This is a genomic window from Stutzerimonas kirkiae, assembly GCF_004327335.1.
Taxonomy (GTDB): Bacteria; Pseudomonadota; Gammaproteobacteria; order Pseudomonadales; family Pseudomonadaceae; genus Stutzerimonas; species Stutzerimonas kirkiae.
In genome coordinates this window covers 1-101,356 of the sequence record NZ_QJUO01000014.1, presented here as the reverse complement: position 1 = coordinate 101,356, position 101,356 = coordinate 1, and the positions used below count along the sequence as shown (strand labels likewise).

Below are 101,356 nucleotides of genomic sequence, written 5' to 3'. Positions count from 1 at the left end.
CATCACCATCGACGGCAGGACCGATGGCCCGCCCTCCATCGTGCCCGAGGATGTGAACGGCAATGATCCGGCGGACTTCACCACCCTCGGCCAGGTAACCGTATATGAACGGGGCCTGAGCGCTTCCGACAGCAGCCATGTCAGCACGGGCAGCATCACCATCAGCACGCCGAACGGGCTGGGTTCCATCGAGATTGCTGGCGAGCCTGTCAGCCTGTCGGCGTTGCTGGCACTGGACCCGCTCGACCCGGCCACCCATATCGAAATCGATACCCCCGAGGGCAAGCTGACCCTGACCGGGTTCGACGTCACCAGTAGCGTTGGCGGTGGCGCGGTACCGATCCTGGGCGAATTGCAGTTCAGCTATGAACTGGAAAATGTGCAGACCACCCCGGCCGACCCGCTCGACCCGGACGTCGGGCGCAGCAACAGCGAAACGATTGGCCTGAAAGTGATCGACGCCGGCGGCGCCGAGGCGCTTGGCAGCCTGGTCGTCACCATCGTCGATGACGTGCCGGCGATCACCCCCGACGCTTCGGCGCTGGGGAGCCTGACTGTCGATGAAACCACGCTGGGTACGTCGGTGACCGACGCCAACTTCGTGCAGGGTGTCTTCGATGTCAATTATGGCGCCGATGGGGCCGCTGCCATCAATGCGCTGGTCTACGCGCTGAATGTCGCCGAGGGTGGCGCGCCCAGTGGTGTCGTGGATAGCGCTAGCGAGCAGGGTATCTATCTCTATAAGGAAGGTAGCGATATCGTCGGTCGTGTCGGCGCCGCGGGCGTAGCGGATGCAGGTGGTGCGGAGGCCTTCCGTATCGCCATCGATGGCGGCACGGGCTCCGTGACCCTGACCCAGAGCCGTTCCTTGCGGCACCCGGATGCCGATGACCATGATGATCCGGTCAGCCTGGCCTCCACGGCGATTACCCTGACGGCGACAGCCGTGGATGCCGATGGCGATATCTCCCGCAGTGATGCCGTCGACATGGGGGACAAGTTCAGCTTCAAGGATGATGGCCCGAGCATCGCTGGCTCGCCGTTGCCTTCCGCTATAGATGAAGCCAACCTGGCCAACGGCACCGCCCCTGATGCGTCGAAAACGACCAGCGCGGATGTTTCACTGAATGTGCAGTTCGGTTCGGACGGTGCCGGTGATGTGCGCTTCACGGACGCTGCCAGCGACTCGACCACGGGCAGTCTGCAGGGCTTGAACCTGACCTCCGCTGGACAGGCGCTGAGCTATGTCGTCAGCGACAATGGCCATACCCTGACGGCTTACCGTGGCGTCGGCACCTCGGAGCCGGTGTTTAGCGTGGTGATCGTCGATCCAACGAGCAATCCCGCTTATCGCTTCACCCTGAACAGGCCGCTGGATCATGTCGATGGCGCGACCAGCATCGCTGAACTGGATATCCTGTTCGAGCACATCCGTGTCACTGATCGTGATGGCGACCATGTCGATACCGAATTCAAGGTCACGGTCGTCGATGATATTCCTGATAGCTCGGCGCCCAGAAAGATAACCGTGGACGAAGATTCGCTCTCGACGGCGCTGGCCAACACCTTCTTCGCCAACGCCGATGCCACCCAGGGCAATACCAGCATTGGCGATGGCAGCGACGATGCCAATGGCGATCCGACCACCGCGCCGCTATATGGTACGGCGGTGGTCAACCCGGACGGCACCATCACCTACACACCGGACGCCGACTACAGCGGTACGGACCGCTTCACTTACAGTACGGTCGTCAATGGCGAGACCAAGACCTTCACTGTCGAGGTAACGGTCACCCCCGTGGCCGATGCCCCCGACCTGCCCCATGCGTCAGACAATGTGGACGACAGCCCTGCGGCCGTCACGCTAAGTACACCTGAGGACACCGCTATCGCCCTGGGCCTGAAACTGCCGGTGATCACCGACAAGACCCAGACCGCAGGCGCAACGACGGAGGACTACCCGGAACGTCTGGGAGCCATCAATCTGGGCGATCTGCCCGTGGGCGCCAAGCTGTTCAACGGCAATCCCGCTACCACCGGCGTCGAACTGACCCCGGCCGCCGATGGTGGCTTCACCTTCATCATCACCGATGTGGCCGACTACCATATCGATGGCCTGCCTGCCGCCGATGCGGCCCTGGGGATCCATCACCTGACCCAGGCCGAGTACGAAAGCCTGTTCGTGCTGCCGAAAGCGGATGACCACGGCAACTTCGACCTCGCCCTGGAAGTCACCAGCTATGAAGTCGATGGTAACGGTGTGCGGCTGAAAGACGCCGAGGACAATGCGCTGCCCGGCGCCAGCAGCGGCCAGGTCATCACGGTCGATGTGCTTGCGGTGACCGATGATGTGAGCTTGCTCGTTCAACAGGGCAGCGCCCAGCCAGACGTAAGCATTGCGGTGGCCCCCTCGAACAAGTCAGCCACGGTCACGTTCAACGAGGATGCGTCGTTCAACCTGAGCAATATCCTCTCGGCAACTATCCAGGATACCGACGGCAGCGAGGAGCGCCGCCTGATTCTTGACGGCTTGCCGGATGGCACCATCGTGACGGTCGGCGGCACCGTCTATACCCTGGGTGACACCACGACATTGCCGACCATGGATGCCAGCGACACCCTGTATGGCGGGAAGCCCTATATCAGTGTTCCCCAGAGCGGCTTGCCGTCCATCACGATCCAGGCGCCCAAGGACTTCAGTGGTGACATCGAGGATGTCGAAGTGACCCTGTGGGCACTGGACTCCGACAGCGACAGTGCGTCTGCCACGCCGGTGGTCGAAACCGACGCGATCACGCTCGATCTCTATGTCAATCCGTTGGCAGGGGATGTGCAGATCCGCGGGGCGGAGGGCAACGAGGACACGGAGATCGCCTTCCTGGCGAATGTCGGCGTCACGGATAGCAGTGCGGGAAGTGATGGCGAGGTCATCACCGAGCTGTCGTTCAGCGTTCCAGCCGAGTGGACCGTGAACAGCGGCAGCGATAGCTGGAGCAATGCCAGTGGCGAGTGGCGCATGAGCACTCCACCACCTTCGGCAGGCTGGAGCGGCAGTTGGAGCGGCAATGTCTACACCATCACATTCGCCTCAGAGATCAGCCAGGCCGACCGGGAGGATCTACTCGAGCAGTTCGAAGTGATCCCGCCTGCCCATGGCAGCAAGGACATCATCCTGTCTGTCACGGTCAGCAGCCAGGACACCAATACGGTCAATGGTTCGTCCGTCACCAGCCCGCTGGTCCAGACCACCCAGAGCTTGCGGGTGACGGTCAAGCCGGTTGCCGAGACGATTGCCGATGCGGGGCAACCGGTCAGCGATTCCGACGATAACGGCATCGCGGACCTGGCCATGAATGGCGATCACACCTACACCACGCTGGGTGAGGAAGACGAATGGTTCGACCTGAACGTTGACGGTTTCGACTTCAAGGCGCCCTGGAGCAACGAGGACGCCAGTGAAGGGACCTACGCTCGCCTTACACCTTACGACGTGACCGATGGTACATCCGGGACCCTTCTGGAGGGGGCTTACTTCCAATACAGCGATAGCGAGGGTGTCCAGACCGTTCCCTACAACGGTACGCCGGTGGATATTCCCATCGAGTACCTGGATACGGTCGAATTCAAGGGGCCGGGCAACTTCAAGGGCGTGGTCAGTATCAAGGTCGAGGCCGTCACCGTCGATTACGACGAGGACTATCCGAACGATCCTTCCCGGGCCGATAGCCAGGTGTCCGGCGAGGCCTGGCTGACCAGTCTGGTTCTGCAGCCTGTGGCCGACCAGGTGACCCTGAAGGTCGATGCGCGTATCACCGCCTACGAGGATACGGGACGTACGGCGGGAACCGAGCCGATCGCCCTGAACATCAGGCCGACCAGCGATGACCCGAGCGAGACGTTCAACATCACGATTAAAGGCATCCCCGCCGGTGCATCCATCACCTATGACGGCGTTGACTATGACACGGCGTCTGAAACGTTCCCGGGCAATCTGACCGTTGCCGGGGATGGCACCTTCACCCTGGTGCTCGAAGACTTCGACAGCAGCAAGCAGCCGACCCTGGTGCCGCCCAGGGACAGTAATGAAACCATCCAGTTGTCGGTGGAGGCTGTCGCCATCGATACGCTGGACTATATCGACCAGAACGGTGATCCGCAGACCATCGTGTCGTCGCCCTCTGCCCCGCACGCCTTGCCGATCACCATCAGGCTCGTGGGGGTGCCGGACGAGCCCGTGATGGAGGTCGATAACAGCAAGGTCTATGTCGAGAACGACCTCGATACGGATGTATCGAGCCCCAACCAGATCAATCTCAGTGACCTGATCACTAGCCTGGGGTCGGGTGAAACGACTGGGGATGGCTCTGAAACCGTCACCCTGCGTATCAGCGGCCTGGCCGACGGCTTCAGCGTTGAGGGGGCGGGGCCAGTGGTGGGCAACGCTTCGGGTACCGAGCGGGTCTGGGTGGTGACGCCGCAGCAGATCGCAGCCGGTACGGTCTTCATCAAGCTGCCAGCCAACTACAGTGGCACCGTGACCTTCAACGCACAGCCGGTGGTGACGGAAAGCGACAACCCATCGGATACCTTCTTCGATCCGGAGAATATCTCGTTCCAGGTGGTGCCTTCGCCCGAGGCGGGGCTGAACAGTGGCTCGGCCATGATGGAAGACGAGGTCACCCTGGTGAACCTGTCAGCGGACCACCAGAATGGCGATACGGACGAAGTGATCAGTGCCGTCCGTTTCGAGGCGGTTCCCGGGGTGCAGTTCTTCAGCGACGCGGCCGGTACTACGCCGTTGCTGGCGACTGGAGGCTGGTACGAGGTCACCGGGGTGGATGCGGTGAACAACGTCTACGCCAAGGGGCCGGCCAATTTCAGTGGGGATATCACGTTCGATATCCAGTACAAGGTCACCGATAGCGCGGCCGATGGAACCACCGGGCCGGTCGAGAGCGGCTGGCAGACCAGCGGATACACCCTGTCGTTCCAGGCGGTGACGGACCCGGTCGACCTGTCCCTGGTTTCCATCAATGGCGATAGCGGCTCTTCCTCTGTCACCCTGACCCAGGCCGGGAACGTCAATGTCGCCCTGAATATCGCCAAGCTGGCGGATGCCAGTGCGGGCGGTGCTTCCGATTACGATAGCAGCGAGCGCCTGACTCATATCCTGATCCAGGGGGTGCCGGATGGCGTGGCGGTGGAGGGTGCAGAGTTCACCGGTGCCGGCCAGTGGCTGATCCTGCTCGATACCTCCCTGGCGGAGAATCAGTTCAATGCAGCCATCGCCAAGAATATCCTGTTCCAGGTCAATGGCTCGGCGGGCAGTATCGACAATGTGCCGATCACCATCACGACGTTCACCCAGGACAGCGCCGCCAGCGAGGCCAGGCAGGACGAGATCACCTGGAACCTGACGGCCACGTTCGGGCCGGGTGAGGGTGAGGGTAAGCTGCCGACGGTATCGCTCAGCGAAATCGATGCGCCGCAGACCGAGGATCAGCCGTTCGCCCTGTCGCAGGTCGTGGCGGGCTCGTTCGATACGTCGGGCTCCAACATGGCCTCCTACTCCATGACCATCACCCTGCGTACCGCGCCGACCGATGAAACGAGCTTCAGTGCCCCGGGCATGAACCGTACCGAGGTGGTCGAGAACGGCCAGCCCGTGGTGCTCTGGACCAAGACCATCGCCGGCGTGAGCGATGCGACGGCGGCAGCCGCGCTGCAGGACGCGCTGGACCAGATCAGCGTGCATGCCCCGGAGCACGCCAATGGCAACCATGGCGATAGCCTGGGCCTCGATGTGACGGTGACCCTGCACAACACCGGGGTACGCAGCGAGGGGCATGTCGAGCCGGAGATCGAACTGACGCCGGTGACCGACCTGGCAACGCTTGGCATCAGCGCGCCGGCGGCCGGTGAAGGCGAGCCGCTCGCTATCACCCTCAACGTGAGCAACCCGGCGGATCAGAACGCCTGGCAGATCGTCGACGGCAGGTTGTACCTGCAGCTCGAGGGTAGCGGCATTCCGGGCATGCTGATGCAGGACGGCCAGGCGCTGGCCAGCACCGGGGTGAGCGGTGTGCCGGGGCTGGTGGACGGTCAGTACTATGTGATCGACGGCGTGCAGCCCGGGACGGATGTGGCCCTGAGCTATGTGCCCGACAATCCCTATGACAAGGGTTCGGTCACCCTCAACGCCTGGGTGCGGAACCAGGAGAACGGCAGTGTCGTGGTGCTGTCCGGCAGCCAGGCGACCCTGACGGTCAACCCGACCAATACCGCCCCGGATGTCACGATCGATGCGTCGGGAAGCGAGCACGACGGCGTCGCCAGGTCGCTTACCGAGCTCAACCTGACTGGCAGCGTACTGCCGGACGCCGGGGAGGTGCTGCAATCCGCCTTCATCGAAGGGCTTCCCAAGGACTTCACCGTCTACTACGGCGCGGATCAGAGCAGTGCGGTACTGGCCAATAACGCGGGTGGCTCTGGCAGCACCAATACCTGGTCCATCCCCGTGACGGGGAACAGCCTGCCGGCCTATATCGCGATCCTGCCACCCGCGCACTGGAGCGGTACCCTCGATGACCTGACGCTCTATGTCGTGAGCGGCGAGGCTGGCCAGGTGCCCAGCACATGGCCGATCGACTTCGCACTGTCCATCACGCCGCAGGCCGATGGCCTTGCGCTGGAGCCGACCCTCAGCTTCGGCAGTGCTGGCGATATCATCACGCTGAACCTGAACGCGGCGATGAAGGACCAGGTCGCGGCCAATGCCAGCGACGAGCACAGCGAGCGCGCCACCCTGCAACTGACCGGCTTCCCGGATGGCGAAAAGGTGGTCTTCTATGCCAATGGTGTAGAGATTGCTGCCGATCGCCTCGAGTTCGCTGGCGGAACCTATACCATCACCGGTCTGACCCAGGATGAGCTGGATAACTTTGGCTTCCTCCATTCGCAGACCGGTGCCCCGCAGGCGGTCAGCATCACGGCGTGGACCAACGAGGTGGATGGCACGGGGCAGGTCGTCGGGGCTGACAGCGCAACGACCTCCGGCAGCGTTTCCATCAACGTCTCGGCCAAGCTCCCGACCACGGGGGCCGACACGCTACTGTGGACGGGGGCGGCAATCGACGGCCGTGCCGGCGATGACACCATCCAACTGCGCTTTGGCGATCAGGTGACGGGAGACGACCTGGCGAGCAAACTGGATAATATCGAGGTCATCGATATGCTCGGCAGAGGCGCCAGCCGTATCGACAGCTTGAGTGTCGAGGATGTCTTCAGCATCACCGATGGGCGTAATGCCTTGAAGATCCTCGGGGATAGCGAGGACATCATCAGCCTGGATGGCTGGGGTGAGGGCGTCCGTGGCGCTGAAACGACCCTCTATACGGCCACGTACGGCAGCGAGCAGATCAAGCTGGAGGTCTCCAACGCGATCATCGATTGAGCCACGCGCCAGGGAAGGCGCACTGTCGCGATAATCACGGCCACCTTCGGGTGGCCGTTTTCGTATGCGCGGGGCATGCACGCCCTGTATCCAGATGCGGACAAGGCAATTGCGGGATCCTTGACATCTGCTTCGGGTCGAACGCTACGGTGACCTTTTACGGCTACTGTATGCACACCTCTTCGCCCCTCGGGATCCGCGTTCCTGTGCGCTACTGGCCTGCATGATCAATGACTGGGAATAAGTAAGCCTGTTGTAATTTCATTTCGGGCTTTCATGCCTGCGCTGGCGATAGCGGCCAACCTCTATCGCCAGGTGCTGCACGCATGTGACCTCGGGGTCATCGCTCCTGTGCGAATGCCAGGTGGCGGGACGGGGCACGCGTGAATACCTCCCTGTAGCTCTTCGCCGCCATCCCTGGCGGCGAAGGCCCCGTCCCGCCACCTGGCACCCGCACAGACACTCCCGGCGGCGCCTGAAGGATAGGCCGTGGCAGCTGGGTTCCCGCCTACACGACTACTGTCCGGCACAATTGATGCCTGACAATAAGCAAGCCTGTTGTAATTCCATCTGGCGCTTTCATACCTGCGCTGTCGATAGCGCCCAACCGCTATCCCTGGCATCCGCACGACCCGCAGTGCTTGTGGAGAAGCAGATACGTGCCCCCTGGGCTCTCATTTGCGCGCACTTTCAAGGTATCAATAGCGCTTTCAGCGTAGGCGGGTAGCTTCATTCCCACTTTTCGGACGATGTGGTGTACACATTTGCCCGCGTCCGACGCTCCCCCCTCGCGGGAGAGGGCCTCAAGCCTCAAGTTCAGAGAATGAATTCGCGTACCAGCTTGCTGCCGAAATAGGCCAGCATCAGCAGGCAGAAACCGGCCAGCGTCCAGCGAATCGCTTTGTACCCGCGCCATCCCAGGCGGTGGCGCCCCCACAGCAGCGTGGCGAAGATGATCCAGGCAATCACCGAGAGTGCGGTCTTGTGCACCAGGTGCTGGGCGAACAGGTCATCGAGGAACAGCCAGCCGGACAGCAACGAAGCCGACAACAGCACCCAGCCGGCCAGCAGGAAGCCGAACAGCAGGCTTTCCATGGTCTGTAGCGGGGGGAAGTTGCGGATCAGCCCGGACGGGTGCTTGTGCTTGAGGTGATGATCCTGGAGCAATAGCAGCAGGGACTGGAACACCGCGATGGTCAGCACGCCATAGGCCAGGATCGACAGCAGGATATGCGCCAGGATGCCGGGGGTCTCGATGACCAGCAGCACATTGCCTGTGGGGGCGAATTCGGCGCACAGCGCTGTCAGGAAACCCAGGGGGAACAGCAACAGCAGCAGGTTTTCCACCGGCATGCGATACAGGCCCAGCAGGATCAGCAGGATCACGGCGGCGGCGATCAGGCTCGACGCGGTGAAGAAGTCCAGTTGCAGGCCGCTGGGAGACAGAAGCTGGGAGAACAGGGCCGTACCGTGGGCGATCAGAGCCAGCGCGCCGATCACGAACAACAGTCGCCTGTCAGGCACTTTGCGTTGTGCCAGTCGCAGGCTTTGATAGCCCGTGGCGCCGGCGTACAGGCAGGCGGCTGCGAGGCTGGGCAACAGAGGATGCATAGGTTCCGGGAAGCCGTTTCCAAAGGTCATGAGTTTGGCACAAACCCTTGAAGGGAAAAAGCATCTCAATGCTTTTAAGCTTGAAGCACGAGGTTTGAAGTTCGAGGCGCTGGTCAGGCAAATGCTTCGCCGGGGTACCGGAGGAGGAGGTAAGGCCACTATAATCCGCGCTTCCCACATCCTGCGTGGAATGGCCCATGTTCGAAAACCTGACCGACCGACTTTCCCAGACGCTTCGCCATGTCACCGGCAAGGCCAAGCTGACCGAGGACAATATCAAGGACACCCTGCGCGAAGTGCGCATGGCGCTGCTCGAGGCCGATGTGGCGTTGGTGGTGGTCAAGGATTTCGTCAACCGCGTCAAGGAACGCGCGGTCGGTACCGAGGTGTCGAAAAGCCTGACGCCCGGCCAGGCGTTCGTGAAGATCGTACGCGCCGAACTGGAAGCCCTGATGGGCGAGGCCAACGAGGACCTGGCGCTGAATGCGGTGCCGCCGGCGGTGGTGCTGATGGCCGGCCTGCAGGGCGCGGGAAAGACCACCACGGTGGGCAAGCTGGCGCGCTTTCTCAAGGAGCGCAAGAAGAAAAGCGTGCTGGTGGTCTCGGCCGACGTTTATCGACCGGCGGCGATCAAGCAGTTGGAAACCCTGGCCGCCGAAGTGGGCGTGACCTTCTTCCCCTCCGATACCAGCCAGAAGCCGATCGATATCGCCCAGGCCGCGATCCGTGAGGCCAGGCTCAAGTTCATCGACGTGGTGCTGCTGGATACGGCGGGCCGCCTGGCCATCGACGAAGAGATGATGGCCGAGATCAGGGCGCTGCATGCCGCGGTCAACCCGGTGGAAACACTGTTCGTGGTCGATGCCATGACCGGCCAGGACGCGGCCAACACGGCCAGGGCCTTCGGCGAGGCGCTACCGCTGACTGGTGTGGTACTGACCAAGGTCGATGGCGATGCCCGCGGCGGTGCGGCGTTGTCGGTGCGACATATCACCGGCAAGCCGATCAAGTTCCTCGGCATGGGCGAGAAGAGCGAAGCGCTGGAGCCATTCCACCCGGACCGTCTCGCCTCGCGCATCCTCGGCATGGGCGATGTGCTCAGCCTGATCGAGCAGGCCGAGCAGACACTGGACAAGGAAAAGGCCGCCAAGCTCACGCAGAAGCTGAAAAAGGGCAAGGGCTTCGACCTCGAGGACTTCCGCGACCAGTTGCAGCAGATGAAGAACATGGGCGGCCTGGGCAGCCTGATGGACAAGCTGCCTTCCATTGGCGGGGTGAACCTGGCGCAGATGGGTAATGCCCAGGGGGCGGCGGAGAAGCAGTTCAAGCAGATGGAGGCGATCATCAACTCCATGACCCCGACCGAGCGGCGCAACCCCGATATCATCAGCGGCTCGCGCAAGCGCCGCATCGCCCTCGGTTCCGGTACCCAGGTGCAGGACATCGGGCGGATGCTCAAGCAGCACAAGCAGATGCAGAAGATGATGAAGAAGGTCACCGGCAAGGGCGGCATGGCCAAGATGATGCGCGGCCTGGGTGGCATGCTGCCGGGTGGCATGCCCAAGTTCTAGGGCGGCCCGGGCGATCGCTGTCGCCCGGGAAAGAGCGCCGGAAGGTTGGCTGGACGAGAAGCGCGGGCGACCGCTGTTTTGCGCCCAGCCTCCAGTGCTTTTGTCGAACCGCCTTGTGTCGTGGTAACGGCATAGTGCGATCGTTCGTTATTCTTGCAACTCGTGGCTGATTTCTCCGGGTATCTGTGCTAAAAAACGCGCCGGGCCTTCGCAGGCCCGACGTTCTCAGGGCGGGGTGCAATTCCCCACCGGCGGTAATGGCTTCTTTGCCTAGCCCGCGAGCGCCTGGTACGGCTCCAGCCATCCAGGGACGAGCAGACCCGGTGTGATTCCGGGGCCGACGGTCATAGTCCGGATGAGAGAGAACGGGATCTTTCGGCGCTTGCCCTGTGGTGGGCGTCCTGTCCCTTTCGATCCGCAACGCCCTGTTTTTCACAAACAGGAGTTCATCACCATGCAAGACTTCAATCGCCTCGTTCCGGAGGCGCCATGTTCACGGGAATAATCGAGGCGGTCGGCACCATTGCTGCGCTGGTACCCAGGGGCGGCGACGTGCGCGTCCATGTGGAGACCGGCAAACTCGACCTGGGCGATGTCAAGCTGGGCGACAGCATCGCGGTCAACGGCGTCTGCCTGACCGCGGTGGAATTGCCGGGCAACGGTTTCTGGGCCGATGTCAGCCGCGAGACGCTGGCGCGTAGCGCCTTCGTCGACCTGCGCAGCGGCAGCCGGGTCAACCTGGAAAAGGCGTTGACGCCGACCACCCGCCTCGGCGGGCATCTGGTCAGTGGGCACGTCGATGGCGTTGGCGAGGTCGTGAGCCGGGAAGACAATGCCCGCGCCGTGCAATTCGTCATTCGCGCCCCGCGCGAGCTGGCCCGCTATATCGCCCTCAAGGGCTCGATCACCGTCGATGGCACCAGCCTGACCGTCAATGCGGTGGATGGCGCCGAGTTCAGCCTGACCATCGTGCCGCATACCCTGGCGGAAACCGTCATGGCCGAGTACCGGCCGGGCCGCCGGGTCAACCTGGAGGTCGACCTGCTGGCGCGCTACATCGAGCGCCTGTTGCTTGGCGACAAGGCGGCCGAGAGCGGTACGCAGGGCATCAGCGAAGCATTCCTGGCCGAACACGGCTATCTGAAGCATTGAGGGGCAGCGCCACCATGGCACTCAACACCATAGAAGAACTGGTCGAAGACATTCGTGCCGGCAAGATGGTCATCCTGATGGATGACGAAGATCGTGAGAACGAGGGCGACCTGATCATCGCCTCGGAATGCGTCACCGCCGAACACATCAATTTCATGGCCAAGCATGCGCGTGGCCTGATCTGCATGCCGATGACCCGCGAACGCTGCGAGCTGCTGAGGCTGCCGCTGATGGCGCCACGCAATGGCTCGGGCTTCGGCACCAAGTTCACCGTTTCCATCGAGGCCGCCGAAGGGGTCAGCACCGGCATTTCCGCCGCCGACCGGGCACGCACGGTGCAGGCCGCGGTGGCGCGCAATGCCGTCGCCGAGGATATCGTCAGCCCTGGCCATGTCTTCCCGTTGATGGCCCAGTCGGGCGGTGTGCTGTCGCGCGCCGGGCATACGGAGGCGGCCTGCGACCTGGCGCGTATGGGTGGCTTCGAGGCCAGTGGCGTGATCTGCGAGATCATGAACGACGATGGCAGCATGGCCCGCCGCCCGGAACTGGAAGTGTTCGCCAGGGAGCACGATATCAAGATCGGCACCATCGCCGACCTGATCCACTACCGGCTGATTCACGAGCGCACGGTGCAGCGGGTCGCCGAGCAACCGCTGGACACCGAACTGGGGCTGTTCAATCTGGTGACCTACCGTGACTCGGTCGAAGGCGAGGTGCACATGGCGTTGACCCTCGGCCAGGTCGAGGCCGACCAGCCGACCCTGGTGCGGGTGCACAACATGGACCCGCTGCGCGACCTGTTCCTGGTACGCCAGGAGGGGCGCTGGAGCCTGCGCGCGGCGATGCAGAAGGTCGCCGAGGCCGGCAGCGGCGTGGTGCTGCTGCTCGGGCATGCCCTGCATACCGGGGACCTGCTGGCCCATGTGCGCGAAGGTGCTCCGGGCCAGCCGGCCAAGGCCAAGGCGGCGACCACGACCTACAGCACGGTCGGTGCCGGTTCGCAGATCCTGCGTGACCTCGGTGTGCGCAAGATGCGCCTGATGAGTGCGCCGATGAGGTTCAACGCGATATCCGGTTTCGACCTCGAAGTTGTAGAATACCTGTCGGCCGAGTGATACACAGGGCGCCGCATACTTCGCGGCGCCTTCGTTCTTTAATACGGATGAGTGACCCATGACCCTGAAGACCATCGAAGGTACCTTCGTCGCCCCCCAAGGCAAATTCGCCCTGGTGATTGGCCGTTTCAACAGTTTCGTCGTCGAGAGCCTCGTCAGCGGCGCCGTCGATGCCCTGGTCCGCCACGGAATCAAGGAAGATGACATCACCCTGGTACGTGTGCCGGGCGCGTTCGAGATTCCCCTGGTCGTGCAGAAGGTCGCCGAGCGCGGCGAGTTCGACGCCATCATCGCCCTGGGCGCGGTGATTCGCGGCGGTACCCCGCATTTCGAGTACGTCGCCGGTGAGTGCACCAAGGGCCTGGCTCAGGTGTCCATGGAATTCGGCGTGCCGGTTTCCTTCGGCGTGCTGACGGTCGACTCCATCGAGCAGGCCATCGAACGTTCCGGCACCAAGGCCGGCAACAAGGGTGCCGAAGCCGCACTCTCCGCACTGGAAATGGTCAGCCTGCTGGCGCAGTTGGAGGCCAAGTGAGCTTCAACGACGACGACAGCCTGGACGAGCTCCCGGCCAAACCCGCCAAGGGCCGTATCGCCCAGCGCCGAGTGGCTCGCCGCCTGGCGATGCAAGCGCTGTACCAGTGGCAGATGGCGGGGCAGAACCTCAACGAGATCGAAGCGCAGTTCCGTGTCGACAACGACTTCGCCGGTGTCGACGGTGCGTATTTCCATGAGTTGCTCACCGGTGTGGCGCGTATCAGCAGCGAACTGGATGCGGCCATCGTGCCGAACCTGGATCGCCCGGTGGACGAGCTGGACCCGGTCGAACTGGCGATCCTGCGACTCTCCACCTACGAGTTGAAGCAGCGTGCCGATGTGCCCTACCGGGTGGTGATCAACGAGGGCATCGAGCTGGCCAAGGTGTTCGGCGCCACCGACGGGCACAAGTTCGTCAATGGCGTGCTGGACAAGCTGGCCCCCAGCCTGCGCAGCGCCGAAGTGCGCAGCCACCGGGGTTGAGGGCATGTCTTGACGGGTGAGTTCGAGCTGATCCGTCGCTATTTCGCCAGCGCCGCCTGTGCCCGTGCCGAGGGTGCGGTGGCGCTCGGCATTGGCGATGATTGCGCGTTGCTGGCGCCGGCAGCCGGCCAGCAACTGGCGGTGTCCACCGATACGCTGGTCGAGGGTGTGCACTTTCCCAAGGCATGCGACGCTTTCCTGCTCGGGCAGCGCTCGCTGGCGGTGGCGGCCAGCGACCTGGCCGCCATGGGCGCGACACCCCTGGCCTTCACCCTGGCACTGAGCCTGCCCGAGGCCGACGATGCCTGGCTGGCGGAACTGGCGCGCGGGTTGGACCGGATGGCCCGGCAGTGCGCCATGCAACTGATCGGCGGCGATACCACGCGCGGTCCGCTGAGCCTGACCCTGACCGTCTTCGGCCAGGTTCCCACAGGCCAGGCGCTGCTGCGCTGCGGCGCGCGTCAGGGCGACCTGCTCTGTGTCGGCGGGGCGCTGGGGGATGCCGCCGGTGCCTTGCCGCTGGTGCTTGGGCAGCGACAAGCTGATCCGCAACTGGCCGAGCCCTTGCTGGCCCGCTACTGGTCGCCGCAGCCCCAGTTCGCCCTGGGGCAAGCCTTGCGTGGCAAGGCGAGCGCGGCACTGGATATATCCGATGGCCTGTTGGCCGATTGCGGGCATATCGCCAGGGCTTCCGCGGTCCGCCTGTGCGTGGAGCAGGCGCGGGTTCCGCTGTCCCTTCCTTTACGCGGCTTTGCCGGCGATAGCGAGGCGTTGCGTTGCGGCTTGTCGGGTGGCGACGACTACCTGCTGGCCTTCACCCTGCCGCCCGCGCACTGGCCGGCGCTACAGGCCGAATGGCCGCAGGTGTGCCGCATCGGCCATGTCGAAGCGGGGGACGGGGTGTGTCTGCTGGATGATGATGGGCGCAGCCTGGAGCCGACGGTTCTGGGGTATCAGCATTTCTGAGATAGAAGCAGTAATAGGCTTGAGGCTTGAGTGGGCGGGGCGATTGCGTGGCGCACTCGAGGATCGGAAAACGGCGCTGGAAGGCTGGGCGGCAAGCCGTCCGTTTTCTGCGTGAGCCGGGGCGTCTGGGTCCTGTCTCCGCTCGCGCCTGCGGGAGGGCTTCACGCTCATCCGCCGGGATTTACTCCTCTGATTTTCATGCATTTTATGCATGAGCTTCATGTTCTTTGCGGGTATTTTTTAAAAATCATTATTTATCAATAACTTATGAAATATATATTTCTTTTGGTTATTTGTTGATCGTTAAAAGTTCCTTTGCGGAATAAAGGGTGCGCCCGATCATTCGCACCTCTCCATCGTGTGCTCCGGCCTTTTCCATCGGCACGGCTCAGGTATGCATGGAGCAGGTTCAATGAGTAATTCGGGAGTTCCCATGGGCAATGTCCTAAAAGCCGATAACCTTGTCGATGCGCTGTGGCGTGATGCACGCAAGCCGGGCGAGTTGCGCGATCTGGGCACTACGGTGCGGCAGGCACTCGGTTTGCAGCGGCATGTGCCGAGCAGCGGCGGGTCGGTACTCAGCCGCCGCGAGGCGATCCTGCTGGGGCTGTTCGCGCTGACGGTGCATGGCGCCGTCATCTACTGGCTGGCCCAGCGTCCGGAAGCGGTACTGCCGGAGGTGCCGCCACAGATTCCACCGATGACCATCGAGTTCACCAGTGCGGCACCGCCGGTGGTGGAGCCGCCGCCTCCAGAGCCGATTCCGGAGCCTGTGGTGGAAGAGCCTCCGCCGCCAGTGGTGGAAGAACTTGCGGTCAAGCCGCCACCACCCAAGCCGGTACCCAAGCCCAAACCCAAGCCGGCGCCGAAACCGGTTCCGCAGCCCGAACCCAAGCCGGTCGAGGCCGCTCCGCCCGCGCCAACACCCGCACCACCCGCGCCTCCGGCCCCGCCCGCTCCGGCCCCGGTCACGCCACCGTCGGCCAGTGCCGGTTACCTGAAGAACCCGGCGCCGGAATACCCGTCGCTGGCGCAGCGCCGGGGTTGGGAAGGCACGGTACTGCTGCGCGTGCACGTGCTTGCCAATGGCCGCCCGAGCGACATCCAGGTGCAGCAGAGCAGTGGCCGCAGCGTCCTGGATGACGCCGCCGTGCGGGCGGTCAAGCGCTGGAGCTTCGTGCCGGCCAAGCGCGGCGATGTCGCCCAGGATGGCTGGGTCACCGTGCCGCTGGATTTCCGACTGAACTGATCATCGACTGAAAAAGAATGGGCTGTGCCCGACGAACTAAACGCCTTGGCTTACGAATAGGAACGCACCATGAATCTGTTAGTGGACTCTCCCTTCCAATCGGTCGAACACGCGGTCATCTGGCTGCTGATCGGCTTTTCCGTGGTCACCTGGGGGCTTGCGCTGATCAAGACCATCCAGTTCAACCGCCTCAAGCGCCAGGACCGCAGGTTCCTGAAAACCTTCTGGTCGGCCACCAGCCTGGATTCGGCGGCCGAGCAGGTGCAGGACAGCGCCGGTGCCGCGGCCCAGGTGGCCCAGGCCGGTTTCGCCGCCATCCAGGTCGGTGAAAGCAGCCAGCAGCCGGACCTGGCCCATACCATCAACCATCAGGATCGCCTGGAGCGCGCCCTGCGCCAGCAGATCCAGCGTGAGCGCCGCTCCCTCGAGTCGGGCCTGGCGGTGGTCGCCTCGATCGGTTCGACTTCGCCTTTCATCGGCCTGTTCGGTACGGTCTGGGGCATCATGGAAGCGCTCAAGGGCATCAGCGCCGCGGGCAATGCCAGCCTGGAAACCGTCGCCGGCCCCATCGGCGCCGCGCTGGTGGCCACCGGTGTCGGTATCGCGGTCGCGGTGCCCGCCGTGCTGGTCTACAACTACTTCCTGCGCCGCCTGAAGCTGACCGCCGCCGATCTCGACGATTTCGCCCATGACTTCTACAGCCTGGCGCAGAAGAGCCACTTCAAGCTGATCCTGCATCCGGGTAGCAAGCGTGCACCCAGCCAAGGCACGGCACAGGCCGTGAAGGAAGCGATCTGATGGCATTTTCCACCCAGGACAGCGATGAGGTTCTCAGCGAGATCAACGTCACGCCGCTGGTCGACGTGATGCTGGTACTGCTGGTGGTGTTCATCGTCACCGCGCCGTTGCTGACCAATGCGATTCCGATCAACCTGCCGAAGACCGAGGCTGTCGCGCCGCCGGACCAGAAGGACCCGCTGGTGGTGAGCATCGATGCCGAAGGCAAGCTGTTCATCGGCAAGGACGAGATCCAGCCCGACCTGCTCGAATCCAACCTGGCCCAGGCCAGGGCGGACGACCCCGAGGTGCGGGTGCAGTTGCAGGCCGATGATGGCGTCAACTACGGCGAAGTGGCACGCGCCATGGCGGCCATCGAACGGGCCGGTATCACCAAGCTGGCGGTCATCACCGCACGCTGAGCCGAGGTTCCCGCCAGGACTGGATGGGCCCAGGGTCGCAAGACCCTGGGCCCATTCGCTTTTGGAGGCATGTCTTGGTGTGTCTGGCTTGAGGATCGTACAGCGTGATCTCGGAATCATCGTCCCTGTGCCCTGTGCGAAGGCCCTGTCCCGCCAGTGGCCTACGATGAAGCGCACACTCGATTGCCAATCCAGTCGCACTGTCTCGCTCTCTGAAGCAGGGCGTATGCCTGCCCTGGAGCGCAAGTGAGCGTTCATGCGATTGCCCCGTTTCGCCGCCGCACAACCGGCGCCCCCCCGGTGTTTTTTGCGAGTCGCTGGCGCTGGGGGTAGACTGCCGGCCTTTTCCCATTCGAGTCAGCCCCAGCCATGGCACTGCAAGCCACTCCCTATAAAGTCGAACTGAACCTGACCGATATCGATCGCAATGTTTATGAAAGCCTGCGTTTCACGGTGGCCCGGCACCCTTCGGAAACCGAGGAGCGCATGGTGGCCCGCCTGATCGCCTATGCGCTGTTCTATCACGAGCAACTGGCGTTCGGCCGTGGCCTGTCGGATGTCGACGAGCCGGCATTATGGGAAAAGAGCCTGGATGGCCGCGTGCTGCACTGGATCGAAGTCGGGCAACCGGACGCCGAGCGTATGACCTGGTGCTCGCGGCGCACCGAGAAGTTCAGCCTGGTCGCCTATGGCAACCTGCGCGTCTGGCAGGGCAGGGTGCTCGACACGGTGCGCAACCTGGGCAACCTGAACGTGGTGGGTATCGAGCAGGAGGCGCTGAGCAGCCTGGCCCGCGACCTGCCACGCTCCTTGAGCTGGAGCGTGATGATCAGCGATGGCGAACTGTTCGTCACCGATGAGCGAGGGCAGCATGAGATCCCCCTGAGCTGGCTGGCCGGGAGCCGTTGAAACGCCCATGCGCATCGAAGCCCGCCCTTTGCCGCAACACCTGCCTGACCTTGGCGACCTGCCGCCGCTGTTGACCCGCCTTTATGCCGCGCGCGGCGTGAGCCAGGCCGAGGAGCTGGACAAGAGCCTGGCGCGCCTGCTGCCGCCCGCCCTGCTCAAGGGCTGCGAGCAAGCCGTCGAGCTGCTGCTGGAGGCGCTGGAGCGGCGCCAGCGCATCCTGATCGTCGGCGACTTCGATGCCGATGGCGCCACCGCCAGTACGGTCGGCGTGCTCGGCCTGCGCCTGATGGGTGCGGCGCACGTCGACTACCTGGTGCCCAACCGCTTCGAATATGGCTATGGCCTGACCCCGGAGATCGTCGCCGTGGCGCTGCAGCGCCATCCGGACCTGCTGGTGACCGTGGATAACGGCATTTCCAGCGTCGAGGGCGTGGCGGTCGCGCGGGCGGCGGGCCTCAAGGTGTTGGTGACCGATCACCACCTGCCCGGGCCGCAGTTGCCCGAGGCGGATGCCATCGTCAATCCGAACCAGCCGGGTTGCGTGTTTCCCAGCAAATGCATCGCCGGGGTCGGGGTGATCTTCTATGTGCTGCTGGCCCTGCGCGCGCGCCTGCGCGAGTGCGGCTGGTTCGCCCGCAATGGCTGGAGCGTGCCGAACCTTGGCGAGTTGCTCGATCTGGTGGCGCTGGGCAGCGTGGCCGACGTGGTGCCACTGGATGCGAACAACCGAATCCTCGTCCAGCAGGGGCTGGCGCGTATCCGCGCCGGCCATGCGCGACCGGGGTTGAAGGCGATTCTCGAAGTGGCCGGGCGCGATCACCGGCGCATCACTTCCACCGACCTTGGCTTCATCATCGGCCCCCGGCTGAACGCGGCCGGGCGTCTGGACGACATGGCGCTCGGTATCGAATGCCTGTTGTGCGATGACGAAGCGCTGGCACGGGACATGGCGGTGCAACTGGACCAGCTCAACCAGGACCGCAAGGCGATCGAGCAGGGCATGCAGCGCGAAGCGCTGGCCCAGCTCAAGGACCTGCCGGAGGCGGACCTGCCGTTCGGCCTGTGCCTGTTCGAGGCCGACTGGCACCAGGGCGTGATCGGCATCCTGGCCTCGCGCCTGAAGGAGCGCTACCACCGACCTACCATCGCCTTCGCCGATGCTGGCGAGGGCATGTTGAAGGGCTCGGCGCGCTCGATTCCAGGCTTTCATATCCGTGATGCGCTGGATGCGGTGGCGGCGGGCCAGCCGGGGTTGATCAGCAAGTTCGGCGGGCACGCCATGGCCGCCGGACTGTCATTGCCGCGGGCGCATTTCGAAACCTTCGCCAGGGCCTTCGATGCCGAGGTGCGGCGCCAGTTGAGCGAGGACGACCTGGCTGGCCGCCTGCTCACCGATGGCCCGCTCGGTATCGAGGAGTTCCACCTGGAGCTGGCGCGTACCCTGCGCCTGGCCGGCCCCTGGGGGCAGCACTTCCCCGAGCCGTGCTTCCATGGGGTGTTCCAGTTGCAACAGCAGCGCCTGGTCGGCGAGAAGCACCTGAAGATGGTGCTGCGCAGCGAATGCGGCACGCTGTCCATCGACGCCATCGCCTTCAATATCGACCGCCAGCAGTGGCCGAACGACTCGGCGCACCGGGTCGAGCTGGTCTACCGACTGGATGTCAACGAATACCGTGGCCGTGAAAGCCTGCAATTGCTGGTGAGCCATATCGCCGCGCGTTGAGGGCCAGTTACAGGCACGGGTAAGGCAGAAAGAGCCGAAAAGAGCGTTGGGCAGTGGCAGGCCGCAGGCAAAGCGGGATACCGCCGTGCCTTGCGTCCAGCCCCCGTCGCCTTTATCGGGGCCACCTGCGCCTGGTTGCGCCGGGGGCCGTTATCGGTAAGGAGCCGGGAGCTTCGCCGGTGCCGCGCGCCGCTTTCAGATGGTGCGGGTTCTCAGTGATTCGGCAATGAACTCGGCCTGGCGGATCGCCAGGCCGACGATGGTCAGGGTCGGGTTTTCCGCGGCGCTGGTGGTGAACTGGCTGCCATCGGAAATGAACAGGTTGGGCAATTCATGGCTTTGCCCGTACTTGTTGACCACGCCATCGGCCTCCCTGGCGCTCATGCGACAGGTGCCGAGGTTATGGGTCGAGGGATAGGGTGGGAGGCGGTGGGTATTCTTCGCGCCGACGGCACGATACAGCGCCTCACCCTGGCGGAAGGCGTGCTCGCGCATCGCCACATCGTTGGGGTGGTCATCGTAGTGCACGTTGGCCACCGGCATGCCGAAGGCGTCCCTGATATTTTCATTGAGGGTAATGCGGTTGCTGTCGCGCGGCATGTCCTCGCCGACCAGCCACATACCGGCCAGGTGCGTGTAGCTGTCCATCACCCGGCTGAAGTCGCGGCCCCAGGCACCCGGGTTGAAGAAGGCCGCCATGAACGGCAGGCCGAGGGAGATGGTTTCCATCTCGTAGCCGCCGACGAAGCCGCGCGATGGGTCGTTGCGGCTCTCGTCGCTGATGATGCCGGCCATGATGGTGCCGCGGTAGAAGTGCACCGGATCGTCGAATTCCGCGAATACCGAGCCGGTGGTGTGGCGCATGTAGTACTTGCCGACCATCCCGGAGCCATTACCGAGGCCGTGGGGGAATAATGCCGACGCCGAGTTGAGGAGGAGGCGTGGCGTTTCTATGGCATTGCCGGCGATAGCCACCACCCGGGCTTTCTGGCACTGCAGGTGGCCTTTGGCATCGGCGTAGACCACCCCACTGGCGTGGCCCCTGGCATCATGCTCGATGCGCAGCACATGGGCTTCGGCACGCAATTCCAGGTGCCCGGTGGCTTCGGCGGCGGGAATCTCGTTGCAGAGCGTCGACCATTTCGCGCCTATCTTGCCGTCCTGGCAACCGGCGTCCAGTTGCTGGTGTGGCGGGCTGTCGTCGTGTGACTTGCTGTCGATCGCCATGGGCCCGGTGGAACAGTACCTGTAGCCGAGCTTCCGCGCGCCGGCGTGCATCACCTTGAAGTTGTTGTTGCCGGGCAGGCCGGTCCGCCTGCCGGTGCGGGTCACGCTCATCTTGTCTTCGGCGCGCGCATAGTAGGGTTCCAGCTCGGCGAGGGTCAGTGGCCAGTCCAGCAGGTGGGTATCCGGCAACTCGCCATAGGTTTCGCGGGCATGGAATTCATGTTCCTGGATGCGCAGGCTGGCGCCGGCCCAGTGGGTGGTGGTGCCGCCGACAGCCTTGCAGATCCATGCCGGAAGGTTGGGGAAGTCCCTGGCGATGCGCCAGGTGCCTGTGCTGGTGCGGATGTCGTTCCAGGACAACTGATTGAAGGAGGGCCATTCGTCGTTGATGAAGGTGGCCTGGCTTTGCCTCGCGCCGGCTTCCAGCAATACCACCGGGATGCCTTTCTGGCACAGCTCGTTGGCCAGGGTACCGCCGCCGGCGCCGGAACCGACGATCACTACCACCGAATCGTCGTCATGCTTGTAGGTCGTCATATGCGTATCCTCAGGCGGAATAGGAGCCCTGCTGTCGATTCACTTCACTCCTTAGAGCGTAGACGGCATCTGCGGCTAACGCACTCCGGTGCGGCCTCGAAGGGACGAGCGAAGCGAGCCATGCTCACCTACCGCTCGTGAACGCCGCTTTCGACTCACTGCGTTCGCCCTGGGCCAGCCTTCGGCCGTTACTCCGCTTTGCTCTGGCTGCCTCAGGCGGGTTTTTCAGCGGCCTGATAGGCCCGCATAAACAGCGCCACGACGTCCGCGACATGGCTTTCCGCCTGCGGGGCATCCAGCGCCGGGGCATAGCCGATCAGTTGGTAGAAATGGGCGATGCCCTTGATCAGTACGCAGAAGTGTTCGGCGGCGCGCTGTGGCTGCTCGATTTCCAGCAACCTGAAGTGGCTGAGTTGCCCGAACAGTCGTTGCAGGTCGTCCAGCAGGCGTTGCGGGCCGGCTTCGATGAACAACCGGGGCAGTTGCGAGTTCGCCGTGGACATGGACGCCATCACCCGGTGCAGGCCGATGGATTCCGGACTGCTGACCAGTTGATGCAGGGCCAGACCGATTTCCTGAAGCCGCTGTCGAACCAGGACCAGCGCGGCGCTGGCGGCTGTTGCGGCCAGGCTGTCGTCGAGCTGGAACAGGCTGGAGGGCAGGCTGGCGTTGCAGATGCTCTGCACGGCGGCATTGAACAGGCTTTCCTTGTCCTTGAAGTGACTGTACAGCGTCAGCTTGGAGACGCCGGCCTCGCTGGCGATGGCCTCCATGCTGCTGCCCTCGTAGCCGTTGCCGAGGAACAACGCCTGGGCCGCCTGCAGTATCGCCTGCCGTTTGGCCGGGTCCTTGGGGCGGCCTGGGCCGCTGGGTCTTTCAGGTAGGATCATTTTTAATACTGGACTGGTCGGTTCGCTATTTCTAATATGCTCGGCAGTATACGACCCTCAGCGACAGAGAGAGCGCCATCGTGTTCCGAAATACCTTGCGTTTTGCCGGTATCAGCCTATTCGCCCTGTCGGGGTTGCTGGCCTGTGGCGGGGAGCCACCCCGGCAGAGTGGCGCCAAGCCGGTGATGGTGGTGCAGCCGTCGGCTTCCAGCGAAGCGCAGGAGCGCTATCCGGGCGAGGTGCATGCGCGCTATGAACCGGAGCTGGCGTTTCGCATCGGCGGCAAGGTGGTCGAGCGCCTGGTCGAGTCGGGCGATCGCGTCAGCAAGGAGCAGCCCCTGGCCCGCCTGGACCCGCAGGACGTGCGCCTGCAGCTCGACGCTGTGCGTGCCCAGGTGGCCGCCGCCGAGGCCAACCAGCGGGTGGCGCGTGCCGAGTACGAACGCTACCGCACCCTGCTGGGTCGGCAGTTGGTCAGCAAATCCCAGTACGACAGCGCCGAGAACGCCTACCAGGCCGCAGCGGCGCAGTTGCGGCAGCTCTCTGCCGAGCTGGAGGTGGCCAGCAATCAGGTCGATTATGCGGTGCTGCGCGCCACTCGCGATGGGGTGATTGCCGAGCGCAGGGTCGAGGTCGGGCAAGTGCTGGCAGCCGGGCAGACGGCTTTCGTGCTGGCCGCCGATGGTGAGCGTGAGGTGGCGATCAACCTGCCGGAGCAGGCCTTGCAGCGTTATCGCGTTGGCCGGCCGGTGACGGTCGAATTGTGGTCGCAGCCGGGTGCGCGCTTTGCCGGGAGTATCCGCGAGCTGTCGCCGGTCGCCGATGCGCAGACGCGTACCTATTCGGCGCGGGTCGCCTTCGAGGCTCCCGAGGTTGCTGTCGAACTGGGGCAGAGCGCGCTGGTGACGATCGACAACCAGGCGCAGGCGCAACTGACGGTTCCCTTGTCGGCCCTGAGTGCCGAGCGGGGACGCGCCTACGTCTGGCGGGTGCAGGCCGACAGTACGCTGGAGCGGGTCGAGGTCAGCACCGGGCGCTATGGCGAAAGCGTGGTGCCGGTGCTCGATGGCCTGGGCGAACGGGACTGGGTGGTGCTGGCGGGCGTGCAACTGCTGCACGAAGGGCAGGCGGTGCGCCCGATCAGCCGCGACAATCGCCCCGTCAGCCTTGTCCAGGAGTGAGCCCAATGCGTTTCAACCTCTCGGCCTGGGCTCTGCACAACCGGCAGATCGTCGTTTTCATCATGGCGCTGGTAGCGGTTCTGGGGGTGCTGTCCTACGGCAAGCTGGGGCAGAGCGAGGACCCGCCGTTCACCTTCAAGGCCATGCTGGTGCAGGCCTACTGGCCGGGCGCGACCGCCGAGCAGGTGGCGCGCCAGGTCACCGAGCGCATCGAGAAGAAGCTGATGGAAACGGGAGAATACGAGCGCATCGTGTCTTTCTCGCGTCCCGGCGAGTCGACCGTGACCTTCATGGCGCGCGATTCCATGCATTCGGACGAGATTCCCGAACTCTGGTACCAGTTGCGCAAGAAAATCGGCGACATTCGCCATACCCTGCCGCCCGACGTGCAGGGGCCGTTCTTCAATGATGAGTTCGGCACCACCTTCGGCAATATCTATGCCTTGAGCGGCGAGGGTTTCGACTACGCGGTGCTCAAGGATTACGCCGACCGTATCCAGTTGCAGTTGCAGCGGGTGGCGAGCGTCGGCAAGGTGGAACTCATCGGCCTGCAGGACGAGAAGATCTGGGTCGACCTGTCCAATGTCAAGCTGGCGACCCTGGGGGTGCCGCTGCAGGCGGTGCAGGAGGCCTTGCAGGCGCAGAATGCGATGTCCTTCGCCGGTTTCGTGGAAACCCCGACCGATCGTGTGCAGTTGCGTGTCAGCGGCAACTTCGAGACGGTCGAGCAGATCCGCGCGTTCCCGATCCGCGTGGCGGGGCGTACCTTCCGCCTCGGCGATGTGGCCGAGGTGCGGCGTGGCTTCAGCGATCCGCCTGCGCCGCGCATGCGCTTCATGGGCGAGCCCGCGATCGGGCTGGCGGTGTCGATGAAGGCAGGTGGCGACATCCTGCGGCTCGGCGAGGCGCTGGAAGCCGAGTTCGCCCGCTTGCAGCAGCAGTTGCCGACGGGCATGCGGCTGGGCAAGGTTTCCGACCAGCCGGCAGCGGTCAAGGCTGGCGTCGGCGAATTCGTGCGGGTGCTGATCGAGGCGCTGGCGGTGGTGCTGCTGGTGAGCTTCTTTTCGCTGGGCGTGCGCACCGGGCTGGTGGTGGCGCTGTCGATCCCGCTGGTGCTGGCGATGACCTTTGCCGTCATGCACTACCTCGACATCGGCCTGCACAAGATTTCCCTGGGGGCGCTGGTGCTGGCGCTGGGGTTGCTGGTGGACGATGCGATCATCGCGGTGGAGATGATGGCGATCAAGATGGAGCAGGGCTACGACCGACTCAGGGCGGCCAGTTTCGCCTGGACCAGCACGGCCTTCCCGATGCTGACGGGGACACTGATCACCGCGGCGGGTTTCCTGCCGATCGCTACCGCGCAGTCGAGCACCGGCGAATACACCCGTTCCATCTTCCAGGTGGTGACCATCGCCCTGCTGGCCTCCTGGGTCGCCGCCGTGATGTTCGTTCCCCTGCTCGGCGAGCGCCTGTTGCCCGACCTGGCCAGGCGGCATGCCCGCGAGGAGGGGCAGGGCGATCCCTATGACACACCGATGTACCGGCGGATTCGTGCGCTCATCCGCGTCTGCGTGCACTATCGCAAGACTGTGATCCTGGCGACCCTGGTGCTGTTCATCGCCTCCATCGGGCTGTTCCGGCTGGTGCCGCAGCAATTCTTCCCGGTCTCCGGGCGGCTGGAACTGATGGTCGACTTGAAACTGGCCGAGGGCGTATCGCTGAAGGCCACCGAAGCCGAAGTGCTGCGGCTGGAGAAGCTGCTCGAGGACAAGGTCGGCATCGACAACTATGTGGCCTATGTCGGCACCGGCTCTCCGCGTTTCTACCTGCCGCTGGACCAGCAATTGCCGGCGACCAGCTTTGCCCAGGTGGTGGTACTGGCAAAGACGGTGGAGGATCGCGAGGCGCTGCGCGACTGGCTGATCGAACGCCTGGAGGAGGATTTCCCGACCCTGCTCGGGCGTGTCACTCGGCTGGAAAACGGTCCTCCGGTCGGCTACCCGGTACAGTTTCGCGTGACCGGCGAGCATATCGACGTGGTGCGCCAACTGGCGCGCCAGGTTGCGCTGAAGATGCGCGAGAATCCGCTGCTGGCCAACGTCAACCTCGACTGGCAGGAGCCGAGCAAGGTGGTGCGACTGGAGGTCGACCAGGACCGCGCCCGCGCCCTGGGCCTGAGCACGGCGGATATCGCCGGCTTCCTGCAGCGGACTTTCAGTGGCGCCACGGTCAGCCAGTTCCGCGAGGACAACGAACTGATCGAGGTGCTGCTGCGCGGCTCCGAACGCGAGCGCCATGAGCTGTCGATGCTGCCGAGCCTGGCCATCCCCACAGCGGCTGGGCGCAGCGTGCCGCTGGCCCAGGTGGCGACCCTGGAGTACGGCTTCGAGGAAGGGGTGATCTGGCACCGCAACCGCCTGCCGACGGTGACCGTGCGTGCCGATATCTACGGCAGCGAGCAGCCGGCGACCCTGACCGCCCAGGTACTACCGACGCTGGAGGCGATCCGTGCGCAACTGCCCGACGGCTACCTGCTGGAAACCGGCGGTACGGTGGAAGACGCCTCCCGCGGCCAGGCCTCGGTCCTGGCCGGTATGCCGCTGCTGGTGATCGTGGTGCTGAGCCTGCTGATGCTGCAACTGAAGAGTATCTCCCGATCGTTGCTGGTGTTCCTCACCGCGCCCCTGGGGCTGATCGGCGTCGTCCTGTTCCTGCTGGTGTTCCGCCAGCCGTTCGGCTTTGTCGCCATGCTCGGTACCATTGCCCTGTCGGGCATGATCATGCGTAACTCGGTGATCCTGGTCGACCAGATCGAACAGGACATCCGCGCCGGGCACGAGCGTTTCGATGCCATCATCGACGCCACCGTGCGGCGTTTCCGCCCGATCGTGCTGACGGCACTGGCCGCCGTGCTGGCGATGATCCCGCTGTCGCGCAGCCTGTTCTTCGGCCCGATGGCCGTGGCGATCATGGGCGGGCTGGTGGTGGCCACGGCGCTGACCCTGCTGTTCCTGCCTGCGCTCTATGCCGCCTGGTTCGGCGTGGAGAAAGATCCTGCGGGATAGAGTTTTTCCAAGGCACCTGTCCATTCGCCACCTCTCCGTTCAGAGAAGTCGCACCATGCGGTTAACCGGCGGCATGGCGTTTCGATAAAAGCGCTGAAGGCTGGAGTGCTGGACGAAAAGCACGAATGCCCCGTTTCCGTTCAGCCTCCAGCGCTCCTTTCGTCCCGCTGTCCAGGTGGGTGCTCATTTCCATCGTGGACGCTTCGCCCGCGCGCGCTCACAGGGGGGGCGGACAATTGCGGTTACGCTTTGCCGGAGGTTTTCGCTTCAGTTGCCTGGCTAAATGCCGCTATGGGTAATTCATCCGGCTGGTTATGAATAAGGAGTGTCGTCCAGCATTACGTCGCCCTGAGTGGGGGGAGAGTCAATGAACAACTGGTTCAGTAATGTCAGCGTCACCTGGAAGTTGGTTTTGGGGTTTGGTCTGGTTCTGTTGCTGACCTGCATTATTTCCGGGGTTGGCTGGAGCAGCTTGTCCGGCCTGATCCAGCGTGGGGACAGGATGACCGGTATCACCGAGCTGAATGACGCGCTGACCGATATGCGCATCGCTCGCTTGAACTACATATTGTCCGATGGTGATGACGATCTTGCTGCCAAGGTGCAGAGTGCATTGAGGGTGTACGAGCAGGAACAGCAGAAAATAATCGAGTCTTCCCGTGACCCGGGCAACCTGGCCATGCTCGACAAGCAGAGCGAACTGACCCGTAATTACGGCGAGCTGCTGGAGAAAATGCGTGGGGCCTATACGCTGGAGCGCAGGGCGCGTGCCGACATGGGCGCCAGTGCCGATCGCATCAGCGAGCGGCAGCGCAATCTCGTAGGTCTGGTAAGGCGCGCTGCGATGACCGAAGAGCAGCGTTTCGAGCGTTTCGACGCGCTCTCGCGACTCAATGACGAGTTATTGAGGCTGCGCTTCCAGGTGCGTGGGTATATTGCCGAGGCATCTGCCGAGAATGAGCAACTGGTCGCCGCCCAACTGGAGGTTGCCGCCGCGGCTCTCGGCCGACTCAACGAGGTATTCGCGCCAGAGCGCAACGATGACCTCGCACAGATCGAGAGGGAATTCGAAACCTATCGGGGTTTCATCGTGCAACTCAAGACGGTGAATGCCGAGATCGCCACGGCCAACGCCGCCATGGTCGACCTGGCCGAACAGATCGTCGAACTCAGCCAGCAGTTGTACCGGTTCCAGGTCGATTCGCGCGACAACACCATCGAGTCGACCCGTAACGTCCAGTTGATCACTACCTTTCTGGCACTGTTGTTCGGTATTGGTGCGGCCTGGCTGATCATTCGCCAGATCACCCTGCCGCTGCGGGAGACACTGGAAGCCGTGGAGCGTGTCGCCGCAGGCGACCTGACCCACGATATGCGCGTCACCCGCCGCGACGAGATAGGCGTGTTGCAGAGTGGCGTGCAGCGCATGAATGTGACGCTCAACGACCTGATTTCCAGGATTCGTGACAGTGTCATCCAGATCGCCAGCGCCGCCGAGCAGCTTTCCGCGGTGACGGAGCAGACCAGCGCCGGGGCCAATACCCAGAAAATCGAGACCGACCAGGTCGCCACCGCGATGAACGAGATGTCGGCAACCGTGCATGAGGTGGCACGCAATGCCGAAGAGGCATCCCAGGCCGCCACGGCGGCGGACGGGCAGGCGCGACAGGGCGACCAGGTGGTGACCCAGGCCATTGCCCAGATAGAGCGGCTGTCCGGAGAGGTCGATCGCTCCAGCGAGGCCATGGTTTCCCTGCAGGAGGAAAGCAACAAGATCGGCAGCGTGATGGATGTGATCAAGACGGTGGCCGAGCAGACCAACCTGCTGGCGCTGAACGCCGCCATCGAGGCGGCTCGGGCCGGTGAGGCCGGTCGTGGTTTTGCCGTGGTCGCCGACGAAGTGCGCGGCCTGGCGCAGCGCACGCAGAAGTCCACCGAGGAGATCGAGGCGCTGATCCTGGGGTTGCAACAGGTGACCCAGCAGGTTGCCACCATCATGAGCAGCAGTCGCGACCTGACCGCCAGTAGCGTCGTGCTGGCGCGTGAGGCGGGCGAGTCGCTGGGGGGCATCACCCGGACCGTGTCGAATATCCAGGCCATGAATCAGCAGATCGCCGCTGCCGCCGAGGAACAGAGCTCGGTGGCCGAGGAGATCAGCCGCAGCGTGGTCAGCGTCCGGGATGTATCCGAGCAGACCGCTGCCGCCAACGAGGAAACCGCCGCTTCCAGCGTCGAGTTGGCGCGGCTGGGCAATGAGCTGCAAATGATGGTGAGCCACTTCAAGGTGTAAGCTCCGGGCGGTCGCATGCCGGTCAGCCGGTCATCGCCCGCCACCCTGGCAAACCGCCGCGAGCCAAAATCCGGCTCGCGGCGCTCCTCCCGGCGATCCCGCCTCCCGTGCTTTCCATGAAGCACTCCCCCGTTCCAGGGGAATGGCCGTTGCGACTGGCACTCTTGTAGCGCAGCCGTTGCGCCAATCATGATCGCCCCCTGTGCTGCCGATACGCACGCAACGGCAAGCATTCGCTGCCCGCCATTTCTGCTGTCCATATGCCATCTTGCAAAATCAATAAATTGAAAATTTCAATTTTTATTGAGTTTACGATTTTTATTTTTGCGGCAACATGAAGACTGATCAGGGTCAATGCGCTTTTCGTTTAATGTATGGCTGATTCAGCCGATAGTTGGCATGCCCTGTACGCAGGGATCGAGTAAGAAGAATTGCTTGCGGCGTTTCAATCTTTCGTTTTTTGTTGGGGGTAGGGATGAACACCTGGTTGCGGAATATCAGTGTGACTCGCAAGCTCGGCCTGGGCTTTGGTGTGGTGCTGTTGTTGACGAGCGCCCTGGCGCTGGTGGGATGGATGGGGCTGAACAGCCTTACCCAGCGTAGTCACTGGATGAGCGATATCACCCATCTGAACAACACCCTGACCGGGCTGCGCATCACGCGCCTGCAGTACATGCTGGCCAATGGTGACGACAAGGTCGGTGATACGGCCCAGGCAGCCTTCGAGAACTTCATGCGCCAGCAGCAGGAGACGCAGAGGGTCTTCAGGAATCCGGAGAACGTCCGCCTGCTGAAGGCCCAGGGAGAGGTCACTGAAGAGTACCTGCGATCGTTCGCGCTCATGCGCGAGGGCTATCGTGCCGGCCAACGGGCGCTGGCCGGCATGGCTGAGAGCGCGAGCCTGAGCGGAGATACCCTGGCCCGGATACGGGGAGCGGTTCGGGCCCTGCCAGAATACGAAAGCCAGCGCTCCGGGCAGTTGCAGGTCATTGCCGAGGCGGTCGAAGGGTTTCTACTGCTACGTTATCAGGTGCAGGCCTATGTCAATGCGCCTTCGGCAGAGCAGGAGCGTGCCGTGGCCAGCCAGATCGAGAGCACCAGCCGGGTTTTCGCGTCGCTGAGGGAACGCCTCGGTGCCGACCATGACCAGGAACTGAACGTCCTGGGGGAGGCTTTCGGCCGTTACACGGACGCCATTGCGGGTTACAGCAAGGCTGTCAGCGAGGTTGCCCTGGCCCGTGTGGATTTGACCAAGCAGGGACAGGACATCGTCAAGTACAGCGATGAGCTCTACCGGTTCCAACTGGATGCCGGTGTCGCCGAAGCCTCGCGTGCCCATGCCTTGCAACTGCTCACTGCCTTGCTGGCCCTGGTGTTTGGCGTACTCGCTGCCTGGTTCATCACCCGCCAGATCACCCGGCCCCTGAGCGACACGTTGCAGGAGGTCGAGCGGGTCGCCTCGGGCGACCTGAGCCGAATCGTACAGGTGAACAGGCGTGACGAGCTGGGCGTGTTGCAACAGGGCGTGCAGCATATGCGGGCTACCCTGCATGAGCTGATCAGTGGCATCCGTGGCAGCGTGATCCAGATCGCCAGTGCCGCCGAGGAACTGTCCGCCGTGACCGGGCAGACCAGCGCTGGCGCCAATACCCAGAAAGTCGAGACCGACCAGGTGGCCACGGCCATGCATGAGATGTCCGCTACTGTGAATGAAGTGGCTCGCAATGCCGAGCAGGCTTCCCTGGCCGCCTCGCAGGCCGACGAGCAAGCGCAGGCCGGTGACCGCGTGGTGGCCGAGGCGATCGGGCAGATCGAGCGGCTGGCGCAGGAAGTCGAGCGCTCCACCGAGGCCATGGCCTCGTTGCAGGAGGAAAGCAACAAGATCGGCAGCGTGATGGACGTGATCAAGGCCGTGGCCGAGCAGACCAACCTGCTGGCGCTGAATGCCGCCATCGAGGCGGCTCGGGCTGGCGAGGCCGGCCGTGGCTTCGCCGTGGTCGCCGACGAGGTGCGTGGTTTGGCACAGCGTACGCAGAAGTCCACCGAGGAGATCGAGGCACTGATCGCCGGCCTGCAGCAGGGCACCCGGCAGGTGGCCGGCATCATGAACGGCAGCCGCGAATTGACCGGCAGCAGCGTGGCCCTGGCGCGCAAGGCGGGGGAGTCGCTGAGCAGCATCACCCGCACGGTATCGAGTATCCAGAGCATGAACCAACAGATCGCCACCGCCGCCGAGGAGCAGAGCTCGGTGGCCGAGGAGATCAGCCGCAGTGTGGTGAACGTGCGCGACGTATCCGAACAGACCGCCGCCGCCAACGAGGAAACCGCCGCCTCCAGCGTGGAACTGGCGCGCCTGGGCAACGAACTGCAGACGATGGTGAGCCACTTCAAGGTGTGAAGCAGCCATAGGCTCCCGGAATGCCCCCGCCCGGGTCTCGTGATGGGCGGGGAATCACGGTGGTATAGGCCATGTGCCGGCGGATGGGCCGGCCAGTGCGCCATACGTGCGACAAAATGCCATGAAGGCCGGCTGCCCTGAAGGTATGCGGATGTGAGAAGGATATGTATTATCCGCTTACATTTGATGGTATGTGGCCATTATTTGCGGGGACGCAACAATGAAAGACGATTCGGATTCCACCGCCCCGGGCAGCGGCCTGGCCATGCCGGGGCGCTGCGCCCGAACGCTTGGCCAATGAATCCGGCAAGTCCGTGCTAACGGGACCTCCAGTGATTCCGGATATATGGGCTGAGCACCACCCGCAAGGCCGCGCAAAGCCAGGGCAATCGCATCCTGGTTCGTACCCTTCACGCAGGGTGGCGACTGGCCATCCAGCCCAACCCGGGCTTCGTCCACCCCGGCCCGAGCGTCGGGGCCCTCCGTTCCAGCAGGTACGGGGTCATCCAGGGCCACGTCCTGGGCTTCTCCCGCCGCCATCCAAATACGCCACCTGACGCCCATTCGGCGATGAGCATATTCGCCTCGACGCAAACCCGTTGGCGTCTCGCCGGGGCTGGCTGAAGTGAAGGGCGCCAAGGTCATCGACTATTTCCTGAGCGGAGTGTGTGGACGGGGATAGGGGGCGCTGAGCGCCACCACAAGGAGCAGGGGAAATACATGAGGGTCTTGTTTATCCACCAGAATTTCCCTGGCCAGTTCCGCCATCTGGCCACCCCTCTGGCGCGGCTGCCCGGGGTCGAGGTACTCGCCATCGGCCGTGAGCACGCGCCAGGCCTGCCCGGTATCCGCTTGCACCGCTACCGGCCGCATCGCCGGGGCGCCCGGGCCACCCACCCCTATGCCCGCACCTTCGAAGAAGGCGTATTGCATGGCCAACTGGTGCTGCGGTTGCTGCTGGATCTACAGCGCAAGGGCTATAGCCCGGATCTGGTCATCGCCCATCCCGGCTGGGGCGAAAGCCTCTATGTGAAACAGGTGTTCCCCGGAACCCGGCTGGTCCACTTCTGCGAGTACTACTACCGCACCGAGGGTGCGGATGCGGGCTTCGACCCGGAGTTCCCGCTGGCGCTGCATGGCGTCGCAACCATCCATCTTCGGTACAGCATCACAGGTCATTTGACCTGTGTTCGTGACACACAATACTGGTTGCCCTTCTTGGTCTGGTGTATCTCAGGGTCGCACTTGCCGCCCTTGTTCTTGGTCGGACTCGGCGCATGGATCAGCGTGGCGTCGACGATGGTGCCCTGGCGCAGCGACAGGCCGCGATCACCCAAATAGCCATTGATCACACCGAGGATACCGGCTGCCAGCTCATGTTTTTCCAGCAGGCGGCGGAAGTTGAGGATGGTGGTTTCGTCGGGAATGCGCTCCAGCCTCAGCCCGGCAAACTGGCGCAGGATGGTCGTCTCGTACAGCGCTTCTTCCATCGCCGGATCGCTGTAGCCAAACCAGTTCTGCATCAGATGAACACGCAGCATCGCCATCAGTGGGTAGGACGGACGACCACCTTCACCCTTGGGGTTGTGCGGCTCGATCAAGGCAATCAACCCCTTCCACGGCACCACCCGATCCATCTCGATCAGGAACAACTCCTGGCGGGTCTGCTTGCGCTTGCCGGCGTACTCGGCGTCGGCGAAGGTCATCTGCTTCATCGGAAAACTCGGCGGGTGGAATCCGGGTAGTTTGCCAAAATCAGGAAGTCTTCCTCAGAGTTTCCCTACGTCCCCGGATGTGAGGGATCAATTGCTTCTCGGCAACGATATTGCGGTCGAGAACCTATGGTTCGCGCAAGAGGGAAATGACTTGTCCGTCAGTCTTGCTGGAACGCAAGACGCCATCCTGATCAAGGGCTGGTATTCCGATGATTCATCGCGGATCGAGGAATTCAGTTCTGCCGATGGCCGGACACTGCTCGACAGCCGGGTCCAGGTGCTGGTCGATGCCATGGCGGTGTTCGCCGTTCCCGCCGGAGGGGAGTCAGCCATGACGCCTGACCTGCGGGCGCAGCTCGATGTGCTGATTGCCGCCAATTGGCAGTGAGGCGGGTAAAGGCGCAAGGCAGGCATATGGCGCTGCCTTGCGCCTTTGCATAGTGCCGGATGGCGTTCTGCAAGCCTTGCCGTGGCTGCTGAGGCGGGAGTCGCGCGTCGTCAGGTGATAGTGGGTGGGCAGGATGTGCTGCCACTATAAGCCAAGGACTGGCTGCTCTCTTGCAGCTTGCGGCTGCTTCATACTACATAAAGCAATATCACCATGAAGTGCAGCAGGCTTCCCGCTATGACGAACAGGTGCCAGATGCCATGCCAGTGGCGGAAGCGGCTGTCGTAGGCGAAGAACAGGATGCCGATGGTGTACATCAGGCCGCCGGTGGCCAGCCAGGCGAAGCCGGCCGTGCCAAGGGCCGCCAGCAGCGGCTTGATGGCCACCAGCACGATCCAGCCCATGACCGCGTAGATGACGATCGAGAGAATGCGTGCTTCGGAGCGTGGTTTTATCTCTTGCAGCATGCCGATGGCGGCCAGTGTCCAGATGATCCCGAACAGCCACCAGCCCCAGGCGCCCCGCAGGGTCACCAGGCAGAAGGGGGTGTAGCTGCCGGCGATCATCAGGTAGATGGAAAGGTGGTCGATTTTGCGCATGACGACTTTGGCGCGCCCGCGGACGCTGTGGTAGACGGTCGAGATGCTGTACAGCAATACCAGGCAGAAGCCGTAGATGCTGACGCTGATGACCTTCAGCGGTTCACCTTCGAGGCCGGCCAGCACGATCAGCCAGACCGCGCCGATGAGCGCAAGTACACCACCGACCAGGTGGCTCCAGGCGTTGAATCTTTCTCCGTGGTACATCATGTGCCTCTTTCAGCGGGAATCTGCCGTCGAGTCTGGCAGGCTCCCATGACGGGAAGACTTTCCGCTTCCAGCCTATTGGCTCGATCCGGCAGGACGCAAGGGCTTTGCAATATGACCGGGCGGGGGCGCGGCATTTCCCATGGCCAAGCTGCCCAGCGGGGCTGACCTGGGTCAAAAGGCACGGCATCTGCCGTGCCTTTTGTTTTGGGCTTTGCGACAATGCGGCCACTTTTTCAGCGGACGCTGCCATGACTGCTCTCAAGAATGACCGTTTCCTTCGTGCCTTGCTCAAGCAACCCGTGGATGTCACACCCGTCTGGATGATGCGCCAGGCCGGTCGTTATCTACCGGAGTATCGCGCCAGCCGTGCCCGTGCCGGTGATTTCATGGCCCTGTGCATGAACCCGGAGCTGGCCTGCGAGGTGACGCTGCAGCCGCTGGAACGCTATCCGCTGGATGCCGCGATCCTGTTTTCCGACATTCTCACCGTGCCGGATGCGATGGGTCTGGGGCTGTTCTTCGAAACGGGCGAGGGGCCGCGCTTTCGCAAGACCGTTGCCAGCATCGCCGATATCGAGGCGCTGCCGATACCCGATGCGGAGAAGGACCTGGGCTATGTGATGGACGCCGTGCGCACCATCCGCCGCGAACTGAATGGCCGGGTGCCGCTGATCGGCTTCTCCGGCAGCCCCTGGACCCTGGCCACCTATATGGTCGAGGGCGGTTCGTCGAAGGATTTCCGCAAGTCCAAGGCGATGCTCTACGAAAACCCGAGGGCCATGCATGCCCTGCTGGACAAGCTGGCACAATCGGTCACGGCCTACCTGAACGGGCAGATCCGCGCCGGGGCGCAGGCGGTGCAGATATTCGACTCGTGGGGCGGCAGCCTGTCGGCGGCGGCTTACCAGGCGTTTTCACTGGCCTACATGCAGAAGATCGTCGATGGCCTGATCCGCGAGCATGAAGGCCGGCGCGTACCGGTCATCCTGTTCACCAAGGGTGGCGGCCTGTGGCTGGAAAGCATGGCCGAGAGTGGCGCCGAAGCCCTCGGCCTGGACTGGACCTGCGATATTGGCAGTGCCCGTGCCCGGGTCGGTGGCAAGGTGGCGCTGCAGGGCAACATGGACCCGAGCGTGCTGTTCGCACAACCCGAGGCGATCCGCGCCGAGGTGGGGCGCATCCTGGCCAGCTACGGCCATGGCGAAGGGCATGTGTTCAACCTGGGGCATGGCATCACCCCGGATGTCGATCCGGCCCATGCCGGCGCCTTCATCGAGGCCGTGCACGAACTGTCGGCGCAGTACCACGCTTGAGCCGGCTGCTGCCTGCCCGGCGTGCCTGGGCGGTAAAGCCGGCGCTCAGGGCGCACCTTGCCCATCCCGGCTCGTGAGCCTTTCAGGCGTGCTGCGACAGGTATTCGCTGAGGGCGCGCCGGGTCAGGTCGTTCAGCGTGATCTTCTGCCGGGCGGCCTCCAGGCTGGCGGCCATATGCAGGTCGTGGCCGACCCGTACATTGAACGAGCCCTTGCAGGGTACTTCCGGTGCCTTGCCCTGCTCCGCGCAGGTGTCCAGGTAGTCGTCCACCGCCTCACGGAAGGCGGAGGCCAGTTCCGCCACGGTCTTGCCTTCGTAGTTGACCAGGGCGCGGACGAACAGCAGCTTGCCGTACAGGCAGTCGTCTTTGGGGCTGGCTTCTATGGAGCCGTGGTATCCCCGATGTGTCAGTAGCGTCACGGAATCAATCCTCCCGCTCGTAGATGTTCGATCACATGGCGCCTGGCATACGCCTTCACTTCATTGCAGGGATGGGGTTTGTGCAGACTGATCATGGCGGCCGGGTCCCCGTTGTCGAACTTCACCCGGCTGCCGCGCCCGGGCAACTGCAGATAGCCGAAACCCTGCGGCAGGGTTGCCAGTTCCTGCCAGGTGAGCGCATTTCTCTGCTCGAGCAACCTGGCCAACAGCTTTCCATGCCTGGACATGAATTTACCCTATGCGACTAAATCTAGTTGCTTGACTGGTGTGTGTCAATGCCGATGCCCTTGCGGATATCGGCAGCTATCCGGAGCTTCGTGGCCGGGGGAGGGCAGGGCAAGGAATTGGCAGGGCGATATGCGGAAAGTGTGAACGGCTCCACACTGGCCCGCGCCCATAGGGGCAGGAATGTAAACGGCGCCGCCTGGGGCGCCGTGAGGGGTTTAGCGCTGGAAGCGGATGCGTCCGTCCACCAGCGTATAGCGCACGGCGCCAGGCAGGCAGTGGCCGATGAAGGGGCAGTTCTGGCCCTTGGAGTACCAGACTTCGCCGGCCAGGGTGCTGCCTTGCGGGTCGAACAGCACGATATCCGCGGGTTGGCCGACTTCCAGGGTGCCGCCGGGCAGCCTCAGTGCGCGGGCCGGGCCGCTGCTCAGGCGTGCCAGCAGGGTCGGCAGGTCGAGCAGGCCGTCCTGTACCAGGGTCAGCGCCAGGGGCAGATGGAGTTCGACACTGCTGATGCCCGCTTCGGTTGCGCCGAAGGGCGCCTGCTTGGCGTCGATTTCGTGGGGCTGGTGGTGGCTGGCGATGCTGGAGATCACGCCGTATCTGACCGCTTCGCGCAAGCCGTCGCGGTCGGCCGTGCCGCGCAGCGGCGGTTGCACATGGTAGAGGCTGGAGAAGCCGTGCAGCGCCTCGTCGGTGAGGATCAACTGGTACAGCGCCACGTCGGCGGTCACCGGCAGGCCACGGGCCTGGGCCTCGGCGATCATCTGCGCGCCGCGGGCCGTACTCAACTGGGTGAAGTGCGCGCGTACGCCGGCCTGTTCCACCAGCAGCAGGTTGCGCGCCAGGGCGACGGTCTCGGCGCTTTCCGGGATGCCGGCCAGGCCCAGCAGGCTGGCGGTCGGGCCTTCGTGGGCGAGGCCGCCCTCGGCCAGGTCGCGGTCCTGTGAATGCAGCACCACGGTCAGGTCGAAGGTGGCCGCGTATTCCAGGGCACGGCGCAGGGTGCGGTTGCTGCCGAACTGTTCCAGGCCGTTGCCGAAGGCAACGCAGCCGGCATCGCGCAGCGCCACCAGTTCGGCGAGCTGTTCGCCGGCCAGGTTGCGTGACAGGGCGCCGATCGGGAAGACTCGGGCGTGGCCGGCGTCGCGTGCGCGGTCGAGGATCATTTCGGTGACGGCGGTGGTGTCCAGCACCGGGCGCGTCTGCGGCGTGCAGCACAAGCTGGTGACACCGCCGGCGGTGGCGGCCAGGGTCTCGCTGGCGATGCTGCCCTTGCGGCTGTAGCCGGGTTCGCGCAGGGCGACCGACAGATCGACCAGGCCGGGTGCGGCGACCAGCCCGCTGGCGTCGATGCGCTGTTCTGCGCGGAAACCGGCGGGGGCCGCGCCGCTGGCGATGACCTTGCCGTCCCGCAGGTACAGGTTGGTGACCTGGTCGTGGCCGCTGGCCGGGTCGATCAGGCGTGCGCCGAGAATTTCAATGGACATCAGTTCTGCTCCCCGGCTTCGTTTTCCAGTTGTCGTTGCGCGACCTGGCCGCTCATGCTCATCGACAGCACCGCCATGCGGATGGCGATGCCGTAGGTGACCTGGTTGAGGATCACCGAGTGCGGGCCGTCAGCCACCGCCGATTCTATTTCCACGCCACGGTTGATCGGGCCGGGGTGCATGACGATGGCCTCGGGGCTGGCCAGCTTCATGCGCTCGGTGGTCAGGCCGTAGAGCCGGTAGAACTCGCCCTCGCTGGGCAGCAGGCCGCTTTGCATGCGCTCGCGCTGCAGGCGCAGCATGACCACCACGTCAACATCGCGCAGGCCTTCGTTCATGTCGTTGAAGACCTTGACCCCATACTGTTCGAGCCCGACCGGCAGCAGGGGCCGCGGGGCGATCACGCGGATGTCGCGGCAACCCAGGGTGCGCAGGGCGAGCATGTCGGAACGGGCCACCCGCGAGTGCAGGATATCGCCGACGATGGCTACCGAAAGATTCTCGAAATCACCTTTGTGGCGACGGATGGTCAGCATGTCGAGCATGCCCTGGGTCGGGTGCGCGTGGCGCCCGTCGCCGCCGTTGATCACCGCCACATCGGGGCAGACGTGTTCGGCGATGAAGTGGGCGGCGCCGGAGTCGGCATGCCGCACCACGAACATGTCGGCGGCCATCGCTTCCAGGTTGCGCAGGGTGTCGGTCAGGGTTTCGCCCTTGCTGGTCGAGGAGGTCGACACGTTGAGGGTGATGACATCGGCGGACAGGCGCTTGGCCGCCAGCTCGAAGGTGGTGCGGGTGCGCGTGGAGTTCTCGAAGAACACGTTGCACACGGTCTTGCCGCGCAGCAGCGGTACCTTCTTCACGGCGCGCGCGCCGACTTCGAGGAAGGAGTCGGCGGTGTCGAGGATTTCCGTGAGCAGCTCGCGGGGCAGGCCGTCGAGCGAGAGAAAATGCCGCAACTGACCGTTGTCGTTCAGTTGCAGGGGGCGCTTGGCTTCGGTGGGCGTCATCGCGTGGTTCTCAATTGGCGGCAGTGGCGAGGGCCTGGTATTCGAGGGCGAGTGGGGCGGGGCCGAGCAATTTTACGCGCTGTTCGGCTGCCAGAGACAGTGTCGCACCCACCACGTCGGGGCGGATCGGCAGTTCGCGGGCATCGAGGTCGAGCAGGCAGACGAGGATTACGCTGGCCGGGCGGCCATAGTCGAACAGTTCGTTGAGCGCGGCGCGGATGGTGCGGCCAGTGAGCAATACGTCATCGATCAGCACCAGGTGCTGGCCTTCCACTTCGAAAGGCAGGGCCGATGGCTGGACCTGGGGGTTGAGCCCCTTCTGCGTGAAATCGTCGCGGTAGAAGGACACGTCGAGGATTCCCAGCGGCTGCTGTTCGGCCCGTAGCGCCAGCAGGGCCTGGGCCACCCACACGCCGCCGGTGCGGATACCGATGAAGCGGGGCTGTTCGATGCCTCGGCTGGCCAGCAGGCGGTCGAGGGCTGCGTTCATTTCCGGGAGCAGCCGCTCCGGGTCTGGCAGGGTCATGGAATCTCCTTGGGAATCGGCTGGGCCGTGGGGTTGGCCTGCAGCCAGCCTTCGAGTAGCAGAGCGGCCGCCAGTGCATCGACCGGCCGCCCCCTGTAGTTGCCGCTCTGCCCCTGGCGTAGCCGGTGGCCCTTGGCTTCGTAGGTGGTCAGGCGTTCGTCGTGGGTATGTACCGGCAGGTTGAAGCGACCATTGAGCCGCCGTGCGAACTTTTCCGCACGCTCGCTCATCTCGCTGGGGCTGCCGTCCATGTTCAATGGCAGGCCCACCACCAGCGCGTCGGGCTGCCATTCCTTCATCAGCGCTTCGACCCGGCTCCAGTCCGGAGTGCCATTCTGCGCCTTGAGCACGCACAGTTCGCGGGCCTGCCCGGTCACCGCCTGGCCGACGGCGACGCCGATCTGCTTGCTGCCATAGTCGAAGCCCAGCAACAGGCGTGGTGCGCTCATGCGTGCCCGGCCTGTGCGGTGAGCAGGTTGAGGTTGACGCCGAGGCTGGCCGCCGCCGCGTGCAGGCGCTGCTCGGGGGGCAGGTCGAAGAGAATGTCGGAGCTGGCCGGACAACTCAGCCAGACGTTGTTGGCCAGTTCCTCCTCGAGCTGGCCGGCATCCCAACCGGCATAGCCGAGGGCGATCAGGTGCTGGCGCGGGCCGTGGCCGTCGGCAATGGCGAACAGCACATCCTGGGAGGTGGACATGGCCCATTCGGGCAAGGCCAGGGTGGCCTGGAATTGCCGCTCCGCCGAGTGCAGCACGAAGCCACGGTCGTTCTGTACCGGGCCGCCAGAGAAGATCGGCAGGGCCAGGCATTGCACGGGGGGGAGTTGCTCGGGGCGCAACTGTTCGAGCACATCGCTCAGGCTCAGGCCGTTGGGGCGGTTGATGACCAGGCCCATGGCGCCGTCGGTGTTGTGCTCGATCAGGTAGATCAGCGTCTGCGCGAACTCGGGATCGGCCATGTGCGGCATGGCGATCAGGAAGTGGTGCTTGAGGTAGGTGGGTTCGGTATTTTTCATGCGCCTAGCTTAAGCGTTGGCGGGCGGGGCGGGAAGCTGGGAACCATGCCTTTCAACCTGTTGGGCGGTTTACGGGTAGCAACGGCCATAAAGCCTAAAGAGCCGAGACGAGCGCTGGAGGCTGGACGAAATGCGGCGTTCCCCTGCTCGTCCAGCCTTCAGCGCTCTTTCCGGCTTTATGGCCGTCGCTATCCGATAGCCAGCTTTGGGACGGCGTTGAAAGGCATGCCTCTCAGCGGCTGGACAGGCGGTCGCCGCGTTCGAAACGCCAGGTGCGGATGATTTCCACCTGGTCGTATTTCTGTGCCAGCTCGCCAGTGAAGGGGGCGAAGGGGGCGGCCAGGCGCACGATGCGCAAGGCCGCGTCGTCCAGCAGTTTCTGCCCGGAAGATTCGAGGATGCGCAGTTCCAGCACGCTGCCGTCGCGGTTGATACTGACCAGCATGCGCAGGCTGCCGTAGATCTGCTGGCGTCGGGCCTCGTCCGGGTAGTTCAGGTTGCCAATGCGTTCGACCTTTTTGCGCCACTCGTCACGGTACCAGGCGCTGATGTCGCGCATGGTCGAGGCGCTGTTCTGGCGGCTGATGCGTGGACGCTTGGCGTAGCGCTGCACGTCCTGCGCCAGCTCCGCCTCGAGGCTGGCGATCTGGGCGCTGAGCTGCGAACTGTCGAAGGTGGGGGCCGGTTCGGGCTTTGACGTTTCCCGGGGCTTGGCGACGGCGGTTTTCTGCGGCTGCGGGCTTTGCGTGGTGAGGATCTTGCTGACCGTCTGCGGTTGGCTGGGCGCCTGCGCCGGTGGCTGGCTGGGTGGGGTGACCTTGCGCACCTCGGTATCCTGGAATGGTGCCAGTTCGGTGGTCCTGGGCGCTGCCTTGTGCTCCAGGGTGCCGCTGCCCTGCTGGTTGTCCTGGGCGAGGAAGTCCGCCTCCCTGGGCTTTTCTTCATTCTTGAAGGTGGACAGGGTGATTTCCAGGCTTTTGCTCGTCGGTGTCGGTTCGTGCATGCTGAAACCAAGCCCGAGGATCAGCGCCAGGTGCAGGGCCGCGGCCAGGAACAGCGTGAACCCCAGGCGATCCGCCGCTCTGACGCCGGGAATGGCACTGGACGGGAAGGGGGCGGCTGGTTTCATGCGTGGCGGGTCGGCTCGGCGTGGCTGGGGAATGCCGCGCAGTCTGCCCGAGCGGGTGGGCAAAAGTCCATGCGCATGGACCGGCGGGCCGGGCGATCGCATGAACTCCCGGTCCATGGCCGTGGAAGCCGGGTAATCGTGCGCCGGCTCTTCCCCGCAGGCATTCCCACAGGGACGATGATCCCCAGGTCGTGCCGTCCCCAGACACGCACTATTGCCAATCCAGTTGCACTGTCTCGCCCCCAGCACAGGGCATATGCCCGCCCTGGAGAGGCGGGGCGGGTTCGCGCCCGCCCGCCCGCTTCGTTACTTGGCCAGTCTGACGGCGATTGCGTCCATCAGCCGTTCGGCGATACGGGTATCGAAGGCGTTGTCGATTTCGCGGATGCAGGTCGGGCTGGTGACGTTGACTTCGGTCAGGTAGTCGCCGATCACGTCCAGGCCGACGAACAGCAGGCCACGCGCGCGTAATTGCGGCCCGACGATGGCGGCGATCTCGCGGTCGCGCTCGCTCAGTGGCTGGGCCACGCCGCGCCCGCCGGCGGCCAGGTTGCCGCGTGTTTCGCCCTGGGCCGGGATGCGTGCGAGGCTGTAGGGCACCGGCTCGCCGTCGATCATCAGGATGCGCTTGTCGCCATCCTTGATCGCCGGGATATAGCGTTGCGCCATGATCGGTCGGGCGCCATTGAGCGTCAGGGTTTCGAGGATCACCGAGAGGTTCGGGTCGCCTTCGCGGTGACGGAAGATCGAGGTGCCGCCCATTTCGTCCAGCGGCTTGAGGATGATGTCGCCGTGTTCGGCGGCGAAGGCACGAATGATGTCCGCCCGCTGGCTGATCAGGGTCGGTGGCGAGCACTCGGGGAAGTGCGTGGCGAAGAATTTCTCATTGCAGTCGCGCAGGCTCTGCGGTTTGTTGACGATCAGGCTGCCTTCCTGCTCGGCCATCTCCAGCAGGTAGGTGGTGTAGATGTACTCGTTGTTGAAGGGCGGGTCCTTGCGCATCAGGATCACGTCGAGCGCGGACAGCGGGGCGTCTTTTTCCTCGCCCAGTTCGAACCAGTGTCCGGGGTCGTTGAAGACCTTCAGCGGGCGCATGCGGGCGCGGGCCTGGCCGGCGCTCTGGTAGAGGTCGCGCTGCTCCATGTAGTGCAGCTCCCAGCCCCTGGCCTGGGCCGCCAGCAACATGGCCAGCGAGCTGTCCTTCTTGAAGGCGATGTGTGCGATAGGGTCCATGATGATCCCGACGCGAGTGGCCATGGGCAGAGTCTCCGGAAATACGAGGCGAATGGGCGGCAAGCGCGAATTGGTTGGGGAGATTGGCGCTGGTTGCCTGGCAGGTCAAGGGGAAAGCTGAGGCGATCGGGTCATATCCTTATCCGCTGCGATAAAGGCGCGCGATTGCCCGGCTGTTTGCGCATTCGATGGCCGCTGTGCATGTGAGTCTGTTAAAAAGGCCACTATATGAAAGGCATGTCGAGTGGGGGCGTTATGGAGGATCGGCACGATTCCGCCGCCCAGGCGCGGTTGCATGGCGCCGAGGCGCGGGAACTGCTGCGCAGGTTGCGGCAAGCGTTGCAGGTGGCGTTGCTGGGGATGTTGCGCAAGCAGGACGTGCCCGCCAACCTTGCCCGCATGGGCAAGGTCTTCGCCCGCCTCGAGGGGCTTTGCGCAGGGGCGCCGCTGGCGCGCCTGTGGCAAGCCGCCGCGGGGCTGGTGGACGAACTCGCCAGCGGCGCGGTGGACAACGACAGCAGCGTGCACAGTCTGCTGCGACAGGTCGACAAGGAACTCAGGCGGCTGCTCGAAGACGGTGGCGAGGGGTTATCGCAGCCCGCTGCGGACGGGTTGATCGATAATCTGCTGTTCCATTCGAGCCGGCCGCGGACTGACCCGGAGCCTGCCCGGGGCGAAGCTCCGGTCGCCGGGCCGGTGGCTGTCGAGATACGCGAGGTTCCCGATGCAGCGCCCATGCCGGGTAGCGGGCATGGCTTCTCCACCGAGCTGATCGACATGGCCTGGCTGGTGGATGTCGAGGGCGGGCCTGCTCGCGAACTGGCTGCTGCTGCCGAGCCGCCGCCCCCGGACACTGAACTGGCGGATACATTTCTCGCAGAGGCCGTCACCTTCGCCGAACGTATCGGCCAGGGATTGCGCTGCTGGCTGCAGGCGCCGGAGGATCATGCCGGTCTGCAGGCCCTGCAGCGCGACCTGCATACGTTCAAGGGCGGGGCCAGGCTGGCCAGGCAGAAGCATATTGGCGATCTGCTGCATGAGCTGGAGCAGCATGTGCGCGATGTGCATGGGCAGGCGCAATCCGATCTGGCGGCTTTGCTCCAGTGTCATGTCGAGCTGGAGCGCGCCGTGGCCGAGCTGCGCGCTCGGCATCCCGAGGCCGAAGGGACGGCTGGGGATGAAGCGTCTGAAGAGGCTACGCCATGGCCGGGCGCCGCGTTCGAGCCGGCGGCTGAGCCGGTCGAAGCCGCGGCTCGAACGCCGGCCCCGGCCTTGTCCGCCGAGCAGGTGGCCGGGCGCTTGCGCGTGCTGCTGCGGCAATTGTGCGATGAGCTGGGCAAGCAGGCGGAGCTTGAAGTGGCCGATGCGGTCGCGGATGTGCCGGAGGCGTTGCTCGGGCCTTTGCTCACGCCGCTGGAGCATATGCTGCGCAATGCCATCGACCACGGCATCGAAGCCCCCGGGCAGCGGCTTGCACTGGGCAAGCCGGAACAAGGGCTGGTGTGCCTGGAGGCCTGGCACGACGGTCAGGATATTCTGCTGGCGCTCAGTGACGATGGGGCCGGTATCGATCTGGCGGCGGTACGCGAGAAGGCCGTCGAACTCGGCCTGCTGGCCGAGGATCAGCAACCGGAAGCGCGGCAAGTACTGCAACTGGTCCTGAGCCATGGGCTGTCGACCGCCGGCCGGGTTTCGCCGATTTCGGGGCGAGGCGTGGGGCTGGACGTGGCCGCTGTCGATATCCGGCAACTGGGCGGTACGCTCGATGTCGAGTCGCAGCCGGGTATCGGCACGCGCTTCGTGATCCGCCTGGCGGCCCCGGCGACTGCCGCTGCCACGCCTGACGAGGCGCCGGCACAGCCTGCCACCGGTGAAGCCAGTGCGGGTGGGCAGGAAGCGACCGGCAGCGAGGTCGTGGCAGCGCTGCGGGTACTGGTGGTCGACGACTCCGCCACGGTGCGCAAGGTGACCTGCCGCCTGCTCGAACGCAGTGGCATGCGGGTGTCGGTCGCCCATGACGGCGATGATGCCATCGAGCAACTGCAGGCCGACAGGCCGGACATCATGCTGCTGGATATCGAAATGCCGAACATGGGCGGCTTCGACGTGTTGACGCGGATCCGCCAGGATGAGCACCTGCGGGACCTGCCGGTGGTGGTGATCACCGCCAGCAGCGATGTGCGGCATCGCGAGCAGGCACTGGGCTTGGGCGTCGACGAATACCTGGGCAAGCCCTACCAGGAGGAGCAATTGCTGGGCGCCATCGGGCGATTGACGGGGCGCGAGATCTAGTGTCACGACAGGCATCAACTGTCGGCATGTGCTCAGCTCTCTGTGGGAAGGGGTGCGCCGTGCGCACCTGGGACGGGGGCTTATGGCTTGCGGTTCGCCATCAGATATCCGGATACCCCCGTGACCATTCGTAGGCCTGTGGCGCTATTTCCCTGAGTATCTGCAGGGCCTGCTGGCAGGCCGGGTTCGAGTGTTCGCGCAGGTGGACCAGGTAGACCGGATAAGTGAACTCCGGGGCGCGCGGCACCCGTTCGAGCAGGCCCTGGTCGAGATAGCGCTGCACGACCCGGGTGCGGAAGTAGCCGTGGCCGCCGTATTGCAACAGGTACTGCAAGGCCAGCGGGCCGAGATTGAACGTCAGGGGCGCGCGGGCGTGTTCGGGCAGGGCAGTGTCGTGTTGCTGGCGGAACACCGGCCCCCAGTCGACATACAGGTAGGGTTGCCGGTTGCCGACCCGGGCGACCTGCACCAGCTTCTCTTCCAGCACTTGTTCGACCAGCAGGCCCGGACGGTATTCGGGTTGGTAGACCAGTACCGCGTCGAGCAGGCCGCGCTCGAGTTGTTCCTGCAGTCCCGGTCCTTCGCCGACTTGTGCGCTGAGGGCATGTTCGGGCAGATGCTGGCGCAGGCGTTGCAGCCAGATCAGCAGCAGCGGATTGCACAGGCTGGTTTCCGCGCCCAGGCGCAGCACGTCGTCGTAGCCCTGCGGTAATGGCAAGTCGCGGCGGGCCGCTTCCCAGGTCTGCACCAACTGGCTGGCATAGCGCACGAAACGCTCGCCGTCCTCGGTCGGCCTGGCGCCAGCGCGGTTGCGGATGAACAGTCGGCAGCCGAGCTGGTTCTCCAGGCTGTGCATGCGTGCGGTGACCGCGGTCTGCGTCAGGTGCAGACGCTCCGAGGCAGCGATGAAGCTGCCACAACGGACGATTTCCAGAAAGGTACGGGCGAGGTCGATATCCATGCGGGCTTCATAGCAGAAAGCGCTCTCGAAGGGCATGGCAATCGTCACCCATCACGCGCCTGGTACGTGGCACTCCTGGTGCCGGAAGGGGGACTCGTCGTTATGCCTCCCGCTATGGGGATGGACTTTCCGACTCAGTCAATTGGTTTCCGGGGGATAGGAATATACCTGAAATCAAGGATGTTACTTCGACACCGCGACTTATAGACTTCCAGCCTTTTGCAGGGCGGCTGGCATCAAGGCCATCACTGCCGGGTTCCGGCGGCGGAGGCCAGTGGAAAGTCGATGTTCCTGTCAGTCGGAGTACTCAAGGTGTCAGGCATCATTCCCGAAGCGTTATCCGGACGGCTGTTCGAGGCCATAAGGTCGAGTCCGCACCCTTATATCTTCACCTTTCTCGATAAAGGGGGCGACGGCGAGGCCGTGCGCTATACCCCAGCGGCGCTGCTGACGGCCGCCATGGCCTATGGCGAGAAGCTGTCCAGTCTGCTCGGAGCCCGGCGGCGGGTGCTCCTGTGCATGGACGCAGGGCCCGAATGTATCGTCGCCATCGTCGCCGGGGTGTTCCACGGCATTACGCTGGTTCCCTTGCCGTTGCCCCTGTTGCAGGCCGAGCGGCAGCGGCTGCGGAATATTCTGGACAGGGACGGGGGCTATCCGATCCTCTGCGATGAAAAGGCGGCGCACTGTTTCCACGAGCACGACGATCTGGGCCGGCCTGTCGACATCCTGAGGATAGGGCTGCAGGCGCTCGATGTGGAGGCTTGGCAAGCCCGCGATAACAGGCCGCCGCCGCCACCAGCCGATCACCCGGTCATCATCCAATACACTTCAGGTTCGACCGGCGCGCCAAAGGGGGTCGTCGTGACCCAGCGCAATCTGTTGGCCAATTTCCAACTGGTGGCCGAGGAGTGGCGTTTCTCGCCAGGGAAATCAGTTCTTTCGTGGCTGCCGCACTACCATGACATGGGGTTGTTCGGCGGCATACTGTTTCCATTGCTGGGCGGTATGCAGATTGTCGTCATGCGCTCGGGTGACTTCATCCGGAAACCGTCGCGCTGGCTGGCGGCGATCGACCGCTATCGGATCAACTACAGCGGTGGGCCGGCTTTCGCTTTCCAGTTGTGCTGCGAGCGCATCGACGAGCAGGAGCTGGCGGGCCTGGATCTTTCATGCTGGCAAGTGGCGTTCTGTGGCGCCGACTATGTGTCGCAGCGGGTTCTCGATGCTTTCCGTGTGCGTTTTCGCGTAGCGGGCCTGCAGCCCCGGGCGGTCATGGCCTGTTACGGTATGGCAGAATACACGCTGTATGTGGCGGGCACGCGCGACTGGGACGAGCCGCCGGCCAGTCGGCTCGACCTGGACGGGAGCGGTTACGCGGGGTGCAGGCTGGGACCTGGCTGGGAAGAGCGCATCCGCATCGTCCCCGCCGCGGGAAAGACACAGGCGGATGCCGGGGCGCCGGGGAACATATATATCAGTGGCGCCAGCGCCAGCCCCGGCTACCTGGACGGGGACCTGCCCGTTTTTGTCGATGTGAGCGGAAGATGGCTCGATACCGGCGATCTCGGCTTCGTCCAGGATGGCTTTCTGGTCGTGACGGGAAGGGAAAAGAATATGCTCACCCTGCATGGCAGGAATCTCATGGTGCACGATCTCGCTGCCAGCGCCTGTGAGGCGTGCGATGAGCTCAACCCGTTGGCCTGCGTCGTTTTCGAACATCCCGAAGACCAGCGCCTGATGATGTTGATCGAAGGCAGGAGCAAATCCGTCGTGGGGCAGGGTATCGATATCGCGGCGATGCGCCAGAAGGTCTACCGCGACTTTGGCGTCAGCCTGAAAGAGATACATATCGTCGGCCGGGGCTACATGCCGCGTACCTCCAGTGGCAAGGTGCAGGTTGGGCAGACGATTTCCAGATTCATGCAGGCACGCCATGAGTGACCGGCGCTTGCCGCGGCTTTCGCCCAGAGGCAGGGCCATCTTCCGACTGCCTGTGTCGAATAGGGGAGTGCGACCTTGAAAGGCAAGTTCGATGGCAATGCCCGGGTGCATATCGTCGAGGATTATGAGGCGGCCCTGCCATTTCTGTCCGATCCCCGCTTTATCGTGCCGGACCTGGGCGGTTTTCTGGAGAGGCTGGAGCAGCATGGGCAGGCCGGTTCTTTCCGCTATCTGCGGCTGTTCGTCGAGCACTCGCCCTTCTTTCTCGAAGGGGCGCAGCACAAGACCCTCCGCGGCATCGCCAGCCAGTATTTCAGCCATCGCGCACTCAAGCGCTGGGAGCCGTTCATCCTCGATGAGCTACAAGGTATCGTCGATGCGCTCGACGTACCGGAGTTCGAGGTGGTGTCCGCCGTCGGCGCACGGATTTTCACCCGGGTGGCCAAGCCGATACTCGGGCTGGCCTTCATCGAGGACGAGCGTTTCGATGTGCTGGTGATGGGCTTGCAGCGCCTGGTCGAACCCATGCAGTCATTGAGCCGGCTGCGCAGGATGAACGAGGAACTGGGCTGGCTGCTGGACAAGGTCGCGAGCGGCGTGGGTTCTGGCCACGCATGCGCCGACGGGGTACTGCCGCGACTGCTGGCCGATGCGCAGTCGCCCTTGAGCCTGGAAGGCCGGATGGCGCTGGCCGTGACCTTGTATGCCGCCATGGCGCCCCTGGCGCAGACCGTCGCCAACGTGATCCTGCGACTGTGCGAGCGGCCAACACCCTCCCCCTTCGATGCCGACCGCTTTATCGAGGATATCGCTTCCCATATCCATGGGGCCGTGGCACCCCATTATGTGCACCGCGTGGCGCTGGAGGACTGCAGGATGGGTGATCTGAGCATCGGCAGGGGCGATACGGTAATGATCGACATCGAGCAGGCGGTGCTGCTACCGGCTGCCGACTCGGGCACGGCCCTTCGCAGTTTCAGCTTCGGTCACGGCGCGCACTACTGCCTGGGCGCGGTCATGTCGAAGTTCATCATCGCTGCCCTGATTCCCCGGCTGCTGGGCCGCTTCGGGCATCTGACGCTAGTCCGCAAGGAACTGGATATCAACAACCATATCGCCAATGCACTCGGTACATTGGTAGTGAGAGGACGCGCATGAAACTGGAAAAAAACCTGGTGGCCGAGTTCATCCTGGATCGCGTGGCGGAACTGACCAAAAGCCCCAGGGCGCCGTTGCGGGCGGATACACGCCTGGTCGATGCCGGAGTGGACTCCTTGCGCGCCGTGTTGATCTGCGGCCACCTGGAGGACAAATTCGCCATCGAGGTCGAGCCGTCCCTGATGTTCGAATACCAGACCGCGGGCGAGGTGGCCGATGCGCTGGTCAGGCAAGCGGTCGCTGCATGAGTCGCTACTACCTGGGGCTGTCCACTTCGGGCCATGATCCGGCCTTCAGTATCGTCGACAGCCGGGGCGTGGTGCTGTTCGCCGAAGCGACGGAGCGCTTCCTCCAGGACAAGCGGGCCTGGGGCATCCTGCCCGACCATGTGAGTCATCTGGAGGCGACACTGGCCGCCGTCGTCGACGATGCCGATGCGGAATATGTGCTGGCCACCAGTTGGAGGGGCGCCAAGGAGGACTTGCCGGTGCAGGTCTGCGATAGCCTGCTGCCGGGCGCCTTTGGCGAATGGATCCGCCAGTTGCAGGGGTTGAGCCAGACACGCGCCGGCAGTCACTGCCGGCTGCTGCTGGGCGAGCGCCTGCAGCAGCCGATCCGGCATTTCGACCACCATCAATGCCACGCGGCCAATGCACTCTACTCCTCGCCCTTCGCCGATGGGCTGTGCCTGGTGCTCGACGGCGAGGGCGAGGTAGGGGCGGCCAGCCTGTTCGAGGCCAGGGATGGACGGCTGCAGCGCTTGTGGCGCTCCTGGGGGCCTGGCAGCCTCGGGGCGCTCTATGGCTGGCTGACCGAACTCTGCGGCTTCAGTGCGCGCCATGGCGAGGAATGGAAAGTCATGGGGCTGGCGGCCTGTGGCGAGGCGGACCAGGTGCTGGCGGAAAAGATCGCCAGCCTGCTGGTGATCGAAGAGGGGCGGCTGCGGCTGGCACAGAGCGAGACGCTGCAGGCCCGCATCGAAGAGATCAGGCGCCATGCCTGGAGTGCGGGCGATCCGCTGTCGAGCCGGGCCATGCTGGCCAGCACCAGCCAACTGGTTTTCCAGCGGCTGGCGGATCAGTTGCTGGAAACCATCCGTCGGCAGTATCCCGAGCAGGGCGAGCGGTTGATCCTGAGCGGCGGCTGTGCGCTCAACTCGCTGTACAACGGCAGCATCCAGCACCGGCATGGCTTTGTCGCGGTGCATGTGCCCTCGGCGCCGGCCGATGATGGCAATGCCGTCGGCGCGGCGCTGCTGGCCTGGGGGCAGGATCACCCGGGACAGGGCTTGCCGCATGGGCAGGCGTCGGCCTACCTGGGGGCGCTCATCAGGCAGGCCGATGTCGAGGCACTGGCCAGGTACTCGGGTTTGCACTGCGTCACCCTGGGTGAAGACAGCGCCGGTTTCGTGGCCCGTCGGCTGGCCGAAGGCAAGGTGATCGGTGTGGCCCGCGGGCGGGCCGAGTTCGGTCCCCGGGCGCTGGGTAATCGCTCGATCCTGGCGGACCCCAGGAGCCCTGCGATGAAGGCCAGGATCAACGGCATCGTCAAGGGGCGGGAAGCCTATCGCCCGTTCGCGCCGGCCATTCCCCTGGAGCTGGCCGATGCCTGGTTCGAGCAGGCGCGGCCTTCGCCCTATATGTCCTTTGCCTTGAAGTGGCGAGAGCCGGTTCGGCAGCGCGTACCGGCCGTGGTGCACCAGGATGGTACGGGCCGGCTGCAGACCGTCGATCCCCAGGTGGCGCCCTGGTTGCATGCATTGCTGCATGCCTTTCAGCAGGAGGCCGGCGTACCGGTGATCCTGAATACCAGCTTCAACGTGATGGGCAAGCCCATCGTGCATACGGCGCACGATGCGATCGCCGTGCTGATGAGCACGGACCTGGATGCCGTCCTGCTGAACGATACCTATCTCGAAAAGACGCGGCGGTAGGATTCGTATCGTGCCACTCTTCTATTTCTATCTGCTGTCCTTCCCGCTGATCTGGCTCGGTTTCCGCTTCGTCCGCGGTGCCGCCCCGGGGCAGGCGCGGCTCTGGCTGGCAGTGGCTTCCATGCTGTTTCTGGCACTGGCTGATTTCCGCTCGTTCTGCATCCTGCTGGCGGTCACCGGGCTCAATTACCAGATCATCCGCAGGATGCCCAGGTCCGCTGGGCCGGCATTGGCGATGCGCGCGCTCGGCCTGGGCATCAGCCTGCTGCCGCTGGTCTATTGCAAGTGGCAGGCGGGCGATGAAGGTGTCTTTGCGCTGCTACCGCTCGGTCTGGCCTTCTATGCGTTGCAGCAGTGCACGGCGATCCTGGATGCCCCGGCGATGGAGGGGCGCGCCATCAGTCTGAAGGACTACCTGTTCTTCTCTTTCTTTTTCGCTTCGGTGATGGCGGGCCCGATCATCTGCTTCAGGGACATGCAGGCACAACTGGATGCCAACCCGGCACATGCCGTCAGCCGGGAAGGGTTGAACCAGGGTGTCAGCCTGTTCGTCTTCGGCCTGGCCAAGGCGGTACTGCTGGCCGAGCCCCTGGGGGTGACCAGCGATCAACTGCTGCTGGCGGCGGAACAGGGCGTCAGCCTGACCCTGACCGAGCTTGGCTATGTGTTATGGGGCAAGGTGCTGTGGTTCTATTTCGTCTTTTCCGCCTATTCGGACATGGCGATCGGCATGGGCCTGGCGTTTGCCATACGCTTGCCCATCAACTTCAACTCGCCGTTCAAGGCCACCAGTGCCGTCGACTATATCGCCCGCTGGCACATGAGCTTCATGGCCTTCGCCCGCCATTACATTTTCACGCCGGCATTTCGAGTGTTGCGCAACAACCCGCTGCGGGATACGCACTGGCGCTATCTGCTGGGTTGGGCCGGTGCGCTTTTTCTGGTGTACCTGTTCGTCGGGCTGTGGCACGTCACCGGCCCGCAGGGTGTGGCGCTCAGCCTTGGCGTGGCCTGCCTGCTGGTACTGATCGAGCTGGGCAAACAGGTGCCGCTGTTCCGGCAGGGCAATTGGCCGTTGCCGCTGCGGATGCTGGCGGCTGTTACCGGACGCCTGCTGCTGCTGGCAATCATCGGCTACTGCGCGCTGGCCTTCACGCACCCGTCGCTGGACCTGCGGCAACTGGTCATGCGGTCGGTTGCCGAGGGCGCCACGTTCTCGCTGAGCCCGCGGCTCGAGGTATTCGGTCGCTTCTTGCCGAGCGACGGGCTGTCCTTTTCAGGGTTTTTCCCGAGCCTGTCCACGGCCCTGATAATACCCGGGTGGCCGCCTGGCTTCAGTGCACTGCATATCCTGGTCTGTACGGCGGCTGTTTTCCTGATGCCCAATACCATGCAACTGTTCGGGCTCATCGATGATGCCGCTTCCGGCGTCCCGCGCTGTCGCTGGCGGTATGGCCCGGCATATGCGATTGCCCTGGGCGGGTTGCTGTTCCTGGCAGTCTCCCTGTCGAGCAGCGGTGATCTCTATGTCTACAACCGGTAGGGCGGGCTACCTGGTGCTGGCCCTGGTGCTGGCGGCCTGTTCGCTGCTGGCGATCACGCTGTTCAATGTCTATGTGAATGCGCGCGGCATGTACCAGGAGCCCCCCGTCGATGCGCCGCTGCCACTGACCGGCTCCCGGCCCGGGCTGGACTTTTCCCTGGAGGAGCGGGTGATTCTGCAGCGTATCGGCGAGGGGCGGGCCAGCGCTCTGCTCATCGGTACTTCCCATGTCATGCGCGGGTTCGATACCTGCCGGCATCCGGCCGTGCTGAAAACCGCGATGTCGGGGTTGGGGCCGAACCGGGCGCTGCTTTTTGCCCGGGCCGCCATGGCGCAGGGGCAGTACCAGACGCTGTTCATCGAGATTACCGGGAAGGACGATAGCCGCCAGGTTGCGCCGTCCGAACAGGCCTGGGTTCGCCATACCAGCCTCAGAAGGTTCTGGCGCTCATTGACAGTACTGCGCACAAGCCAATCGCTGCTGGCCTGCCAGGGGAATACCGACAGTGGCAATGCCCCCGGATTCAGGGGCGTACGGGACATCGACCGGCTCCGTTATTCGCAGTACCAGGATGGGCTCGCCAATGCCCCTGCAATTGCCCGGACGCTGGATATGATCGAAGCGGCCCTCCCGGACAATGGCGAACGGGTGGTCTTTTTCTTTGCCCCCGTCCACCCGGATCTGTTCTCGATGGACGACGCGGACAGGCTGATGGAGGCGGTGGAGCGCCTACGCCAGCACAGGCGGTTTCCGCTGGAGTCCTACACATCGGTCTATCGGTGGGAGGATTTGCTGGACGATGCGCTGTGGGTCGATGCGACTCATTTCAGGCCCGCCGTGGGTGGGCGGTTCCTGGAGCATCTGCTCGGCAGGTATGCGCCCGCGCATGAGCGTACATTGCAGGTTCCGGCAAGCGGCCAGTGAGAAGCGCCCTGGTCGATGCGCGGCAGAGGGGGCGCGGATTCTTATAAAGGTCCCGCAACCCTCCGGCAGGTACAATGCAGCGCCAGTCGTCCCGGCGGGTCCTGTCCTGTTTCCAGTAGGTGTTGCATGTGCGGTCGTTATGCGTTGTTCCGTTGGGGGCCCGAGTTCGCCCGCCTGCCCGGATTCCCCCCGGAGCAGGCGCCGCACTGGAGCCTGGCACCCGGTGCCAGTGTGCTGCTCGCGCGCGCGCAGGAGGATGGCCGGCGGCTCGACGCCGTTCGTTGGGGGCTGACACCGTCCTGGCTCACCGACTTCTCCAGGACGCCGGCCCAGGCGCGGGCGGAAACCCTGGCCGAGCAGCCGATGTTTCGCGAGGCGTTCCGGATGCGCCGCGGGCTCCTGCCCGCCAATGGCTTCTATGAATGGCGCGGGAATGTGCGCAAGCGGCCGTACTGGATGACCAATGAGGCGTCGATCATGTATTTCGCCGCGCTGTGGGAAGCCTACCCGGTCGAAGGGTGCGAGTACCTGAGTACGGCGGTGGTCACCCTGCAGGTGGCTGGGCAGCGGCGGCCACTGATCCTCGATGAAGCGCAGCAGCGGCTCTGGCTGCGGCCCGATGCGAGCCTGGCGCAGCTCCAGGCCCTGCTCGCGGGGCCGCTGCCGGCCCTGCGCGAGCGAGCCCTGGCGGCCCTGGTCAACGACCCCGGCCTGGATGCGCCGGAATGCCTGACCCCGGCCTGAAGATGGTCTTGCGATAGCGCGCCAACAGCCCATAGGATACAGCGCGGACTTCACTGGAGATGTGTCATGCGTAAACCTCAGTCCCTGCCCCTTCTGGTCGGCGCTGCATTGCTGGTGGGCTGCCAGGCGGTCAACACCACCTCGGGTGGTTCGGTTGGCGTGGAGCGTAAGCAGTACATGTTCAGCATGGTGTCGACCGAGCAGGTCAACCAGATGTACGCCGAGTCGTACCAGGAGACCCTGGCCGAAGCCTCGAAGAAGGGCCTGTTGAAGAAGAACGACGCCCTGACCAAACGCGTGGATGGCATCGCCAGGCGCCTGATCGCCGAGGTCCCGGCCTTCCGTGCCGATGCCAGCCAGTGGGACTGGCAGGTCAATGTCATCGACAGCCCGGAGTTGAATGCCAACTGCGGCCCGGGCGGCAAGATCATTTTCTACAGCGGCCTGATCGAGCAGTTGAAGCTGACCGACGACGAGATCGCCGCGGTCATGGGCCATGAAATCGCCCACGCCCTGCGCGAGCATGGGCGCGAGGCCATGAGCAAGGCCTATGGCCTGCAGATGGCCAACCAGTTGGGGGCCGCCTTCGGGATCGGCGATGGCAGCCTGCAACTGGCGAACGTGGGCGTGCAATACCTGATGACGCTGCCCAACAGCCGTAGCAACGAGAACGAGGCTGACCTGATCGGCCTGGAGTTGTCCGCGCGAGCCGGCTACGATCCGAACGCGGCGGTGACGCTGTGGCAGAAGATGGCGGCGGCGGGCGGTAGCTCCACCCCCGAATTCATGAGCACCCATCCCTCTCCGGCAAACCGTACGGAAACCTTGCAGACGACGATTCCGAAAGTCATGCCGCTGTACGAGGCGAGCAAGAAGCGATAGGGCAGCCACAAGCCCTAAGCGGCAAGCGGCAAGTAAAAGCGCAAGTGCCCTCGATGATTGGTGGGATGCTCTTCTTGCCGCTTGCCGCTTGCCGCTTGCCGCTTGCCGCTTGCCGCTACGCTCAGCCAAGGCTGAGCGCCTCATAGGCCGCATAGGCCGCCAGTGCCATGAAGGCGGCCGCTGCCAGGCGGCGGATCAGTGTCAGCGGCAGGCGTTCGGCGGCGAAATTGCCGGCCAGCACCACCGGCACATTGGCCAGTAGCATGCCGACGGTGGTGCCCAGGATCACCAGTACGAAATCCGGATACCGGGCTGCCAGCATGACGGTGGCGATCTGTGTCTTGTCGCCCATTTCCGCCAGGAAGAATGCCACCAGGGTCGCGATGAACGGTCCGTAGCGAGAGGCGGGTGTCTCGTCTTCATTCAGCTTGTCCGGTATCAGTGTCCACAGCGCAACGGCAATGAAGGCGCCGGCCAGCAGCCAGCGTAGCGTGACCGGTGAAAGGGTGTTGGATATCCAGTTGCCGATCGCACCTGCCGCGAAATGATTGGCCAGGGTCGCGACCACGATGCCCCAGATGATGGGCCAGGGGCGGCGGTAGCGGGCGGCCAGCAACAAGGCCAGTAACTGGGTCTTGTCGCCTATTTCGGCGAGGGCAACGATCAGGGTGGGTATGAAGAAGGATTCCAAACGGCTTTCCTGGAGGGCGGGTCGACTACTCACCATGACATGCACGCCTGCCCGCCCCGGGTCAGTCGTTCATGTCATGGGTCTTGTCAGACCGGGTACGGGCTGGAATCGGGCCGGTACCGGTTGCATGCACCATGGTCTGCCGACCAAGCGTGTTGATGCATGCCAGGTGAGCGGGACTCACCGGAGACTACTCCCCCAGGACGCGGGCGAGTGTGCCGAAGCGGAGCGCCTTGTGCAAGCCTTGTCAGGCCGGGGTCATTGGCGTATTGCCGCGCGGTAGAGACTGAAACCCTGGCCGCTGGCGAGGGTCTGGCAGTGCCCCAGGTGTCGCTCGATCAGTGGCGGGTAGCGCAGGAAGCTATTGGCCACCAGGCGCAGCTCTCCGTTCGTCGCCAGGTGTTCCCTGGCATGCCGCAGCAGCGTTTCGCTGGCCTGGTAGTCGGTGTGCACGCCCTGGTGGAAGGGCGGGTTGCTGACGATCGCGGCCAGCCCCACGGGGGCCGCGTGGATGCTGTCCGCCGCGATCGACTGCGCTTCGAGGCGATTGGCCGCCAGGGTCAGGCGGCTGCTGGCGAGGGCGAAGGCGTCGACATCGAGCAGGATCACCGGGCTGGCTGGATAGCGGCGTTTCAGGGCCGCGCCAATGACCCCGGCGCCGCAACCGAAGTCCAGCAGCGGTCCGGCCGGCAGACCGTCCAGGTGTTCGAGCAACAGGGCACTGCCAAGGTCGAGGCGGCCATGGCTGAATACGCCGGGCAGGCTGGTGACCTGCAGCGGGCCGTCGCTCAGTTCCAGGGTGAAGTGGCGGGCCAGGTCGTTCAGTACCGGGGTGTCGGGTGCGTCCAGCACGTCGACTCGCCAGAGTTGGCAGTGGCGAGCGCTATCGAGCTTGCGGGGTTTGCCGAACGCTGCGAGCTGCCTGGCGGCGCGTTCGATACCGGCGCGTTTCTCGCCGACCAGGTAGAGCGGCTTGCCGGCCAGGCGGCTGGCCAGCGCCTGTAGCAGGTAGTCGGTCAGTTCGCGGGATTTCGGCAGGAACAATACGGCACTGTCGAACGCCGCCGGCGGTGCCTGCACATCGAAGCTGCAGCGTTCGCCGAAGCGTGCCAGCAGGTGCTGGTGCTCCCCGGCGTGCCAGCTCCAGCCCCATGCCCGTGGCAGCTCCGCGAGCAGGTCATCGGCGGGCAGGCCGGCCAGCAGCAGATCGCCGGTGAACAGTCCGGCCTGGCGCAGCAGGACTTCGCTTCGCGGGTCCATGGGGCTTCCTCAAAAAGCGCCGAGCTTAGGGGCTGTTGGCGCTTCGTAGCAAGTACCGGCGGGGCAATCGCATGAAGCCTCGCCACATCGGCGTAGAGTGCGCCGTCGCCATCCATCGCGACACTTGAGCGTTGGCCCGACCCCAGGGGCGGGCGTTGCGATATCAGCCAACCTGGCGTCGTGGCACCCCGGCGAAGTACGCCTCGGCGTTTTCCACCAGTTGCATGACGATGCGCTGCCGCGCTTCGCGGCTGCCCCAGGCGCTGTGCGGGGTGATCAGCAGGCGCGGGATGTCCGCCGCCAGCAGGGGGTTGCCGTCGCGGGGCGGCTCCTGGCTGAGCACGTCCGTGGCGGCGCCGCCCAGGTGGCCCGCGCGCAGGGCGTCGGCCAGGGCCTGTTCGTTCACCAGCCCGCCACGGGCGGTGTTGATCAGGAAGGCGCCGGGTCTCATCAGGCGCAGCTCGCCGGCGCCGATCAGGTCGCGGGTCTGCTCGGTGAGCGGGCAGTGCAGGGTCAGCGCATCCACCTGTGGCAGCAGTTCCTCCAGCGCCAGGCGGTCGGTGCGCCCGGGGCGGCCTGGCAGGTTGCCGATCAGCACGCGCATGCCCAGCGCTTCGGCCAGGCGCGCCACCGCGCTGCCCAGCTCGCCGTGACCGAGCAGCCCGAGCACCTTGCCTTGCAACTCGACGATAGGGTAGTCCAGCAGGCAGAATTGCGCGCTGCGCTGCCAGTGCCCGGCCTGTACCGCGGCGTTGTAGTCGGCCAGGCGGGTGGCCAGCGCCAGCAGCAGGGCCAGGGTGTGCTGGGCGACCGTCGCGGTGCCGTAGCCCTGGCAGTTGCAGACGACGATGCCTTGCCGCCGTGCGGCTTGCAGGTCGATATTGTTGACGCCGGTGGCGGCCACCAGGATCAGCTCCAGTTCCGGGCAGCGGGCCAGGGTCGCGGCGTCCAGCGGCACCTTGTTGCTGATGGCGACCTGCGCCCCCCGCAGGCGTTCGGCAACCTGCCCGGGGGCGCTGCCGGGGTGGCATTCGAGTTCATCGAACGCCGAGCGCAGGGGCGCGAGGTCCAGGTCCTGCTGGTCGAGGGGTTCCAGGTCGAGAAATACGGCGCGGCGTCTGCTCATGGCGGGTCTCTGGCAGTTCATCGGAATGATGGGTCAACGGGGAGTATGCAATGTACTGGATGGAGTTCCTCACGGTGGCACTGGTTCATTTGCTGGCGGTGGCCAGCCCCGGGCCGGATTTTGCCGTGGTGGTGCGTGAAAGCGTGAGCCGGGGCCGCAGTGCCGGCACCTGGACGGCGTTCGGCGTGGGCAGCGGCATCCTGGTGCATGTCGTCTATTCGCTGCTGGGTATCGGGCTGATCGTGTCGCAGTCGATCCTGTTGTTCAACCTGTTCAAGTGGCTGGCGGCGGCCTATCTGCTGTACCTGGGCTTCTCGGCCCTGCGCGCCAGGCCGATGGCACTGCGGGTCGATGCGTCGCAGGGGGCGCGGCAGTCACCGCGCAAGGCCTTCGTGACCGGTTTCGTCACCAACGGGCTGAACCCCAAGGCGACGCTGTTCTTCCTGTCGCTGTTCACCGTGGTGATCGACCCGCACACGCCGCTGGCGATCCAGCTCGGTTACGGCCTGTACCTGGCGACCGCGACAGGCCTGTGGTTCTGCCTGGTGGCCTGGCTGTTCAGCCGCCCCGGGGTGCGCAACGGTTTCGCCCGCCTGGGGCACTGGTTCGACCGCCTGACCGGCGCGCTGCTGATCGGCCTCGGCATCCGCCTGGCGTTCAGCGAGTTGCGCTAGTGCCACGGCGCGAATCAACTGTCGCCAGGGCGTACCCTACAAGACCGCTTTCCGCGAGATTTCATCAAAGAAACGCTTGACCGGGTTTTGCCCCGCCTCGCACATTGATGCCGCTTGCCGCTTGCCGCTTGCCGCTTGCCGCTTGCCGCTTGCCGCTTGCCGCTTGCCGCTTGCCGCTTGCCGCTTCAGTCCGACAGGTAGTATTCCACCGTCGATACCACCCGCACCTGCTTGATATGCGGGTTGTTGGCATCGCGGTCGTCGATGCTGAACTGGCCCTGGGAGGCCTTGCGGATCTTGCCCAGCTTGCTCGCGGAGTCCTCGGCGAACTTCTGCGCGACTTCGCGGGCCTGGCGCGTGGCTTCCTCGATCATCTTCGGCTTGACCTCGTTCAGGCGGGTGAACAGGTATTGCGGGCGCGCCTGGTAGTCGCCGCTGCCGAAGGTGATGCCCTGCTTGCCCAGCTCCATCAGGCCGTTCATGACGCTGCGTACCTCGTCGATGCGCGAGGAGTACAGCGTCAGCGACTGCACGGCGATATAGCGGAACTCGGCACCGTCGCTGCTGGAGTAGCGCTGTGCGGAACGGTCGCTGATATCGGGGATGGCGGGAGTGATCTCGCTCGCCAGGATGCCTCTTGCCAGCAGGAAGGCGCCGATCTTGGCGCTGTCCTGCTCGATGCGGTTGTAGAGGTCTTCCAGGTCGTTGCTGGTCACGGTGAACTGGATCGGCCAGATGACGATATCGGCCGGGTATTCGTGCTCGGACAGGCCCTTGACGGTGACCGACCGGTCGTATTCCTTGAAGCGGATCGCCGCGGAGCCCAATTGCTGGCCGAGGATGACCAGGCCCAGGCAAAGGAAGGCGCCGAGGATCAGGGCGGCGATTCTGTCTCGCTGTGCCATTGAGCGTGCTCCAGTGGAAATGGTCGGGGCACGTTACCCGTATCCGCGCTTATCCGACAAGCGCATGGTTGTGCTCAAAGAACCGATAAAAGCGCTGGAGGCTGGACGAAAACAGTCTGTTTTCTGCCCGAACGGAACGCTTCTACGTCCAGCCTCAGTGCTTTTGTCGACGCCTTCAGTGCCCTGCGACTGGCCCGCGGGCGACTCAATCGGTAGCGGGCTCGCCGTCGTGGTCATAGCGTGGCCAGAGTAGCTGCAACCCCTGGCGCACGATGGCGTTCTCGACGAAGCTCGGTTCGAACCAGGCGTCGATCTCCACCGGGCGGCGGGTCAGGCCCAGGGCGCGGGCCTGCTCGCCACTGTCCTGGAAGCTGGCGCGCAGGAAGTCGTCGAGCCGGGGCGAGTTGCGCAGGACGAGGTCGTCGCCCTGGAACTCGCGGGTGAACAGCGCTGCGGGAATGCTGCTCTGGCTGGCCAGCAGGTCGATATATTCATCCTGGTTCCGCGCATCGCTGATCCAGGCCGCATTGCCCACCAGGATATCCACCAGCTTCTGCGTGGCTTGAGGGTAGCGCTGGATGAAGTCGGCGCTGGCCAGCAGGGCGCCCTGGGTGGTGGAGGTCACCGGCAACTGCTTGGTGCCGAAGGGGAACTCGATGCCCTGGGCTTCGAGGGCGAGGATGCCCATGCCGGACCAGGCGGCATCGATCTGGCGGGCGGCGAGAGCGGCGCGGGCGGCGCTCCAGTCCAGGCTGACGATGCGCAGGTCGCGTTCCTTGAGGCCGGCGCTGGCCAGTACGCGGGCGAAGGAAAGTTGGTCCGCCGTGCCCCGGTACACGGAAATACGCTTGCCCTTGAGGTCTTCCAGGCCCTCGATGGATGACTCCGGGGTGGCCGCCAGGTACATGTTGGCGCCACGTGAGCCGAGCAGTACGCGGGTCTCCAGGCCACTGGCGCGGCCGATGATGGCGGCCAGGTCGCCGAGGTAGGCGATATCCAACTGGCGGTTGGCGAAGGCTTCGTTGACCGCCGGGCCGGCGCCCTTGAAAAAGTGCCATTCGATCTTCACGCCATCGGCGGCGAACGCCTGCTCCAATTGCTGGTGGATATGCGCCAGTCCCAGCGGGCCGGCGATGAACGGCTTGTTGCCGGCACTCTGGTCCGGGCTGCCGATGCGGATGCTGGCCGGTTGCCCGGCAGCCAGTGCCAGGCTGGCGGTAACGGCCAGCATGGCGCTGGCCAGCAGTTTCAAGAGGCATGGCATGGCGGACTCCGGGTGAGGATCGGGGCGCCTATTTCAGGCAGCAATGCCGCGGACGGCAAGCGCAATGCAGGCATAGACGATATGCATGGCGTGCAATCAGACGCCGAGCCGGCTGAGCGAAAGCCCGGCGAGCTGGTCGGCGAGCTGGGTATCGCTGCGCTCGATCTGCTCGGACATGGCGCGAGCCAGCGGCGACAAGCTGCGGTTGACCCGGCTGACGATGCCATAGCGGGTATTGAGTTCTTCCAGGTGCCCCGGCAGGTCGTGCACCTGCAGGATCTTCAGCTCGTCCTTGAGCAGGTATTCCTCCAGATTGACCGGGTTGGCGATGCCGATGGCGTCGGAGTGGCGCACCACATTGAGCAGGGCATGCCCGTGCTCGCATTCCACCGCCGGGGTGAAATCCCGCCGGCGGCTGTAGTCCACCAGCACCTTGCGAATGTTCGGCGGGCGGAAGGTGGTGGCCAGCGGGTAGCTGAACACTTGCTCGCAACTGACTTCCTCCGCGGCGGCCAGCGGGTGCCCGCTGCGGCAGCAGAAGTACCACTTCTGTGGCCTGAGGCGAATAATCCGGTAGTCCGGGTTGGCTTCGAAATGCCGGGTATCGGCAACGAAGAATTCGATCTCCTCGTTGGTCAGGCGCTTGTCCAGTTCCTGCCAGTTGTCCACCAGGAAACGCACATGGGCCTTCGGGTAGTCGCCGATGAAGCGTGCGATGGCGCGCGGGATCAGTTGCGCGGCGGGGGCCGGCCCGCAACCGAACAGCAGTTCGCCGCTTTCCTCGCCATTGAAGCGGTCGATCTCCAGGCTCAGGTCATGGGCGCTGCGCAGCAGCCTGCGGGCGTGCTCGAGCACCACCAGGCCCTGCTTGGTCGGCGGCAGTTGCTTGCTGGCGCGGTCGACCAACTGGTAGCCGGCGCTGTGCTCCAGGGCCTGGATGCTGCGGCTGAAGGCAGATTGCGAAAGGTTCACCGCGTCGGCCGCGGCGACGAAGCTGCGGTGCTCGATCAGGGCGACGAAGTGGCGGAGCTGGCGGAGGTCTATATGCATTTTCTACATGGCAACTTTCGATCGAATGCAATTGCTGCACGGGGATGGGCTATTTATAAATGCAATCTCATATGACTAAAAGCTCAGTTATCGAATATAAATATTCTCGCTGGGTATATAAGCCAACCCGCAACGCCGATTCGCCTCCGCCATACGGAAACGCTCGTCGCGACTATTCAGGAACATTGCATGAACGTTATCGACACCTGGCCGGTGAACAGGCCAATCCCTCTGACCCGAGCCTTGAAGCCGCTGGCCGGGGCCGTACTGCTGGGCACCTTGAGCATGGCGCTGCAAGCCCATGGGGCCGAGACCGAAGGCCCGGCACTGGCGCGAGCGAACGCCGACACCGCGCTCGGCACGGTGACCGTCAATGCCCGTCGCCGCGAGGAGAGTGCCCAGGACGTACCGACGCCGATCAGCGTGCTGGGTGGGGAGGTTCTGGAAAACCAGCGCATCTATCGGGTACAGGACATCCAGCAACTGGTGCCCAGCACCAGTGTCGCCTACGTGCATGCGCGCCAGTCGAGCATCGCTATCCGTGGCCTGGGCAACAACCCGGCCAGCGATGGCCTGGAGGGCAGCGTCGGCGTGTACCTGGACAACGTCTACCTGGGGCGCCCCGGCATGGCCGTGTTCGACCTGCTCGACGTGGAGCAGATCGACGTGCTGCGCGGCCCCCAGGGCACCCTGTTCGGCAAGAACACCACCGCCGGGGTGCTCAATATCAGCACCCGCAAGCCGACATTCACGGCGGAGCGCAGTATCGAGACCTCGGTCGGCGAGGATGGCTATTTCCAGACCAAGGGCAGCATCTCCGGCCCGCTCAGCGAGACCCTGGCCGGGCGCCTGTCGGCCTATCGCACCCGCGATGACGGCTATGTGAAGAACGTCTACAACGGCGACAGCCTGAACGGCGGTGCGCGCCAGGGCTTCCGTGGGCAACTGCTGTGGCAGCCGAGCGAAACCTTCAACCTGCGCTGGATCGGCGAGTACAACGAGGAGGACTCCAACAACGGCATCCTCACCCTGCACAGCACCGGGCCGACCATCAACGGTGTCAACCGCTACGAGCAGCGGGCGGCGGCGGCGGGCGCGACCCTGGTGTACGGCAAGGACCGCAAGGTCAATTTCGATTCGGACCAGCAGGTCACGGTGTTCCAGGGCGGCACCTCGCTGGAGGCCAACTGGACCCTGCCCAATGACTTCACCCTGACCTCCATCACCGCCTACCGCTGGTGGGATTTCACCCCGCGCAACGACGACGGCCTGAACGTCTCGGCGTCGATCAACGCCGGTGTGCGGGTGCGCGACAAGCAGTATTCCCAGGAGATCCGCCTGGCGTCGCCGACCGGCGGGGCGTTCGACTATGTGCTCGGCGCCTACTGGTTCAAGCAGGACCTGGACAACCGCCAGCACAATTTCTACGGCCCCCTGGCAGATGTCTGGAACGGTACGGCCCCCGGTGCGCTGGCCAATGTCACCAGCTTCGGCTACGGGCATATCGATACCGACAGTTATGCGCTGTTCGCCCAGGGCACATGGCACCTGACCGAGCGCCTGGACTTGACTGCCGGTATACGCGGCACCTACGAGGAAAAGGATGCTTGGGTCACCCGCGATGCGCCGATCGGCGGTGCGGCGGTGACCGGCACCGCCGCGACCCAGCGCCAGGGGCGGCATGGCGCCTACGATTCGGATGACCTGAGCCTGCACAGCTTCAGCCCGTCCGGCCTGCTCAGCCTGAGCTACCAGTTCATGCCGACGCTGCTCGGCTACGGCTCGCTGGCCCATGGCGAGAAATCCGGCGGGGTCAACCTGACCGTGGGCGCCGCGCCGACCGCCGGCGCCGATTCGCTGCTGGTGGGCACCGAGCGTTCCAACAACGCCGAACTGGGCTTCAAGAGCACCTGGCTGGACAACAGCCTGCTGTTCAACGCCAACCTGTTCTGGACCGAAGTCAGCGGCTACCAGGCCAATGCCTACGACCATTCGACCCGTACCCAGTACCTGACCAATGCCGGCGAAGTCCGCTCCCGCGGCCTGGAACTGGAAAGCACCTGGAAGCCCGTGCGCGGCCTGACGCTGAATGCCAACGGCTCCTGGAACGATGTGCGCTATACCGACTACGAGGATGCGCCCTGCCCGCCGGAAGTGTCCTTCCAGGCCGGCGCTCCCGCTTCCTGCGATCTGACCGGGCACCAGGTGGTCGGCGCCTCGAAGTGGATCGCCAACCTCAATGGCAGCTACCAGTGGACCCTGGACAGCGGCCTGCAACCCTACGTCAACGCCAGCTATGCCTTCCGTTCCAGGGCCGTGGGCACCATCGACGACTCCGAATACGGCCAGATCCCCAGCTATGCGCTGGTCAACCTGTCCGCCGGCCTGCGTGGCGACCTGGGCGATGGGCAGTGGGATGTCTCGCTGTGGCTGAAAAACGCCGGTGACAAGAGCTACTTCACCAGCCTGTGGAACAGCGCCAACGGTGGTTATTCCGGTGTGCTCGGCACGCCTCGCACCCTGGGCCTGACCGCCCGCTACGATTTCTGAGCCTACTATTTCTGAGGACGTGCGCATGAAACTGCAATTGCATTCCCTGGCATTGGCTGCCTCGCTGCTGGCGGGCATCGCCCAGGCCGCGCCGAGCGTCTACCCGACCGGCGTGACCCGCTACGATCCGCAAAAGGCCTGGAACGGCTACGTGCTGTTCGGCGCCGCCGACGAGAAGACCTACCTGATCGACGCCAATGGCAACGAGATCCGTCGCTGGGAGCATGTCGGCTCGCCCTCCGGGCTGATCGACCCGGCCGTCAACGGCGGTCAGCGCGGCCATGTGCTGGTGCGCCTGGAAAAGCGCAAGGAACTCGACCCGCGCGGCTTCGGCAATGGCCTCAACACCCATGTCATCGGCGAACTGGACTGGAATGGCAAGCCGGTATGGACATGGGGCGAGCAGGCGCCAACGGGTTCGGCGCTCCAGCACCATGACTGGCAGCGCCTGGCCAACGGCAATACGCTGCTGCTGGCCAACAAATTGCACCGGATCGAGGGCTTCAAGCTGGATGAAACCATCGATGACGTGATCTATGAGGTCGATCCGGATGGCAGGATCGTCTGGCAGTGGCTGGCGTCCGAGCACCTGGAGGAGTTCGGCTTCACTGCGGAGCAACTGGAGCTGGTGCGCAATACCGACAAGGCTGACTACCTGCACTTCAACGACCTCAAGACCCTCGGCCCGAACAAGTGGTACGAGCAGGGCGACCAGCGCTTCCACCCGGACAACCTGATCGTCGATTCGCGGGAAGCCAACTTCGTCGCCATCATCGACAAGCGGACCGGCAAGGTGGTGTGGAACCTGGGGCCGAACTACCCGGCACTGGCGCCGGTGAATGCCAGCCTGCCGCGCCCGGTGGACCAGTTGGCCGGCCTGCACGACGCCAACCTGATCCCCAGGGGCTATCCGGGCGAAGGCAATATCCTGATCTTCGACAACCAGGGCGGCTCCGGCTACCCGGCGCTGCCGGCCAGCATCATCGGCGGCTCGCGGGTGGTCGAGATCGATCCGCTCAGCAAGCAGATCGTCTGGCAGTACAACGCGACCAACTCCGCCCAGCCGCTGTGGCAGTTCAACAGCACCTTCATCAGCAGTGCGCGGCGCCTGCCCAATGGCAACACGCTGATCGACGAAGGCATGTTCGGGCGCATCTTCCAGGTGACACCGGCTGGCGAGATCGTCTGGGAATACGTGAGCCCCTATTTCGGCAAGTTCTCCCATGGCAACGCCACCAGCAACTGGCTCTACCGAGCCCAGCCGGTGCCCTATGACTGGGTGCCCGCCGGCACGCCGCGCAGCGAGAAGGCGGTGACGCCACCGGCACTGTCGGACTTCCGTGTACCCACCAACCATTGATCCCTGTTCCTGGCGGCGCATGGGCGCCGCCAGGCTTTGCAAGTAGCTGGATGATTGTCATGACCGAACAGAACACTACCGCACTCCCGGAAGGCGCCTGCCTGACCGCGAAGATTCCCGACAGCACCACCACCCGCCTGGGCTCGGTGGTGGTCAACCCCTACCGTATCGCGCCGCTGACCGCGGTGATCCGCGATGGCGGGCAGAGCATCGGCCAAGCGCGGGTGCGCGTGCTGGGGCGCGGCGAGCAGGGCGTCGATATCGACTACCAGGTGCGCGACAGCACGCTCTGGCAGCATGGCGGCATCCCGGTGTTCGGCCTCTACCCGGACCACGTCAACCTGGTGGAAGTGGCCTATACCCTGAATGGCGAACGGGTGCGCGAGCGCTACCAGATCTACGCCCCCGCCGTGCGCCTGCCGACGCTCGCCTGCCAGACCGGCGCCTTGCCGCAGGTCGAGCCGCTCAAGGTCGATCCCTCACTGAAAAAGCGCCTGTACCTGTTCAACCACCTGCTGACCGAGATTCCCGGCAACCGCCAGCTCAAGTGGAACGCCCAGGGCGGCGCCGCCGAGTGGGATTCGGTGGGGGTCAACTGGATCGCCGACACCCGCGGCGAGGTGCGCTGGTACCTGGATATCGAGCGCCTGCACGACTCCAGCCACGTCGATGGCCTGGGTGCCAGCATGGGCTTCCAGCAGACCGCCGACGGCAAGCTGATCTGGGGCCAGGGCCAGCGCTACTACAAGCACGACCTGCTCGGGCGGCCGCTGTGGGATCGCCGCCTGCCTGCCAAGTTCGCCGACTTCTCCCATGAAATCCGCGAGACCGCCCGGGGCAGCTACCTGCTGCGGGTCGCTAGCAGCGACACCCGGCGCGACGATGGCAAGCAGGTGCGCACCGTGCGCGACCATATCCTGGAAGTGGACGCCGCCGGCGAAGTGGTCGACTTCTGGGACCTGGGGCGAATCCTCGACCCCTACCGCGCGGAACTGCTGCACACCCTGGGCAAGGTCGCGGTGCTGCTGCCCGACGAGTCGGCCAAGGGTGACGAACTGGCCGCCAACGAGCGGCTGGAGGGCGACAACCTGCCCTTCGGCGATGTACCGGGGGTCGGCCGTGGGCGCAACTGGGCGCACGTCAACTCCATCGACTACGACCCGAGTGACGACAGCATCATCATCTCGGCGCGCCACCAGGGCGTGGCCAAGATCGGTCGTGACAAGCAGGTGAAGTGGATCCTGGCCGCCGAGCAGGGCTGGAACCCGGCGTTGCGCGAGAAGCTGTTGACCCCGGTGGACGCCCAGGGCACGCCGCTGGCGCGCGATGCGCAGGGGCGCTACGAGGGTGACTTCGACTGGGGCTGGACCCAGCACACCGCCTGGCTGACCGGCAAGGGCACGCTGAGCGTATTCGACAACGGCTGGGGCCGCGATTTCGCCCCGACCAAGCTGGAGGGCAACTACAGCCGCGCCGTGGAATACCGCATCGACGAGGCCAAAGGCACCGTGCAGCAGGTCTGGGAATACGGCAGGGAGCGTGGCGACGCCTGGTACAGCCCGATCACCTCGGTGGTGGAGTACCGCGCGGACAGCGACACGCAACTGATCTACTCGGCCTCGGTGGACTTCCTGACCCCGCGCAAACTCACCCGCCCGCTGCTCAGCGAGGTGAAATACGGCACCCAGGAGGTACTCAGCGAGTTCCGCGTGACCAGCCTGCAACCCGGCAACGTCGGCTACCGGGCGCTGGTGATCGACCTGGATCGGGCGTTCTGAGCACGCTGCGGCTCAGTCGCGCAGCGGCTCGGCGATCTCGATCAGGTTGAGGTCGGGATCGCGCAGGTAGATCGAGCGGATCGGCCCGGTGGCCCCGGTGCGGGCCACCGGGCCTTCTATTATGCGGGCGCCCCTGGCCTGCAACTCGGCGATGACTTGGTCCAGCGGCCGGTCGGCGATAAAGCACAGGTCCAGCGCGCCGGGTACCGGTGTGTGGGCCTTGGGTTCGAATTCGCGGCCCTTGATATGCAGGTTGATCTTCTGCTCGCCGAAACGGAAGGCCTTGCGCCCCTGGCCGAAGACCTCCAGGCGCATGCCCAGCAGGTCCACATAGAAGGCCACGCAGGCGGCTTCGTCGGTGGTGGTGAGTACCAGGTGGTCGAGCTGGGCGATCATGGAAAACTCTCCAATGATACAGGGCGGGGTCATGCAATGACCCTGCGAACGCTGGCGGAGCCCCGCTCGGGGTTCCGCCGGGCAGGGCGCTCAGTCGGTACCGTATCTCGGCGAGCGCGGGCCGTACAGCAGGCCCGCGGGCTGGCCTGCCGAGAACAGGCGAGCGCTGGTGATACCGGCTATGGGGTAGGCGGCATCCTCCATGGAGCTGTTGATGATCTGTTTCACTGCCGCGGTGATCAGCATGCCGATCAGGCCGCCGCCGCTGCCGCTATTGCCTTCTTCGCTGGATGCGCTGGCCGAGCCTGTCCAAAGCGTAGTGCCACTGCGCAGGTCTACCAGCTTGGCGCTGGCGGTGACGATACTGGCACTGCTGATGACCATGTACTGGGTGCCATATTGGCTGACCGTGACGTAGAGCGCGGCGTCGGCGCCATAGATTTCCCGCAGCTTGGCTGGCGACACCTGATGGACATCTCCGGCGCTGCTCAGGCCATTCTGGCGGAAAGTCTCGGCCATGAGCCCGACCGGCACCACGTAGTAGCCGGCTTCGGCAAGCGGGAAGGTCACTTGGGCGAGCATGCTGTAGGTGGCTTTGACATCGGGTGACTCGTTCAGTGGTGGTAGCACCAGGATCGAGCGTGGCTGGGCCTGCTTATAGGCGGAGTAATCGACACTCCTGGTCGGGGCGCAGCCCGCGAGTACCGCCAGAGTGGCCAGGCAGACGCAGAGTCTGGAGAGGCGGGGGATCATTGGGCGCCTCCCTTGGCATTAGTCATCAGGAAATCCATGTAGGGGGTCGACTCGGGGAAAAGTGTCTTCTCGGTCTCGAACTGGCGGATCATCTGGTCGTCCTTGCCGAGGCTGGAATAGAGCAGGCCCAGTTGCGCATGGTAGCCCGGTGGAACCGCGCCGTTCCTGGCCTTGATCTTTTCCAGCCCGGCCTCCAGGGCCTCGACCTGGGCTTCCGGGGATTCGCCCTTGAAATACTGGTTGAGTTGGGCCTGGTAGCCCTCCCATTGGTAGATCGTCTGTGGGCCGCTGCAGCCAGCCAGGGCCAGACTACCGAGCAGGGCAAGCAGCGCGGTGCGTGCCGAAGAAAGCAGATGTTGCATGGTTCTTGTTCCTTGAGCCAGTGCTTAGTGTTGTGGTTTCCAGTTGCCGCTCTCCACGGCATCGACCAGTTTGTTAACCGCTTCACGCATGGCCAGGTCGAGCACCTTGCCATTGAGGGTGGAGTCATAGCTGGCGGTGCCGCCGAAACCGATGATCTCGCGGTTGGACAGGGCATACTCACCCGCGCCCTGGGTCGAATAGACGACTTCGGATGTCGAGATATTGACGATGTTCAGGGCCACCTTGGCATAGGCCACCTGTGATTTGCCGCGGCCCAGGATTCCGAACAACTGGCGGTCCCCGACTTCCTTGCGGCCGAATTCGGTGACATCGCCAGTCACCACATAGTCGGCGCCTTTCAGGCGTTGGGCCTGCCCCTTGATTGCGGCTTCCTGCTGGATCTCGCTCATGTTGTCGCGATCCAGGACATTGAAGCGACCGGTCTGTTGCAAGTGAGTGATGAGAATGGTCTTGGCCTGCCCACCGAGGCGATCCACGCCATCGGAGAAAATGCCGCGCATATAGCTGGAGCGGTTATCGAACTTGCCTACGGCAATCGGGGAGCGCAGGCCTTCGTAGGGGCGATTGATGCTCTCTACCTGTTGCACCGGCAGGGCGCGCGAGGTTTCCGTGGCGCAGCCGGCGAGGCCGGCCAGGACCATGGCCGCCATGAGAGGTACGGCCGCCTGTCTTGCAATGGGACTCATTGTGTAGCTCCTTGGTTATATAGCTGTGTGGCATGCAGTTGGCTGAAGTCGCTTGGTCTTGTCTTTATGGGGATTCTAGAGGCTCATGCGATTGGATGGGGCGAAGCGCCATGACGGCGCTTTCCATTGAATGGCCGAGTGTCAGGAAGTTGCTGAGAATAATATAATTTTGCCTTTATGAAGGACGATATTCGCTTTCGAACCGTCTCCATTTAATCGGCAGGTCGGTATGGCTGCGGCACCGGGTCGGTGTCTCGCACTTGACGGCTGTGCCAGAATAGTCGCCTCTGCTCTCAGGTTCGCCGGGCCTGAAGCAACCTTGCCGCTCAGGAAGCACGCATCATGTCCTTTACCCGCAGACAAATCCTTGCCGGCCTGGCCGGTGTGGCGGTGGTCGGCCTCGGTGCGGGAGGCGCCCGCTACTGGCTGGGGCGCCCGGCCGATAGTGCCGGGCATGACTACGAACTGATCGCCGCACCCATGCAGGTGGAACTGGTGCCCGGCCATGCCACCGAGGTCTGGGCCTATGGTGGCCAGGCGCCCGGGCTTGAGCTGCGCGCGCGCCAGGGCGACTGGTTGCGGGTGCGCTTCATCAACCACCTGCCACAGCCAACCACCATTCACTGGCATGGCATCCGTCTGCCGCTGGAGATGGACGGCGTGCCCTATCTTTCACAGTTGCCGGTGCTACCGGGGGAGTATTTCGACTACCGCTTCCGCGTCGAGGATGCCGGCACCTTCTGGTATCACCCGCACACTTCCAGTGCCGAGCAACTGGGGCGCGGCCTGGTGGGGCCGTTGATCATCGAGGAGCGCGAGGGCAGCGGCTTCCGCCATGAGCGTACGTTGAACCTCAAGCACTGGCACCTGGACCGCGAGGGTGCCTTCAGCGATTTCAGCGTGCCGCGTGAAGCGGCGCGGGGCGGCACCCCCGGCGTGCTTTCCAGCCTCAATGGCGTGCATGCGCCAACCCTGGAGCTGCCGGCCGGCCAGGTGGTGCGCCTGCGTATCCTCAACCTGGACAACACCCTGACCTATCGCCTCAACCTGCCGGATGCCGAGGTGCGTATCTATGCCCTCGATGGGCACCCGATCCAGCCCAGGCCCCTGGGCAAGGAGTACTGGCTGGGGCCGGGCATGCGTATCGATGTCGGCTTGCGGGTGCCCGAGGCGGGGCGCGAGCTGGCGCTGCGCAATGGTCCGCTGCGCCTGGGCACCTTGCGCTCGGTCGTGGCCGGCGAAGCGCCGGGCGACTGGCCGGCGGCGCTGCCGGCCAACCCCGTCGCCGAGCCGGACCTGGCGCGGGCACAGAAACTGCGCTTCAACTTCGAGTGGGCGGGGGCGTTGTCCGCCGACACTGGCGAAGGCGCCGTGCCGACCTTCTGGCAGATCAATGGCCAGGCCTGGGATATCAACGACAAGACCTGTGTCGAGCGTCCCATCGCGACCCTGCACAAGAATGGCCACTATATATTCGAGCTGCGCAATGTCAGCCAGTACCAGCACCCGATCCATCTGCACGGCCTGGTGTTCAAGGTGCTGTCTTCGAACCGCAAGCGTATCGAGCCCTACTTCACCGATACCTACCTGCTGGGCCGCAACGAGACTGCGCAGGTGGCGCTGGTGGCGGATAACCCGGGCGTCTGGATGTTCCACTGCCATGTCATCGACCATATGGAAACCGGCCTGATGGCTGCGATAGAAGTGGTATAGGCGAGCGATGAAAGTTCTGCGTGTGATCGATCGCAGCCGTGACGAGCATTTCATGCATGAGGCCCTGCAACTGGCGCGGCAGGGGGCGGCGATGGGAGAGGTTCCGGTGGGCGCTGTGCTGGTGTGTGATGGCGAAGTGATCGGGCGCGGCTTCAACCGGCCGATCTCCAGCCACGACCCCAGCGCCCATGCGGAGATGGTCGCCATCCGTGTGGCGGCGCAGGAGCGGCAGAACTATCGTCTGCCGGGGACCACGCTTTACGTCACCCTGGAGCCTTGCAGCATGTGTGCGGGGCTGATCGTGCATTCGCGTATCGAGCGCGTGGTCTACGGTACCCCTGAGCCGCGTGCCGGCGTGGTCATCAGCCAGGGGCGCTTTTTCGAGCAGCCCTGGCTCAATCACCGGGTGCTGGTCGAGGGCGGGGTGCTGATGGAGGACTGCGGGGAACTGCTGCGGGCCTTTTTCGCCGAGCGGCGGCGCAAGCCGCGTGTGGACGGCTGAGTTTCACTGGACGATTGCGCCATCCGGGTACTGGATTGGCAATGGTGTGCCTGGCTTGAGGATCGTTGGGCGCGACCTCGGGATCATCGTCCCTGTATGAATGTCGGGTGGCGAAGAGCTACAGGGATGCATTCACGCGTGCCCCGTCCCGCCACCAGTCATCCGCACAGCCACTTTCGGCGGTGCCTGTGGGAAAGAGCCGACGAAACCGACAGCGGTGTACCGACACGCTGCGGACTTGATTGCCAACCCGCTTGCATACCGTCCAACCGACCTTCAGTTGTCGCTGTAGCGGCGTACGCCTTCGATATTTTCGTGGGCGGCGATACTGCCCTGGGCGGGGAACACCACAAGGTGGTCGGCGGCGATGGCGATGCCGACCTCCTGGCCGAGCGCATGATCGGCGTGGCTGGGGAACAGCCCCTCCAGTTGCGTGCCGGTCGGCAGCTCCAGTCGGTAGAGGGTCGAAGCGCCCTGGAAGGTCTTGCCGACGACCCTGGCGCGCAACGCGCTGTCCGGCGCAGGGACGATGTCGTCCGGGCGCAGCAGCACGTCCACGGCGCTGCCACTTGGGCCGTCGCATGAGCCAATGCAGGTGCTCAGGCCACGGATGTTGCCCAGCTCGGTCTGTACGCCTTGGGCGCTGAGGGATTGGCCACGAATGAAATAGCCCTGGCCGATGAAACTGGCGACGAAAGGCGTCTGCGGCTTGTGGTAGAGGTTGAAGGGGGTATCCCACTGTTGCAGGTGACCATCCTTGAACACGCCGACCTGATCGCTGACGGCGAAGGCTTCTTCCTGGTCGTGGGTGACCAGGATGGCGCTGGTGCCACGGAGCTTGAGGATTTCCCGTACTTCACGGCTCAGGCGTCGGCGCAACTCGACATCGAGGTTGGAAAAGGGTTCGTCGAGCAGCAGCAGTTCGGGTTCCGGGGCCAGTGCGCGGGCCAGTGCGACCCGTTGCTGCTGGCCGCCGGAGAGTTCGTGGGGATAACGCTGGCGCAGCGCCGAGAGGTTGACCAGTTCGAGCATCTCTTCGACGATGCGCGCTGCCTCGGGGTGCTTGCGAATGCCAAAGGCGACGTTTTCGGCGACGGTCAGGTGCGGGAACAACGCATAGTCCTGGAACACCATGCCGATGCGGCGCTTTTCCGGTGCCAGGGTATGTCCGGCACTGGAAATGCGCTGGCCAGCCAGGATGATTTCACCTTCGTGTACTGGCTCGAAGCCAGCGATGGCGCGCAGCGTGGTGGTCTTGCCGCAGCCGGAAGGGCCGAGTAGGCAGCCGATGTCGCCACGTTCGAGGCGCAGGTTCAGCGCCTCGACGATGCGCTGGTCGCCATAACCGCAGGCCAGGCCGCGCAGCTCCAGCAGCGACGTGCCGTCGTTCATGGGCGGCTGTTCGGCAGCATGAGGAATTCGAGCAGGGCCTTTTGCACGTGCAGGCGATTCTCCGCCTGGTCCCAGGCGAGGGATCGCGGGTCGTCGAGCAGGTCGTGGCTGATTTCCTCGCCACGGTGCGCGGGCAAGCAGTGCATGAAGACCACGTCCTCGGCGGCGGCATCGAGCAGGGTCGGGTTCACCTGGTAGGGGCGGAACAGTTCGAGACGGGCCGCCGCCTCGTCTTCCTGGCCCATGGAGGCCCAGACATCGGTGCTGACCAGGTGTGCGCCGGCAACCGCTTCGCGTGGGTCACGCAGCAGTTGCACGCGATCAGCGGCGCGGGCCAGTAGTCCGGCATCCGGCTCGTAGCCTTGCGGGCAGGCGATACGCAACTGGAAGTCGAACTGGATGGCCGCTTCCATATAGGTGTTGCACATGTTGTTGCCGTCACCGATCCAGGCGACGGTCTTGCCGGCGATATTGCCGCGATGCTCCTGGAAGGTCTGCATATCCGCCAGTACCTGGCAGGGATGCAGGTCATCGGAGAGGCCATTGATCAGCGGCACGCTGGAGTGCGCCGCGAACTCGGTCAGGGTCGCGTGGGCGAAGGTACGGATCATCACCGCGTCGAGCATGCGCGACATGACGATGGCCGAGTCGCTGATCGGTTCACCGCGACCGAGCTGGGTGTCGCGCGGCGAAAGAAAGATCGCCTGGCCGCCCAGTTGGATCATGCCGGCCTCGAACGACAGCCGTGTGCGGGTCGAAGCCTTCTCGAAGATCATGCCCAGCACGCGACTCTTCAGCGGTTCGAAGGGTACGCCGCGCTTGCGCAGATCCTTCAGCTCGATGCCGCGACGGACCAGGCCGGACAGCTCCTGGGGCGTGCAGTCCATCAGTGAGAGAAAATGCCTTACGCTCATATCGATACCTTTCAATTGCTTGTGTCCGTTGTCCGGCAGGTGCTTTTCGGAAAACACGAAGCCCGGCGACAAAGGGTCGCATTCCGGGGGCGACAAAACGGGGAAAGGCGCGATCTTATCCAGAAAGCGTGGAAGGGCGCAAATTCGGCTATATGGCACCACGATGGCGCGCCATGACGGATAAATCCCAGGCTGGCACTCGGCCTTGCACATTCCTTTGCGTTACAATGCGCGGCATAACGTGTCTAGCCGAGGTACATCGTGGATATTATCGAAACCATCAAAGAGCAGATCGCCAACAACCCGATCCTGCTGTACATGAAAGGTTCGCCCAACGCCCCGCAGTGTGGTTTTTCCGCCAGGGCGAGCCAGGCGCTCATGGGCTGTGGCGAGAAATTCGCCTATGTCGATATCCTGCAGAATCCGGAAATCCGCGCCAACCTCCCTGTCTACGCCAACTGGCCGACGTTCCCACAACTGTGGGTGAGTGGCGAACTGGTCGGTGGCAGCGACATCATCCTCGAACTGTTCGAAAAGGGTGAGCTGCAGCAACTGGTGAAGGCCGCCGTGGGTAACGGCGAGGCTTGAAGCCGGCGTGGCCGGTGCCATGGCGCCGGTCGGTCGGGTGAACCGCGAAGTAACGAAAACGGCCCGCTCCCGGTAAGGGAGGCGGGCCGTTTTCATTGCGGAGCCTGTCAGTCTTCGATCTGCGATTGCAGGTAGTTTTCCGCACCGACCTTGTCGAACAGGCCGAGCTGGGTTTCCAGCCAGTCGATATGTTCTTCCTCGGACTCGAGAATATCTTCCAGCAGGTCGCGGCTGGCGTAGTCGCCGCTGCTTTCGGACAGGGCAATGGCAGCCTTCAGGTCGGTATGCGACTTGTGCGCCAGCTTGAGGTCGCACTCGAGCATTTCATGGGTATTCTCGCCGATCAGCAACTTGCCCAGTTCCTGCAGATTGGGCAGGCCTTCGAGAAAGAGAATGCGCTTGATCAGTTCGTCCGCATTCTTCATTTCACGGATCGATTCCTTGTATTCGTCCTTGCCCAGCTTCTCCAGGCCCCAGTCCTGGTACATGCGGGCATGCAGGAAATACTGGTTGATCGCGATCAGCTCATTGCCCAGGACTTTGTTCAGATGCTGGATGACCAGTTTGTCGCCTTTCATGTCATTGCCCTGCCAGGGAAGGTTCTTCGATGGGCGGATTCTGGCTGTCCGGCATGCGGCTGTCAAACCTAAGTCATTGAATTTAAACGAGTAAACTGGAACGAGAAATGTTTGTTTTCAGGCTCTACAGGGTAACGTGTTGATTTTGCGGGCATAAAAAAACCGGACAGTGTCCGGTTCGGTGCAAATTTTTTTTCAGGCGAGGTAGAAACTGGCGGTGCAGGATGAGGATGATTGCGCATTCTGCAGGTCGCTGATGGTTTCGCGGACGATCTGCTTGGCGGTACAGGCGCATTTCCCGCACTGCGATGCCACGCCGGTGGCTACGCGCACCTCGCGGTAGCTGCAGCAGCCTTCATAGATGGCATCGCGTATGTGCCCATCGGTGACACCCTGGCAAAGACAGACGTACATTGAGAATACTCGCCGGACCTGTGGATGCCGGCGATATTAATCTTAATGAGAATGATTGTAAAAGGTTGATTTCGTCTTTGTGCGTGGCGCTCATGAGCGGTCGTTGCCAGGAGGCGAGTGGTAAGCCTCGTTGGTGGTGGGGGCAGGGACCATGCCTGTGAGCGGCATGGTCGCGTGGGGTCAACGATTGCGGGCGTCTTCGGCATCGGCCTCGGCATTGCGTTGTGCGATACGCTGTTTCTGTTCCGCCGTGAGTGGAATCTTCCTGGCTCCCGAACGCAACATCAGCAGGCTGCCGACGATGGAGCCAAGGGCTATGAATATGACCAGCCATATGTACCAGGGCATGCCGGCATCTCCTTTGATTGTCGGTCGTCGCGGACAGCTTACGCTCCAGGCCGTGGCTGTGGCCATCGAGCGATATACGGTCATGAACGTTCGAAAAGCCGAAAGGAGCGCTGGAAGGCTGGACGGAGACGGGAGCAGTCCATTCTTTTCGTCCAGCCTCCAGCGCCTTTATCGACGCGCCTCGCCAGTAGCTGGCGGCATAGCCCGGTCGCCCTGGTTTTGCCGTATGGCCGTCGTCCGCGAGCTGCGTTTCTGCGACAATGCGCGGCGAATTTCCATAGAGGCCCCGCCATGAGTTGCAAAACGCCGATTATCGTTGCTCTGGACTTTCCTTCCGCCGATGCCGCCCTGGCGCTGGCCGGGCAGCTCGATCCGGCGTTGTGCCGGGTCAAGGTGGGCAAGGAACTGTTCACCCGCAGTGGGCCGGCGGTCGTCGAAGCGTTGCAGGCGCGGGGGTTCGAAGTGTTCCTGGACCTCAAGTTCCACGATATCCCCAATACCACGGCGATGGCGGTCAAGGCCGCGGCGGAGCTGGGTGTGTGGATGGTCAATGTGCACTGCTCCGGTGGTCTGCGCATGATGGCGGCGTGCCGTGAGGTGCTGGAGCGGAGAGGGCCGGCCAGACCGCTGCTGATCGGTGTCACCGTGCTGACCAGCATGGAGCGTGACGATCTGGCCGGGCTGGGGCTGGATGTGGAGCCGCTGCAGCAGGTGTTGCGCCTGGCCGGGCTGGCGCAGCAGGCCGGGCTGGATGGCCTGGTCTGCTCGGCCCGGGAAGCCGCCGAACTCAAGCGGCGCTATGCCTCGCTGCAACTGGTCACGCCGGGTATCCGCCCGGCGGGTAGCGCCCAGGACGATCAGCGGCGGATTCTCACACCGGCCCAGGCGCTGGAGGCCGGCTCAGACTATCTGGTGATCGGCCGCCCGATCAGCCAGGCCGCGGACCCGGCCGAGGCGTTGGCGGCGGTCGTTGCGGAATTGGGGTGAAGCAGCGGCAAGCTGCAAGGAAAAATGGCCGGGAGCCATTTTTAACGTCGCGTAGCGACGGCCCGAAGGGTGGCTGCCATGGATGGCAAGCCATAAAGGGCTTGGCAGGGTTTTGGCCCTGCCTTTCACACTGATTACGCTTGCAGCTTGCAGCTTGCAGCTTGCAGCTTGCAGCTTGCAGCTTGCAGCTTGCTCCTAGCGCCGCAATATCAACAACGTCAGCACTCCGGCCACCAGCCCCCAGAGGGCCGAGCCGATGCCCAGCAGGGTCAGCCCCGAGGCCGTGACCATGAAGGTGACGAGGGCCGCTTCGCGTTCCTGGGGTTGCAGCATGGCCTGGGTCAGCCCATTGCCGATGGAACCGAGCAGCGCCAGGGCGGCGATGGACAGCACCAGGGCGCTGGGGAAGGCGGCGAACAGCGCGGCGAGGGTCGCGCCGAAGATGCCGGCGATACCATAGAACAGCCCGCACCAGACGGCGGCGCTGTAGCGCTTTTCCTTCTGTGCATGGGCTTCCGGGCCAGCGCAGATCGCCATGGTGATGGCGGCCAGGTGGATGCCATGGGAGCCGAATGGCGCGGTCAGTGTGGATACGATACCGGTGCAGGAAATCAGCGGCGAGGCGGGCGTCTGGTAACCCTCGGCGCGCAATACCGCCAGCCCCGGCATGTTCTGCGAGGCCATGGCGATGACGAACAGCGGGATACCGATGCTGAACAGGGCGGCGAAGGAGAAAGACGGGGTGGTCCAGACTGGAATGGCCACTTCCAGGGCGAAGTGTTCGAAATTCAGCAGGCCGGAAATGCCTGCGACGAGGCAACCCGTCAGCAGGGCAACCAGTACCGCATAACGCGGTAGCAGCCGCTTGCCCAGCAGGTAGCTGAAGAACATGGACAACACCAGTAATGGCTGGATTTCGGCGGCGCGGAAGATTTCGCTGCCGATATTGAACAGCACCCCGGCCAGCAGGGCGGCGGCCAAGGAGGGGGGAACCCGGCGCATCAGGCGCTCGAAGCTGCCGGTCAGGCCGCACAGGGCGATCAGTATCGAGGAAAAGATGAACGCCCCGATGGCTTCGGCATAGGGTACGCCTGGCAGGCTGCCGATCAGCAGGGCGGCGCCGGGGGTGGACCAGGCGATGACCACCGGGGCGCGGTAGCGCAGTGACAGGAATATGCTGCAGAACGCCATGCCGATCGACAGGGCCCAGATCCAGGATGAAATCTCCTGGCTGCTCAGGCCGGCGGCCTGGCCTGCCTGGAACATCAGGATCAGGGAGCTGGTATAGCCGGTCAGCATGGCTATGAAACCGGCGATCACGCAGGAAGGGGCGCTGTCGCTCAGGAAACGGTTCAGTGCGCGCATCGGTGGGGACCTGTCTATGCGAAGCGCGCCAGCTTATGCCTTGGCTACCGGGATGTCCTGATACAGCGGTTGTCGCAAAAGGCATTACAGTTTTTGCCTGTGCTGTCGAGAGGTTATCGGGGAATGTGGGATTCTGGCACCCTTGTTGCTATTCAGAGTTCATCTTGTCGCGAAGCGTCAAAAAGTCGCCTTGGTGACGGCCTTCAGGGTGGCCGCCAGGGGTGATGGGCCACAAAACCGCGACGTTGGAGGAATGATGACTCAGGGTGTTCAATTCAATCGTTTGATGCTGGAAATGCGTGCGATGCAGACCGAAGCCATGGCGCAGGCCAAGCCGGTCGCCGAGCCTGAAATGGCCGGTGCGCCCAGCTTTTCCGAGATGCTCGGCCAGGCGGTGGACAAAGTGCATGAAACCCAGCAGGCCTCCAGTCAATTGGCGTCGGCATTCGAAATGGGGCAGGGCGGTGTCGACCTGACCGATGTGATGATCGCCTCGCAGAAGGCCAGCGTTTCCTTTCAGGCGCTGACGCAGGTGCGCAACAAGGTGGTCCAGGCCTATCAAGACATCATGCAGATGCCGGTTTGAGGCGGATTGAATCATGGCTGATGGCGTGAGTAACGTCCCGGTTCCGGCGGAAGGCGAGGCCAAGAAACCGCTGTTCGGCCTTTCCGTGCTGGAAAACCTGGCCGATATGTCGATGTTGCGCCAGGTTGGCCTGCTGGTCGGCCTGGCCGCCAGCGTGGCGGTCGGTTTTGCCGTGGTGCTCTGGTCGCAGCAGCCGGATTACCGTCCACTGCTCGGCAGCCTGTCAGGGATGGACGCCAACCAGGTGGTCGATACCCTGTCGGCCGCCAATATTTCCTACACCATCGAACCGAACTCCGGCGCGTTGCTGGTCAAGGCCGATGATTTGGCGCGGGCCAGGCTGCAGCTCGCCGGGGCGGGTATCGGCCCGGTCGACAGCAATATCGGTTTCGAAATCCTCGATAAGGAACAAGGCCTGGGTACCAGCCAGTTCATGGAGGCGACGCGCTATCGCCGTGGCCTGGAGGGGGAGTTGGGGCGTACCGTGGCCAGCCTGAACAATGTCAAGGCGGCGCGGGTGCACCTGGCGATTCCGAAGAGTTCGGTATTCGTGCGCGATGAGCGCAAGCCCAGCGCTTCGGTGCTGGTGGAACTCTATCCGGGGCGCGCTCTGGAGCCCAGCCAGGTGATGGCGATCATCAACCTGGTCGCCACCAGCGTGCCCGAGTTGAGCAAGTCGCAGGTCACCGTGGTCGATCAGAAGGGCAACCTGTTGTCCGACCAGCAGAACATGACCGAACTGAGCGTGGCCGGCAAGCAGTTCGACTACAGCCGGCGCATGGAAAACCTCTATACCCAGCGGGTGCACAATATCCTGCAGCCGGTGCTGGGCGCCGGGCGCTACAAGGCGGAAGTCTCGGCGGACGTGGATTTCAGCGCGGTCGAATCCACTTCCGAGACGTTCAACCCCGACCAGCCTGCGCTACGCAGCGAGCAGAGCATCAACGAGCAGCGCCAGAGCAGCCTGCCGCCGCAAGGGGTGCCCGGCGCCCTGAGCAACCAGCCGCCAGGCGCGGCCACCGCGCCGGAGCAGGTCGGCCAGGGGGGCGCGGGCGCCGCTGCCGTGCCGCCCGGCCAGCCGCTGGTGGATGTCAACGGCCAGCAGATCATGGACCCGGCCACCGGCCAGCCGATGCTGGCGCCCTATCCGGCGGACAAGCGCGAGCAGGCCACCCGTAACTACGAACTGGATCGCTCCATCAGCTACACCCGCCAGCAGCAGGGCCGCCTGCGCCGCCTGTCGGTCGCGGTGGTGGTGGACGATCAGGTTTCCATCGGCTCCACCGGTGAAGTGGCGCGAGCGGCATGGAATGCCGAGGACCTGGCACGTTTCACGCGGCTGGTACAGGATGCCGTGGGCTTCGATGCCAGCCGCGGCGACAGCGTCAGCGTGATCAATGCTCCGTTCGCACCCGATACCTTCGATGACGGCGCGCTGGATATCCCGTTCTACTCGCAGCCCTGGTTCTGGGATGTGGTCAAACAGATTCTCGGTGTCCTGTTCATCCTGGTGCTGGTCTTCGGCGTGTTGCGCCCGGTGCTGAACAACCTGACCAACGCCGGCAAGGGCAAGCAGTTGCAGGAAACCGATGGCGATATCGAACTGGGCGACATGGGCCAGTTGGATACTTCGCTGAGCGATGACCGGGTCAGCCTGAGCGGACCGCAGAGCATCCTGCTGCCAGGGCCCAACGAGGGCTTCGAAGCGCAGCTCAATGCAATCAAGGGGCTGTTGGCCGAAGATCCGGGGCGTGTGGCCCAGGTAGTCAGAGAGTGGATCAATTCCGATGAGTGAGACTCGCGTTCCCGGCAAGCTCAACAAGGTCGACAAGGCCGCCGTTCTGCTGCTTTCCCTGGGTGAAGCGGATGCCGCGCAGGTGCTGCGCCACCTCGGCCCGAAGGAAGTGCAGCGGGTCGGCACGGCGATGGCGCAGATGCGCAATATCCAGCGCGACCAGGTCGAGCAGGTGATGAACGAGTTCGTCGAGATCGTTGGCGACCAGACCAGCCTGGGGGTTGGCTCGGATGGCTATATCCGCAAAATGCTGACCCAGGCCCTTGGCGAAGACAAGGCCGGCGGGCTGATCGACCGCATCCTGCTGGGCGGCAATACCAGCGGCCTGGACAGCCTGAAATGGATGGAAGCGCGGGCCGTGGCAGACGTCATTCGCTACGAGCACCCGCAGATCCAGGCCATCGTCGTCGCCTACCTGGACCCGGACCAGGCGGGCGAAGTGCTGTCGCACTTCGACCACAAGGTGCGGCTGGACATCGTGTTGCGGGTTTCCTCTCTCAACACCGTGCAGCCGGCGGCGTTGAAGGAGCTCAACCAGATTCTCGAGAAGCAGTTCTCCGGCAACACCAACACCAGCCGCGCCACCCTGGGGGGCGTGAAGCGCGCCGCCGACATCATGAACTACCTGGACAGCTCCATCGAAGGGCAACTCATGGATGCCATCCGCGATGTCGACGAGGACCTGTCCAGCCAGATCGAGGACCTGATGTTCGTCTTCGACAACCTGGCCGATGTCGACGACCGCGGTATCCAGATGCTGCTGCGCGAGGTTTCCTCCGAAGTGCTGGTGGTGGCCCTCAAGGGCGCCGACGAGGGGATCAAGGAGAAGGTCTTCAAGAATATGTCCAAGCGCGCCGGCGAACTGCTGCGCGACGACCTCGAAGCCAAGGGGCCGGTGCGTATCAGCGAAGTCGAGGCGGCGCAGAAAGAGATTCTCGCGGTGGCCCGGCGCATGGCGGACGCCGGTGAAATCGTGCTGGGCGGCAAGGGCGGCGAGGAAATGGTCTGATCGCCATGGCCAAGGAACATCATCCCAGCGATGTGATTCGTGCCGAGGACGTCAGTCTTTTCGATCGCTGGGCCTTGCCGAGCTTCGATCCGCATGTCGACGAGCCGGAGCCCGTCGCCGAGCCAGAGGCCGAGCAGGTCCCGGAGGAAAACCCGGATGAAACCGGGCACAGTGAAGAAGTCCCGGCCGAGGAAGTCAAACCCTTGACGCTCGAGGAGTTGGAGGCGATTCGCCAGGAAGCCTACAACGAAGGTTTCGCCACCGGTGAAAAGGATGGCTTTCACTCCGGGCAACTGCGGGCGCGCCAGGAAGCCGAAGCGGCACTGAACAAGAAACTGGGCAGCCTGGAATTGCTGATGAAGCAGTTGTTCGAGCCCATCGCCGAGCAGGACCAGGCCCTGGAGCAGGGCATGGTCCAACTGCTCGGGCAGATGGTCCGCGAGGTGGTGCAGCGCGAACTGCGCATGGATTCCAGCCAGTTGCGCGAGGTGCTGAGCGGTGCCCTGAAACTGTTGCCGATGGGGGCCCAGAATGTGCGCATCCACGTCAACCCGCAGGACTTCGAAACGGCCAAGGCGTTGCGCGAGCGGTATGAGGAAAAATGGCGGATTCTCGAGGATGACGCGCTGCTGCCGGGCGGTTGCCGGGTCGAGACGGAGCATAGCCGCATTGACGCCAGTATCGAGACGCGCCTGGATCAGGTGATCAAGCAGTTGTTCGAGCAGCAGCGGGAAAGCGCCGCGCACGCTCCCGAAGCGGACTTGAGCATCGACCTGGAGTCGCCCGATGCGCCTTGAGCGTGTCAGTTTCGCCCGGCGCCTGCAGGGCTATGCCGATGCTCTGGCCTTGCCCAGGCAGCCGGTACTGGAGGGGCGCCTGCTGCGTATGGTAGGGCTGACGCTGGAGGCGGAAGGCCTGCGGGCCGCCATCGGTAGTCGCTGCCTGGTGATCAACGATGACAGTTACCAGCCGAGCCAGGTGGAAGCCGAGGTCATGGGCTTCTCCGGCGGTAAGATTTTCCTCATGCCGGTCGGCAGCCTGAGCGGTATCGCGCCGGGCGCGCGGGTGGTACCGCTGGCCGACAACGGGCGACTGCCGATGGGCAGTGCGATGCTCGGACGGGTGCTGGACGGTGCCGGCCGGCCGCTCGACGGCAAAGGCGCGATGCGCGCCGAGGACTGGGTGCCGATGGACGGCCCGCAGATCAACCCACTCAAACGCCACCCGATCAGCGAACCGTTGGATGTCGGCATCCGCAGCATCAATGGCCTGCTGACCGTCGGTCGAGGCCAGCGCCTGGGCCTGTTCGCCGGCACCGGTGTCGGTAAGTCGGTGCTGCTGGGCATGATGACGCGCTTCACCGAGGCCGACATCATCATCGTCGGGCTGATCGGCGAGCGGGGCCGCGAAGTCAAGGAGTTCATCGAGAACATTCTCGGCGAGGAAAGCATCAAGCGTTCCGTCGTGGTGGCCTCGCCGGCTGACGAGGCGCCGCTGATGCGCCTGCGGGCAGCCATGTACTGCACGCGCATCGCCGAGTACTTTCGCGACAAGGGCAGGAACGTGCTGCTGCTGATGGACTCGTTGACCCGTTTCGCCCAGGCCCAGCGCGAGATCGCCCTGGCCATCGGCGAGCCGCCGGCGACCAAGGGCTATCCGCCTTCGGTGTTCGCCAAGCTGCCGAGCCTGGTCGAGCGTGCCGGTAATGCCGAAGCGGGGGGCGGTTCGATCACCGCCTTCTATACCGTGCTGTCGGAGGGCGATGACCAGCAGGACCCGATCGCCGACGCGGCGCGTGGTGTGCTGGACGGGCATATCGTGCTGTCGCGCCGGTTGGCGGAGGAGGGGCATTACCCGGCCATCGATATCGAGGCATCCATCAGCCGTGTCATGCCCCAGGTGGTGAGCATCGAGCATGTGCGCAGTGCGCAGCGTTTCAAGCAGTTGTGGTCGCGTTACCAGCAGAGTCGTGACTTGATCAGCGTAGGCGCCTACGTGGCTGGCGGCGATGCGGAAACCGACCTGGCTATCGCCCGCCAGGCGGATATGGCGCGCTATCTGCGCCAGGGGCTGGATGAAAGCGACAACCTGACTCACAGCGCGGCATTGCTCGATCAGGTTTTTGCGCCACGAGCCGGGAGCTAACCCTTGCCGGCACGTCGTGCGGCGCGTCTGGCCCCGGTCATCGAGATGGCCGAGCGGGCCGAGCAGGATGCGGCCCGGGCGCTTGGACAGGCCCAGCAGCAATTGGGGCAGGCGCAAGGCCAGTTGGCGAATCTGCAGCGTTATCTGCAGGACTACCAGCAACAGTGGCTGACACAGGGGCGCCAGGGCGTCTCCGGGCAGTGGCTGGTCAATTACCAGAATTTCCTCGGGCAGCTCGAGTCCGCCATCAACCAGCAGCAGCGCACCGTGACCTGGTACCAGGAGAACCTGGAGAAACTGCGGGAACGCTGGCGCCAGTGCCATGCGCGCCTGCAGGGGCTGAGCAAGCTGGTGGAGCGCTACCAGCGGGAAGCACGCATGGCGATGGACAAGCGCGAACAGAAGCTGCTCGATGAGTTCTCCCAGCGCCTGGCAGGGCGGCCCCGGCAGGATTGAGGGTGATCGCGGCATGCCGTTATTCACCGGCAAGATGCTTCGATAAAAGCGCTGGGGCTGGAAAGCTTGACGGGAAACACCAACTGCCCCGTTCTTTCGTCCAGCCTCCAGCGCTCTTTTCGTTTTTTGCCGTGCCAGCCGATCGACCGCGCCATTCCCGGTGCGTATGGCACCCCCTTGCAAAGCCGCCGTTGCGCCAAGGATTGGCCTGGACCTTGCTTATCACTCGGGTAACCGATCACCCCCGGATGGAATGACCATGGCCGTTTCAGCAGACCTACTGCTCAATACCCGATCGACAGAGACTCGCTCCAGCGACCGCGCGACGAGCATGGACAAGAGCGCTAGCCAGGATTCCACGCGCTTTTCACAGGTTTATGCACAGGAGCGCCAGGCCCGTTCGGACGTATCCCAGGAGCGTCCGGCGCGACAGGCGGAGCGGCAGGAAAAGACGACGGCGGCCAACGACAAGCCGTCGAGCGTTGCCGAAAGCGGCAAGGACTTGCCTGAGGCGGATGTGCCACTGGCGACGCCGGAGACCACGGTCAACCCGTTGGCGTTTCTCGGCTTGCCGCTGGCCGTGGACATCCCCGTCGAGGAGACGGCTGAACTGCCGCTGTCCGGCCTGGGGACGAAGCTGCTCGAAGAGATCGTCGACGAACCCGAGGCGCAGGCCGGGGAGGCCTTGCTGGGCGAGCGGCCGCGCTCGGATGAAGAGGCGAACCGGCTGCTGGATGGGCCGGAACCCGATGTGCTTCCAGTGGCTCCGCTGGCTGAGGTTGTCGTGGCCCCGGTGGTTGTGGCTGCGGTGCAGCCACAAGTGAATGTAGCGGTGGATGAGGGCGAGGTGGAGGCCGAGCCGGAAGAGGCTCCCGAGCTACCGCTCGCCAGCCTGGCGGGCAAGTCCGAGCGCAACCAGGACGGACTGGCGTCGACCCAGCGCGTCGATGAGGCCCCGGCGGGCCAGGAGAACCAGAGCCAGGAGCGCCCGCAGACCGCCACCACCTATGCGGCTGTCCAGGAGGTTGTCAGTGGCCGTGCGGCACCGATTCAGGTGCCTGGCCAGCCGGTGGCGATCCAGCAGGCCGGTAGTATCGATGCCGTGGTCGACCGGGTCATGTGGCTGTCGAGCCAGAACCTGAAATCGGCGGAAATCCAGCTGGACCCGGCCGAACTGGGGCGCCTGGAGGTACGTATCGATATGAACAAGGAGCAGGCGCAGGTCACTTTCCTGAGTGCGCATGCCGGTGTACGCGACACGCTGGAAGGGCAATTGCCTCGCTTGCGCGAGATGTTCGCCCAGCAGGGCATGAATCTGCTGGAGGCGAACGTTTCCGACCAGTCCCAGGCCCGCGATCAGCAGCAGGAGAGTGGCGGTACGCGCACTGCCGGGGCGGGCTCCGCCGCCGAGGACGAGCAGTTGCTGGGCGTCAGCGAGATCAGCAGCGACCGGACGGGCGGCGATCGGGGATTGGTGGATTACTACGCTTGACGGCTATGCGGCTATGGTTTGCAGTGTTTTCGTGAGCGGGCAATAACGGCCATGAAGCCGGAAAGAGCGCTGAAGGCTGGACGAGAAGGGGAGCGCCACACTTCGTCCAGCCAGCGTTCTCCTCGGCTTTTCAGGTTTTATGGCCGTCGTCACCCGATCCCCGCCGTCAAGTTCCCTTTTCATTGCAACGCCGCTTGCGACGAAATGGCAACAGACCATAGGATGCCGACCTTCCGGCGCTGTTGTCTTTCTGGCACAGCAGTTGCTCCGTGATTGTCGGGCGATCGCCCCTGTGTTTGGAACGACGGATAATTGGCATGGCAAATAAAGAGTTACCGCCTGGTGTGGCTGACGCCGAAGCGGATGGTGCGGGCAAGGGCAAGGGCAAACTGATCATCATCATCGTGATCGCCCTGGTCCTGGCCATCGGTCTTTCCGTGGGCGGGACCCTGTTCTTCCTCAACAAGGACGGGGACGAGCAGCCGGCGCCCGCGGTCGCGGCGGAGCCTGTACGGCAGCCGGCGATCTATGAGGAACTGGCGCCTGCCTTTGTCGTCAACTTCAACCATAATGGACGCCAGCGCTATATGCAGGTCACCCTGTCGTTGATGTCGCGTGACCCGTTGGCGCTGGATGAACTGAAAGTGCACATGCCGCTGTTGCGCAATCGCCTGGTCATGCTGTTTTCCAGCCAGGACTTCGCCACGCTGGCGACGCCGGTCGGTAAGGAAGCGCTGCGCCAGCAGGCCACGGCCAGCGTGCAGGAGATGGCGCAGAAAGAGACCGGCAAGCTCGTGGTGGAGCAAGTGCTTTTCACCAATTTCGTACTGCAATAACGCTATAGAAGGCTTCGCAGATGGCTGTTCAAGACCTGCTGTCGCAAGACGAGATCGACGCGCTCCTGCATGGGGTCGATGACGGGTTGGTCGATACCGAGAACGACGCGGACCCGGGCAGTATCAAAAGCTACGACCTGACCAGCCAGGATCGTATCGTGCGTGGGCGCATGCCGACGCTGGAGATGATCAACGAGCGTTTCGCACGTTATACGCGCATCAGCATGTTCAACCTGCTGCGGCGGACCGCCGATGTATCCGTGGGCGGGGTGCAATTGATGAAGTTCGGCGAGTACGTACACTCCCTGTACGTTCCCACCAGCCTCAACCTGGTGAAGGTGAAGCCGCTGCGTGGTACCTCGCTGTTCATTCTCGACGCCAAGCTGGTGTTCAAGCTGGTGGATAATTTTTTCGGCGGCGATGGCCGGCACGCCAAGATCGAGGGCCGGGAGTTCACTCCGACCGAGCTGCGCGTCGTGCGCATGGTGCTGGACCAGGCCTTCGTCGATCTGCGCGAAGCCTGGCATGCGATCCTCGATGTGAACTTCGAGTACCTCAATTCCGAAGTCAATCCGGCGTTGGCGAATATCGTCAGTCCCAGCGAAGTGGTGGTGGTGTCCACCTTCCATATCGAACTGGAGAGCGGCGGCGGCGACCTGCACGTGACCATGCCCTATTCGATGATCGAGCCCATCCGCGAGATGCTCGATGCCGGTTTCCAGTCGGATGTCAGCGATCAGGACGAGCGCTGGGTCAGGGCCCTGCGCGAAGACATGCTGGAAGTCAGCGTGCCGCTGAGCGCCAGCGTGGTACGGCGGCAATTGAAGCTACGCGACATCCTCAACATGAAACCGGGGGATGTGATCCCGGTGGAAATGCCGGAGGACATGATCATGCGCGCCAATGGCATGCCGGCATTCAAGGTCAAGATGGGTTCCCACAAGGGCAACCTGGCGCTGCAGGTTCTCGAACCTGTCACCCGTCCGCGCTGATTCAGCGCGTTCAATCATTTTCGAGCCCGCCGAGGATTAGCGATGGCAGATGAGAACGAAAACGTATCCACCGATGACCAGGAGCTCGCCGATGAATGGGCGGCGGCACTGGCCGAGGCGGGTGAGTCCAGCCAGGATGACATCGACGCGCTGCTGAACCAGGGCGTGCCCACGCCACCTCCGGCAGCACCCAAGGCGCCGCTCGAGGAGTTCGGCCAGGCGCCCAAGGCCAATGCCCAGCAGGTCGGGCTCGATGGTCCCAACCTGGATGTGATCCTGGATATCCCGGTGTCTATCTCCATGGAGGTCGGCAGTACCGAAATCAGCATCCGCAACCTGCTGCAGCTCAACCAGGGGTCGGTGGTGGAGCTGGACCGGCTGGCCGGCGAACCGCTGGACGTACTGGTCAACGGTACGCTGATCGCCCACGGTGAAGTGGTGGTAGTGAACGAGAAGTTCGGCATCCGCCTGACCGATGTGATCAGCCCCACCGAACGTATCAAGAAGCTGCGCTGAAACATGAAGCCGCGCTGGCTGTTCGCGATCCTCTGCTGGCTGCCGTTGCCGATCCTGGCGGCGGAGCCGGCTGGTGCCATGAGTGGCGCCGATGTCGGCGCCCAGTTGGGGCGGCTGTTGGGTGGCCTGCTGCTGGTGGTCGGCCTGATCTTCCTGCTGGCCTGGGTCTTGCGCCGGGTGCAGGGCCTGACGCCACGCGGCAACCAGGCGATCCAGGTGCTGTCCACCCAGGCACTGGGCACCCGTGAACGGCTGGTGCTGGTGCAGGTAGGCGATGAACAGGTGCTGCTGGGGCTGACCGCCGGGCGTATCACGCCCCTGCACGTACTCAAGCAGCCGGTGGTGCTCGAGCCGCCGGCAACCGCGGCCCCCGCCAATCATGAATTCGCCAGGCGCCTCATGGAGCTGCTGGGCAAGGACCACAAGGACAAGCCCTGATGCATCTCTGGCGCTCTTCGCTCGCTCTGCTGCTGTTGCTGCTGGCACCCCTGGCGATGGCGGCGCCCAACGATCCGCTGTCGATTTCGGCGATCACCCTGAGCACCAATGCCGAAGGGCAGCAGGAGTATTCGGTCAGCCTGCAGATCCTGCTGATCATGACCGCGCTGAGCTTCATCCCGGCGTTCGTCATGCTGATGACCAGTTTCACCCGTATCATCGTGGTCTTTTCCATCCTGCGCCAGGCCATGGGCCTGCAGTCGACGCCCTCGAGCCAGATCCTGCTGGGGCTGGCACTGTTCCTGACGATGTTCATCATGGCGCCGGTGTTCGAGCGGATCAACGAACAGGCCCTGCAGCCCTACCTGAACGAAGAACTGACCGCCCAGGAGGCGGTGGTCCGCGCCGAGGGGCCGATGCGCGACTTCATGCTGGCGCAGACCCGCGAGAGCGACCTGGAGCTCTTCGTCCGCCTGTCCCGGCGCACCGACATCCAGAGCCCGGAAACCGCGCCGCTGACCATCCTGATCCCGGCCTTCGTCACTTCGGAACTGAAGACCGCCTTCCAGATCGGTTTCATGATCTTCATCCCGTTCCTGATCATCGACATGGTGGTGGCCAGCGTACTCATGGCGATGGGCATGATGATGCTGTCGCCACTGATCATTTCCCTGCCGTTCAAGATCATGCTGTTCGTACTGGTCGATGGCTGGGGCCTGATCATCGGCACCCTGGCCGGCAGTTTCGGCACACTCTAGGAGGCTCGCCATGACGCCCGAAATCGCTGTCGATCTGTTCCGTGGCGGATTGTGGATGACCGCCATGATGGTCGGCATCCTGGTGCTGCCGAGCCTGATGATCGGCCTGCTGGTGGCCATGTTCCAGGCCGCGACGCAGATCAATGAACAGACCCTGAGCTTTCTGCCGCGCCTGCTGGTGATGCTGATGACGCTGATCTGGGCCGGTCCCTGGATAGTCCGGCAGTTGATGGAGTACACCCTGGAGCTGTTCCAGAACATTCCACTGCTGATCGGTTAGCGCCATGGCCCTGATCGAGCACCGGCCTTGCGCCAGCGAGCGGACCCGCAGGGTGGGGGCGCTATGCTGGAATTGAGTGCAGCGCAGATCGGCGGCTGGGTCGGGCAGTTCATGTTACCGCTGTTTCGCATCGCCGCCCTGCTGATGAGCATGCCGATCATCGGCACGCAACTGGTTCCCGTGCGCATCCGGCTGTACCTGGCCCTGGCCATCACCCTGGCGCTGATGCCCGCGCTGCCGGAGATGCCGGTGGTGGATGCGCTGAGCCTGCCGGCCATGCTGTTGATCGTCGAGCAGATCCTGATCGGCGTGATGTTCGGCTTCGTGCTGCAACTGTTCTTCCACGTCTTCATCGTTTCCGGGCAATTGCTGGCGATGCAGATGGGGCTTGGCTTCGCCTCGATGGTCGACCCCGCCAACGGCATTTCCGTACCGGTGCTCGGGCAGTTCTTCAATATGCTGATCATCCTGCTGTTCCTGGCGGTGAACGGCCATCTGGTGGTGTTGGAGATACTGGCCGAGAGTTTCGTCACGCTGCCGGTGGGCGCCGGCCTGAGCACCAATCATTACTGGGAAGTGGCGAGCAAGCTGGGCTGGGTACTGGGTGCCGGATTATTGCTGGTGCTGCCGGCGATCACCGCGCTGCTGGTGATCAACCTCGCTTTCGGCCTGATGACCCGCGCCGCGCCGCAGTTGAATATCTTCAGCATCGGTTTCCCGCTGACCCTGGTGATCGGCCTGGTGATCGTCTGGGTCGGCATGGCCGATATCCTCGCGCAGTACCAGGGCTTCGCCAGCGAGACCCTGCAACTGCTGCGGGAACTGGCGGGTTCGTCCTGATGGGCGCACGGGAGGGCCAAGATGGCTGAAAGCGAGAGCGGGGCGGACAAGAGCGAACAACCAACGGAAAAACGCCTGCGCGAGTCCCGCGAGAAGGGCCAGTTGGCGCGCTCCCGCGAGCTCAATACGGTGGCGGTGACCCTGGGCGGGATCGGCGGGCTGCTGGCTTCCGGTGGCAGTCTGGCGCACAGCATGATGGCGATGATGCGCGATAGCTTCGACCTGAGCCGCGAGGCGTTGATGGATGAAGCCACCATGAGCATGTTGCTGCTGCACAGCGGCATTATCGCCCTGAATGCCGCCCTGCCACTGCTGGTCGTGCTGCTGATCGTTTCCATCGTCGGGCCGATATCGCTCGGTGGCTGGCTGTTTTCCGCTCAGGCCATGGCGCCGAAATTCAGCCGCATGAATCCCCTGTCGGGTTTGAAACGGATGTTTTCCGCCAAGGCCCTGGTGGAATTGCTCAAGGCACTGGGCAAGTTCCTGGTGATCCTGACCGTGGCCTTGCTGGTGCTCAACGCCTACATGGATGACCTGCTGTCGATCGCCAAGCAACCGCTCGACCTGGCCATCATTCACAGTGCGCAGACGGTCGGCTGGTGTGCATTGTGGATGGCCTGCGGGCTGATCCTGATCGCGGCGGTGGATGTCCCGTTCCAGCTCTGGGACAACAAGAAAAAGCTGATGATGACCAAGCAGGAAGTGCGCGACGAGTACAAGGACAGCGAAGGCAAGCCCGAGGTCAAATCGAAGATTCGCCAGTTGCAGCGTGCTGCCGCCGAGCGCCGCATGATGCAGGCGGTGCCCGAGGCCGACGTGGTCATCACCAACCCGACGCACTTCGCCGTGGCGCTGAAATACGACGCCAGCGGCGGCGGTGCGCCCAGGTTGCTGGCCAAGGGTGGCGACCACCTGGCGCTGAAGATCCGCGAAGTGGCGCAGGAGCATCAGGTGACCATACTGGAGTCACCGGCACTGGCGCGGGCGGTCTACTACTCGACCGAACTGGACCAGGAAATTCCCGCCGGGCTGTACCTGGCGGTCGCCCAGGTACTGGCCTATGTCTATCAACTGCGCCAGCACCGCAGCGGCAAGGGGCGTCGTCCCGATCCCCTGAACGACCTGCCGATCCCGCCGGAATTGCGCAAATGAAGTCGCTGCGGAAAATCCGCCGGGAGTCCGCCTGCAATGAAACTGTTACATAAGCTCCACTGAGCTGACATAACCCTTCGCGAGAATTGCACTCAGCATACGGAACCCGTGAAGACGGGCCGGGACCAGGCGCAGTCCACTCCTGCGGCAGGCTGGATAACAGGCCCCGTACGCGTTCCAGGCAAGCCGTTTCATCCGCTCCGCTCCATTTCAACCCCACTTCGGTGGGGTTTTTTTTGGTGCGCCAGGCATGGCGCTGTTCTGCTCACTGTGGTGGTGAGCTGGACGGCTTGGAGGTGAAAGTCCTCTACATACCCGGCAAGGGGAAGTGTTAGCCGGAGGCAAGGGTGTCGCGGGTGACCCCGCCTCCCACTCGATCCCACCATCTTCTGCGCAGTTACGCCGTGGCATTGAAAATCGCTCCTGGAAATTCTTTATCCCGTGGCGGCATGGCAGACTGTCGTCCATGCCGATACTCACGCTTTCACGAATCACCGATATTCCCGCCCATAGCTGGGATGCCGTGCCGGGCGTTACCCAACCGTTCCTGCGGCATGGCTTCCTGAGCGCGCTGGAGGAGAGTGGCAGTGTCGGCATTGGCAGTGGCTGGCAGGTCCAGCATAGGTTGTTGTGCGATGGACAGGGCGCGCTGCTGGCGGCCATGCCGTTGTACCTGAAGCTGCACTCCCATGGCGAGTATGTCTTCGACTGGGCCTGGGCGGATGCCTGCCGGCGCGCGGGCATCGACTATTACCCGAAGTTCTTGTGCGCGGTGCCGTTCACACCCGTCTCGGGGCCGCGCCTGCTGGGGGAGGCGATGCCGCTGCTCGATCATCTTGAAGCCGGGCTGCCGGAGCTGGGCGTTTCCGGCCTGCATGTGAACTTCACCGATGTACACAGCGATGCCTTGCTGGGGGGGCGCGCGGGCTGGCTGCCGCGCCTGGGTTGCCAGTACCTCTGGCATAACCGGGGTTATCGCGACTTCCAGGATTTCCTCGATGGCCTGACCTCGCGCAAGCGCAAGCAGATGCGCAAGGAGCGTGACCAGGTTGCGGCCCAGGGCATCGAGTTCGAGTGGCGCTCAGGAGGCGCCTTGAGCGAGGACGAGTGGGACTTCGTCTACGCCTGTTATGCCAACACCTACCATGTGCGCGGGCGTTCGCCCTACCTGACACGTGCTTTCTTCAGCCTGCTGGCCGAGCGCATGCCGGAGGCTATCCGTGTGGTATTCGCCTGCCGGGGCGGGCGCCCGCTGGCCATGGCATTCAGCCTGCAGGACGAAGCCTGCCTCTACGGTCGCTACTGGGGATGCCTTGGCGACTTCGATCGGCTGCATTTCGAGACCTGTTTCTACCAGGGCATCGAACAGGCGATCGCGGGGCAACTGCAATTCTTCGACGCCGGGGCCCAGGGCGAACATAAACTGATCCGGGGTTTCGAGCCCCGGATCACGCGCTCCTGGCACTACCTGCAACACCCGGGACTGCGCGTTGCCGTGGATGCGTTCCTGCAACAGGAACGCCGTGAAGTGTTGGCTTATGCCGAAGCGGCACGACAGGCACTGCCTTATCGCCAGGGCAGCGCCTGAGCAGGAGGCTGCTTTCCCGCTAAGGCGCTTGCTACAGCCTGCTCGCCTTGAGAATCGTCACCGGCTGCAGCGGCACATTCTGCATCATGCCCTTCCTGCCGGTGGGCACCTGGGCGATCTGGTCGACGATGTTCATGCCACTGACCACCCGGCCGAATACCGCGTAGCCGAAGTCGCGCACGCCATGGTCGATGAAGACGTTGTCGCGGTGATTGATGAAGAACTGGCTGGTTGCCGAGTCGACGCGCTGGGTGCGCGCCATGGCCAGGGTGCCGCGGACGTTGTGCAGGCCGTTGTCCGCCTCGTTGCTGATCGGGGCGTGGGTGGGTTTTTCCTGCAGGCTTTCGGTGAAGCCGCCGCCCTGGATCATGAAGCCCGGGATGATGCGGTGAAAGACCGTGTTGTCGTAAAAGCCGCTATCCACGTAGTCGAGGAAGTTCTTCACGCTGATCGGGGCTTTCTCCGCTTCCAGTTCGAGTTCTATCTCGCCAAGGCTGGTACTGAGCAGGACGCGTGGATTGTCCGCAGCCAGCAGATGGCTGGCGAATAGCAGGGAACAGGCTGCGAGGGTCAGGCGTTTCAGCATCTTTGGTGTTTCCTTATCTTGGGGGACGTGGGCGGAACCTGTTCAGGCCGTTTGCGGTGGTGGTGTCCTGAACAGTTCCATCAGTATCCGGGTGGCTGGTCCGAGGGGCTTGGCGTGATTAGTGTAGAGATGGAACAGGATCCGGCGAATACTGCCTTGGACCAAGGGCAGGGGCCTCAGGGTTCCATCCTCCAGTTCCCTTTCCATCATGTGCCGGGGCAGCCAGGCGAAACCCAGCCCGCTGCTGACGAATGCCACCGAAGTCGCCAGGCTGCCGACGGTCCAGCGCTGTTCCGCGCCCAGCCAGCCAGCATCACGCGGCTGGCGTTGCCCCGAATCCCGGACCACGACCTGCATATGGCCCTGCAGGTCCTGCACGCTCAACTTGCGTTGCAACCGATGCAGTGGATGATCGTGGCGGGCGACGGCGATGAACTCCACGGCACAGAGCTCGCTGCCCAGGTAGCCGGTGATATTCAGGCCGCTCACCGCCAGGTCAGCGCTGCCATCCTTGAGCACCTCTTCGACACCCGACAGCACCTCTTCGCGCAGGCGTATGCGACAGCCGCGGCTCCGCGGCATGAATTCGGTGAGGGTATGCACCAGGAGGGCATTGGGGTAGGCCGCGTCCACCACGAGCCTGACTTCGGCCTCCCAGCCCTGCTCCATCTGTTGCGCCAGCTCTTCCAACTGTCCAGCCTGGCTGACCAGTTGGCGCGAACGTCGCAGCAGGACTTCGCCCGCATCGGTCAGCACCGCCTTGCGGCCCTCGATGCGCAGCAGGGGAACGCCAAGTTGCTCCTGCATGCGCGCCACGGTATAGCTCACCGAGGATTGCGAGCGGTGCAGCCCTTCGGCGGCCTGGGCGAATCCACCATGATCGACGACGGCCTGCAATGTGCGCCATTGCTCCAGCGTGACGCGGGGGTTTTTCATGAGTCGGCCAGTCCTCTGCGAGTGGGGGCATGCGGACCATTTGCCCCGATGGTGGCAGGGCCCGGGTCGAATGGCGGTCTGCGCCATTATGCCTGTTCTCATGGCCTGGCCCGTACGCGGGGTGATCGCGCTATGCACGGTAAAGGGCCGAAAGAGCGCTGGAACGCTGTAGGCTGGACGAAAGAGCATGGCCGCCGGTGTTTTTCGTCCAGCTTTCCAGCCTCCCGCGCTTTTATCGAAGTCGCTGCCCGTGAACAGTGGCATCGCGTGATCGCCCTGGGCTCGTACAGATGGGGGCGGCTTTCTTGCACAGGACCGGGTAACCTATGCGGCCTTTCCAGCTTGCTCGAGGTATTCGCCCTTGTTCGACCAATTCGCCCTGCATGAGCGCCTGCTCAAGGCTGTAGCCGAACTCGGGTTCACCGAGCCGACCCCGGTGCAGGTCGCCGCCATTCCGCCCGCCATCGAGGGACGCGATCTGCGCGTGATCGCCCAGACCGGCAGCGGCAAGACCGCTGCCTTCGTCCTGCCGTTGCTCAACCGTCTGATCGGCGATGCCCAGCCGCGTGTCGACGTGCGGGCGCTGATCCTGCTGCCGACCCGCGAGCTGGCGCAGCAGACGCTCAAGGAAGTCGAGCGTTTCGCGCAGTTCACCTTCATCAAGTCTGGCATCGTCACCGGTGGCGAGGACTTCAAGGTGCAGGCCGCCATGCTGCGCAAGGTGCCCGATATCCTCATCGGTACGCCGGGGCGCCTGATCGAGCATCTGAATGCCGGTACCCTGGTGCTCGGCGATGTGGAAGTGGTGGTGCTGGATGAAGCCGATCGCATGCTCGATATGGGCTTCGCCGAAGACGTGCAGCGCCTGGTGACGGCCTGCGGCGATAGCCACCAGACCCTGCTGTTCTCCGCCACCAGTGGCGGCGCAGGTTTGCGCGATATGGTCGCGCAGGTGCTGAAAGAGCCGCTGCACCTCAAGCTCAACCTCGTCAGCGAACTGAGCGAAGGCGTCCGGCAGCAGATCATCACCGCCGATGATCCCGCGCACAAGGAGCGGCTGGTGCACTGGCTGCTGGCCAACGAGCCTTACCAGAAGGCCGTGATCTTCACCAACACTCGCGCCCAGGCCGATCGTCTCTATGGCCGCCTGGTCGCCAGCGAGGTCAAAGCCTTCATCCTGCATGGCGAGAAAGACCAGAAGGAGCGCAAGCTGGCCATCGAGCGCCTGAAACAGGGCGGCGTCAAGGTGCTGGTCGCCACCGACGTGGCGGCGCGTGGCCTGGATATCGACGGGCTGGACCTGGTGGTCAATTTCGATATGCCACGTTCGGGGGATGAATACGTCCACCGTATCGGCCGTACCGGCCGGGCGGGGGGCGAGGGGCTGGCGATTTCGCTGGTCTGCCACAATGACTGGAACCTGATGTCCAGTATCGAGCGCTACCTCAAGCAGCGTTTCGAGCGCAGGGTGGTCAAGGGCCTGAAAGGCAACTACCAGGGGCCGAAGAACCTCAAGGCGTCCGGCAAGGCGGCGGGCAGCAAGAAGAAAAAGGACGACAAGAAAACCCCCGACAAAAAAGCCAAACCGGCAGCCAGGCGCCCTCACGCCGGCAAACCGCAAGCTTCGCAGGTCGTCAGCGAGGATGGCATGGCACCGCTGCGACGCAAGAAGCCCACGGCTTGAAACCGTCATGGGGATGCCATACGCACTTGGGTGAACGATGCCAGGCGTGCTGGCAGGGCGATCGAACTATGTCGTTATCCAGGGGCAATGCGCCGCGATAGAGCTACTGGGGGCCGGAAAGCTGGACGAAAAACACCCGAGGCCCCGCTCTTTCGTTCAGTCTCCAGCGTTCCCGCGCTCTTTTCGGCACTTTGCAGGGCCTGCCAGTAGTTCGAATGTCGGTATGTGCACGGGGGCTTTTGGGGAGCACCCTGCGCAAGGCCGCCGTTCCCCGGCGCGGCATTTGATCGTTGGCGCGACACTGGCAGCCTGTACCGTGGTGGCTGATGAATGTCGAGTTCGTCACTGAATGCGCGAGCAATCCACAAAAGTAGTTGATTATTCATCGCTTATGCGAATTAATATCGTTCTGCTTCTGGAGGATGTCCCATGTCATTCCGTTCTCGCAATGCGCCCTGTCTGGACTGTTGGTACTGGCAGGGCTTCCGCATCCGCTGTGCGCTCCTGCCCGACGAGCCGCGCTTGCTGGACGCGCATTGGGCCCAGGGCCTGCAACTGGTCGAGCATGGCCGTATCGCACCCTGGCGCATGGCCGCCACCACACTGAACCTGCTGCTCGACAGCGCCTGCGACCCGGCGCTGCCATGGCACTGGCGCGCCATCTGCCTGGATCAGTCGTATCGCTCACTGCAGATATTGCAAGGCCTGGCGGATCGACGGGAACAGCACCAGACACTGAATCGCCTGCGTAACCGCCTGGCAACCTTGCGCTTGCAACCCTCCCTCTCAACCGCTGAACTGGCAGAAGGAAACCCTTATGAGTGACACCCGTATCGAACGCGACAGCATGGGTGAGCTGGCTGTCCCGGCCACTGCCCTGTATGGCGCGCAGACCCAGCGTGCGGTCAACAATTTCCCCGTCTCCGGGCAGAAGATGCCCGCGTCGTTCATCCGCGCGCTGATCCTGGCCAAGGCCGCGGCGGCGCAGGCGAATATCGAGCTGGGGCAGATCAGCCAGGCCCAGGGCGAGGCCATCGTCACCGCCTGCAAGGAACTGCTGGCCGGTGACTTCATGCAGCACTTCCCGGTGGATATCTTCCAGACCGGCTCCGGCACCAGCACCAACATGAATGCCAACGAGGTGATCGCCACCCTGGCCAGCCGCGTACTCGGCGACAAGGTCAGCCCGAATGACCATGTCAACTGCGGCCAGAGCAGCAACGACATCATTCCCACCACCATCCACGTCAGTGCCGCCATCGAAGTGAGCGAGCGCCTGCTGCCCGCGCTGGGGCACCTGCTGAAGGTGCTTTGCGAGAAGTCCCTGGAGGTGCAGCCCTATGTCAAGACGGGTCGCACCCACCTGATGGATGCCATGCCGGTGCGCATGAGCCAGGTACTCGATGGCTGGGGGCAGCAGATCCAGTCCAATATCGAGCATCTGCGCGCACTGCTGCCCAGTGTGCAGGCGCTGGCCCAGGGGGGTACGGCAGTGGGCACCGGGATCAACGCCCACCCGCGCTTCGCCGATACCTTCTGCGCCGAACTCAAGGCCCTGACAGGGATTCCCTTCACCCGGGGCGACAACTTCTTCGCGCTGATCGGTTCGCAGGATACGGCCGTTGCACTGTCCGGTCAGTTGAAGACCACCGCGGTTTCGCTGATGAAGATCGCCAATGACCTGCGCTGGATGAACTCCGGCCCGCTGGCCGGGCTCGCCGAGATCGAACTGGAGGCCCTGCAGCCGGGCTCCTCGATCATGCCGGGCAAGGTCAATCCGGTGATCCCGGAAGCGACCGCGATGGTGGCGGCACAAGTGATCGGCAACGATGCGGCGATTACCGTCGCGGGCCAGTCGGGCAATTTCGAACTGAACGTGATGTTGCCGGTGATCGCGCAGAACCTGCTGAGCAATATCCAGTTGCTGAGCAACGTCAGCCGCCTGCTGGCCGACAAGGCGATCGCCAGTTTCAAGGTCAATGAGCCGAAGCTCAAGGAAGCCCTGGAGCGCAACCCCATTCTGGTGACGGCGCTCAATCCCTTGATCGGTTACCTGAAGGCGGCGGAAATCGCCAAGCAGGCCTACAAGGAAGGGCGCCCGATCATCGAGGTGGCGCTGGAGCAGACGGACCTGGGACGTGAAGAACTGGAACGTCTGCTCAACCCGGAAAAACTGACCGAAGGCGGTATCTGACACGCACCGTTACCCGTGTTGAGGGTACAGGAGGCGACGACATGGAACTTTGGAAAAAGACCATTGAAAGTGCCAACCGCTGTTTCGAGGCTGGACGGATGATCGAAGCCCGCGAGGGATACCTGCAGGCACTGGCCATGGCCCAGATGCTGTTCGATCGCTGGCATGATGCCGACCAAGCGGCGGCGGCGCTGGTCGTCTCCCTGCATAACCTGGCCGACCTGCATCTGCGGCTCGGCCAGGTTCAGGAAGCTGGTCGTTGCCTGCGCAACGCCCATGAGCGCCTGCTCGATGCGGCCCAGAGTGGCCGCAGCAGCGTGGCATTGCGCGAGGCCGCGCTACGGCACAGCAACCATACCTACCTGGCCCTGATGCAGTTTATGGCGCAACATGGGCATGGAGCCACGGACGGAGAACTGCTGCTTGCAGCCTCCACACCACAGAATCCGGCGGGCGTACCTGCCAGCCGACAGCAACACTGAGGAATGATCGAAAATGACTTACGTTCTACCTGCCTTGCCCTATGCCTATGATGCTCTGGAGCCGCATATCGATGCCCAGACCATGGAAATCCATTACACCAAACACCACCAGACCTACGTCAATGGTTTGAACACCGCCCTGGAGGGTAGTGCGCTGGCCGATCTGCCAGTCGAAGAATTGCTGTCGCGGGTGGCAGAAGTGCCGGGTGAGTTGCGTGGCGCGGTCATCAACCATGGCGGTGGCCATGCCAACCACAGCCTGTTCTGGCGCGTCATGTCGCCGACAGGCGGCGGTGTTCCGAGTGGCGCGCTGGCCGAGGCCATCGACAAGCAACTCGGCGGTTTCGAGGCATTCAAGGAGGCTTTCACCAAGGCGGCTCTTACACGTTTTGGCAGTGGCTGGGCGTGGCTGAGCGTGACACCGCAGAAGCGCCTGGTGGTCGAGAGCAGCGCCAACCAGGATAGCCCTCTCATGCAGGGCAATACTCCGATACTGGGACTGGATGTCTGGGAGCACGCCTACTACCTGCGCTATCAGAATCGTCGTCCCGAATACATCGGCGCCTTCTATAACGTCATCGACTGGGATGAAGTGGCCAGGCGCTATCGCGAAGCCATTGCCTGAAAACCAGTTCACGATAGAGCCGAAAAGGGCGATGGAACGCCGGAGGCTGAACGAAAAGCGGGGAACCGTCCGTGCTTTTTCGTCCAGCCATCCAGACTCCAGCGCCTTTGTCGAAGCGCGGTGCCGCAGTTGGGGCAACATGTAGTGGGTCATGGATGGATTGCAGAGTCAGGTTCTGTACGAAACATCACCCGGCTCAGGCCAGGCGCAACGACTCGCGGGAGTAACAGCCGAAAGCTGGGCGTCAGCGAATCAAATCGGTGAGGAAGCGGAATTTACACCAAAGTATGACTCGCTTCGCTCATCCCTTCCGGGCACGTACTGAAGTGCGTTAGCCGCCAGTGGTCTGCCGAGCCGATTTGTCAGCGCAGGATATGGATACGCGCAGGCATTTTTCGTACAGGATCTGGAGCAGGTTCTTGAGCGGAGCAGAGAACGCCTCGTTTCACCTTGCTGTCGAAGTCCGTAACGTCCCTGTTCCTCTGTGATGCCGGAAGCAGACCCCGTCGTTGGAAATACGACGGCCCGTAACTGCGGTTGGTCGTGTTCGTCGTATCGCATCCGCGTGGTGTCACTGTTTGACAGGCCCTCGTGATCGGCAACCCAGGATAAAGACATTTCATGCGAACGGTGTGGCAAACCCTGACAGCCTCCAATGTGCGGATGTTCCGCTACCTGGCGGGGTTTTCACTTGTCCTTGGGGGGGCGTTGATTCTACTGGCACAAGCCTCGAGCCTGGTGCCGGAAAGCATAGAGCCACAGATATGGCGAGCTTTCCGGGCGGGTATGTTGTGTGCTTTGGGTACCGCCCTGGGTGCCCTGCCAGTGTTGTTCATACGCAATGTCTCGACACGCATGTCCGATGTGCTGTTGGGCTTCGGCGGCGGCATCATGCTTGCCGCAACGGTATTTTCCCTGCTGATTCCTGCCCTGCATGTCGCTGGCGAGCAGGGCTATGGCGTATGGGGCGCCGCAGTCCTGGCCAGCATGGGCCTGCTTATTGGAGCCTGCGCACTGCTGGGGGTTGGTTATCTGCTGCCGCGGGTCCAGGG

90 protein-coding genes, 4 pseudogenes and 2 riboswitches are annotated in these 101,356 nt (G+C 63.9%); of the genes and pseudogenes, 59 read left to right on the top strand and 35 right to left on the bottom strand.

The annotated features are described in order from the left end of the window. Window positions 1-52 precede the first annotated feature (52 nt). Window positions 53-7,453 (top strand): DUF5801 repeats-in-toxin domain-containing protein, encoded by a 7,401-nt coding sequence (locus DNJ95_RS09865; protein ID WP_220445716.1) that lies wholly within the window; start codon window positions 53-55, stop codon window positions 7,451-7,453. Window positions 7,454-8,269: 816 nt separating this feature from the next. On the opposite strand, the gene DNJ95_RS09860 is transcribed toward DNJ95_RS09865, so the two are convergent. Continuing rightward, window positions 8,270-9,064: a cytochrome C assembly family protein gene (locus tag DNJ95_RS09860; RefSeq protein WP_131184555.1), complete on the bottom strand. Its 795-nt coding sequence runs from the start codon at window positions 9,062-9,064 to the stop codon at window positions 8,270-8,272. Window positions 9,065-9,261: 197 nt separating this feature from the next. Here DNJ95_RS09860 and ffh point away from each other — a divergent pair, with 197 nt between their 5' ends. From ffh to recJ, 11 genes are all read left to right on the top strand, one after another. Next, window positions 9,262-10,635 carry a signal recognition particle protein gene (ffh, locus tag DNJ95_RS09855; protein WP_131184554.1) on the top strand — a complete coding sequence of 458 codons (1,374 nt, stop codon included), beginning with the start codon at window positions 9,262-9,264 and terminating at the stop codon, window positions 10,633-10,635. Window positions 10,636-10,852: 217 nt separating this feature from the next. Then, window positions 10,853-11,006, top strand: a riboswitch (FMN riboswitch). Window positions 11,007-11,124: 118 nt separating this feature from the next. After that, window positions 11,125-11,787 (top strand): riboflavin synthase, encoded by a 663-nt coding sequence (locus DNJ95_RS09850; protein WP_131184553.1) that lies wholly within the window; start codon window positions 11,125-11,127, stop codon window positions 11,785-11,787. A 14-nt stretch (window positions 11,788-11,801) separates the two neighbouring features. Then, window positions 11,802-12,902, top strand: coding sequence for a bifunctional 3,4-dihydroxy-2-butanone-4-phosphate synthase/GTP cyclohydrolase II (gene ribBA / locus DNJ95_RS09845; protein ID WP_131184552.1), 1,101 nt, complete (start codon window positions 11,802-11,804; stop codon window positions 12,900-12,902). A gap of 58 nt (window positions 12,903-12,960) precedes the next feature. Next, window positions 12,961-13,437, top strand: a complete 477-nt coding sequence (gene ribH / locus DNJ95_RS09840) for a 6,7-dimethyl-8-ribityllumazine synthase (RefSeq protein ID WP_131184551.1) — start codon at window positions 12,961-12,963, stop codon at window positions 13,435-13,437. Further along, on the top strand, window positions 13,434-13,922 hold the full coding sequence (gene nusB / locus DNJ95_RS09835; RefSeq protein WP_131184550.1) for a transcription antitermination factor NusB: 489 nt from the start codon (window positions 13,434-13,436) through the stop codon (window positions 13,920-13,922). The genes ribH and nusB overlap by 4 nt, the downstream gene beginning before the upstream one ends. Window positions 13,923-13,931: 9 nt before the next feature. Beyond that, window positions 13,932-14,888 (top strand): thiamine-phosphate kinase, encoded by a 957-nt coding sequence (gene thiL / locus DNJ95_RS09830; RefSeq protein WP_131184549.1) that lies wholly within the window; start codon window positions 13,932-13,934, stop codon window positions 14,886-14,888. A gap of 433 nt (window positions 14,889-15,321) precedes the next feature. Beyond that, on the top strand, window positions 15,322-16,137 hold the full coding sequence (locus DNJ95_RS09825) for an energy transducer TonB (RefSeq protein WP_131184548.1): 816 nt from the start codon (window positions 15,322-15,324) through the stop codon (window positions 16,135-16,137). Between the two features lie 69 nt (window positions 16,138-16,206). After that, window positions 16,207-16,935 carry a MotA/TolQ/ExbB proton channel family protein gene (locus tag DNJ95_RS09820; protein ID WP_131184547.1) on the top strand — a complete coding sequence of 243 codons (729 nt, stop codon included), beginning with the start codon at window positions 16,207-16,209 and terminating at the stop codon, window positions 16,933-16,935. Further along, a complete protein-coding gene (locus tag DNJ95_RS09815; RefSeq protein WP_131184546.1) occupies window positions 16,935-17,336 on the top strand; it encodes an ExbD/TolR family protein in 402 nt (133 codons plus the stop codon). Before DNJ95_RS09820 ends, DNJ95_RS09815 begins: the two co-directional genes overlap by 1 nt. A gap of 369 nt (window positions 17,337-17,705) precedes the next feature. After that, on the top strand, window positions 17,706-18,245 hold the full coding sequence (locus DNJ95_RS09810) for a YaeQ family protein (protein ID WP_131184545.1): 540 nt from the start codon (window positions 17,706-17,708) through the stop codon (window positions 18,243-18,245). 7 nt (window positions 18,246-18,252) lie between these two features. After that, on the top strand, window positions 18,253-19,968 hold the full coding sequence (gene recJ / locus DNJ95_RS09805) for a single-stranded-DNA-specific exonuclease RecJ (protein ID WP_131184544.1): 1,716 nt from the start codon (window positions 18,253-18,255) through the stop codon (window positions 19,966-19,968). 195 nt (window positions 19,969-20,163) lie between these two features. Here recJ and DNJ95_RS09800 read toward each other — a convergent pair whose 3' ends face one another. Beyond that, window positions 20,164-21,732: a GMC family oxidoreductase gene (locus tag DNJ95_RS09800; protein ID WP_131184543.1), complete on the bottom strand. Its 1,569-nt coding sequence runs from the start codon at window positions 21,730-21,732 to the stop codon at window positions 20,164-20,166. A gap of 212 nt (window positions 21,733-21,944) precedes the next feature. After that, window positions 21,945-22,622, bottom strand: coding sequence for a TetR/AcrR family transcriptional regulator (locus DNJ95_RS09795; RefSeq protein WP_131184542.1), 678 nt, complete (start codon window positions 22,620-22,622; stop codon window positions 21,945-21,947). 80 nt (window positions 22,623-22,702) lie between these two features. Between DNJ95_RS09795 and DNJ95_RS09790 the strand changes: the two genes are divergently transcribed. The 3 genes from DNJ95_RS09790 to DNJ95_RS09780 all read left to right on the top strand — a co-directional run bounded on the left by DNJ95_RS09790 (window position 22,703) and on the right by DNJ95_RS09780 (window position 29,161). Beyond that, window positions 22,703-23,803: an efflux RND transporter periplasmic adaptor subunit gene (locus DNJ95_RS09790; RefSeq protein WP_131184541.1), complete on the top strand. Its 1,101-nt coding sequence runs from the start codon at window positions 22,703-22,705 to the stop codon at window positions 23,801-23,803. A gap of 5 nt (window positions 23,804-23,808) precedes the next feature. Next, window positions 23,809-26,871 (top strand): efflux RND transporter permease subunit, encoded by a 3,063-nt coding sequence (locus DNJ95_RS09785; protein ID WP_131184540.1) that lies wholly within the window; start codon window positions 23,809-23,811, stop codon window positions 26,869-26,871. A gap of 367 nt (window positions 26,872-27,238) precedes the next feature. After that, window positions 27,239-29,161, top strand: a complete 1,923-nt coding sequence (locus DNJ95_RS09780) for a methyl-accepting chemotaxis protein (protein WP_131184539.1) — start codon at window positions 27,239-27,241, stop codon at window positions 29,159-29,161. 187 nt (window positions 29,162-29,348) lie between these two features. On the opposite strand, the gene DNJ95_RS19200 is transcribed toward DNJ95_RS09780, so the two are convergent. Next, window positions 29,349-29,516 carry a hypothetical protein gene (locus tag DNJ95_RS19200; protein WP_165491574.1) on the bottom strand — a complete coding sequence of 56 codons (168 nt, stop codon included), beginning with the start codon at window positions 29,514-29,516 and terminating at the stop codon, window positions 29,349-29,351. A gap of 120 nt (window positions 29,517-29,636) precedes the next feature. Between DNJ95_RS19200 and DNJ95_RS09775 the strand changes: the two genes are divergently transcribed. Next, window positions 29,637-31,559 carry a methyl-accepting chemotaxis protein gene (locus tag DNJ95_RS09775; RefSeq protein ID WP_131184538.1) on the top strand — a complete coding sequence of 641 codons (1,923 nt, stop codon included), beginning with the start codon at window positions 29,637-29,639 and terminating at the stop codon, window positions 31,557-31,559. Window positions 31,560-32,207: 648 nt separating this feature from the next. On the opposite strand, the gene DNJ95_RS19485 is transcribed toward DNJ95_RS09775, so the two are convergent. Beyond that, the gene (locus tag DNJ95_RS19485) at window positions 32,208-32,492 is read right to left on the bottom strand and encodes a hypothetical protein (RefSeq protein WP_242671908.1); all 285 of its coding nucleotides are present in this window, start codon (window positions 32,490-32,492) and stop codon (window positions 32,208-32,210) included. Here DNJ95_RS19485 and DNJ95_RS19480 point away from each other — a divergent pair. Continuing rightward, a pseudogene (locus tag DNJ95_RS19480) lies at window positions 32,412-32,663 on the top strand (glycosyl transferase family 1); the annotation flags it as partial. The gene DNJ95_RS19485 and the pseudogene DNJ95_RS19480 overlap by 81 nt on opposite strands. 98 nt (window positions 32,664-32,761) lie before the next feature. On the opposite strand, the pseudogene DNJ95_RS09765 reads toward DNJ95_RS19480, so the two are convergent. After that, window positions 32,762-33,274: pseudogene (locus DNJ95_RS09765) on the bottom strand (IS5 family transposase); the annotation flags it as partial. Between the two features lie 79 nt (window positions 33,275-33,353). Here DNJ95_RS09765 and DNJ95_RS19195 point away from each other — a divergent pair. After that, window positions 33,354-33,662 carry a calcium-binding protein gene (locus DNJ95_RS19195; protein ID WP_165491575.1) on the top strand — a complete coding sequence of 103 codons (309 nt, stop codon included), beginning with the start codon at window positions 33,354-33,356 and terminating at the stop codon, window positions 33,660-33,662. A 188-nt stretch (window positions 33,663-33,850) separates the two neighbouring features. Here the strand turns inward: DNJ95_RS19195 and trhA are convergent, their stop codons facing one another. Continuing rightward, on the bottom strand, window positions 33,851-34,468 hold the full coding sequence (trhA, locus tag DNJ95_RS09755) for a PAQR family membrane homeostasis protein TrhA (RefSeq protein ID WP_131184536.1): 618 nt from the start codon (window positions 34,466-34,468) through the stop codon (window positions 33,851-33,853). A gap of 251 nt (window positions 34,469-34,719) precedes the next feature. On the opposite strand from trhA, the gene hemE reads away from it, so the two are divergent. Continuing rightward, window positions 34,720-35,784, top strand: coding sequence for a uroporphyrinogen decarboxylase (gene hemE / locus DNJ95_RS09750; protein ID WP_131184535.1), 1,065 nt, complete (start codon window positions 34,720-34,722; stop codon window positions 35,782-35,784). Between the two features lie 82 nt (window positions 35,785-35,866). Here the strand turns inward: hemE and DNJ95_RS09745 are convergent, their stop codons facing one another. From DNJ95_RS09745 to gshB, 9 genes are all read right to left on the bottom strand, one after another. Further along, window positions 35,867-36,205 carry a type II toxin-antitoxin system HicB family antitoxin gene (locus DNJ95_RS09745; RefSeq protein WP_131184534.1) on the bottom strand — a complete coding sequence of 113 codons (339 nt, stop codon included), beginning with the start codon at window positions 36,203-36,205 and terminating at the stop codon, window positions 35,867-35,869. Then, on the bottom strand, window positions 36,202-36,453 hold the full coding sequence (locus tag DNJ95_RS09740; protein ID WP_131184533.1) for a type II toxin-antitoxin system HicA family toxin: 252 nt from the start codon (window positions 36,451-36,453) through the stop codon (window positions 36,202-36,204). Before DNJ95_RS09740 ends, DNJ95_RS09745 begins: the two co-directional genes overlap by 4 nt. Before the next feature lie 216 nt (window positions 36,454-36,669). Next, entirely contained in the window at window positions 36,670-37,941 is a 1,272-nt protein-coding gene (locus tag DNJ95_RS09735) for a dihydroorotase (RefSeq protein WP_131184532.1), read from the bottom strand. After that, the gene (locus tag DNJ95_RS09730; protein WP_131184531.1) at window positions 37,941-38,951 is read right to left on the bottom strand and encodes an aspartate carbamoyltransferase catalytic subunit; all 1,011 of its coding nucleotides are present in this window, start codon (window positions 38,949-38,951) and stop codon (window positions 37,941-37,943) included. Before DNJ95_RS09730 ends, DNJ95_RS09735 begins: the two co-directional genes overlap by 1 nt. A gap of 10 nt (window positions 38,952-38,961) precedes the next feature. Continuing rightward, complete coding sequence (pyrR, locus tag DNJ95_RS09725; protein WP_131184530.1) at window positions 38,962-39,477, bottom strand: bifunctional pyr operon transcriptional regulator/uracil phosphoribosyltransferase PyrR; 516 nt, start codon at window positions 39,475-39,477, stop codon at window positions 38,962-38,964. Beyond that, a complete protein-coding gene (ruvX, locus tag DNJ95_RS09720) occupies window positions 39,474-39,926 on the bottom strand; it encodes a Holliday junction resolvase RuvX (protein WP_131184529.1) in 453 nt (150 codons plus the stop codon). Before ruvX ends, pyrR begins: the two co-directional genes overlap by 4 nt. Continuing rightward, window positions 39,923-40,492, bottom strand: coding sequence for a YqgE/AlgH family protein (locus tag DNJ95_RS09715; protein WP_131184528.1), 570 nt, complete (start codon window positions 40,490-40,492; stop codon window positions 39,923-39,925). Before DNJ95_RS09715 ends, ruvX begins: the two co-directional genes overlap by 4 nt. Window positions 40,493-40,724: 232 nt before the next feature. After that, window positions 40,725-41,621, bottom strand: coding sequence for an energy transducer TonB (locus DNJ95_RS09710; protein ID WP_131184527.1), 897 nt, complete (start codon window positions 41,619-41,621; stop codon window positions 40,725-40,727). A 306-nt stretch (window positions 41,622-41,927) separates the two neighbouring features. After that, complete coding sequence (gene gshB, locus DNJ95_RS09705) at window positions 41,928-42,878, bottom strand: glutathione synthase (protein WP_131184526.1); 951 nt, start codon at window positions 42,876-42,878, stop codon at window positions 41,928-41,930. A gap of 204 nt (window positions 42,879-43,082) precedes the next feature. On the opposite strand from gshB, the pseudogene DNJ95_RS19475 reads away from it, so the two are divergent. Continuing rightward, window positions 43,083-44,657 (top strand): annotated as a pseudogene (locus tag DNJ95_RS19475) (FimL-related protein); the annotation flags it as partial. Window positions 44,658-44,774: 117 nt separating this feature from the next. Further along, a pseudogene (locus DNJ95_RS19470) lies at window positions 44,775-45,146 on the top strand (response regulator); the annotation flags it as partial. Between the two features lie 100 nt (window positions 45,147-45,246). Here the strand turns inward: DNJ95_RS19470 and DNJ95_RS09695 are convergent. After that, window positions 45,247-46,107, bottom strand: coding sequence for a LysR family transcriptional regulator (locus tag DNJ95_RS09695; RefSeq protein ID WP_131184558.1), 861 nt, complete (start codon window positions 46,105-46,107; stop codon window positions 45,247-45,249). A 285-nt stretch (window positions 46,108-46,392) separates the two neighbouring features. Between DNJ95_RS09695 and DNJ95_RS09690 the strand changes: the two genes are divergently transcribed. From DNJ95_RS09690 to DNJ95_RS09655, 8 genes are all read left to right on the top strand, one after another. Continuing rightward, a complete protein-coding gene (locus tag DNJ95_RS09690) occupies window positions 46,393-48,051 on the top strand; it encodes an AMP-binding protein (protein WP_131184524.1) in 1,659 nt (552 codons plus the stop codon). Between the two features lie 75 nt (window positions 48,052-48,126). Beyond that, a complete protein-coding gene (locus DNJ95_RS09685) occupies window positions 48,127-49,209 on the top strand; it encodes a cytochrome P450 (RefSeq protein WP_131184523.1) in 1,083 nt (360 codons plus the stop codon). Further along, window positions 49,206-49,457 (top strand): acyl carrier protein, encoded by a 252-nt coding sequence (locus DNJ95_RS09680; protein WP_131184522.1) that lies wholly within the window; start codon window positions 49,206-49,208, stop codon window positions 49,455-49,457. The genes DNJ95_RS09685 and DNJ95_RS09680 overlap by 4 nt, the downstream gene beginning before the upstream one ends. Then, complete coding sequence (locus DNJ95_RS09675; protein WP_131184521.1) at window positions 49,454-51,142, top strand: carbamoyltransferase family protein; 1,689 nt, start codon at window positions 49,454-49,456, stop codon at window positions 51,140-51,142. Before DNJ95_RS09680 ends, DNJ95_RS09675 begins: the two co-directional genes overlap by 4 nt. A gap of 10 nt (window positions 51,143-51,152) precedes the next feature. Beyond that, window positions 51,153-52,685: an MBOAT family O-acyltransferase gene (locus DNJ95_RS09670; protein WP_131184520.1), complete on the top strand. Its 1,533-nt coding sequence runs from the start codon at window positions 51,153-51,155 to the stop codon at window positions 52,683-52,685. Further along, window positions 52,669-53,610, top strand: a complete 942-nt coding sequence (locus DNJ95_RS09665; protein WP_131184519.1) for a hypothetical protein — start codon at window positions 52,669-52,671, stop codon at window positions 53,608-53,610. Before DNJ95_RS09670 ends, DNJ95_RS09665 begins: the two co-directional genes overlap by 17 nt. Window positions 53,611-53,736: 126 nt before the next feature. Then, the gene (locus DNJ95_RS09660) at window positions 53,737-54,354 is read left to right on the top strand and encodes an SOS response-associated peptidase (RefSeq protein WP_131184518.1); all 618 of its coding nucleotides are present in this window, start codon (window positions 53,737-53,739) and stop codon (window positions 54,352-54,354) included. A 66-nt stretch (window positions 54,355-54,420) separates the two neighbouring features. After that, complete coding sequence (locus DNJ95_RS09655; protein WP_131184517.1) at window positions 54,421-55,236, top strand: M48 family metallopeptidase; 816 nt, start codon at window positions 54,421-54,423, stop codon at window positions 55,234-55,236. 121 nt (window positions 55,237-55,357) lie between these two features. Here DNJ95_RS09655 and DNJ95_RS09650 read toward each other — a convergent pair whose 3' ends face one another. The 3 genes from DNJ95_RS09650 to DNJ95_RS09640 all read right to left on the bottom strand — a co-directional run bounded on the left by DNJ95_RS09650 (window position 55,358) and on the right by DNJ95_RS09640 (window position 58,313). After that, window positions 55,358-55,927, bottom strand: a complete 570-nt coding sequence (locus tag DNJ95_RS09650; RefSeq protein ID WP_131184516.1) for a TMEM165/GDT1 family protein — start codon at window positions 55,925-55,927, stop codon at window positions 55,358-55,360. Between the two features lie 89 nt (window positions 55,928-56,016). Beyond that, window positions 56,017-56,138, bottom strand: a riboswitch (yybP-ykoY riboswitch). Window positions 56,139-56,185: 47 nt separating this feature from the next. Next, window positions 56,186-57,187: a class I SAM-dependent methyltransferase gene (locus DNJ95_RS09645; RefSeq protein WP_131184515.1), complete on the bottom strand. Its 1,002-nt coding sequence runs from the start codon at window positions 57,185-57,187 to the stop codon at window positions 56,186-56,188. Between the two features lie 163 nt (window positions 57,188-57,350). Beyond that, window positions 57,351-58,313 carry a 2-hydroxyacid dehydrogenase gene (locus DNJ95_RS09640; RefSeq protein ID WP_131184514.1) on the bottom strand — a complete coding sequence of 321 codons (963 nt, stop codon included), beginning with the start codon at window positions 58,311-58,313 and terminating at the stop codon, window positions 57,351-57,353. Window positions 58,314-58,363: 50 nt separating this feature from the next. Between DNJ95_RS09640 and DNJ95_RS09635 the strand changes: the two genes are divergently transcribed. After that, entirely contained in the window at window positions 58,364-58,987 is a 624-nt protein-coding gene (locus tag DNJ95_RS09635; RefSeq protein ID WP_131184513.1) for a LysE family translocator, read from the top strand. Between the two features lie 185 nt (window positions 58,988-59,172). On the opposite strand, the gene DNJ95_RS09625 is transcribed toward DNJ95_RS09635, so the two are convergent. The 3 genes from DNJ95_RS09625 to DNJ95_RS09615 form a co-directional block, all read right to left on the bottom strand. Beyond that, window positions 59,173-59,892 (bottom strand): SIMPL domain-containing protein, encoded by a 720-nt coding sequence (locus tag DNJ95_RS09625; RefSeq protein ID WP_131184512.1) that lies wholly within the window; start codon window positions 59,890-59,892, stop codon window positions 59,173-59,175. 205 nt (window positions 59,893-60,097) lie between these two features. Next, on the bottom strand, window positions 60,098-61,156 hold the full coding sequence (locus DNJ95_RS09620) for an ABC transporter substrate-binding protein (protein WP_131184511.1): 1,059 nt from the start codon (window positions 61,154-61,156) through the stop codon (window positions 60,098-60,100). Window positions 61,157-61,252: 96 nt separating this feature from the next. Then, complete coding sequence (locus DNJ95_RS09615; RefSeq protein WP_131184510.1) at window positions 61,253-62,206, bottom strand: LysR family transcriptional regulator; 954 nt, start codon at window positions 62,204-62,206, stop codon at window positions 61,253-61,255. 189 nt (window positions 62,207-62,395) lie between these two features. Here DNJ95_RS09615 and DNJ95_RS09610 point away from each other — a divergent pair, with 189 nt between their 5' ends. The 3 genes from DNJ95_RS09610 to DNJ95_RS09600 are packed head-to-tail and all read left to right on the top strand — an operon-like array spanning window position 62,396 to window position 67,894. Next, a complete protein-coding gene (locus DNJ95_RS09610; protein WP_131184509.1) occupies window positions 62,396-64,756 on the top strand; it encodes a TonB-dependent receptor in 2,361 nt (786 codons plus the stop codon). Window positions 64,757-64,781: 25 nt separating this feature from the next. After that, window positions 64,782-66,116 carry an aryl-sulfate sulfotransferase gene (locus DNJ95_RS09605; RefSeq protein ID WP_131184508.1) on the top strand — a complete coding sequence of 445 codons (1,335 nt, stop codon included), beginning with the start codon at window positions 64,782-64,784 and terminating at the stop codon, window positions 66,114-66,116. A 59-nt stretch (window positions 66,117-66,175) separates the two neighbouring features. Continuing rightward, the gene (locus DNJ95_RS09600) at window positions 66,176-67,894 is read left to right on the top strand and encodes an aryl-sulfate sulfotransferase (RefSeq protein WP_181953387.1); all 1,719 of its coding nucleotides are present in this window, start codon (window positions 66,176-66,178) and stop codon (window positions 67,892-67,894) included. Window positions 67,895-67,906: 12 nt separating this feature from the next. On the opposite strand, the gene DNJ95_RS09595 is transcribed toward DNJ95_RS09600, so the two are convergent. From DNJ95_RS09595 to DNJ95_RS09580, 4 genes are all read right to left on the bottom strand, one after another. Then, window positions 67,907-68,290, bottom strand: coding sequence for a VOC family protein (locus DNJ95_RS09595; RefSeq protein ID WP_131184557.1), 384 nt, complete (start codon window positions 68,288-68,290; stop codon window positions 67,907-67,909). Between the two features lie 90 nt (window positions 68,291-68,380). Next, window positions 68,381-69,043, bottom strand: coding sequence for a DUF799 domain-containing protein (locus DNJ95_RS09590; protein ID WP_131184506.1), 663 nt, complete (start codon window positions 69,041-69,043; stop codon window positions 68,381-68,383). Further along, window positions 69,040-69,405, bottom strand: coding sequence for a DUF4810 domain-containing protein (locus tag DNJ95_RS09585; protein ID WP_131184505.1), 366 nt, complete (start codon window positions 69,403-69,405; stop codon window positions 69,040-69,042). Before DNJ95_RS09585 ends, DNJ95_RS09590 begins: the two co-directional genes overlap by 4 nt. Window positions 69,406-69,429: 24 nt before the next feature. After that, on the bottom strand, window positions 69,430-70,113 hold the full coding sequence (locus DNJ95_RS09580; protein ID WP_131184504.1) for a CsgG/HfaB family protein: 684 nt from the start codon (window positions 70,111-70,113) through the stop codon (window positions 69,430-69,432). A gap of 342 nt (window positions 70,114-70,455) precedes the next feature. Between DNJ95_RS09580 and DNJ95_RS09575 the strand changes: the two genes are divergently transcribed. Together DNJ95_RS09575 and tadA are read left to right on the top strand one after the other, a co-directional pair. Continuing rightward, on the top strand, window positions 70,456-71,826 hold the full coding sequence (locus tag DNJ95_RS09575; RefSeq protein ID WP_131184503.1) for a multicopper oxidase family protein: 1,371 nt from the start codon (window positions 70,456-70,458) through the stop codon (window positions 71,824-71,826). A 7-nt stretch (window positions 71,827-71,833) separates the two neighbouring features. After that, window positions 71,834-72,328: a tRNA adenosine(34) deaminase TadA gene (gene tadA, locus DNJ95_RS09570; RefSeq protein ID WP_131184502.1), complete on the top strand. Its 495-nt coding sequence runs from the start codon at window positions 71,834-71,836 to the stop codon at window positions 72,326-72,328. Window positions 72,329-72,604: 276 nt separating this feature from the next. On the opposite strand, the gene DNJ95_RS09565 is transcribed toward tadA, so the two are convergent. Both DNJ95_RS09565 and argF read right to left on the bottom strand, forming a co-directional pair. After that, entirely contained in the window at window positions 72,605-73,720 is a 1,116-nt protein-coding gene (locus DNJ95_RS09565; protein WP_131184501.1) for an ABC transporter ATP-binding protein, read from the bottom strand. Beyond that, window positions 73,717-74,634: an ornithine carbamoyltransferase gene (gene argF / locus DNJ95_RS09560; protein ID WP_131184500.1), complete on the bottom strand. Its 918-nt coding sequence runs from the start codon at window positions 74,632-74,634 to the stop codon at window positions 73,717-73,719. The genes DNJ95_RS09565 and argF overlap by 4 nt, the downstream gene beginning before the upstream one ends. A 261-nt stretch (window positions 74,635-74,895) precedes the next feature. Between argF and grxD the strand changes: the two genes are divergently transcribed. Beyond that, window positions 74,896-75,222: a Grx4 family monothiol glutaredoxin gene (gene grxD / locus DNJ95_RS09555; RefSeq protein ID WP_131184499.1), complete on the top strand. Its 327-nt coding sequence runs from the start codon at window positions 74,896-74,898 to the stop codon at window positions 75,220-75,222. Between the two features lie 107 nt (window positions 75,223-75,329). Here the strand turns inward: grxD and bfr are convergent, their stop codons facing one another. From bfr to DNJ95_RS09540, 3 genes are all read right to left on the bottom strand, one after another. Further along, window positions 75,330-75,800: a bacterioferritin gene (gene bfr / locus DNJ95_RS09550; protein WP_131184498.1), complete on the bottom strand. Its 471-nt coding sequence runs from the start codon at window positions 75,798-75,800 to the stop codon at window positions 75,330-75,332. 195 nt (window positions 75,801-75,995) lie between these two features. Further along, window positions 75,996-76,214, bottom strand: coding sequence for a bacterioferritin-associated ferredoxin (locus DNJ95_RS09545; protein WP_131184497.1), 219 nt, complete (start codon window positions 76,212-76,214; stop codon window positions 75,996-75,998). Window positions 76,215-76,394: 180 nt separating this feature from the next. Further along, a complete protein-coding gene (locus tag DNJ95_RS09540; RefSeq protein ID WP_131184496.1) occupies window positions 76,395-76,562 on the bottom strand; it encodes a DUF2897 family protein in 168 nt (55 codons plus the stop codon). 291 nt (window positions 76,563-76,853) lie between these two features. On the opposite strand from DNJ95_RS09540, the gene pyrF reads away from it, so the two are divergent. Beyond that, window positions 76,854-77,549 (top strand): orotidine-5'-phosphate decarboxylase, encoded by a 696-nt coding sequence (gene pyrF / locus DNJ95_RS09535; RefSeq protein ID WP_131184495.1) that lies wholly within the window; start codon window positions 76,854-76,856, stop codon window positions 77,547-77,549. A 195-nt stretch (window positions 77,550-77,744) separates the two neighbouring features. Here the strand turns inward: pyrF and DNJ95_RS09530 are convergent, their stop codons facing one another. After that, window positions 77,745-78,914, bottom strand: a complete 1,170-nt coding sequence (locus DNJ95_RS09530; RefSeq protein ID WP_131184494.1) for a benzoate/H(+) symporter BenE family transporter — start codon at window positions 78,912-78,914, stop codon at window positions 77,745-77,747. Window positions 78,915-79,170: 256 nt separating this feature from the next. Between DNJ95_RS09530 and fliE the strand changes: the two genes are divergently transcribed. The 16 genes from fliE to DNJ95_RS09450 all read left to right on the top strand — a co-directional run bounded on the left by fliE (window position 79,171) and on the right by DNJ95_RS09450 (window position 93,797). Continuing rightward, window positions 79,171-79,500: a flagellar hook-basal body complex protein FliE gene (gene fliE / locus DNJ95_RS09525; RefSeq protein ID WP_131184556.1), complete on the top strand. Its 330-nt coding sequence runs from the start codon at window positions 79,171-79,173 to the stop codon at window positions 79,498-79,500. Window positions 79,501-79,513: 13 nt separating this feature from the next. Continuing rightward, window positions 79,514-81,295, top strand: coding sequence for a flagellar basal-body MS-ring/collar protein FliF (gene fliF / locus DNJ95_RS09520; RefSeq protein ID WP_131184493.1), 1,782 nt, complete (start codon window positions 79,514-79,516; stop codon window positions 81,293-81,295). Beyond that, entirely contained in the window at window positions 81,288-82,304 is a 1,017-nt protein-coding gene (fliG, locus tag DNJ95_RS09515; RefSeq protein ID WP_131184492.1) for a flagellar motor switch protein FliG, read from the top strand. Before fliF ends, fliG begins: the two co-directional genes overlap by 8 nt. Window positions 82,305-82,309: 5 nt before the next feature. Next, window positions 82,310-83,101: a flagellar assembly protein FliH gene (fliH, locus tag DNJ95_RS09510; protein WP_131184491.1), complete on the top strand. Its 792-nt coding sequence runs from the start codon at window positions 82,310-82,312 to the stop codon at window positions 83,099-83,101. Continuing rightward, window positions 83,091-84,449 (top strand): flagellar protein export ATPase FliI, encoded by a 1,359-nt coding sequence (gene fliI / locus DNJ95_RS09505; protein WP_131184490.1) that lies wholly within the window; start codon window positions 83,091-83,093, stop codon window positions 84,447-84,449. The genes fliH and fliI overlap by 11 nt, the downstream gene beginning before the upstream one ends. 3 nt (window positions 84,450-84,452) lie before the next feature. Next, window positions 84,453-84,905 carry a flagellar export protein FliJ gene (fliJ, locus tag DNJ95_RS09500; protein WP_131184489.1) on the top strand — a complete coding sequence of 151 codons (453 nt, stop codon included), beginning with the start codon at window positions 84,453-84,455 and terminating at the stop codon, window positions 84,903-84,905. A gap of 259 nt (window positions 84,906-85,164) precedes the next feature. Beyond that, window positions 85,165-86,397 (top strand): flagellar hook-length control protein FliK, encoded by a 1,233-nt coding sequence (locus DNJ95_RS09495; RefSeq protein ID WP_165491576.1) that lies wholly within the window; start codon window positions 85,165-85,167, stop codon window positions 86,395-86,397. Window positions 86,398-86,714: 317 nt separating this feature from the next. Further along, the gene (fliL, locus tag DNJ95_RS09490; protein WP_131184487.1) at window positions 86,715-87,233 is read left to right on the top strand and encodes a flagellar basal body-associated protein FliL; all 519 of its coding nucleotides are present in this window, start codon (window positions 86,715-86,717) and stop codon (window positions 87,231-87,233) included. Between the two features lie 20 nt (window positions 87,234-87,253). Then, window positions 87,254-88,225: a flagellar motor switch protein FliM gene (gene fliM / locus DNJ95_RS09485; protein ID WP_131184486.1), complete on the top strand. Its 972-nt coding sequence runs from the start codon at window positions 87,254-87,256 to the stop codon at window positions 88,223-88,225. Window positions 88,226-88,267: 42 nt separating this feature from the next. Next, window positions 88,268-88,741, top strand: a complete 474-nt coding sequence (gene fliN / locus DNJ95_RS09480; protein WP_131184485.1) for a flagellar motor switch protein FliN — start codon at window positions 88,268-88,270, stop codon at window positions 88,739-88,741. Between the two features lie 3 nt (window positions 88,742-88,744). Continuing rightward, window positions 88,745-89,179, top strand: coding sequence for a flagellar biosynthetic protein FliO (fliO, locus tag DNJ95_RS09475; protein WP_131184484.1), 435 nt, complete (start codon window positions 88,745-88,747; stop codon window positions 89,177-89,179). Then, entirely contained in the window at window positions 89,179-89,937 is a 759-nt protein-coding gene (gene fliP, locus DNJ95_RS09470; protein ID WP_131184483.1) for a flagellar type III secretion system pore protein FliP, read from the top strand. Before fliO ends, fliP begins: the two co-directional genes overlap by 1 nt. 10 nt (window positions 89,938-89,947) lie before the next feature. Further along, complete coding sequence (gene fliQ, locus DNJ95_RS09465; protein ID WP_131184482.1) at window positions 89,948-90,217, top strand: flagellar biosynthesis protein FliQ; 270 nt, start codon at window positions 89,948-89,950, stop codon at window positions 90,215-90,217. A gap of 63 nt (window positions 90,218-90,280) precedes the next feature. Further along, window positions 90,281-91,057 (top strand): flagellar biosynthetic protein FliR, encoded by a 777-nt coding sequence (gene fliR / locus DNJ95_RS09460; protein WP_131184481.1) that lies wholly within the window; start codon window positions 90,281-90,283, stop codon window positions 91,055-91,057. Window positions 91,058-91,078: 21 nt separating this feature from the next. Continuing rightward, window positions 91,079-92,209 carry a flagellar biosynthesis protein FlhB gene (gene flhB, locus DNJ95_RS09455; RefSeq protein ID WP_131184480.1) on the top strand — a complete coding sequence of 377 codons (1,131 nt, stop codon included), beginning with the start codon at window positions 91,079-91,081 and terminating at the stop codon, window positions 92,207-92,209. A 466-nt stretch (window positions 92,210-92,675) separates the two neighbouring features. Further along, window positions 92,676-93,797, top strand: a complete 1,122-nt coding sequence (locus tag DNJ95_RS09450; RefSeq protein ID WP_131184479.1) for a GNAT family N-acetyltransferase — start codon at window positions 92,676-92,678, stop codon at window positions 93,795-93,797. A 31-nt stretch (window positions 93,798-93,828) separates the two neighbouring features. Here DNJ95_RS09450 and DNJ95_RS09445 read toward each other — a convergent pair whose 3' ends face one another. Together DNJ95_RS09445 and DNJ95_RS09440 are read right to left on the bottom strand one after the other, a co-directional pair. Continuing rightward, window positions 93,829-94,383, bottom strand: coding sequence for a peptidylprolyl isomerase (locus DNJ95_RS09445; RefSeq protein ID WP_131184478.1), 555 nt, complete (start codon window positions 94,381-94,383; stop codon window positions 93,829-93,831). A gap of 42 nt (window positions 94,384-94,425) precedes the next feature. Next, window positions 94,426-95,319, bottom strand: coding sequence for a LysR family transcriptional regulator (locus tag DNJ95_RS09440; protein ID WP_131184477.1), 894 nt, complete (start codon window positions 95,317-95,319; stop codon window positions 94,426-94,428). 361 nt (window positions 95,320-95,680) lie between these two features. Here DNJ95_RS09440 and DNJ95_RS09435 point away from each other — a divergent pair, with 361 nt between their 5' ends. The 6 genes from DNJ95_RS09435 to DNJ95_RS09410 all read left to right on the top strand — a co-directional run. Beyond that, window positions 95,681-97,003 (top strand): DEAD/DEAH box helicase, encoded by a 1,323-nt coding sequence (locus DNJ95_RS09435; RefSeq protein ID WP_131184476.1) that lies wholly within the window; start codon window positions 95,681-95,683, stop codon window positions 97,001-97,003. A gap of 429 nt (window positions 97,004-97,432) precedes the next feature. Continuing rightward, complete coding sequence (locus tag DNJ95_RS09430) at window positions 97,433-97,828, top strand: FagA protein (RefSeq protein WP_131184475.1); 396 nt, start codon at window positions 97,433-97,435, stop codon at window positions 97,826-97,828. Then, window positions 97,821-99,197, top strand: a complete 1,377-nt coding sequence (locus tag DNJ95_RS09425) for a class II fumarate hydratase (protein ID WP_131184474.1) — start codon at window positions 97,821-97,823, stop codon at window positions 99,195-99,197. Before DNJ95_RS09430 ends, DNJ95_RS09425 begins: the two co-directional genes overlap by 8 nt. 41 nt (window positions 99,198-99,238) lie before the next feature. Continuing rightward, on the top strand, window positions 99,239-99,679 hold the full coding sequence (locus DNJ95_RS09420) for a hypothetical protein (protein WP_131184473.1): 441 nt from the start codon (window positions 99,239-99,241) through the stop codon (window positions 99,677-99,679). Window positions 99,680-99,692: 13 nt separating this feature from the next. Then, window positions 99,693-100,304, top strand: a complete 612-nt coding sequence (locus tag DNJ95_RS09415) for a superoxide dismutase (protein WP_131184472.1) — start codon at window positions 99,693-99,695, stop codon at window positions 100,302-100,304. Window positions 100,305-100,967: 663 nt separating this feature from the next. Further along, window positions 100,968-101,356: ZIP family metal transporter (locus DNJ95_RS09410; protein ID WP_476756061.1), on the top strand; the 389-nt coding region annotated here is incomplete at its 3' end.

Coding starts and splice junctions, on each gene's coding strand:
- DNJ95_RS09740 (WP_131184533.1), bottom strand. CDS start 36,453: ATGTCCAGGCATGGAAAGCTGTTGGCCAGGTTGCTCGAGCAGAGAAAT.
- DNJ95_RS09690 (WP_131184524.1), top strand. CDS start 46,393: ATGTTCCTGTCAGTCGGAGTACTCAAGGTGTCAGGCATCATTCCCGAA.
- DNJ95_RS09635 (WP_131184513.1), top strand. CDS start 58,364: ATGTACTGGATGGAGTTCCTCACGGTGGCACTGGTTCATTTGCTGGCG.
- fliL (WP_131184487.1), top strand. CDS start 86,715: ATGGCAAATAAAGAGTTACCGCCTGGTGTGGCTGACGCCGAAGCGGAT.
- DNJ95_RS09710 (WP_131184527.1), bottom strand. CDS start 41,621: ATGAAACCAGCCGCCCCCTTCCCGTCCAGTGCCATTCCCGGCGTCAGA.
- DNJ95_RS09420 (WP_131184473.1), top strand. CDS start 99,239: ATGGAACTTTGGAAAAAGACCATTGAAAGTGCCAACCGCTGTTTCGAG.
- pyrF (WP_131184495.1), top strand. CDS start 76,854: ATGAGTTGCAAAACGCCGATTATCGTTGCTCTGGACTTTCCTTCCGCC.
- flhB (WP_131184480.1), top strand. CDS start 91,079: ATGGCTGAAAGCGAGAGCGGGGCGGACAAGAGCGAACAACCAACGGAA.
- DNJ95_RS09620 (WP_131184511.1), bottom strand. CDS start 61,156: ATGCCATGCCTCTTGAAACTGCTGGCCAGCGCCATGCTGGCCGTTACC.
- fliP (WP_131184483.1), top strand. CDS start 89,179: ATGCATCTCTGGCGCTCTTCGCTCGCTCTGCTGCTGTTGCTGCTGGCA.
- DNJ95_RS09665 (WP_131184519.1), top strand. CDS start 52,669: ATGTCTACAACCGGTAGGGCGGGCTACCTGGTGCTGGCCCTGGTGCTG.
- DNJ95_RS09645 (WP_131184515.1), bottom strand. CDS start 57,187: ATGGACCCGCGAAGCGAAGTCCTGCTGCGCCAGGCCGGACTGTTCACC.
- DNJ95_RS09820 (WP_131184547.1), top strand. CDS start 16,207: ATGAATCTGTTAGTGGACTCTCCCTTCCAATCGGTCGAACACGCGGTC.
- DNJ95_RS09640 (WP_131184514.1), bottom strand. CDS start 58,313: ATGAGCAGACGCCGCGCCGTATTTCTCGACCTGGAACCCCTCGACCAG.
- DNJ95_RS09585 (WP_131184505.1), bottom strand. CDS start 69,405: ATGCAACATCTGCTTTCTTCGGCACGCACCGCGCTGCTTGCCCTGCTC.
- fliH (WP_131184491.1), top strand. CDS start 82,310: ATGGCCAAGGAACATCATCCCAGCGATGTGATTCGTGCCGAGGACGTC.
- fliO (WP_131184484.1), top strand. CDS start 88,745: ATGAAGCCGCGCTGGCTGTTCGCGATCCTCTGCTGGCTGCCGTTGCCG.
- DNJ95_RS09425 (WP_131184474.1), top strand. CDS start 97,821: ATGAGTGACACCCGTATCGAACGCGACAGCATGGGTGAGCTGGCTGTC.
- trhA (WP_131184536.1), bottom strand. CDS start 34,468: ATGTACCACGGAGAAAGATTCAACGCCTGGAGCCACCTGGTCGGTGGT.
- fliE (WP_131184556.1), top strand. CDS start 79,171: ATGACTCAGGGTGTTCAATTCAATCGTTTGATGCTGGAAATGCGTGCG.
- DNJ95_RS09825 (WP_131184548.1), top strand. CDS start 15,322: ATGGGCAATGTCCTAAAAGCCGATAACCTTGTCGATGCGCTGTGGCGT.
- DNJ95_RS09450 (WP_131184479.1), top strand. CDS start 92,676: ATGCCGATACTCACGCTTTCACGAATCACCGATATTCCCGCCCATAGC.
- DNJ95_RS09860 (WP_131184555.1), bottom strand. CDS start 9,064: ATGCATCCTCTGTTGCCCAGCCTCGCAGCCGCCTGCCTGTACGCCGGC.
- DNJ95_RS09565 (WP_131184501.1), bottom strand. CDS start 73,720: ATGAACGACGGCACGTCGCTGCTGGAGCTGCGCGGCCTGGCCTGCGGT.
- fliF (WP_131184493.1), top strand. CDS start 79,514: ATGGCTGATGGCGTGAGTAACGTCCCGGTTCCGGCGGAAGGCGAGGCC.
- ffh (WP_131184554.1), top strand. CDS start 9,262: ATGTTCGAAAACCTGACCGACCGACTTTCCCAGACGCTTCGCCATGTC.
- fliN (WP_131184485.1), top strand. CDS start 88,268: ATGGCAGATGAGAACGAAAACGTATCCACCGATGACCAGGAGCTCGCC.
- DNJ95_RS09445 (WP_131184478.1), bottom strand. CDS start 94,383: ATGCTGAAACGCCTGACCCTCGCAGCCTGTTCCCTGCTATTCGCCAGC.
- DNJ95_RS09810 (WP_131184545.1), top strand. CDS start 17,706: ATGGCACTGCAAGCCACTCCCTATAAAGTCGAACTGAACCTGACCGAT.
- DNJ95_RS09850 (WP_131184553.1), top strand. CDS start 11,125: ATGTTCACGGGAATAATCGAGGCGGTCGGCACCATTGCTGCGCTGGTA.
- DNJ95_RS09625 (WP_131184512.1), bottom strand. CDS start 59,892: ATGGCACAGCGAGACAGAATCGCCGCCCTGATCCTCGGCGCCTTCCTT.
- DNJ95_RS09780 (WP_131184539.1), top strand. CDS start 27,239: ATGAACAACTGGTTCAGTAATGTCAGCGTCACCTGGAAGTTGGTTTTG.
- DNJ95_RS09680 (WP_131184522.1), top strand. CDS start 49,206: ATGAAACTGGAAAAAAACCTGGTGGCCGAGTTCATCCTGGATCGCGTG.
- DNJ95_RS09610 (WP_131184509.1), top strand. CDS start 62,396: ATGAACGTTATCGACACCTGGCCGGTGAACAGGCCAATCCCTCTGACC.
- fliR (WP_131184481.1), top strand. CDS start 90,281: ATGCTGGAATTGAGTGCAGCGCAGATCGGCGGCTGGGTCGGGCAGTTC.
- DNJ95_RS09695 (WP_131184558.1), bottom strand. CDS start 46,107: ATGGATATCGACCTCGCCCGTACCTTTCTGGAAATCGTCCGTTGTGGC.
- argF (WP_131184500.1), bottom strand. CDS start 74,634: ATGAGCGTAAGGCATTTTCTCTCACTGATGGACTGCACGCCCCAGGAG.
- recJ (WP_131184544.1), top strand. CDS start 18,253: ATGCGCATCGAAGCCCGCCCTTTGCCGCAACACCTGCCTGACCTTGGC.
- DNJ95_RS09580 (WP_131184504.1), bottom strand. CDS start 70,113: ATGAGTCCCATTGCAAGACAGGCGGCCGTACCTCTCATGGCGGCCATG.
- DNJ95_RS09605 (WP_131184508.1), top strand. CDS start 64,782: ATGAAACTGCAATTGCATTCCCTGGCATTGGCTGCCTCGCTGCTGGCG.
- DNJ95_RS09675 (WP_131184521.1), top strand. CDS start 49,454: ATGAGTCGCTACTACCTGGGGCTGTCCACTTCGGGCCATGATCCGGCC.
- pyrR (WP_131184530.1), bottom strand. CDS start 39,477: ATGACCCTGCCAGACCCGGAGCGGCTGCTCCCGGAAATGAACGCAGCC.
- DNJ95_RS09495 (WP_165491576.1), top strand. CDS start 85,165: ATGGCCGTTTCAGCAGACCTACTGCTCAATACCCGATCGACAGAGACT.
- DNJ95_RS09715 (WP_131184528.1), bottom strand. CDS start 40,492: ATGAAAAATACCGAACCCACCTACCTCAAGCACCACTTCCTGATCGCC.
- DNJ95_RS09575 (WP_131184503.1), top strand. CDS start 70,456: ATGTCCTTTACCCGCAGACAAATCCTTGCCGGCCTGGCCGGTGTGGCG.
- DNJ95_RS09545 (WP_131184497.1), bottom strand. CDS start 76,214: ATGTACGTCTGTCTTTGCCAGGGTGTCACCGATGGGCACATACGCGAT.
- fliG (WP_131184492.1), top strand. CDS start 81,288: ATGAGTGAGACTCGCGTTCCCGGCAAGCTCAACAAGGTCGACAAGGCC.
- DNJ95_RS09615 (WP_131184510.1), bottom strand. CDS start 62,206: ATGCATATAGACCTCCGCCAGCTCCGCCACTTCGTCGCCCTGATCGAG.
- DNJ95_RS09775 (WP_131184538.1), top strand. CDS start 29,637: ATGAACACCTGGTTGCGGAATATCAGTGTGACTCGCAAGCTCGGCCTG.
- DNJ95_RS09800 (WP_131184543.1), bottom strand. CDS start 21,732: ATGACGACCTACAAGCATGACGACGATTCGGTGGTAGTGATCGTCGGT.
- DNJ95_RS09815 (WP_131184546.1), top strand. CDS start 16,935: ATGGCATTTTCCACCCAGGACAGCGATGAGGTTCTCAGCGAGATCAAC.
- fliQ (WP_131184482.1), top strand. CDS start 89,948: ATGACGCCCGAAATCGCTGTCGATCTGTTCCGTGGCGGATTGTGGATG.
- DNJ95_RS09415 (WP_131184472.1), top strand. CDS start 99,693: ATGACTTACGTTCTACCTGCCTTGCCCTATGCCTATGATGCTCTGGAG.
- ribH (WP_131184551.1), top strand. CDS start 12,961: ATGACCCTGAAGACCATCGAAGGTACCTTCGTCGCCCCCCAAGGCAAA.
- fliM (WP_131184486.1), top strand. CDS start 87,254: ATGGCTGTTCAAGACCTGCTGTCGCAAGACGAGATCGACGCGCTCCTG.
- gshB (WP_131184526.1), bottom strand. CDS start 42,878: ATGGCCACTCGCGTCGGGATCATCATGGACCCTATCGCACACATCGCC.
- DNJ95_RS09595 (WP_131184557.1), bottom strand. CDS start 68,290: ATGATCGCCCAGCTCGACCACCTGGTACTCACCACCACCGACGAAGCC.
- DNJ95_RS09600 (WP_181953387.1), top strand. CDS start 66,176: ATGACCGAACAGAACACTACCGCACTCCCGGAAGGCGCCTGCCTGACC.
- DNJ95_RS09785 (WP_131184540.1), top strand. CDS start 23,809: ATGCGTTTCAACCTCTCGGCCTGGGCTCTGCACAACCGGCAGATCGTC.
- ruvX (WP_131184529.1), bottom strand. CDS start 39,926: ATGAGCGCACCACGCCTGTTGCTGGGCTTCGACTATGGCAGCAAGCAG.
- hemE (WP_131184535.1), top strand. CDS start 34,720: ATGACTGCTCTCAAGAATGACCGTTTCCTTCGTGCCTTGCTCAAGCAA.
- DNJ95_RS09530 (WP_131184494.1), bottom strand. CDS start 78,914: ATGCGCGCACTGAACCGTTTCCTGAGCGACAGCGCCCCTTCCTGCGTG.
- DNJ95_RS09735 (WP_131184532.1), bottom strand. CDS start 37,941: ATGTCCATTGAAATTCTCGGCGCACGCCTGATCGACCCGGCCAGCGGC.
- DNJ95_RS19485 (WP_242671908.1), bottom strand. CDS start 32,492: ATGCAATACGCCTTCTTCGAAGGTGCGGGCATAGGGGTGGGTGGCCCG.
- DNJ95_RS09655 (WP_131184517.1), top strand. CDS start 54,421: ATGCGTAAACCTCAGTCCCTGCCCCTTCTGGTCGGCGCTGCATTGCTG.
- ribBA (WP_131184552.1), top strand. CDS start 11,802: ATGGCACTCAACACCATAGAAGAACTGGTCGAAGACATTCGTGCCGGC.
- DNJ95_RS09660 (WP_131184518.1), top strand. CDS start 53,737: ATGTGCGGTCGTTATGCGTTGTTCCGTTGGGGGCCCGAGTTCGCCCGC.
- DNJ95_RS09440 (WP_131184477.1), bottom strand. CDS start 95,319: ATGAAAAACCCCCGCGTCACGCTGGAGCAATGGCGCACATTGCAGGCC.
- fliI (WP_131184490.1), top strand. CDS start 83,091: ATGCGCCTTGAGCGTGTCAGTTTCGCCCGGCGCCTGCAGGGCTATGCC.
- DNJ95_RS09795 (WP_131184542.1), bottom strand. CDS start 22,622: ATGATCCTACCTGAAAGACCCAGCGGCCCAGGCCGCCCCAAGGACCCG.
- tadA (WP_131184502.1), top strand. CDS start 71,834: ATGAAAGTTCTGCGTGTGATCGATCGCAGCCGTGACGAGCATTTCATG.
- bfr (WP_131184498.1), bottom strand. CDS start 75,800: ATGAAAGGCGACAAACTGGTCATCCAGCATCTGAACAAAGTCCTGGGC.
- DNJ95_RS09430 (WP_131184475.1), top strand. CDS start 97,433: ATGTCATTCCGTTCTCGCAATGCGCCCTGTCTGGACTGTTGGTACTGG.
- DNJ95_RS09590 (WP_131184506.1), bottom strand. CDS start 69,043: ATGATCCCCCGCCTCTCCAGACTCTGCGTCTGCCTGGCCACTCTGGCG.
- DNJ95_RS09540 (WP_131184496.1), bottom strand. CDS start 76,562: ATGCCCTGGTACATATGGCTGGTCATATTCATAGCCCTTGGCTCCATC.
- DNJ95_RS09730 (WP_131184531.1), bottom strand. CDS start 38,951: ATGACGCCCACCGAAGCCAAGCGCCCCCTGCAACTGAACGACAACGGT.